The organism is Yoonia sp., from assembly GCF_014859355.1.
In the GTDB taxonomy this organism is placed as follows: Bacteria; Pseudomonadota; Alphaproteobacteria; order Rhodobacterales; family Rhodobacteraceae; genus Yoonia.
This window is the reverse complement of the sequence record NZ_JACUUJ010000002.1, coordinates 1-115343: the sequence shown is the minus strand read 5'-3', so window position 1 is coordinate 115343 and position 115343 is coordinate 1. Positions and strand designations below refer to the sequence as shown.

Genomic DNA, 115343 nt, shown 5'->3' with positions numbered 1-115343 from the left:
TCCGCAATCTGCACCGCAGCCATGGTGTAGACATCCGCGAAGGCGTCGGGCTGGAGATGCTGTTGGGCGACGATCACGTCACCGGCGCACGGCTGACAAAGGGCGCCACCTTACAACTGGATCTGGCCGTTGTCGGCATCGGGATCAATCCAGCGACCATTCTGGCCGAGAGCGCGGGACTGGACGTGGACAACGGGATCACGACCGATGTTTACGGCCGCACATCCGACCCGCACATCTGGGCCGCAGGCGATTGCGCATCCTGCCTGTTCAAAGGCACGCGTATCCGGCTGGAAAGCGTCGGCAACGCCATCGATCAGGCCGAAGCTGTCGCCCGCAACATGCTGGGCATGGCCGCACCCTATCACCCGCAACCGTGGTTCTGGTCGGATCAATATGATTGCAAGCTTCAGATCGCAGGGCTGAACATGGGATATACCGATGTCTATATCCGCAAGGGCAACACCCCCGATGTGCAGTCCAACTGGTATTTCAAAGGGAATGAACTGATCGCGGTGGACGCCATGAACGACCCGCGCAACTACATGATCGGCAAGCGCCTGATCGCAACGGGGTGCAGCCCGACACCCGCCCAAATCACCAATCCGGCCACCGACATGAAGGCGCTTTTGAAATCATGAGGATCATTGGCGGCACCCATCGCGGTACCGCCCTGGCCGCCGTGGGCAAGGGTGACACGGGCGCGCATCTGCGCCCCACCACAGACCGGGTGCGCGAAAGCCTGTTCAACGTTTTGCAGGGCGGGCGCTTTGACGATCCGATCACCGGCGCCCGGGTGCTGGATCTGTTTGCAGGCACCGGCGCATTGGGGCTGGAGGCCCTGTCGCGAGGGGCAGCGGACGTCACATTTGTGGATAGCGGGCGGATCGCAGCCCGGCTGATTCGGGAAAACATTGCCAAACTACGCCGACAGGCCGACACGACCCTGATCAGCACGGACGCCAGCAAACTGCCAACTGGCGCGCCCTGCAGTCTGATTTTTCTGGACCCTCCCTATGGGCAAGGGTTGGGGCCCAAAGCGCTTGCCGCCGCGCTGCAATCTGGCTGGCTGGCCCCTGGCGCGTTGATTGTATGGGAAGAAAACAGCGCTCAGATTGCACCCGTCGGTTTTACAGCATTGGAACAACGGCGCTATGGCGACACCTGGGTGAGCTTTATGCGGTTCAATACGACGGCCTGTCCACCTGGCGCAGATCGTGAGTAACTTGCAATACAGCCCTATAAAGGCGATATAGACTGCGTCGCTAGAGGTGGCGCTTTCCCCCAACCAATGACGCAAAGGATGCAAAACATGCACCTCTTGAAACATATCGCATTTACTGGCGCGTTTGCCTTGTGCGCAACGTCTGCGCTTGCGCAGGATGTGACCCTGCGGTTTCAGCACTTTGTATCGCCGGCCAGTGCCAACCCGACCTATTTCATGCAGCCTTGGGCAGATGCCATCGCGGAACAATCCGACGGGCGCATCAAGGTTGAACTTTACCCCTTCATGCAATTGGGCGGGGCTGCGTCTGACCAGTATGATCTGATCCGTGACGGTGCGATCGACGGCGGTTGGATCATTCCTGGCTATCAGCCCAACCGCTTTCCCGAAGCCGAAGCGCTTGAACTGCCCTTTATGACGACCAAAAAAGGCGAAGAGTCATCCGCCGCTGCGTGGGATTTCACGCAGGAATTCCTGATGGATGATTTTGCGGATGTGCATGTCATCGCTGTCCACATGCACGGGCCCGGCATTGTCCACAAACGCGGCGATGCTGTCGGCACCGTCGAAGATTTTGCCGGGTTGAAACTGCGCGGGCCATCGCGCGCAGCAACCCTGCTTCTGGAAAAACTGGGCGCGACCCCGATCGGGATGCCCGTTCCGCAATTCCCCGAAGCCCTGTCCAAAGGTGTTGTCGATGGTGGCGTCATCACTTGGGAAATGTCCCCATCTCTCAAGCTGAATGAACTGACCGACAGCCATACCGATGTGGCTGGCGACCGCGCACTTTATAACCTTTATTTCGTCTGGGCGATGAACAAGGATGTCTACAACAGGCTGCCTGATGACCTGCGCGCCATCATCGACGCCAATTCCGGCAAGATGGCCGCGATGTGGGCAGGCCGCGCCCATGACACGGGCGATGTCGTAGGCCGCGACCTCATGTATGACGATGGCAATGAAATCGCCGTGATGTCAGAGGCGGAAACAGACCGCATCAAGGCATTGGGCGACAGTGTCACCTCCGAATGGATCGCCGAAATGGACGCCAAAGGGTATGACGGGGCGGCCTTGGTGGCAGCAGCCCAAAAAGCCGTGCAGGCGAACATTGGTGTGGCTCAATAGTGCGCGGTTCTGACGTGATTGACCAAAGAAACGCCCGTCCATAGACGGCGGGCGTTTCTTTATGTGATACGCGCGACGACGTAATCAGCCAGATCAACCAGCATGGTCTTGATCGGGTGATCGGGGATCGCAGCAAGCGAACCCTTCGCCTTGTCCGCCCATGCAATCGCATCAACCCGCGTGGTATCCAGCGCGCCATGTTTGGCCAGCAATCCCATGGCCTGTTCCAAATCACCATCTTGCTGGCGGCCCTTCTGGATCGTGCGCACCCAGAATTCCCGTTCCGTATCATCTGCCGCGGCTACCGCGCGAATAACCGGAAGCGTCAGTTTGCGTTCACGGAAATCATCTCCAAGGTTCTTGCCGATGGCCTGCGTGCCGCCGTAATCCAGCAGGTCATCCACGATCTGAAACGCGATACCCAAGCTGTCGCCATAATCGAACAACGCCTGCACGGTTGCATCATCCTGCCCGGCAATCACGCCGCCCACCTCCATCGCTGCGGAAAACAGCGCGGCGGTCTTGCCACGCACGACCTTAAGATAAATTTCTTCTGTCGTCGCCAGATCGCTGGCGGCGGTCAATTGCAGCACCTCGCCTTCGGCAATGGTGGCGGATGCGTTGGCCAGAATATCCAGCACCCGCATCGACCCGGTTTCAACCATCAACTGAAACGACCGCGCGAACAGGTAATCACCCACTAGAACGCTGGATGTATTATCCCACAACAGGTTGGCCGTAGGCCGCCCACGCCGCTGGCTGCTTTCATCAACCACATCGTCATGCAGCAGGGTCGCGGTGTGAATGAATTCCACCGTCGCCGCCAGATGAATGTGATACGGCCCGTCATAACCACACATCCGCGCCGCAGCCAGCGTCAGCATCGGTCGTAAACGCTTGCCGCCCGCCTCGACCAGATGCGCCGTCACCTGCGGGATGCGGGGAGCATGTTCGGACGCCATGCGCGCACGAATCATGGCGTTGACCGCAGTCAGATCATCAGCCAGTGCTATGGCCAGTTGTTCATGCGGTTTGGTGGCGGCGGCATCATGGCTCATTAACTGTTCCGTCATGTGAATGGACAACTCCCGTGCGTCACCTTAGGTCTTGGATATGAAAGAGCTTTTGCGCACCAACGACCCGACTGTCATCGCCTTTGCAACCGCCCTGCTGGACAGCGAGGGTATAGACTGGTTCACCTTCGACGTAAATATGAGCGTCCTTGAAGGCAGCATAGGCATCATGCCGCGCCGATTGATGGTGCTGGACCGCGATCTGTTCATGGCCGAAGCCGTGATGCGCGATGGAAATATCGACCTTGGCCGTGACTGACGATTTAACCTGCGACGATTTTCTGGGCGGGCGCGTGCGCGCATGGCAACCGCGCCGGGGCTATCGCGCGGGCGTTGATCCGGTGCTGCTGGCGGCGGCTGTGATCGCCAAACCGGGGCAATCTGTGCTGGAACTTGGCTGCGGGGTTGGCGTGGCGTCGCTGTGTCTGGCAGCGCGCGTGCCGGGGCTGGACCTGAAGGGTGTTGAATTGCAGCCCACCTATGCGGATCTGGCGCGGCGTAACGCGGTGGAAAACGCAGCCGTTTTTGATGTTGTGACAGCCGATTTGCGCGCCCTGCCCGCCGATCTGCGGCAAAAGCGATTCGATCACGTCATCATGAACCCCCCCTATTTTGACCGCCGTGCAGGCACCGCCGCCACGGATCCGGGGCGAGATACGGCCTTGGGTGGCGAAACCCCGCTTGTTGATTGGCTAGACATTGGAACGCGGCGGCTGGGACCAAAAGGATATCTGACACTGATCCAACGGGTTGAACGCCTGCCAGAGGTGTTGACGGCGCTGTCAGGGCGACTGGGTTCGCTGATGGTTTGCCCCATTGCCGGGCGCAAAAACCGCCCGCCCGAGCTGTTTTTACTGCAAGCCCGGCAAGAAGGGCGCGCAGCTTTTCGCTTGGCCCCGGCGCTGATCATGCACGACGGCACCAGCCATCAGGGAGATCAGGAAAGCTATACCGCTGCGGTGCAGTCCGTTTTGCGACATGGCGCATCTTTGGACATCTGGCCTTAACCGTTTGGCAACTTTTATAGCAGACGATGAAAAGGTGGTGATTTGCTGCTGTGCGGCGTGACACAGATCATCAGATGTGTTGCAATAGTTTTACAAACAATTCCCAGAGGAGGATTATAATGACTTTAAGTTCGCATGTGCAGGAACTGAAAAAGAAGCATCAAAACCTCTCTGAATCGGTCGAGATGATGCAACGCAGCCCTGCAAAAGACGATCTTGAAATCGCAAAACTAAAAAAGCAAAAGCTGATGTTGAAAGAAACGATCAAAAAGCTTAGCGCAAACTGATCTGACCGGGCGCTGGCGCAAGCTGTAATTGCACCCGGAAACGATGAAACAATTGTGCTGCGTTAACTGGCCTGCGGACTTTGCAGTCTTGTCAAGCAAAGGCGATCGGTCTCAACTGTCACAGAATGCGACAGAATTAAGAAAAAGAGCCGTGCGGGAATGCACGGCTCTTTTGATTCAAGACCTCGTTTAAGGGTCAGCTCATATATTGCCCGCCGTTTGCCGACAGGGTGGACCCGGTCACGAACCCTGCCTCGTCCGACGCAAGAAATACAACCGCGCGCGCGATTTCAGATGGATCGCCCAGACGTCCCACAGGAATCTGTGGCAGGATCACTTCGTTCATGACTTTCTCAGGAATAGTCGCCATCATTTCGGTGTTGATGTAGCCGGGGGCGACTACATTCACAGTGATTCCCGCACGTGCACCTTCTTGTGCCAGCGCCTTGGTAAAGCCGATGTCACCAGCTTTGGCAGCAGAATAGTTGGCCTGTGCGAACTGACCCTTTTGGCCATTAATCGAACTGATTGTAATGATTCGCCCGAATTTGCGTTCGCGCATACCGGGCCAAACCGGGTGGGTCATGTTGAAAACGCCCGACAGGTTGGTGTCAATCACCTCTTTCCACTGTTGCGGGGTCATCTTGTGAAAAGGTGCATCGCGGGTGATACCCGCGTTATTGACCAGAACTTCAACCGGGCCGACCTCTGCCTCGATCAATCCGATTCCAGCGACACAGGCTTCATAATCACCGACATCCCATTTATATGTCTTGATGCCCGTTTCTGCGGTAAAAGCTGCGGCCTTTTCATCATTTCCCGCATAGGTGGCAGCGACGGTATAGCCTGCATCCTTCAGCGCCTTTGAAATAGCTGCACCAATACCGCGTGATCCGCCCGTGACAAGTGCGACACGTCCCATATTCGTCTCCTCCTTTTGAAATTAACATTCGTCAAGGCGGCGCAACCATGCACCGCCTTGAACTGAATCAGGGGCGTTCAATGCACATGGCGACACCCATGCCACCACCAATACACAAAGTCGCCAATCCCTTTTTCGCGCCGCGCCGCTTCATTTCAAACAGCAGCGTGTTCAGAATACGCGCACCAGATGCGCCGATCGGGTGACCGATCGCAATAGCGCCACCATTGACGTTCACAATCTCTGGATCCCAGCCCATATCCTTGTTCACGGCGCAGGCCTGTGCTGCAAAGGCTTCGTTTGCTTCGACCAGATCAAGATCTGCCACGCTCCACCCGGCTTTTTCCAGTGCCTTGCGGCTTGCCATGATCGGGCCCGCCCCCATGATCGACGGGTCCAACCCGGCCGTGGCATAAGATGCAATACGCGCCAGCGGTTCGATGCCGCGCTTTTCTGCTTCTTCCGCGCTCATCAACAGTGTCGCTGCGGCACCGTCGTTCAAACCCGATGCGTTTGCGGCCGTGACAGACCCATCCTTGGTAAACGCAGGGCGCAGTTTCTGCATCGCCTCCATGGTCGATCCGTGCCGGATGTATTCATCCTGATCGACGATGATGTCACCTTTGCGGGTCTTGACGGTAAAAGGCATGATTTCGTCAGCGAATCTGCCCGCCTTCTGCGCCGCTTCTGCCTTGTTCTGCGATGCAACGGCGAATTCATCCTGCATGTCGCGGGTAATTTGCCATTGGTCGGCTACGTTTTCCGCTGTCTGGCCCATGTGATAGTCGTTGAACGCATCCCACAGACCATCGCGGATCATCGTGTCGATGTATTTCATGTCACCCATCTTGTGACCTGCCCGCAAATGCGCGGCATGCGGGCTAAGCGTCATGTTTTCCTGCCCACCTGCCAGCACAATCGCCGCATCACCCAACTGGATATGCTGCGCGCCAAGTGCCACGGCACGCAGACCGGACCCGCAAACCTGGTTTATGCTCCACGCGGCGGATTCAATCGGCAGACCGGCATTGATATGCGCCTGACGCGCCGGGTTCTGGCCTTGCGCCGCTGTCAGCACCTGCCCAAGGATTGTTTCGCTGACGTCCGCCTTTTCGAGGCCGGCGCGCGCAACAACTTCCGCCAGCACTGCCGCACCCAGATCATGGGCAGGCGTCGTCGCGAAAGCGCCCCCGAAACTACCCACGGCGGTGCGGGCAGCAGATGCGATAACAACATTTGTCATAAAATTAATTCCCTTCAGGTTATTCCCTGGCGGGACGCGCATAAAATGCACCTAACGGGTCAGAACATACCGCCCCACCATTCACCATGAACCTTATTGGGTTGGCTGGTGCAGGGCAATGCAATTCCAAGCGCAAGATATCGGGATGTCAGAATTCAAATTTTGGCACCCCAAAATAATATCCTTGCAAACAATCAACCCCGATCCCTTTAAGAAATGCCGCCTCTGCCGCTGTCTCAACGCCATCAGCGATGGCGAACATCTCAAACTGATGGGCGACGGTTATCAACGCTTCGGCCAAGACTTGATTGTCAGGGTCGCTTTCAATCCCACGGATAAAACCTTTGTCGATTTTCACCAGATCAAAGAAAAATGTCTTGAGATGGCGAAAAGCGGTAAACCCCGCGCCAAATCCATCCAGAGCAAAGGCTACGCCCCTGGGTTGCATTTGCGCCATGAAACGCAGGACAATTTCGGGTAGCAACATGGCTGACGTTTCACTTATCTCGAAAATCAGCCGTTCGCCCAGCCCTGGCCAGTCATGCAAGCCCCGTTCGAGGATCCGCCGCCATTCCCCATCGCCGATAGATCGTGCTGAAAGGTTGACTGATAAACGCAGGGCAGGCTGCTGTTTCAGCAATGCCAAGGCCAGATTCAGCGTTGCGCAATCAATCTGCCGACCCAGCACCGTTTCTTCGATTGATGGCATGAAATGCGCAGCGGGTATGATGCAGCCCGCATCGTCCATTAAACGCACCAGCCCCTCGTAAAATGCAACGCGGGGCTGTTTATCCGCAGTCACAATCGGATGAAACGCAAGCCGCGTGCGCCCGGCAGACAGCGCATCCTGCACCAATGTTATGACATCTGCATCACGACTTGCCGTAGCGTATTGCAACGGGTCCAGCAGGGCGGAGTCTGCTGTCTCGCAGCGGCGAAGCGTTGTCTTTTCCATACTGGCCATCCATCAGGGTGACAGCAGCATGAACTGACGCCGACTAAGATCGGGTTAAGATGCACCGGCAAAAACGCCCATTGGCAGGAAAAACTACCAGCGGTTCAGGGCATTTTCGTCCGCTTCCTTGGCTGCCACCCAATCGGCACCGGCACCGGTCACTTCCTTTTTCCAGAAAGGCGCGCGGGATTTCAGGTAATCCATCAGGAAATCGGCAGCTTCGAACGCGGCAGCACGATGCGCGGCAGCGGTGGCAACCATCATGATTGGCGCACCGGGCTTTAACGCACCATAGCGATGAATTACCAGAGCATCGGAAAGATCCCAGCGGTGCTGTGCCTCTTGCACGATTTTTTCAATCGCGGATTGGGTCATGCCAGGATAATGTTCAATCTGCATTTCCAGTAGATTGCCAGCGGTATCGCGCACAATGCCGGTAAAGCTGACAACCGCCCCAACATCGGTCCGACCTTGCACAAAACCGTTCAGTTCCGCACCGGCGTCAAAGGCGCCTTCCTGCACACGCACGGCCATGTCAGCCCCCCGTCATGGGCGGGAAAAACGCAACCTCGCGGACACCGGCAAGGGGTGCGTCGAAATCTGACAGTTCCTGATCCAGCGCCACGCGCAGCGCCGAAATATCGGCGAAGGCTGCGGCATAGCGGTCTTCGCGTGCGACAAGTTCAGCTACCAGATCAGATACCGTCGCGGCATCTGTTTCCACGGCTTCCTGTGGGATACCGATTCGTTCACGGACCCAAGCGAAATACATCACGTTCATTAACGAGCATCCTTGAGATAGGGTTGCGCCTTGCGGAAATAATCCCATCCGGTGACAAGTGTCAAAACCCCTGCGATCCATAATATGGTGATCCCGGCCCACCAGCTGATGATCATACCCTGATATTTCCAGATCAGACCCATTTCATCGGGAATGCGGCCTGCCAGCACGTCAGTCACGATCTGCTGGCTCATCCCGATGGATTGCATCCCGAAATAATGTTCAAATGCGCCCGTCGCGAACAACAGCGCAATTGCCACCATCTGCGCGGTGGTTTTCCATTTCGCCAGCGGGGTGACCTTCAGTGTGCCTGCCGTATCACCCAAAAATTCCCGCAACCCAGACACGAACACCTCGCGGAACATGATCAGCGTGGCGGGCAGCAGGATCCACGGGTTCATGCCGGAAAATCCGGTGATCACCAAAAGCGCAATCACCACCATTGCCTTGTCGGCGATCGGGTCCAGCATCGCGCCCAGCTTGCTTTCCTGTTTCCACGCGCGTGCCAGATAGCCATCCAGAAAATCCGTCAGCGCCGCCGATACGAACAACGCCAGCGCGAACCAGTCCGCCCAAGGGCGATGAAAATACAAAAACATGATCACCACGCCGGGCGCTGCAAGCAGGCGCAAGATCGTCAGGATATTTGGTAAATTTATATTCATACCCCCCTGTCTAACCGGCTTGCGCACGTCTGACCATATCCTGCTTCTTTCGGGTATAAATGTCCCCGCCGGAGGCAAGAACCTTTTTAACCGTTTTCGTGAAAGTAATCATAGATTGTCTGGGCCATATTCCCCGACACACCTTCCACCGCCCTCAGATCAGCAAGGTTCGCGCGCGCCACCGCCTTGGCCGACCCGAAATGCGCCAATAGCGCACGTTTGCGCGCGGCCCCAACGCCGGGCACGTCATCCAGCGGGGTCGCACCAATTGCCTTTGACCGCTTGGCACGATGCGTGCCGATGGCAAAACGGTGCACCTCGTCCCGCATCCTTTGGATGAAATACAGCACCGGATCATTGTGGCGCAGCGCCATGACGGGTTTGCCGGTGCGGTGAAATTCCTCTTTGCCTGCGTCGCGGTCTTCGCCTTTGGCCACGCCCACCATGGGAATGTCACTAACGCCCAGATCATCCATGATCTGCCGCACAGCACTGACCTGCCCGGCCCCGCCATCAATCAACAACAGGTCGGGCCAGGTGCCTTGGGTGCGTTCGGGGTCTTCCTTCAGCAGACGTTGGAAACGGCGGGTCAGCACCTCTTTCATCATGCCGAAATCATCGCCGGGGGTCAGGTCATCGCCGCGGATGTTGAATTTGCGATACTGGTTCTTGTCAAAACCATCCGGCCCGGCCACCACCATCGCGCCGACCGCATGGGCACCCTGAATGTGGCTGTTGTCGTAAACCTCGATCCGCTGCGGCACGCGGGGCAGATCGAACGCTGCGGCCAGCCCTTTCAGCAAACGCCCCTGCGTGGCCGTTTCAGACATCTTGCGCGCAAGGCTTTCGCGGGCGTTGCGCAGTGCATTTTGTACCAGTTCAGCCTTTTCGCCGCGTTGCGGCACAGTGATATCCACCTTGCGCCCCGCCTTTTCAGACAATGCCTGAACCATCAGATCATCATTATCCAACCCATGCGACAGGATCAGCATGCGCGGCGGTTCGCGCGTAGCGTAGAATTGACCGACAAAGGCCTCCATCACCTCGGACGGGTCTTCGTCGCCGCTGACGCGGGGGTAATAGTCGTGGTTGCCCCAGTTCTGGTTGGCTCGGATGAAAAACACCTGCACACAAGCCTGCCCGCCATCGGTATGCAGCGCGATCACATCCGCCTCGGCGGTGCTTTGCGGGTTTATCCCTTGCGCCGATTGCACCTGTGTCAGTGCCTTGATCCGGTCGCGCAGGGCGGCGGCGCGTTCGAACTCCATCGCATCGCTGGCCGCCTGCATCTGCGCGGCCAGCGTCTGCTGAATGCCCTTGGTGCGGCCTTGCAGGAACTGTTCGGCATCGCGCACCGACGCTGCGTAATCATCTGTGGAAATCAGCCCGCAACAGGGGCCGGAACAGCGTTTGATCTGGTATTGCAGGCAAGGGCGCGTCCGCGTCTCGAAATCGCTATCCGAACAGTTACGCAGCAAAAACACCCGCTGCAACTGGTTCAGCGTGCGGTTGACCGCCCCCGCCCCGGCAAAGGGGCCATAATAATTGCCCTTTTGCTTTTTCGCACCGCGATGTTTCTTGATCTGCGGATAGGCGTGATCCTTTGTCACCAGAATGTTGGGAAAGGATTTGTCGTCGCGCAGCAACACGTTGTAGCGCGGTTTCAACTGTTTGATCAGGTTCTGTTCCAGCAACAGCGCCTCGGTTTCGGTGCGCGTGGTCAGAAACATCATCGAGGCGGTTTCGCTGATCATCCGCGTGATACGCGGCGAATGATTGCCGGGGCGGGCATAGTTGCTGACCCGCGCGCGCAGGTTCCGCGCCTTGCCAACATAAAGCACGCGACTGTCCGCATCCAGCATTCGGTAAACACCGGGCGACGCATCAATCGTGCGCAAATACCCGTGTATCAGGTCGTATCCGGTCGCGGGTGGATTGATCGGCTGGTCGGTCATGGTCACGTATCTGTGATTCTGTGGTTGCTGCAATGGTAACGTCGCAGGGGCAAGAGGAAAGGCATCCACCGTTTCTGTGGATAAGTCGGTGGGTTAATCCGTGACACCCTGAAATTTTCCTTGTTTTCAGCAGGCTTCGTCACTTTGCCTAAAAATTAGGCGCATATGTAATTCATTGAATTTACTATATATTTTTATTTACACATGCTTAACGCCTTGAAAAACAGTGAAATTGTAACATTCGCGTGACGCAGGATTCAGGGGGTGCACAACTTTAGCGCCGCGTCACTCCAACCCCAGCACGTCCGGCGTTTCCCAAGCAAGGTGCTGACCGCCATCAACCGCCAGCATCTGCCCGGTAATCGCAGGCGCATCCAGAAAATAACCCAACGCCGCGGTGATATCGGCAGGGTTTGCACCACGTTTCAGGATCGTCGCCGCGCGTTGCTTTTCAAAATGCGTCACAGATTGCCGGTGCCCTTGCAACGTCGGCCCCGGCCCGATGCCGTTGACCCGTATTTTCGGGGCCAGCGCCTGCGCCGTGGTGCGTGTCATCGCCCAAAGCCCCATCTTGGCGATGGTATAGCTCATGAATTCGGGCGTCAGTTTGTGTATCCGCTGATCCAGCATGTTGATCACCAGCGCCTGCGCCACCGGTTCACCATTGGTATCATGGATGAGGTCAGGGGCCTGGGCCGCGAACGCTTGGGTCAGAACGAAAGGCGCGCGCAGGTTCGATTCAATATGCCGGTCCCAGCTGGTGCGCGTTGCCGTTGCGATGCTGTCATATTCGAAAATCGACGCATTGTTGATCAGACAGGTCAGCGGCCCGCCCAGCGCATCAACCGCCCGCCCGATCAACGCGCATGTTGCGTTTTCGTCCAACAGATCGGCCTGCAATGCCACGGCCTGCCGGCCCATCGCCAGCAACTGCGCCACCGTATCGGCCGCCCCGGTCGCGGACCCTGCATAATGCACCGCCACGTCATAGCCGCGTTGACCCAGATACAACGCCATTGCCTGCCCCAGCCGCGCCCCTGCGCCCGTCACAAGCGCCCTCACGGGCGGCCCTTTTCACAGGCACACGGGCCTTTGCCGATGCGGTAGCGTTGGCATTTGGGGCATTTGGCGTCGGCCAGCCGCTGCTGGCCGGGAAAACGCCATTTCCCGAAAATACCCAGCACAAAAATGAAGGCCAGAAACAGAATGACAGATTTGACAATCACAGGCCGAACCTCGCGAATGCGGCGCGTTCTTCGATCCCGCCAATGGTGTCATCGACGACCCGCGCCCCAAAGCGCGCCAGCAACGGGCGGCTTTGTTCATAGCGGCGGAATTTCACCTTGTCGCCAAACCGCTGTTTCATCATCGGCACAAGATGGCCGATCCCGTCAGCCAGCCCTGCGTCAATGCCCTTGTGGCCGATGAACACCTCGCCGGTGAACAGGTCAGGATTATCCGCCAGTTTCGTGCCGCGCCGCAATTTCACATAGTCTGTAAAGGTCGTGTGTAGATCCTCTAACCAGCCTTTCAGCTTTTTGATATCCGCAGGCTTTTCCGGCTTGAACGGGTCCAGCATGGATTTCGACGTCCCCGATGTATGCACACGGCGCTGCACACCCAGTTTTTCAATCGCATCGTGCGCGCCAAAACCGGCGCTGATGACGCCGATCGAACCGGTGATCGAACAGGCGTCGATGAAAATTTCGTCCGCCGCACAGGCCAACCAATAGCCGCCCGACGCCGCCACATCCTCGACAAAGGCGAAAACGGGGATTTTCTTTTCGTCCGCCAGCCGCCGGATACGCGCCGCAATCAGTGAAGATTGCACCGGCGACCCGCCAGGACAGTTGATTTCAAGCGCCACAGCGGCGGGTTTGCCCCGGCTGAACGCCTTTTCGATCACAGGCGCAAGGCTGGGGTTGTCCAGCCCTCGCGCACTATTGCTGATCGCGCCTTGCAGGCGGATCACGGCGACAAACGGATCGGATTTCAAAAAAGGAATAAAGCGTTTCATATCACACCATCTAAGCCGCTTTGGACGCAGCGCAAGGTTATTGCCTGATCCGCCAACCGGTGCGGAAAATCCACCAGATCGCCGTCAGGCAAATCGCGGTAAACAATGCGATGGCCGCAAGCGATACCCCGATACTGACGTCTGCCGTGCCAAAGAACGACCAGCGGAACCCGCTGATCAGGTAAACCACAGGGTTGAACAGGGTGATCGTCTGCCAGACCGGCGGCAGCATCGTAATCGAATAAAAAGACCCGCCCAGAAAAACCAGCGGCGTGATGATCAACAGTGGGATAAGTTGCAACTGTTCGAAATTCCCCGCCCAGATCCCGATGATGAACCCCAAAAGGGAAAAGCTGATGCAGGTCAGCGTCAGAAAGGCCAGCATGGCAACGGGGTGCGCGATGTTCAGATCGACGAACAGATGCGCTGTGCCAAGGATGATCAGCCCAATAAACATCGCCTTGGTCGCCGCCGCCCCCACATAGCCTGCCGTAATTTCAAGAAAATTCACCGGCGCAGACAGCAATTCATAGATTGTGCCGATGAATTTGGGGAAATAGATGCCAAAACTGGCATTGGTCGTCGCCTGCGTCATCACCGACAGCATGATCAGCCCCGGCACGATGAACGCGCCATAGCTGACACCCTCCACCTGGTCGATCCGGCTGCCGATGGCGGCACCAAACACCACGAAATAAAGCGAGGTGGACAATACCGGCGAAACAAGGCTTTGCATGATGGTGCGGAAAAACCGCGCCATTTCGAACATGTAAATGGATTTGACAGCAGTCAGATTCATGCTTTTTCCTTTACCAGCCCGACAAAGATATCCTCCAGGCTGCTTTGACGGGTCTGGATATCTTTCAGCTTCAGCCCCGCCTTGGCCAGATCGGCCAAAAGGGTCGTGATGCCGGTGCGTTCGCCCTTCGTGTCGTAGGTGTAAGTCAGGGTCAGCCCGTCGTCTGCGCGGTCAAGGTTGTAGTGTGCCAAAGCTGCCGGAATATCCTGCGTGGCCGTGGCCAGTGCGATCTGCAACTGCTTTTGCCCCATCTGGGCCATCATTTCGGCCTTGTCCTGCACCAACAGGATTTCGCCCTTGTTGATCACACCGACACGGTCGGCAATCGCCTCGGCCTCTTCGATATAGTGTGTCGTCAGGATGATCGTGACGCCTGACGATTTCAGGTCGGCGACCACATCCCACATGTCCTTGCGCAGTTCCACATCCACGCCTGCGGTGGGTTCGTCCAAAAACAACACACGCGGTTCATGGGCCAGCGCCTTGGCGATCAGCACACGGCGTTTCATGCCGCCGGACAGGGTCATGATCTTGGCGTTTTTCTTGTCGCCCAACGAAAGCTGGTTCAGGATTTTTTCAATATAGCCGTCATCGCGCGGCTTGCCGAACAACCCGCGCGAAAACCGCACCGTGCTGAACACGGTTTCGAACGGTTCAAGGTTGATTTCCTGCGGCACCAGACCGATCAGGCTGCGGGCGGCGCGAAAATCGGCCTGCGTGTCGTGACCACCTACGGTTACATGCCCCGATGTCGGCACCGTGATCCCGCAAATCGTTGAAATCAAAGTCGTCTTACCCGCGCCATTTGGGCCAAGCAGCGCAAGGATCTCGCCCTCTTGGATGTCAAGGTTGACGCCTTTGAGCGCCTCAAAACCCCCAGCGTAGGATTTGCGAAGGTTCTGGACGGATACGATCGCGGACATGAATTTGCCTGTTTTCTAGGTTCGCTTGCTACCTAGTGCGCGCAGACCCAAAGGGAAAGGGTGCATCCCCAGTAGGCAGCCCTTGGGCGGGGCGGGGGCGTTTCATTTCCCCATCCGCGCCGCCATATCCAGCATCCGGCACGAAAAGCCCCATTCGTTGTCATACCAGCCAAAGATACGCACCAGCCCGCCTGCCGTCACCCGGCATTCAGGCAGGGCGATGATCAGGCTTTCGGGCCTTGCGCGCAGGTCAGATGACACCAGCATCTTGTCAGTATGCCCGATGACCCCGCGTTGCAGCGACAGAAAATCGTGCAGCGCCTCGTCAGTTGGGATGGTGCGCAAGACCACCGTCAAATCCACCGCCGATACCGATGCCGTAGGCACACGCACCGCCGCCGCCGCGATCCGACCTGCGAGATCGGGCAACACAACGTCCAGCAAATGCTGCGCCGAAGTCGTTGTCGGCACCATAGACAGGCCGGCGGCACGACTTCGCATATAATCGCCGCGCGGGGCATCAATGGTGGGCTGGCTGCCAGTGTAGCAATGGATCGTCGTCATCCAACCCGTTTGCAGCCCCCAAGTGGCATCCAGCAATTTGACCAGCGGAGCTAGCGCGTTGGTGGTGCAGGACGCATTTGAAACGATCGGTTGACCGGCCAGAACTGCGTCATTTGCCCCCAGCACCACAGTTGCATCCGCCGCATCTGACGGGCCGGAAATCAGCACCCTGCCCGCCCCCGCATCCAAACCGCGCGCGGCAACATCGCGGCTGTCGGCCTTGCCGGTGCATTCCAGCAACACGTCAACCCCGGACAAATCAAGGGTGCTGATGTCATCCCTGCGCGACAGCGGGATCGCCTTGCCGTCCACGACCAGTGAATCCCCGACCATCTCTGCCGTGCCGGGATAGGGGCCAAAGACGCTGTCATAGGCAAACAGATGTGCGCAAAGATCCGGCGCCGCGATATCGTTGATGCCGACGATATCCAGGGCAGGCCAGTCGCCCTTGGCCCAAGCGCGTAACACCGTGCGCCCAATACGGCCAAATCCGTTAATAAATATCCGTGTCATTCAAGCGCCCCCCACCTTGTATTGGCGCAATGCTGCACCCTTGCACAAGAGGGAACAAGATCATGCCAGCAATAACAGCACCACGCATCCTTGCCCCGACCCCGCAAAGAATCGCCCTGGCAAGGGCCCCAAAAATCACACGTAGCAACGGTGATTCTACGTTTTGAATCCTAAAACCAGTCAAATGGATGCTGAAATCGCCTGTCCTGCGGTGCCGTGGGTCATGCATTACACCTTCGGGCCACAGACGCTGCAAATTTGACACAAATGTTGCGATATTCACTGGTAAACGCAGCAAATACGGGCTGCACTGTTTCACAAACATGGGGCAATCATCAGAAAATGCGCTGATTAATGGCCCGCAAACAACAAGTTGGCGTCACTTTTTGGCCCAATTTAGATGAGAGATAAAAATCAACAGTTACCGGAAAATCCGTGTAACCACCGCAAGTTGAGAGCTGGATGTGAGATGGGTAAGCCACTGGTGAAAGAAAACACAGACGACAAGGACAGCTTCGTCGATGAACTGAAGCCAGGCACAAAACTGATGCACGGCCAGTACACGATCGAAAGTTTCCTGAACGCAGGTGGTTTCGGGATCACATATCTTGCGCGGGACAGCCTGGACCGCAAGATCGTGATCAAGGAATGTTTCCCCGGCGCATTTTGCCGCCGTAGCCGCTATGTGGTGCAGGCCCGGTCGCGCGCGCATCAGAACGAATTGAAATCTATCGTCCGCCTGTTCGTCCAAGAGGCGCGCAGCCTTGCGAAACTGGATCACCCCAACATTGTGGGGGTGCATCAGGTTTTTGAAGACAACGAAACGGCCTATATGGCGCTCGATTTTGTGGAAGGGCGCGACCTGCTTGATACGATCGAAGACCCCAACCACGGGCTGACCCCTACCCAGATCAAGGTGATCCTGAAAGAAGCGCTTGGCGCTGTTGGTTTCATCCACGAACAAGGGATCCTTCACCGCGACATTTCGCCCGACAACATCCTTATCAATGCGCAGTTTCACCCTGTGTTGATTGACTTCGGTGCAGCCCGCGAACAGGCAACAAAGCAAAGCCGGGTTCTGTCGGCCCTGCGCGTGGTCAAGGACGGATATTCGCCACAGGAATTTTACATCGCAGGCAGCGAGCAAGGCCCCAGCAGCGATCTTTATGCCTTGGCTGCATCCTTTTACCATTTGATTGCCAAACAAGTGCCCCCCAACAGCCAGGCGCGTTTGGCCGCCGTCGCATCCAGCGAACCCGACCCTTATGTGCCATTGGTCGGCCGGATCACTGAATACGAAGATTCGTTCTTGGCCGCCATCGACAAGGCTTTGGCCGTACTGCCAAAGGATCGTCTGCAATCCGCCCGGGAATGGCTGGACATGATGGATGGTCTTCCGGGAAATGTCACACCACTGAAGGTGGGAACGGCGATCAAGCCAGCCGCGAAAGCGGCCCCTGTCATCGATGTGGCTGCGCCGCAACAAAAATCAAAACTGCCAATGCTTCTTGGGTCTGCGGCAGTGCTGGCGATTATGGTGGGCGTCGGTGTGATGCTTATGCCGGGTCGTGACGATACCGCTGTTTCGACGGTTGTCGCAGTGCCTTCAGACACACCACCTGTTGTTGTGACTGAAACAGCCGTGCTGGATCAACCGGCCACAGCGCCTGCATCTGCACCGCCTGCTTTTGAACCAGCCGCACCAGACTTGCCGGCGGCGCCCGTGCAGTCAGCGAATGTTGCGCCTGACGCGATTGCTGATCCGGCACCCGTCATGGCCGAGGCCCAGCCCACACCAACACTGACAACAGATACAGCAGCCCCCGAAATCGGAACCGGGACAGACGCTGGGATCATCGGTGGCCCTGTTGCAGCAAGTGACGACATTGCAACACCGGAAATCCGCCCTGTGCCCCGCGCGGACGCGGTGGAAATCGCGGCCATGACGGCAGTCGTCACGCAGCCTGTTCCAGAACCCGTGATGACCCCGCGCCCCACAAGCACGGAACCGGCCGCGGCGATCGCATTTCCCGAACTGCGCGTCAGCCGGTCCATCGTCGAAACTGAAATGGCCGACCTTGTGTTCGCGGCCACGCCAGAGTCCGTCGCCGCCGTTGGCAACGGACTGATCATCGACATTGACGCCGTGACCCCCGGCAACGAATTGCCGCCGCCTAGTGTGGTATCCGTATGGTCTGTGCAATTGCCCTTCCAATCCGATGCGCCCGGGTCAAATGTCGTTGGCGCTTTGGGCGCAGTCACGCCGGTTTGGGTGCGTCCAGGGCTGGAAATCACGGCGGTGAACGGCACGCCGATTGACAGCATTGGCGACATTCCGGCAACCTTGCGTGCCAATCAGCAGGCATCACAGGGCGACACGGTGCAGGTGGTTTTTGGCACCCGTGACCCGGCAACGGGCGAAACCGCGGATCGTGCGTGGATCATGCCGGTCATCCAAGACATCGTCATGTTGAACGGGATCAGGTTTCAGTCGTCCTTTGCCGGTTCCAACTGGCGGACCGTTGTCGTTGATGTGCCCTCGAACACCACCTCAGACCTGCGGCCCGGCGACATCGTAACATCCTACATCCCCACATCAGAACGCATCACAGCCCGTGATACACTGGCAACCATTCTAGAACGTGAGATCGACACGGGAACCACACAGTTCATGTTTGCGGTGCAGCGTGAAGGCAGCATGTGGGTCGCCTCCATGAACATGGATCAATAATTAAACCGCGTCAGGGCGCCGCTGGATCGACGCCTTTGCAACAAACTATAAGGTAGCAAAGATGAATTTTATTCGGGCACTTATCGGAAAAAAGCGGAACGCGGCACAAACGCAGACCAACCAGGTGGATGCGCTGGAACAGTCATACCGCGACACCATCGGCGCACTGACCGAAGAACAAGAGGTTTTGCAACGCCACGCCATTGAAGATGACGAAGGCGGTCACGGCGAATTGGACATGCTGAATAGCGTCAATGCCAAGCTGATCGCCGCACAATCGGCCGCCCCAACGCCGGACGCAGCGCCCGTGGCGGAACCTGCACACCCGATGAGCATCTGGGACATGGAAGATGACGGTCAGCCAACGGCACAGCACGCGCCTACCCCACAAGAGGCCAGCATTGTCGCCGCCGCAAGATCACCGGCACGGTCGCGGCGCACCAAAACCCGATTGATCGGCTTTGAAAAATCAAACGGTGATGTCGTTGATTTGTTCAATGACGCACCAAAAGCCGGAGCAACACAACGCGCAAAGTTCCCCGTTGGCTGGATTGTCATTGCCGAAGGTCCGGGGCGCGGCGAAAGCTTTTCGCTAATGGCAGGCATGTCGCAAATTGGCCGTGGCGAAGATCAGGCTGTGCAGCTTGATTTCGGGGATAACGCCATTTCGCGCACCAACCATGCAGCAATTGTCTATGATCCCCAAAGCAAAGAATTTCTGTTAGGGCACGGTGGCAAATCAAACATCGTGCGGCTGAACGAAAAACCGCTGATCAGTAATGAAAAACTGAGATCAGGTGATATCATCCGCATCGGTGAAACGGTGCTGCGGTTTGTGGCGCTGTGTGACGAAACATTCAACTGGTCCAACGGCACAAACGAGGAGAACGAAGATGTGGCGATCGCCTGAACCACGTTTTGATGTCGCATCAGCAATCTGCCAGGGTGGCCGCGATTATCAAGAAGATGCCATCGTCACCGATTTCCCATTTGGCGCCGATAGCGGCGTTGTCGTTTTGGCAGATGGCATGGGCGGCCATGCGGCTGGTGATGTTGCCAGCAAGATCGTTGTGACAGAAGTTTTCAGTGAACTGAAATTCCAAAGCGCGAACTTTGCCGATTTCGAAAACGAGATCCCGCAATTTTTGACCTCGGCGGCCGTAAATGCGAATAATTGCGTGCGTGCGCATGTCCAGCAGAACCCCGAAACCCGCGGAATGGGGGCCACGCTTGTATCATTGGTTTTGATTGAGAACCGGATGTTCTGGATGTCGATTGGCGATTCGCCTCTCTATCATTTCCGGGGCGGCAAACTGCAACAACTGAACGAAGACCATTCCATGGCGCCCCAGATCGACTTTATGGTAAAGTCGGGATTGCTGGCGCCCGAAGCAGGAAAAAACCACCCTGATCGCAACTGCCTGACCTCGGTTATTCTGGGGGAACGTGTTGCCAAATCGGATTGCCCCCAAATACCTTTTCAGCTTGAGGTCGGCGATATTGTGATCGTCTCCAGCGATGGTTTGCAATACCTTGAGGACAAGCAAATTCAAAAGATCCTTCACCGTTATCGCCGCCGCAAAAGCGCCGAAATCGCTGGATATCTGCTCGAAGCGATTGAATCCCTCGCCGACCCGGATCAGGATAACGTATCGTTTTCGGTCATCAAGCTGAACCACAACAAACCCGTAATCCGCGCCATCCGCGCCAAGCCTTTGGGCCATGTCGAAACGCACGACGCGTCTATCACCCGTCTGGTCGAATTGAACGATGTTGCCATACCAGAACCGATCGCTGCCGTCACACCGCACAAGGCGCCAGCGCCGAAGGTAAAGCAGGTGAAACCGCTGAAATCATTGAACCCATCAGATACGAAAGCATCAGATGAGGAATCATCTTTGCCGCCAGCGAAAATTGCTGCCGGAGTAAAATAATGTCGGATCAAGCGCGTAAAAAAAAGATACAGCACGACCTAACCCAAGCGATCGCGGGCGGTCGTCTGCCCCCCGAGGTTCAGGATCGCGCAACAAAGATCCTGGCGCGCCTGGAACAACCTGTACGGATTGCCTTGATGGGCTTGCCTGGATCGGGCAAATCAAATTTGGTCAACCTGCTTGTTGGCGCCGACATCATGGCGGAAGGCCTGCGCCTGCCCACCCTGCAATTGTCTTTCAACAAGACAGCGCAGACAATTTGCACCTTGCCTGACGGCACTCGGCAAACGCTGTCGCACAGTGATGTCCAACAGGTCGCGGTGCTGTCACCTGCCTTTGTCGAAATGCAGTTACCCTTACCTGCACTGCGTAAGATTTCCGTGCTAGAGGTGGTCGCCCCGCATGACCCAACCGCCCTGCAGCGGGCCAGCCAATGGGCGTCCAAACGCTGTGATATCGCAATTTGGTGTTCACAGGCATTTCGTCCAGCCGAACAGGCAATTTGGGGACAGATGCCGGACCTGATCAAGGATCATGGTTTTCTGATGGTCACCAAGGCCGACACGCTGATGGCCGAAGGGGTGCTGGATGCAACGCTGGACACCATCCGGGATGTCGCACGGGATGAATTCAACCAGATAATGCCGATCGCGACCCGCGATGCCCTGGCCGCGCGCCAGCCCGATGGCAGCGTCGATAAGAACAAGATGCGCAGCAGTGGCGGGTTGGCACTGATTTCCGCAATACTGAAACAGGTCGAAATGGGCCACCAATCGACGTTGGACATGGCCGAGGTTTTGCTTTTGCAACACCCCGATGCGATCAGCAACGCCGCCGCGCAACTGGAAACACCGCAATCAAACGACGTGTCGGACCTTGCGGCAATTGACCCTGAACCCGTCGTCGTTGCGCCTGATGCACCCGCACCAGCCGCAGACATTGTGCCTGCCGATGACCACACGGCGCATTCTGACGAAAGAACCGTAACCCTGCACCCCGCGACTCGTGCGGCGTATGAACATGTGCTGGATTATATCATCGATCAAAGTCAGACATTGCTTGATCTGGCGGCCGAATTGGGGGACGCCGCCCCGGCACAGATCATGGATAAAACGGTGGAACATCTGCAATGGCTTAGTGAATATCTGAACGCGAATGGTGATGATGCCGACCCGGCGCTGACCCGTGTGCGCGACACCGCGATGGATGCCGCAGACCTTGTCCAATTGATGCAAATGGAAAAGCGCGACAGCGCCGCAGTCGAGGCGCTCAGCCTGATGATTCAGATCAAGCATGAGCTTCAGGCGGATCTTGCTGCATAAACCGTGACAAAACTTGGCCGATTTCTAAAACAGCCGCCATATTTTTGCCGTTCTGATCTGTTTCCATAATAGCAATAAACAGGTGTTGATCGCATCCATTGGCGCAACTGCGGACAAATGACTGGTGAACACCCAATTTTTAATTGAGGACGGACTAGGATGAAAATGGAAGAGCTGACAAAGGGGGACGGTTACAAGGTTCCGGCAGCCCATCACCCTTTCATGCGGCTTGGCCTTGAAAAGCTTGAGGCATTTCATGACGAGGTCAACGACCTCGAATTGACGCTGGCGGATATTGTAAAACTGGGCGGAGCTGACGCAGAAAAAAAATCTGTCCGCATTATCAAGCAATTACGTGCATTTGAACCAAGCGTAACCATGATTGGGCAAATCAAGTCGGGCAAGACTTCGCTGGTCAACGCGATGATCGGCCGGCCTGATCTGCTGCCCGCTGACGTAAACCCATGGACGTCGGTTGTGACGTCGCTACACTTGAATACGCCCTTGCCTGCGGATGCCCCCACAGCGACCTTTCAATTCTTCAGTCAGAACGAATGGGACCATCTGGTCGAAAACGGCGGCCGAATCGGTGAATTATCGAGCCGGGCCGGTGCTGACGACGAACTGGAAAAAATCCGAACGCAGATCGCCGAAATGCGTGAAAAAACCAAAGCCCGCCTGGGCCGGAAATTTGAACTTCTTCTGGGTCAAAAACACAATTACGCCGACATCAATGATGATCTTGTGCAGCGCTATGTCTGCATGGGTGACGATTTCGAAGATCTGGACGAACAAGACCAGCAAGGCCGCTTTGCCGATATCACCAAATCCGCCGATCTTTACCTGAAGGCGGATGCAATTCCGATGGCGCTGTGCCTGCGTGATACACCCGGCGTGAACGACACCTTTATGATGCGCGAACAAATCACGATCAACGCGCTGCGTGACAGCCGCATCTGCGTCGTCGTGCTGTCGGCACATCAGGCGCTCAGTTCGATGGACATGGGGCTGATCCGGCTGATTGCGAACGTCAAATCACGTGAAGTCGTGATTTTCGTGAACCGGATCGACGAATTGGCAGATCCCGCGAGCCAGGTGCCTGAAATCCGTGACAGCATTTTGAAAACCCTAGCCGACAACAACGGCCCGGCGGATCCTGAGCTGATTTTTGGCAGCGCCTATTGGGCCAATATGGCACTTGCAGAAAATCTTGACGCCATTGTTGCCGATAGCGCCGAAGCCATGTTCAACTGGGCCGAAGCATCGTTGAGCGCTGAAACCGCCGACATGGAAATCAATGAACTTGTCTGGCATCTCTCCGGTGTTCCCCAGCTATACAAAGCCCTGTCAGAACGCATCGTCGAAGGCGCAGGCACAGAAATCCTTGCTGCGTCGCGCAAACGTGCGCTGAACCTTGTCGGTGGCGTGCGCGCCTCTGATTCGGTGGTGTCGATGCGCCTGGATGGTGACGCTATCGAAATCATGCCGCAGGCCGAACTGAAAATGCACCTGCGCAATCTGGAAGCCAATAACCTGACCTTTCTGAATGACCGGTTGGATATCGTGTTTCAACAATTTGCATCACGGGTAGACCAATCGCACAAGCGATTCCTTGAACGGGCGTTGGAATCGCTGCTGCAACATCTTGAAACCAATGGCGAAGACGAAGTTTGGCAATACAGCCCCGACGGCCTGCGGATGCTGTTGCGCACCAGCTATCAGGTGATGCGCCGCAATGTGGCATCGACCTGCGAACAGGTCTTTGCGGCAGCGGCAAATGATCTGGCCGACACATACCGCACGGCTTTTGGGGTTGCTGTCGAAAACTTTTCGATCACGCCGCCTGCTGCGCCAGAAATCCCCGCGCCCGTATCATTGGGCAAAACCATCGCATTGGACCTGCAAACATCATGGTGGAAAGGGTGGTGGCAACGTCGCAAAGGTTACCGCGCCTTTGCCAGCGGCTTCTATGACTTGATTGAGGCAGAAACCACACCGATCGTGGATGAACTGAAAATCCGGCAAGCGGAAGTCATCCGCGGCATGGCGCAAGCGGAACTGCGCGAATTTTTGTTGGAACAGCGCAGTTTTCTGATGGATATGAGCGAAAAGTCACATATCGGCGTTGCGGAACTGGAAAAAATATTTGGCATAACCGCGCAACAGAAACGTCAAGAGCTGTTCGATTTCATCTTTGACGAACTGAGCGACACGCGTGCCGACGCCATCGAAGGAGCAGCATGATGACCGCGCAGCGCAAACCCCGTATTGCCCTGATGGGTGAATTCAGCGCAGGTAAAAGCACGCTGTCCAATCTTTTGTTGGGCGCGCGCCCGCTGCCCGAAAAAGTAACTGCAACCCGCTTGTCACCGGTCTGGATGTCGCATGGCACCGACGCCCCATACCGGGTTGACGTTGACGGATCGACCGAACCCGTATCGATTGACCAGCTTATTAACGTCCCGGTCCATGAAACCCGGGTGATCCGCCTTTTCCTTGAATCAGATATCCTTGACGTTTGTGATCTGATCGACTTCCCGGGGATTTCAGACCCGAATATGTCATCCACCGTCTGGGAACGCGTCCTGACAGAAGTTGACGCTGTCATCTGGTGCACCCATGCAACGCAGGCCTGGCGCCAATCAGAGTCGGCCGTATGGGATACGATCCCCCAACTAGTGCGCGACAATTCGATCTTGCTGATCACGCGATTTGACAAACTGACAACTGAAAATGACCGTCGCCGCGTGCTAAAACGTGTGATGCGCGAAACAAAGGGCCAGTTCGCCGGCACATTCCCGATTTCACTGATCCAGGCGCTTCAAGCCGGCGACGACCCTGATAAATGGGATGCAAGCGGCGCAGGCCCTTTTGTGAATCACCTGATCGACATGATTCAGCGGCTGTCTGAATTGGCAGCACGGACACCCGAAGGATTGTATAACTATGCCAATGTTACGCAATTGCCCGCCCCGGTGATGGCGCCCGTAACCCCCCGCCGTGTCATGCGCCCGACCGAAAGTGACCAGACAGCAAAACCGCGACTGCCTGCCAATACGGCCGCTTTTACTGACCCGATCATCAGATCATCCTGACAACACGTGCTTGTCCAGGCTTCCCCCTTGGCCTGTTTTGACGTAGTTAAGTGCAAAAAGCGCAAAAAGGCGGGCAAAAACCATGGTCATGGATGACTTGGACGCATTGCAGGACAGGCATGCCGGCTGTGAAACAGTTGCCTTTGCCGATCTGTCAACTCAGATGGTTCTGGTAACAAATTCACAAACGCAATTGCGGCGGGAAACGCTGGACATGCTGTGCGCCGAAGCTGCGATTGTTTTGGGTGATGCCAAAATGGTCATGCTGGGCGCGAATCCTGGCAACGTGGCCTTTGTTGCCACAAAAAACCAGCTCAGGATCTTTCTACGTTCGGAATCAGAACCAAGCGATGTGTTGTGCTGCGTCTGCGCACCCAATCTTGACGTGCCGGGCTTTCTGTCTGATGCCCGCCCCTGTCTTGAGAAGATCAGCCATGGTGCATGATGCTGTTCGGCCCGCAACTGTCGCAAAGGGGGCGTGTTGTGCCTGACCGATCCGTCATCGCCACCAAACTGGCGGCGCTTGTTGAAAAAAACGCCAGGTTAAAAGACGGCAAGCGCTTGATCAGCCACGATCTGCCGCCACTTGCTGCCATCTTGCGCGAAATCGACGACACCGTGCTGGAACGCACGTTGATCTTTGGCATTGGCCAGACAAACGTTCATGCGGTTGTGGCCGGGCGACGTTTGAAAGGCATTGTCGAAATATCTGGCGATGTTACGGCGCAGGATGACATCGTGGGGCAAATCTTTTCACGCGATGATCCCGCGCCACTTGCGGCCATTGGCACACTTCTGAAAAAGCTTTGCGACGCGACACCACAGGTCACCGTGATCAGCACTGCACCGCGTCCGCTTGGTTCCAGCGCCGAGGCCGGGGTTGCGACCGCGGCCCTTGCCAGCGCGTGGGCGGTCGATACCGTGCGACAGCCAGCCACCGCATTGCAGCAGTTTGTGGCAGCGAATGTAGCACTGATCACCGCCAGTTATCATGTCGCGGATGGGCAACCGCCCCAGACCACCGGCGACACAGCCCGCCTGCAAGACATCTGGAAAACCCAGATCACCCTGTTTCGCAAGCGCCACAAATCTGTTGTGGGAAAACCGGCAACCCCGATGTTGATCGGCATTCAAACCAAACAGCCCAATCAGATGCTTTGTCTGGCCGTGGTTGACGGTGAACAATGCCTGATCTCTGGCCCGGCAGATGGTTTGCCCGCATTGTTGGCATCCTGGACGCAGATTTTTGGTGATTAAGCGAATTTGGGCAGGGACTACGACAGCAAGATGATCCCGATTGAACAAGGTGTAACCATGCATCCAGCCGTCGCATCCGCACCTGTCGCCCAGACTTTCTTTGACGGTTTCAAGGAAAGATATTTTGCAACGGCCGATGGCCCTGTCTTTTGTAGAATCGGCGGGTCCGGGCCACCCGTTGTGCTGCTGCATGGCTATCCGCAGACATCAGCGATGTGGCATATCGTTGCCGCAGATCTGGCGCGGGATCATCAGGTGATCTGCCCTGACCTGCGTGGGTATGGCCGGTCGTTCAAACCGGTCACCGATGCGCAGCACACGCCCTACTCCAAACGTGCGATGGCAGGCGATATTCTGGCGGTGATGGATGCGTTGGGGCATGATCGGTTTCTTGTCGGTTCGCATGATCGCGGGTCGCGTGTGGCGCATCGGCTGGCCGCCGATCACCCCGACCGAGTGCTGGCACTTGCCACGTTAGACATCGCGCCCACGCGCGAAATGTATCGCGACGCCGGCAGTGCCTTTGCCCACACCTATTGGCACTGGTATTGGCTGACGCTGCCGCACCCTTTCCCCGAAACTTTGATCAAACCTGACCCTGCGTTTTTCTGGCTGTCCAAATGTGGGGCGGGCAAGGCTGGCCTGACACCTTTCGTGCAACAGGCGCTGGATGAATACCTGACCCGCTTTGCCGATCCAGCAGCCATTCATGGCGCTTGCGAAGATTACCGCGCCGCCGCAACGATCGACATCGCCCATGATGATGCAGACCCCCGCAAACTGGCCATGCCTCTGCTGGCGCTCTGGGGCCGGGATGGCGCGATAGAGGCGCATTTTGATTGCTTGGCGCTGTGGCGTGAACGGGCCACCGATGTGCGCGGCTGGGCCTTGCCCGGCGGGCATTATCTGGCCGAAGAATGTCCGGATACGGTGATTGCCGCATGGCGCCCATTCTTTGCCGCCATTCCAAAGAATTGATTCTGCCCTGCCTTATGAACTGGCATTTTCCGTTTTGACGGCGCTGAAATTTACAATTCAGCATTTATGCCTGAATTGAGCGCCCGCAGCCTGAGACACGCTGCGCGGCGACAACATCACTGTTGCGGACACCCTGTTACCATGCCGGTCGAACCGTTCATAGGGCAACGCCGCGATAAAACGGGAACATATATTGATGCCACATAAGACATTTATCAGTGCATCCGCGCTTGCGGCCTCGCTGGCCACCACTGGTATCGCCACCGCACAAGATTGCGCCGCCCCGATCAAGGTCGGCATGCTGCATTCGCTGTCAGGGTCGATGGCCATTTCCGAAACCACGCTGAAAGACGTGATGCTGATGCTGATCGCACAGCAAAACGCGGCGGGCGATCTTTTGGACTGCGAGATCGAGGCCGTCGTGGCTGACCCTGTGTCCGACTTGACCCTGTGTCCGACTGGCCGCTGTTTGCCGAAATAGCTCGCGAATTGCTGACCGTATCCGAGGTGGGCATGATCTTTGGCAACTGGACCAGCGTCAATCACAAATCCGTGCTGCCGGTAATCGAGGAACTGAACGGACTGCTGTTCTATCCTGTGCAATATGAAGGCGAAGAAAGCGCGCGCAATGTGTTCTACACCGGTGCCGCGCCGAACCAGCAGGCGATTCCTGCGGCGAACTATTTCCAGTCCGCAGATACCCCACCAACGTGGAATTCATCGCCGCATGAAAGGCGTTCATGGGTGAAAACCGCGTTACCAACGACCCGATGGAGGCGCATTATATCGGTTTCAACATGTGGGCGAACGCAGTGATAAAGGCAGGCACAACCGTTGTCGATGACTTGCGCAGCGCGATGTACGGGCAGGAATTTCCAAATCTGACCGATGGCACGGCCGTTATGCTGCCGAACCACCACCTCGCCAAACCGGTGCTGATTGGTGAAATTCAGGCCGATGGGCAGTTTGACATCATCAGCCAAACCACCGAAGTGCCCGGCGACGCATGGACAGATTTCCTGCCGGAAAGCGCTGTGCTGATCTCGGATTGGCAGACACTTGGTTGCGGGATGTATAACACCGAAACGCAAACCTGCGTGCAGTTGACATGCAACTACTGAACCACGCCGCGGTGCGGAGGCTGCCATGGAACGGCTGGTTATCCGCCACCTGTACCACCGGCCACTGGAAACTCTGCTGGCGACATTCGGCATTTCGATCGCGCTGCAACAACTGGCGAAAAATATCTTTGGCACACAGGCCCTCCCCCTGACATCACCCGCATGGCTGGACGGCGCATTGGTGTTCAGCGAGATCCTCCAGATCAGCTATATCCGGGTTGCGATTTTTGTGCTGGCGCTGATCATCTACATTCTCAAACGGACGCGCCTCGGGTTGGAAGTGCGCCCCGTCACCCAGAATCCCGGCATGGCGGCCTCCATGGGGATCAACCTGCTGACCTTCGGGCTGGGGTCCGGCATCGCTGGAATTACAGGCGTGGCGATCGGAGTTTATGCCAAAGTCACTTCTGAAACGGGCGCGGATTATATCGTGTAATCCTTCATGACAGTCGTGGTAGGCGGCGTTGGCAACGTCTGGGGCACACTGGCGGGCGCTTCACTGATCGGCTTTTTGCAAAAGGGGATCGAATGGTTCAACCCGTCCAACACCCTTGCCGCGCAAACCTTCATGATCATCTTCATCATTCTTTTTATCCAGTTCCGGCCCAAGGGCATCGTCGCCCTCAAAGGCCGCGCCGCCGCGGATTAGACGCATACCCCTTCTTTTGTTCAAAAATACCTTGGGGTGGTCTGGAGGGGTGAAACCCCTCCAGCTTGGCGACGCGCATCGCGCGGCGCAAAACCTCGCCCAACAAAGGCCCATTTCATGAAAAGTTTTTTGATGCGCAACCCATCAACCTTGTGGTTACTTGTGGCGCTCAGCCTATTCATTATCGGCGTGACGATGCTCTCAGAGACAGGCATCGGTGTTATTTCCACGTCATTTGTGAAAACATTGGGCAAAACACTCTGCCTGTGTCTTGTCGCCATCGCAATGGACGTGGTGTTTGGATATTGTGGCATTCCCAGTCTTGGGCATTTCGCCTTTTTCGGGGTTGGCGGCTATGCCATCGGAAACCAGATTTTCGGGGTGGTTGGCAGTTCCGAATTTCCAAGGCTCTGGGCCTTTGCCGACAGCCTGCCATTGCAATTGCTGATAGTGGTGCTGGTGCCGGGGCTGCTGGCACTGGTCGTTGGCTGGCATGCCTTCCGCAGCCGGGTCACCGGGGTTTACCAGTCGATCCTGACACAGGCAGGCACACTGGCGCTGGCGCTTTACCAGTTCCAGAATGACAGCGGCTTGCGCGGCAACAACGGCCTGTCGGGGCTGCAGAACATCCCCGGCTTTGAATAGCCACCGCAATCCACGATTTCGCTGGCCTTCTTTTACGCCTCTGCGCTGGCGTTGGCATTGGCATTGGCATTGGCATTGGGGTATCTGCTGTGCGCATGGGTCGCGTCAGGTAAATTCGGCGGCGTGAACAAGACGATCCGCGATAACGAAGCGCGCGTCCGGTTTCTTGGGTATCATGTCGAACGCTACAAACTGTTCATTTTTACCCTGAAAGCGATGGTCGCCGGGGTTGCGGGCGCGCTGTATTATCCCCAACCAGGCATCATCAACCCCGCTGAAATCGCGCCGATCGCGTCGATCTACCTTGCTGTCTGGGTCGCCATCGGCGGGCGCGGGCGGCTTTATGGCACGGCCAGCGGCGCGACGTTTGTTGCGCTTTTGTCCAACTGGTTCACCGGCGGCGACGCACCGGCGATCAACCTTGCTTTTTTACACAATCCAATGGACAGATTTGTGAACCCGAATTACGCGCCGTGATCGGCCCCAACGGTATGGGCAAAACCAGCCTTTTCAAGGCGATATCGGGGCGGCACCCCTATTCCGGTGGCTGCCGGTCAGTAAGCGGGCAAATGCTTGATCACCCCACCGCCTTTGCCGCCGCGCGGGCCGGCATCGCCTATGTTCCCCAAGACCGCAAGATTTTCCCGTTGATGAGCGTGCAGGAAAACCTTGAAACCGTCTTTGCCTGCCTGCCCAAATCCAACCGCACGATCCCCGATCAGATCTTTCGCCCGTTTCCTGTGCTGCTGGATATGAAGGCCCGGCGCGGTGGTGAACTGGCGCTTTAAGGCGGCCATATCAGGGCGATGGCAGCATCTTTACCCACGCATCGGCATGTGCGACATCATAGGCCAAAGCAACAGCCAAAGCCGAGGACCGCATGACCATTTTTGATGAAGACCTTTTCAAAAAAGGGCTGGAACAACGCAAGGCGACGCTTGGCGCGGGTTATGTCGAAACCAACCTTGCTGCCGCCGATGATTTCAACCGTCCGTTTCAGGAAGCGATGACAGCCTGGTGCTGGGGGTTTGGCTGGGGTGACGGCGTGATCGACGCAAAGACCCGTTCGATGATGAACCTGTCTATGCTCGGTGCGCTTGGCAAAATGCACGAATGGGAACTTCACTGCCGCGGCGCGCTGAACAATGGCGTTTCGGTTGATGAAATCCGCGCCATCATCCACGTGATCGGCATTTACTGCGGTGTGCCACAAGCGATCGAATGTTTTCGCGCCGCCCGTAAAGTGTTGGAAGAAGAGGGTTTGCTTTGACGCAGTCACCCAAATAAAGCGTCATCGCTGCAAGACATACGACCCCGGCGCATTATCAATCGGGCGATAGCGCCCTTTGCTTGCCCCGATGCGCGGCGGGGTGACCGGGGTGCCGGATCGGTCTGACAACCACGTGACAAACGCAGGCCACCATGACCCTTGCTGGCGATCGACAGCCGCCTGCCAATCTTCTGGCGCGACGTATGTTTCACCTTTTTCAGTCGTGCATAATTGATAGCTCCGGCCCTCTCGTCCCGGTTCATTCACGATCCCCGCGTTATGACCTCCGGTGGTCAAAACAAACGTGATCTGCGTATCTGCAAGCAAATGCAGTTTGTAAACTGACGGCCATGGGGCCACGTGATCGGTCAAGGTTGAGACACAGAAAATCGGCACCCGGATATTGCGCACGGTGACGGGTTTGCCGTCGATCATATACTTTCCCTCGGCCAGTTCATTGCCCAGATACATTTTGCGCAAATATTCGCTGTGCATCCGATACGGCATCCGTGTCGCATCCGCATTCCATGCCATCAGGTCGAACATTTCTTGCCGGCTGCCCATCAGGTATTCATGCACATAACGCGACCAGATCAGATCAGCCGAGCGCAGCAATTGAAATGCGCTCGCCATTTGCTTTGTGTCCAGATAGCCCTGATCCCACATCATGTTCTCAAGATAGGCAACCTCGCTTTCGCTGACAAAAAGCTGAAGCTCTCCGGGTTCTTCGAAATCTGTCTGCGTCGCCAAAAGTGTCAATGTGGCAAGGCGGTTATCGCGGTCCCGCGCCATTTGCGCCGCTTTTGCCGCCATCAATGTGCCGCCAAGGCAATATCCCACCGCATGAATTTTCACATCAGGGACGATGGCGCTGACGGCATCCAGAGCCTCTGTCACGGCCTCAAGATAATCCGACATCCCCAGATCACGGTCTTCTGCCGTGGGGTTGCGCCATGAAATCATGAACACGCTGAAACCCTGCGCGACAAGGTATTTGACCAGCGAATTATGCGGGCTCAGATCAAGAATGTAATACTTCATGATCCACGCGGGAATGATCAGGATAGGTTCGGGTTTCACCTTGGTTGTCTGGGGGGTATATTGGATCAGCTCAATCAACCGATTGCGGAAAACAACCTTGCCCGGCGTCACCGCGACCGCGTGACCAGGCCTGAAATTTTCCGTGCCAAGAGGAAGTTTGCCGGAAATTGCACGCTCCCAATCTTCCAGAAAGTTCTGAAAGCCGCGTAGCAGGTTCGCCCCCCCTTCGCGAAGTGTAGCAGCGGCAACCTCAGGGTTTGTGACCACAAAGTTGGAAGGCGATACCATATCCAATAGCTGACGGCTGACAAAAGAAATAACCTGTTCTTCGCGTGTGCTAAGCCCGTCAATATCGCTCGCCGCATTATACCACCACTGCTGCGTCAGCAAAAAACCTTGGTACATCAGATTATGCGGCCATTTGTGCCAGGCGTCGTGATCAAACCGGTGGTCGTGGGGCAAGGGTTCAATACAAGGTGCCGCATCAGGATAGCGGGCAAGTTCACCCGCATGCACCGCAAGACGCATCGCTTTGCGGGTCGCTTTTTCGATCAACTGCAACTGTTTGCCCGGCGACCCTGCCAGATGCGTCCACCACGCCACCCATGTTGACGTCAGCCCATAGGGGGAAATGCCCAAAGTGAAGCGGGCCAGATGCGCATTTGCCGCCCGGTCAAGACTTTTCGTGCTGTAACGATCCGGCGTATCAAAGGGAAGGTTTCGCACAATTTCAGGGGGCTCAGCATCCAGCCCTGAACGCGATTCTTCGGCGACAGGCAGTGGTAGCACAGCGGGTTCAGGTGCTGCACTTGGTTGCTTTCCCAGTGTTTTATGGTTTTTTTCCGGCATGCGCGTCCTCATCACAGGGTGCGCCAAACCGCGCAAAGACCCATTCAGTTTCTTTGATCACCCAGACAGACAGCCGGCACATTAACCGACATCAAACCACAAACCCTTTGCCCGGATTAATATCACACTCGGCCAGACAGGCTCACCCCTGCCATGCCCAGCAAAAGCAGCGCACAGCCAATTTCGGCCAATGTCGCGTAATAGCCCTTGGCCCTGTTCCCAAGTTTCAGTCCGATCCAGGAAAAAGCAACCGAAAACATCATGATCACCACAGCCACGACCAAGGCAGGAATGTCGCTGAAACCAAGGCTGAAGCCGATGATCAGGTTATCAAGGCTCAGCAAGGCTGAAAGCGCAAGAAGCCCACCCCAACCGGTCAGAGCTTTTGCCTTGATCCGATCATCGGCCGACTGGCGGCCCGCTTGGGTCAGCATCCAAACACCCAGACATGCCAACAGAACAGGGCCGATCCATCCAACCTGAAATGCCACCAGCGTGGCAATCGTGCGGCCAATCCACAGGCCGATAAGGGGCACCCAGAATTCGAACATCGCAAAGGTGATGATGATGCGCCAACGCTTCTTGTGGTGGCCAAGCGCGCCCAGCATCAAGGCGGTCGCAAAGTTATTTGCACCAATGACAACGCCTAAAAGAATCAGCTCCAAAACCATGCGTCAAATGCTAGAGCAGGTCCGCCCCCGCGACGAGTAGACAATTCTTTCTGCTGTGTCCTCGCTCGCTTTGCAGACAAGGCATTTGCTGCGCCACACAGGTGTCGCCTCAGATTGCATCTTGACTGTGGCGCACTGAGATATGAGCGATACCGCACAAATCCGTCACAATCGCGCCGAACTGTTGACACTTTTGCAACACAAAATCGGATATGATGGATTTTTTCGCGCCACCGGGCTACTTCGCCCCATAGCGACTCGGTAAAACAATGATGCGAAAAAAAGGGTGCAATGTGGCTTTTGGCCGATTGAGTCTTCTTGCACTTGGCATGCTGGTCGCAGCCTGTCAGGACGGCGATGATGACGCATTCGCGCCGTCACTCACAGATTTCGCGACAGCCGCGTCAGAGGTCTTGTCAGTTTTCTATCTGGAAACCTTCACGGATACGCAGAACGTTATCGCGACCCAGCTCCGCGAAGAGGATCCGCGTTATACACGACAACGCAACTCATGGAGCTTTGGAAAATCCGCAATTCCGAAATACGACAGTTATCCGCTTGCCGCAGCACGGGCGGAATATGCGCATGCGATCGGGCTGACAGGACGCGGGCAAACCGTATCTGTGGTGGATAGCGGGTTTCTGACAACGCATGAAGCATTCGCCGGCAAGGCGCTTGAATTGCCGCAATCATCACTGGATGTCACTGATCACGGCACGCAAGTCGCGTCGGTCATCGCGGGCAATTCCGCAACCATGATCGGCATTGCGCCCGGCGCAGACCTTGCGTTCGGGTCGTTTGCCAACCTTGCCGCAATGGCATCTGCCACGCAAGAAGCGGCGCGGCTTGGCGCGGTGGCGCAGAACAATTCATGGGGATACCCCATTTCAAAAATCAATTCGTCCAGCTTCAACCAAACTTTTGGCAGTGCGGACGGGGCCGCTTATCTGTCCGCACTTGATACATATACAGCAGATGGCGTTGTCGTTTTTGCGGCCTCGAACAATGTTGACGGGACAACAGCAACATTGATGGAAGCCTTGCCACTGCTGCGCCCCGCACTTGAACCGGGGTGGCTTGCTGTGATCAGCGGCGTACCCGGCTTTGACGATGACAAGATACAGTCGGTCACCCGTATATCGGCCCCCTGTCATGAGGCGGCGCGTTGGTGTCTGGTCGCCGACGGAAGCTGGACTGCCGCAAGCGCATCATCGGACACGGCCTATGATTTCGTGATTGGCACATCCTTTGCTGCACCGCAGGTGTCGGGCGCGCTCGCCCTGCTGGGCGAGGCGTTTCCGGATCTTCATCCGCATGACCTGCGCCTTCGTTTGCTGGCGTCAGCCGATAATTCCTTTTTCGCACCTGACGCGACAGTCGAACTGGCCAGCGGTTTTTGGCATGGCTACAGTGACGAATTCGGTCACGGGTTTCTGGATATCCGTGCCGCGCTTCTGCCCATCGGTCAAACGGCGGTCCGACTCGCCGATGGCACGATACGATCAACCGACGCCCCGATGATCGTAACCGGCGCGGCAACGGGGAATGCCGTGGCACAGACCCTGTCACGCCATTCGGTTGTGGTGGCCGATAGTCTGGGCGGCGGTTTCCTGATGCCGGCGGATGCACTGGTGGCGACCACGGATGCGCCCCCCTTGCTGGATGGCAAGCTTGAACAGTTGCTGGGCAGCGACCTTGCCCAGATGCGCGTCGCCGCACCGCCCATCACCGGCATGGTCTACGATCAGGCCCACCAGATCATGCAGTGGCACGACGATCAGACCGGCTTGACCTCGACCATCGCGGTTCCAGTCGAAGACAGCAGCGACAGCGCCGTGGGGCTGTCAGTCGCGCGGACGTTCACAAGCGGAAACAGCCGGTTCAGCCTGGGGGTCGCCGCGATCCACGACAACGGCGCACTTCTCGGCCTTTCCAGCCCTCAAGACCAAGGCACGGGCACGGATGCACTGGCGGTCGAAATGGCGATGATGTCATCGCTGACTGATGACACCTTTTTTAGCATCCACGGCTACGCGGGTCATGCCACATCGGTGCGCAGCACTTTCTTGCAGGATGTCACGGCAATTTCGTTCAACAGCCTGCGGGTCGACTTTGGCCATCGCAACCTGTTTTCCAAAGGCGATCGCATGACGCTTGGCCTGTCGCGCCCCACGGTCGTTACTGGTGGTTCGGCGTCCATCAACCTGCCCGTCTCACGGTCGGCTGATGGTTTCAATCATGATGACATCGCCTTCGGTCTAAGCCCGCCAAGCCGACAAACCAACCTGAACCTGTCCTATCAGATACCGCTTGGGCGCAACTGGGAAACTGTGTTTGAAGGCGTTCACGCTGTCAATCAGGGCCATGTCACAGGCAGAAACGAAAGCAGCGCACTGATCGGTTTCAAGATGACCTTCTGATCGCTGTACGCCCGACGCAAGAAAAGCGGATAAAAGCAGTGTAATGACACCATTCCGACCAAAATCGACGAATCAGGGGATTGACTGCGAATCACCTGTTCGCCTAGTCTTTTTTTAACGTAAAGCGTCATACAAAAAAGGCGCAACCGGGCAGACTTGGCAGGGCACGGAGGCAGGCATCAGGCCTGTCTTCTTGTTTGTAGCGGCGGGCAGGTGCGCCACATGTTACGCTACGTTGCGGATGACGCAGGCGCCGGTTTTGGTCATGCTGTCACCAGCCAAAGGGAGGCGCGCAATGACCCAGTATCCACATCTTCTGGCCCCGCTTGATCTGGGGTTCACCACGTTGAAAAACCGCGTGCTGATGGGGTCGATGCACACAGGGCTTGAGGAAACCAAGGACTGGAACCGCGTCGCTGCATTCTATGCCGCCCGTGCGCGTGGTGGTGTCGCGCTGATGGTCACCGGCGGCATGGCCCCCAACCCCGAAGGCGGGGTTTTTCCCGGTGCCGCAGGGCTTTATACCGACGATGACATCGCCAATCATCGCATCGTCACCCAAAGGGTGCATGACGCCGGTGGCAAGATCGCGATGCAGATCCTGCACGCCGGGCGCTATGCCTATAGCCCGGGCTGTGTCGCCCCGTCAGCGATCAAATCACCGATTTCGCCTTTTGCGCCCAAAGAACTGGACGAAGACGGGATCGAAAAGCAGATCAGCGATATGGTCACCGCCGCAGTGCGCGCACGACAAGCCGGTTATGACGGGGTCGAGGTGATGGGGTCCGAGGGGTATTTCCTGAACCAGTTCCTTGTCACCCACACCAACAAACGCACCGACCGCTGGGGCGGGTCTTATGAAAACCGGATGCGCCTGCCCGTCGAAGTCGTGCGCCGCGTGCGCGCGGCTGTCGGCCCAGATTTTATCGTGATCTACCGGCTGTCGATGATTGATCTGGTGCCAAACGGTTCTACATGGGCAGAGGTCGTGCAACTGGCCCGCGCGATCGAGGCAGCGGGCGCCACGATCCTGAACACCGGCATCGGCTGGCACGAGGCGCGGATACCCACCATCGCCACATCTGTGCCACGCCGCGCCTTTGCATGGGTGACGCAGAAACTGATGGGCGCGGTCACAATCCCGGTCATTACATCAAACCGCATCAATACGCCCGCCGTGGCCGAATCCGTGCTGGCCGAACGTTGCGCTGATATGGTCAGTATGGCGCGCCCCTTTTTGGCCGACCCGGATTTTGTCGCCAAGGCGCAGGCAGGCAAGGCGGCAGAAATTGCCCCCTGCATCGCTTGTAATCAAGCCTGTCTGGATCACACCTTTGGAGGGAAACTGTCGTCCTGCCTTGTGAACCCGCGTGCCTGCCATGAAACTGAATTGACCATCATACCCGCCGACACGCAAAAGGCGGTCGCCGTCGTGGGCGCTGGCCCCGCGGGGCTGTCTGCTGCGTTAACAGCGGCGGAACGCGGTCATGCTGTCACGATTTTTGACAAATCCGGTGAACTGGGGGGCCAACTGAACATGGCCAAGCAGATCCCCGGCAAGGAAGAATTTTGGGGACTGGTGGACTATTACAGCACCATGGTTGCCAAGGCCGGCATCACACTGCGCCTGGGTGCGCCTGCCACACCAGAAATGCTGGCTGATTTTGATGAAATTATCATCGCCACCGGCGTTGCCCCGCGTGATCCAGGGATTCCCGGTCAGGACGGGCCAAACGTGCTGTCCTATATCGACGTGCTGCGCGGCAAGGCCAAGGTTGGCAAGACCGTCGCGATTGTGGGCGCGGGCGGTATCGGGTTTGATGTGGCCGGATATCTGGTGACCGATGATAGCCCGACAGAAAACCTGCCCGAATGGTTGCAGGAATGGGGCGTGGGTGACCCCGAAAAGGTGCGCGGCGGCCTGCGCAACGAAGGCCCGCAACCCGACGCGCCAGTGCGGGCGGTCACGTTACTGCAACGCAAATCCGAAAAACTGGGCAAGCGGCTGGGCAAGACAACCGGCTGGATCCACCGTGCCGGGTTGCAGATGAAGAATGTGCAGATGATCGGTGGCGTGAATTATGAAAAGATCGATGCGGCAGGCTTGCACATCAGCTATGGCGATGCGCGCGAAAAGCCAAAGGTCATTGTGGCCGATACTATCGTGCTTTGCGCAGGGCAGGTGCCCGAACGGTCACTGGCTGACGTGCTGATCGCGGCAGGCAGGCAGGTGCACGTGATCGGCGGGGCCGATGTTGCCGCCGAACTGGACGCCAAACGCGCCATTGATCAGGGCACGCGGCTGGCTGCCACAATCTGAACGTATGCCCAAACCCCGTTTGACCAGGAAATAGTGGTCACCACAGCCCTGAAACAGGGCCAACCTATTGAAAAAAAGGCCGTAGCACCTCCAATTCTCTGTTTCCGGTCAAGCATCAAACCATAGCGATACCCCCGTATTGTCAGGCATTGGTCCTAATCCTGCCCAATTTGACCCGCATTCCCTTAGTCAGAATGCGGGTTCGAGGGATATCAATGGATCGTCTGACAGAAATGGAAGCTTTTGCGACGGTTGTTGACCAAGGCGGGTTCACAGACGCCGCAAAGAAGATGGGGATATCAAAATCAGCTGTATCCAAACATGTGTCCTCGCTCGAGGCACGGCTTGGCGCACGCCTATTGAACCGCACCACCCGCCGCGTCAGCCCCACAGAAATCGGGCTGGCCTATTACGACCGCGCCCGGCGTGTGCTGAATGATGCCGGTGAAGCAGATGCGCTGGTCACGTCGATGCAATCTGCCCCGTCAGGGCTTTTGCGTATCAGCGTGGCAACAGATTTCGGTGTGAACCACCTGTCCCCAGTGCTGGGGGAATTTCTAAGCGAATTTCCCGATATCACCGTCAACATGGTGCTGAATAACCGCTATGTTGAGCTGATTTCAGAAGGCTTTGACATGGCCGTCCGCATCGGAGAACTGGAAGACAGCACCCTGCGGGCCCGCAAGTTGACCGAAACGACCAAGCGGATGATCGCCAGTCCTGGCTATTTCAACCAGCATGGCAGACCCGAGAAGATTGATGACCTGAACGATCATAAACTGCTGCATTATTCCAATCAGGCCAATTCCGCCGTGTGGAAACTGACTGCCCCGTCGGGGGAAAAACGGCAGGTGCGCACCGCTGGCTGGCTGACCGTGAATGATGGGCAGTCGTTGTTGAATGCATGTATCGGTGGTCTTGGCATCGCCTATCTGCCCAGTTTTCTTTATGCTGATGCCATGCGCAACGGGCTGGTGGAAGAAGCGATCCCTGATCTGCCGCAAGAAACCCAAGGGATTTACGCCGTCTACCCCCCGGGGCGGTTTACACAGCCGAAGGTGCGCGCCTTTATTGATTTTCTTGTCAACGCCTTTGCGGACAAAGGCCCAGACGCCTGGTAGGTTCAACCCGCTTTGTCATGCACGGGGAATTACACGGTCCCATTGCATTGACAAATCAACCTATGCTTTCCACTAAGGGTGCAAACAGGACAGGACCAAGCAGATGTCAGCACCACTGCCCGCCCCGGAACTGCGCCCGCTTGGGGTTGATGGTGTGCTTGTGCGTTTTGCCGCAACCTTGACCGAAGCCGCAAACCAGCGCGCACTTGCTTTTCGCGATCAGGTCAATGCCATGAACTTGCCAGGCGTGACTGAAGTCGCGTCATCGCTGGTATCTGTGCGGGTGGGGTTTGACCCTGCCCAAACAGCACGACAGACCGTGGTCGATGCACTGCAAACGGCCTGTGCGCGGCTGGACGATGCCGTCACCGCCCCCAAACGCCGCTGGGATATTCCCGTGGCCTTTGGCCCCGATCACGCGCCACAACTGACCGAGGCGGCAGCCTTGGCCGGTGTGACCCCCGAACAGGCCGTGACCGAGATCGAGGCGCAAATCCTGCGGGTCATCGCGATCGGTTTTGCACCCGGTCAGCCTTATCTTGGGATGTTGCCGCCCCATTGGGATATCCCGCGCCAGACATCGCTGACGGCACAAATGCCCAACGGCGCGTTGGTGGCAGCGGTGCGGCAGTTGATCATTTTTGCCGCCGATGCACCCACGGGTTGGCGCCATATCGGGCAGACGGCGTTTCGGGTTTACCGGCCGGATTCCGATACCCCCTTTCCGCTGTCCCCGGGTGACGCAGTCCGGTTTCGCGCCGTGTCAGACAGTGAATATGTCGCCTTGCGCCAGAACACCGATACAAATGGCGGCGCGCGCTGCACGGTGCTGTCATGACAGGACAGTTGCAGATTCACAGCGCTGGCCCCGGCGTAACCATTCAGGATCAGGGCCGCCCCGGCTGGACAGCCGAAGGTCTGTCACGCGGCGGTGCCGCCGACCCGCTTGCCCTGTTAGAAGCCGCGGTTTTGCTGGGATCAGACCCTGCAAATGCCGGGATTGAAATGATGGGCATGGGTGGTGTTTTCAGCACAACCCAGAACACCCGCTTTGCCCTGACGGGCGCTCGGATGCAGGCCACGGTCGACGGCGCACCCGTCGCGCCGAACAGCAGCCACCTGCTGCGTGCCGGGCAGAAACTGCGGATTGGCGGCGCGCAAAGCGGTGTCTTTGGCTATCTGGCCTTTGCAGGCGGAATCACAACAGATCCCGTCATGGGCAGCCGGGCGACCCATCTGACCGCCGGCATCGGGCGCGTTTTACAAGCCGGTGACGAACGACCCCTTGGCACGGATAAGGATTTACTGGCCGGTCCGATGCGCCTGCCAGCCAGTGACCGGCTGGCAGGTGGCGTGATCCGCATCATGCCCGGACCACAAACCGATTTCTTCGATGCCGACACGCTGGCGCGGTTCACCCAAGCCACGTTCAAACGCAGCCCCCGCGGCAACCGCCAAGGCGTGCGGCTGGACCATGACGGCGCAGGCTTTGACGCGGCCGGCCAGTTGAACATCGTGTCCGACGTTATTGTGCCGGGCGATATCCAGATGACAGGTGACGGGGTGCCCTATGTGCTGCTGGCCGAATGCCAGACCATCGGCGGCTATCCCCGGATCGGCACGGTGATCCCCGCCGATCTGCCGCGGATCGCACAGGCCATGCCCGGTGCCACGCTGCAATTCCAGATGCTGGACGTGACAACAGCAGACGCCACTGTGCAACCAGCCCGCACGCAGCTGGCCACGTTGCGCAAGGCCTGCCAGCCGCTGGTGCGCGACCCCCATGACATCGCTGATCTGCTGGGTTACCAGCTGATCAGCGGGGTGACCCCCGGCGACGATCTTGAAAGGCCCTGACATGGCACGCACCGTCGATCTGAATTCCGACATGGGCGAAGCGTTCGGCCCTTGGGCCATGGGCGATGATGCGGCCCTGCTGGATATCGTGACATCGGCTAATATCGCCTGCGGGTTTCACGCGGGCGACCCTGATGTGATGGCCCGCACGATGCGCACGGCTGTGGAAAAGGGCGTTGGCATCGGCGCACACCCCGGATTTGCCGATCTCAAGGGGTTCGGGCGGCGGCCCCTGCCCTTGCCGCATGATGAAATCGCCAATGCGGTAGCCTATCAACTGGGTGCGGCGCAGGCCATGGCGCGCCGGGCCGGTGGCCATGTGCGGCACCTGAAACTGCACGGCGCGTTGGCCAACATGGCGTCGGTCGATGCGGCCCTTGCGCGCGCCTGCTATACCGCCGCGCTGGCTGTGGACCCCGATATCGTGATCATGGTGCTGGCGGCAACAGCAATGGAAAATGTCGTGCGCGATCTGGGCTGCAACTGGGCTGGCGAAATTTTCGCCGACCGCGCGTATGAAGATGACGCGACACTGGTCAACCGGTCCAAACCCGGTGCCGTGCTGCACGATGCCGATGTGGCGGCGGCGCGGATACTGGCGATGCTGAACGCTGGCGCGATCATTGCCGAAAGCGGCAATCATATCCCCTGCCGCATCGACACGATCTGCCTGCATGGCGACACCCCTGATGCGGTGGCGATGGCGCGCGGCATTCGCAAGCACCTGACCGACGCTGGCATCACCCTTGCCCCTTTATAGGCGCAGACAATGGAACTGAATGCAAATTTCGCCCGGCGCGTGCTGATCCACACCGATGATATGCCTTGGAAAGCGTCCCCCATGGCAGGCGTTGACCGCCGGATGCTGGACCGGATCGGGGATGAAGTCGCGCGCGCCACATCCATCGTGCGCTATGCCCCCCGCAGCCATTTTTCGGCCCATACCCACACCGGCGGCGAGGAATTCATCGTATTGGAAGGGACGTTTCAGGACGAACACGGCGATTATTCAGCAGGGACATATGTGCGCAATCCGCCCACGTCATCGCACACACCGGGGGCTGCGGATGGCTGTGTCATCTTTGTCAAACTGTGGCAGTTCGATCTGGATGACCGCACGCAGCTTCGCGTTGATATGGCCAGCGGTCTGGAAACGGTGGGCACAGGCGTTGCCCTGAAAACCCTGCATCAGGACGCGCGGGAAACCGTGCATTATCTGGAACTTGCCCCCAATGCGATCTGGTCTGATCCGGCGGCGGGCGGGGCCGAACTGTTTGTGCTGGCGGGGGACATGCAAGAAGGCAACGACGTACTGCACAAAGGATCGTGGCTGCGTGTGCCGGATGGTAAATGGGTTTCTGTCAAGGCGGGCAATGGCGGCGCGAAGTTCTGGATCAAGACCGGGCATCTGCCCTTTGCCGTGGCACCCGGCGTCTGAACCTTCAAAGAAAACAGATGGGTGCTATCGGTGCGCGCACCCTTTTGCGGCGCCCCTACCTGCGGTCTAATATGGCATAAGCAAAGGAACTGATGATGACGAAATCGCCTTATTATGCCCCCACAGGCGGATTGCCCCCGCAGACCCAGCTGCTGACGGATCGGGCCATGTTCACCGATGCCTATGCCGTCATTCCCAAAGGCACGATGACCGATATCGTCACCAGCAACCTGCCGTTCTGGGACAAGACCCGCGCATGGGTGCTGGCCCGGCCCCTGTCGGGCTTTGCCGAAACATTCAGTCAATACATCATGGACGTCGCCCCCGGCGGCGGCAGCACAAGGCCCGAAACAGACCCCAACGCGCAAGGCGTGCTGTTCGTGGTCGATGGCGAAGTCACCCTTCGGATCGGAGAGACGCCACACGCACTGACGCCGGGCGGCTATGCCTATCTGCCGCCGGGCTGCGATTGGTCGCTGGCCAACGGCAGCGATGCATCGGCGCGGTTCCACTGGGTGCGCAAGGCATATCAGGCTGTCGATGGCATCGACATCCCCGATGCATTCGTCACCGATGAAGGCGCCGCCACCACCGTGGCGATGCCTGAAACCGATGGCCAATGGGCCACCACCCGTTTCGTTGACCCCGCCGACATGCGCCACGACATGCATGTGAATATCGTCACATTCCAGCCCGGCGCGGTGATCCCCTTTGCCGAAACACATGTGATGGAACACGGGCTTTACGTGCTGCAAGGCAAGGCGGTTTACCGACTGAATCAAGATTGGGTCGAGGTCGAGGCAGGCGATTTCATGTGGCTGCGCGCCTTTTGCCCGCAAGCCTGTTACGCAGGCGGGCCGGGGCCGTTTCGTTACCTGCTCTACAAGGACGTAAACCGCCACATGACCCTGCGCTAAGCGTCAGGGCGCGGTATAGCCCCCATCGACCAGATGGTAACTGCCAGTGATAAAGCTCGCACGATCCGACAGCAGGAAACAGGTCAGCGCCGATACTTCCTCTGGTGTGCCGATGCGCCCGATGGGGTGCATTCCCGCCAACCCATCCAGCATGTCCTGATCCAGATTATCAGTCAGCAGCGGCGTCTGGATAAAGCCTGGACCGACCGCGTTGATGCGTATGCCCTTTTGCGCATATTCCATTGCGCCGGTCTTGGTCAGGCCCAGAACGGCATGTTTACTGGCGACATAGGCCGATGAATGGGCAAACCCGACACTGCCAAGAATCGACGCCATATTGACGATCGCGCCACCGCCCGCGCGTTCCATCGCGGGAATCTGATAGCGCATGCCGTAGAACACGCCATTCAGGTTGACGTTGATCACCTGCGCCCAGGATTCCAACGGATATTCACCAACCGGGGCCTGCGCGCCACCGATCCCGGCGTTATTGACGGCAAGGTGCAACGCGCCCGTTTCAGCCTCTGCAAAGGCCACAAGCGCCTCCATCGCGGCAGGATCACCCACATCGGCAGCATAGGCCAGCGCCTTGCCGCCACGATCACGGATGTCTTTGACGACCCCGTCACAGCCATCTGCGCGCAGGTCAGAAACAATCACCGTCGCCCCAGCCGCGGCCAGTTCATGCGCAATCGCCGCGCCAATCCCCGAAGCCGCACCAGTTACGATGGCGGTTTTTTCTGAAAAATCGAACATGTTGTCATTCTCCTTTACTTGGCAAGATCCCCGTGCTTTCCGCCTTGAGACGTCACGGATACGTGCGGTCAGCTTAACCGAACAGCATAGGGCCCGTCATTGCGCGCGCGCAATTGACACGGGCCGCATCGTGTCATCGCCGCGCCAGCGCCTAATATCCGATCGCACAGCCATCCTTGCGCGGGTCGCTGCCCGCCTCGAGCACGCCACTGTCGTGAATCATGATCGCCTGCGCCCCGCCGATGGCGGTTTCCGGTGTCTGCACATTGTGGCCCAGCGCCGCCAGTTCCGCCTTGACCGCGTCGGCATAACCGTTTTCCACGTTCAGCACATCGCCATCCGCAAAACACCGCGGCGCATCAATCGCATCCTGCGGGGACAGGCCAAAATCGGTGACGTTGGAAACGAAACGGGCGTGGCCCGTGGATTGGTATTGCCCGCCCATAACCCCGAACGGCATATAGGGTTTGCCGTCTTTTTTCAGCAGACCGGGAATGATCGTATGCATCGGGCGTTTGCCGCCTTTCGCCTCATTCGGGTGGCCTTGTGTCAAGGTAAAGCCGGCGCCACGGTTTTGGAACAATATGCCGAATTTGTCCGACGCGATGCCCGACCCGAAGGAATGGAATACCGAATAGATCAGCGAAACCGCCATGCGGTCCTTGTCCACCACGGTGATATAGACGGTATCCTTATGCACGGCCTCGGCCCCCGGGACGGCAGCGGGCATCACCTTGGCCGGGTCGATCAGTGCAGCCAGTTTTGCGGCTGTTTCAGGGGCAAGCATATAATCGGCCCGCGTCATATGATCGGGGTCCGCCATAAAACGGTTGCGCGTATCATAGGCCAGCTTGGTCGCCTCTGCCTCGATATGGGCGCGCTCTGCACCCCACGGGTCCATACCCGCAATATCAAAATGTTTCAGAATGTTCAGCAACAGGATCGCCGTCGCCCCCTGCCCGTTCGGCGGATGTTCATAAAGGTCCAGCCCGCCATAGCCACCCGTGATCGGGTCGGTGTAATCGCAGGCGGTCGCGGCAAAATCATCCAGCGTATGGGTGCCGCCCAGTGCATTCAGACTGGCGACCATATCCTCGGCGATTTCGCCTTCGTAGAACCCCTTGCGCCCCTCCATGGCGATGCGGCGCAACACCTTTGCCTGACCGGGGGCGGCGAACATCTGGCCCGGTGCGGGCGCAGCGCCCCCCATCAGGAACAGATCGCGCGCATGGCCCGACAGGTTGCCCACCGACTGCGCCCAGTCCGACGCCACGCGCGGCGCAACCGGCACGCCGGTTTCGGCATAATGGATGGCAGGGGCCAGCGTGGCCTTCAGCCCCAGCTTGCCCCAATCCCTGGACAGCTGGCAAAACGCATCAATCGCCCCCGGCACAGTAACCGCATCGGCAGAATAGGGCGCGATCACGCTTTGCCCCTTGTCGCGCAAAATTGCCGCATCCAGCCCTGCCGGCGCACGGCCCGATCCGTTCAGCGCAACAACGCGGTCTTCACCCGGGGGCGTCAGCAAGACAAAGCAATCCCCCCCGATGCCCGTCATCTGCGGTTCACAAATCCCCAGCAAGACCGCCCCGGCGATGGCCGCATCAACAGCGTTGCCGCCCGATTCCAACATCTGCACCGCAACCTTTGCCGCCAGCGGGTGTGACGTGGCACAGACCCCGTTACTGACAAAAACAGCCGATCGGCCGGGCTTATGAAAATCGCGCATAGTGTTCCCCCCTTATCCTCTTGCCAGAAACTACGTTGTTGCCCGGCAGGTGCAATCACAATGTGATATTTTCCACTACGCCGTAGGCGCGATGGGATAACCCCTTGGGGCTTTTCCTTTCACGGGGCACAACATAGACTGCACCAAACGGAGGATGACCAATGAAAGACGTCTATATCACAGGTGCCGCCCGCACGCCGATGGGTGGGTTTCAAGGTGTTTTCACCGATGTTGATGCCCCGACACTGGGCGGTGCCGCGATCCGTGCTGCGATGGCGGGCGCGGGTGTCACCACCGTGGACGAAGTGCTGATGGGCTGCGTGTTGCCCGCAGGTCAAGGGCAAGCCCCGGCAAGGCAGGCCGGTTTTGCCGCGGGCCTTGGCGAAGATGTGCCCGCGACAACCCTGAACAAGATGTGCGGATCAGGCATGAAAGCGGCGATGTTCGCCTTTGATCAGATCGCATTGGGCGGCGCGCAGGTGATGATCGCAGGCGGCATGGAAAGCATGACAAACGCCCCCTACCTGATGCCCAAGATGCGGTCAGGCGCGCGAATCGGACATCAAAAGGTGATCGACAGCATGTTCCTTGACGGCTTGGAAGACGCCTATGACAAGGGCCGCCTGATGGGCACCTTTGCCGAAGACTGCGCCGAGAAATACCAGTTCACCCGCGCCGATCAGGATGAATATGCGCTGGCGTCCCTGTCAAACGCGCTGGCCGCCGAAGCAAACGGTGGCTTCGCCTCTGAAATCACACCTGTGACAGTGCACAGCCGCAAGGGCGAGACCGTCATCACCGCCGACGAACAACCCGCCAAGGCACGGCCCGAAAAAATCCCGATGCTCAAACCTGCCTTTCGCGACGGCGGAACGGTCACTGCGGCAAATTCATCCAGCATTTCGGATGGGGCAGCGGCATTGGTGTTGGCCGCTGGCGAAAACGCAACTTACATCCGCGCGCGTATCCTGGGGCATGCCAGCCACGCGCAGGCACCGGGATGGTTCACGACGGCCCCCGTTCCTGCCGCGCAAAAACTGCTGGGCCGGATCGGCTGGTCGGTCGATGATGTGGACCTGTGGGAAGTGAACGAAGCCTTTGCCGTTGTGCCGATGGCCTTTATGCGCGAAATGAATATCCCCCGCGACAAGATCAACGTGAACGGCGGCGCCTGCGCGCTGGGTCACCCGATCGGCGCATCCGGCGCACGGATCATCGTCAGCCTGCTGAACGCGCTGGAAACCCGCGGTTTGAAACGTGGCGTCGCCGCGATCTGCATCGGCGGCGGCGAAGGCACGGCCATCGCCATCGAACGCCCCTGACCGCTTATTCCGCGTATAAATATCCTCTGGTGGACGCCCCATAGGGGCGGGGGTGAAAACCCTCAACAACAATTGCAAAAGGCACGACATGCGCGTTGATTACACGACCCTTGCGCAAGCCATCGCCGCACTGACCCAGGGCGAAGACGACCCCATCGCACTGATGGCCACCGTCACCTGCGAGGTGCACCACAGCGACGACAGGTTCGACTGGACCGGGTTTTACCGCGTTGTGGGGCCAGAACTGATGAAAATCGGCCCCTATCAGGGCGGGCATGGTTGCCTTGTTATTCCCTTTGACAGGGGCGTCTGCGGGGCTGCTGCCCGAACCGGACAAGTGCAATTGGTTCCTGATGTCGCTGCCTTTCCCGGCCATATTGCCTGTGCGTCCTCGACACGGTCGGAACTTGTCCTGCCGGTGTGGAACAGTGCAGGCAAACTGATCGCCGTCTTTGATATCGACAGCGACCGCCCCAATGCATTTGACCGAACTGACGCAGAGGGTCTGGCAACGGTGCTGGCGGCGACCTTTGAAAAACTTTGATGCCTCCGGCGGAGGTATTTTTGAACAAAAGAAGGTATATGAAATTTTGCTTTGAAATTTCATACGTGCGTGACATGGTGAAAATCAAGGAAATTTTTTCACACGAGATGCCATGCTGCATGATCTTCCGAAAGAGGCGCGCACATTGGGTGCGGATGTGCGGGCCCTGCGCAAGGCGCGCGCACTGACCCTGCAGGATTTAGCACAACCACTGGGCCGCTCGGTTGGTTGGCTCAGTCAGGTCGAACGGGGCATTTCCGAACCCTCTCAGGATGATCTGTGCGATCTGGCGCGGGCGCTGGATGTGTCCGTATCCAGCCTGATCCAGCGTAATGCGACCCCGCGCGAAAATGGCCGAATCGTCCGCGCAAATGCCCGCCGCCCCATCGGATCACGCACCCCGGGTCTGGTCGAGGGCTTGCTGTCGCCCGACCTGACCGATGATTTTGAGGTCATCCATTCAAGTTTCGCCCCCGGTGCCACATTGGATACAGCACTGACACGCCCGACGCAGGAAATCGGCTATATCGTGGCGGGCCGGTTCGATTTGTGGGTCGACGGTGATCTGTTCCAACTTGGCAAAGGCGACAGCTTCCGCCTGCGCGGTGAACCTTTCCGCTGGGCGAACCCCTATCATGAAACCTGCGACATCATTTGGGTGATTTCCCCCCCCATTTATTAGAAAGGCGCTGGAATATGTCCGAATTCCCAACTTCAGCTCGCGTTGTGATCATTGGTGGCGGTGTGGTCGGTGTGTCGACCTTGTATCATCTGGCCAAGAAAGGCTGGACTGATTGTGTGCTGCTGGAAAAGAACGAACTGACTGCCGGGTCCACGTGGCACGCCGCAGGCAATTGCCCGTCATTCAGCACGTCCTGGGCGGTGATGAACATGCAGCGTTATTCGCTGGGCCTGTACAAAGGGCTGGCGGCAGAGGTGGATTATCCGATGAATTACCATGTCACCGGATCGATCCGGCTGGCACACAGCACCGAACGGATGCAAGAATTCGCCCGCGCCAAGGGGATGGGCAATTATCAAGGGCTGAACCTGTCGCTGATGACGCCCGATGAGGCGCAGGCGGCCTATCCGTTTCTGGAAACGCATGACCTGGCGGGCGCGCTATACGATCCCGATGATGGTGATATTGACCCCGCACAACTGACACAGGCACTGGCCAAGGGCGCGCGCCAGATGGGGGCACGCATTGAACGGTTTTGTCCGGCAACCGGCGTGACCCAGACGCCCGATGGCTGGGTCGTGCACACGGACAAAGGCGATATCGCCTGTGAAAAGGTGGTGAATGCCGCCGGATACTATGCCCAGCGCGTTGGCGAATGGTTCAAGCCTTATGGCGGGCGCACGGTGCCGATGGTTACCATGTCGCATCAGTTTTTCCTGACCGAGGAAATCCCCGAACTGGCTGCATGGACCGCCGCAAATGGCCGCAAGGTGCCATTGCTGCGCGATGTCGACAGCAGCTATTACCTGCGGCAGGACAAGAACGGGCTGAACCTTGGCCCCTATGAACGCAACTGCCGCGCGCATTGGGTCACGCCCGATGACCCGCAGCCAGAGGATTTCAGTTTTCAGCTTTACCCCGACGATCTGGACCGTCTGGAATGGTATATCGAGGATGCAATGGCCCGCGTTCCGATCCTTGGGACGGCGGGCGTGGGCCGCGTGATCAACGGCCCGATCCCCTATGCCCCCGATGGCCTGCCCCTGCTTGGCCCAATGCCGGGGGTGAAAAATGCATTCGAGGCTTGCGTCTTCACCTTTGGCATCACCCAAGGCGGGGGCGCCGGCAAGGTTGCGGCGGAATGGATCGTCGATGGCCAGCCGGAATGGGACATGTGGGCCTGCGATCCGCGCCGCTATACCGATTACACCGACCCCGGCTATTGCCATGCCAAGGCGGTGGAAACCTATGGCCACGAATATGCAATGCATTTCCCCCATCACACATGGCCCGCAGGGCGTGACAGGCGGCTGTCGCCGGTGCACGACAGGATAAAGGCGCTTGGCGGCGTCATGGGGGCCTACAACGGCTGGGAACGTGCAAACTGGTTTGCGCAAGCTGGCGATGACACATCCGAGGCCGCGACCCAGACATGGGAACGCAATGGCCCATGGCAACCCCGCATTGCCGCAGAATGTGCCGCTGTGCGCGATGCTGCGGGCGTCATTGCCATTTCGGGCTTTACCCGCTTTACCGTCAAAGGCCCCGGCGCGCGGGCACATGTGGATCGGCTGACCGCATCCACTCTGCCAAAACCGGGGCGCGTCGGGCTGGCCTATTTCCCCGATGACCGCGGCCGCATCCTGACGGAAATGTCGGTGATCCCGCAAAGCGACGATGAGATCTGGCTGATTACAGCCTCGGTCGCGCAATGGCACGACCGCGATGTTCTGCTGCGTGATCTGCCTGAAGGGGTCCGCGTCCAAGACCGCAGCGCCAATTACGAATGTCTGCTGGTGACGGGACCAAAGGCCCGCGACATTCTGGCCTCCCTGACCGATGCTGACCTGACCTTCCCGTGGCTGTCGTTTCAAGAGGCGCAGGTCTGTGGCAAGCCGTGTGTCCTGCTGCGTGTGTCTTTTGCAGGTGAGCTGGGCTGGGAGGTGCATTGCGCAAATGAAGACGCCCCTGCAATATATGATGCGATCCTTGATGGAGGAGCCACACCTTTCGGAATGTTCGCGCTGAACGCCCTGCGGATCGAAAAAGGGTATCGCGCGTGGAAGGGCGACCTGAGCACCGATTATTCCATGCTGGAAGGCGGGCTGGAACGGTTCATCAAATTCGACAAACCCGATTTTCCCGGCAAGGCTGCCCTGTTGGCTGAACAGCAGCGCGGTGTCGCCAAACGATTTGTCGCGCTGACGCTGGATGACCCCGGCCCCTGCGATGCGCCCTATATGTCAACGATCTGGCACGATGGCACGGTGGTGGGCGAAACCACATCGGGGGCGTGGGGTTACCGCGTCAACAAATCCATCGCGCTGGGAATGTTGCGCGCCGATCTTGCCGTGCCTGGCACCAAGGTCGCTGTGGAAATCTATGGTGATCGCTTTGCCGCCACCGTAGGAGCCGATCACCCCCTCTGGGATCCCACCAATGAAAGGATGCGCGCATGACGGATATTACCCTGTTGGACGGTGGCATGGGGCAGGAACTGGTGCATCGCGCCGGTGATGCGCCCACGCCGCTGTGGTCCACCCAGGTCATGATCGACCACCCCGGTCTGGTCAGCGCCGTGCATGCCGATTACCGCGATGCAGGGGCGACCGTGCATACCGCCAACACCTATGCCATTCACCATGACAGGCTGGAAGGCACGCCACTTGCAGGCCAATTTGCCGCCCTGCATCTGGCCGCCGTGGCCGAGGCAAAAGCCGCAATTACAGATCAGCGCATCGCCGGGTCCATCGGCCCGCTGTTTGCGTCCTATCGCCCTGACCTGCACCCCGATCATGCGACCGCCGTGGCGAAATATACCGAAATCGCGGAATTGCTGGCGCCGCATGTCGATCTAATTATCTGCGAAACCATTGCATCAGTGGCCCATGCCCGCGCCGTGCTGGAAGGCGCGCAAGCGGCGGGCAAACCCGTCTGGCTGTCCATGACGGTGGATGACAGCGACGGCACGCGCCTGCGGTCTGGCGAGCCCTTGGCCGATGTGCTGGCCGTGGCGGATGGGGCCGCCGCCCTGCTGGTGAATTGTTCCGCCCCCGAGGCGATCACCACCGCGCTGGATGTGCTTGCACAGGGTGATCTGCCTGTCGGGGCATATGCCAACGGGTTCACCCGGATCAGCAATGATTTTTTGAAAGCCAAGCCAACCGTGGATAGCCTAACCGCCCGCACCGATCTTGGCCCCGATGCCTATGCCGCCATCGCCATGGGCTGGATCAATCAGGGTGCCACCATCGTCGGCGGTTGTTGCGAGGTCGGGCCAGCCCATATCGCACGGCTGGCACAGGCCATCCATGACGCTGGACACAAGGTGGTATGATGTTACCTGATCGCGCGCGCGTGGTGATTATTGGCGGCGGGGTGATCGGCTGTTCCGTCGCTTATCACCTGACGCAATTGGGCTGGCAGGACGTTATTCTGTTGGAACGCAAGCAACTGACATCCGGCACCACGTGGCATGCCGCCGGCCTGATCGCGCAATTGCGCGCAACGGCAAATATGACCAAGCTCGCCAAATATTCGCAGGAACTCTATGGTCGGCTAGAGGTCGAAACAGGTGTCGCCACAGGGTTTCGCCGCTGCGGGTCGATCACCGTCGCGCTGACAGATGAACGACTGGAAGAGATCACCCGCTCTGCCGGCATGGCCCGCGCCTTTGGCGTCGAGATCGAAGAGATTTCGCCGGATGAGGTCAAGAAACGCTATGAACATCTGAATATCGAAGGCGTGACCGGTGGTGTCTATCTGCCGCTGGACGGGCAAGGCGACCCGTCCAATATCGCGCTGTCACTGGCCAAGGGCGCGCGTCAGCGTGGGGCGGTCGTGGCCGAACAGACGGCGGTGACCGCGATCAATCGCGCGGGACGGCGTGTGACTTCGGTGGAATGGACCAATGGCAGCGAAACAGGCCGTATAGCCTGCGACATGATTGTGAATTGCGCCGGCATGTGGGGGCATCAGGTGGGGCGGATGGCGGGCGTCAACGTGCCGCTGCATGCCTGCGAACACTTCTACATCGTGACCGAACCGATTGCCGGACTGACCCAAATGCCCGTGTTGCGGGTGCCGGACGAATGCGCGTATTACAAGGAAGACGCGGGCAAGATCCTGCTGGGTGCGTTTGAACCCAACGCCAAACCATGGGGGATGGGCGGTATCCCCGCCGATTTCGAATTTGACCAACTGCCCGAGGATTTCGACCACTTTGAACCGATCCTTGAACAGGCCGTGAACCGGATGCCGATGCTGGCCGAGGCGGGGATACAGACGTTTTTCAACGGCCCCGAAAGTTTCACGCCCGACGATGCCTATCATTTGGGGCTGGCCCCCGAGATGGACAATGTCTGGGTCGCCGCTGGCTTCAACTCGATCGGGATTCAATCGGCGGGTGGTGCGGGCATGGCGCTGTCGCAATGGATGGATGCGGGCGAAAAACCGTTCGATCTGGGCGATGTGGATATTTCGCGGATGCAGCCGTTTCAAGGCAACAAGACCTATCTGTTTGAGCGGTCAAAGGAAACGCTGGGTCTGCTTTATGCCGACCATTTCCCCTATCGGCAAAAGGCCACCGCGCGCGGGATCAGGCGCACGCCGTTCCATCAGCACTTGCTGGATCATGGCGCTGTCATGGGCGAACTGGCTGGGTGGGAACGGGCGAACTGGTTCGCTGCCCCGGGTCAAGACCCGGCCTACGCATATTCGTGGAAACGGCAGAATTTCTTTGGCAATACCGCCAAAGAGCTGGCGGCCGTGCGCAGCAACATCGGTATGTATGACATGTCGTCATTCGGCAAAATCAGGGTCGAGGGTCGCGATGCCACGTCATTTTTGAACCATATCGCGGGCGGTCAATATGACGTGCCGGTGGGCCGGATCGTCTATAGCCAGTTTTTGAACACGCGTGCCGGAATCGAGGCGGATGTGACCATCACCCGCCTGTCCGACACCGCCTATCTGGTGGTGACACCTGCAGCCACACGGCTGGCCGACCAGACATGGATGCAGCGCCATGCCGGTGATTTCAACGTTGTGATAACAGACGTGACAGCAGGCGAGGCTGTGCTGGCCATCATGGGGCCGAACAGTCGCGCCTTGTTGGAAAAGGTATCACCCAATGATTTTTCCAACGCCACCAACCCCTTTGGCACCGCGCAAAAGATTGAAATCGGTATGGCCGTCGCCCGCGTCCACCGCGTGACCTATGTGGGCGAACTTGGCTGGGAGGTGTATATCAGCACCGACATGGCCACCCATGTGTTCGAGACACTCCATGCGGTTGGCGCTGATATGGGACTAAAGCTGTGCGGGATGCATATGATGGATTGCGCGCGGATGGAAAAAGGGTTCCGCCATTTCGGCCATGACATCACCTGCGAAGATCACGTGCTAGAGGCAGGGCTGGGCTTTGCCGTGAAAACCGACAAGCCCGCGTTCATCGGGCGCGACGCGGTGCTGCGCAAGCGGGATGCGGGGATGGACCGGCGACTGGTGCAATTCATGCTGACCGATCCCGAACCGCTGCTGTATCATAACGAACCGATCCTGCGCGACGGGCAGGTTGTGGGGCATCTGACATCGGGGGGCTATGGTCACCATCTGGGGGCGGCGCTGGGCTTGGGCTATGTCCCATGCAAGGGTGAAACCGCAGAACAGGTGCTGACCAGCACCTATACCATCGACGTGATGGGCACACGCGTGCGGGCCAAGGCACAGTTGAAACCCTTCTATGACCCGACCGGTGCCCGCGCCAAGGCCTAGGCCGACAACAACGCGCCCAGCCGCCTGATGCCTTCGTTGATCGTCGCCGGGTCAGCGAGCGAAAAGCTGAGCCTGATCGTGTTTCCGCACGACCCATCGGCATGAAACGCGCGGCCCGGCACAAACGCGACGCGCTGGGTTTTCAAGGATCGCGCCAGCAAGTCAGCCCCGTCCGTATCGGCCGGCAGGGTCAACCAGATGAACATGCCGCCCTGTGGCTTTGTCCATGTCACCCCGGGCGGCATGTGGGATGACAGGGCCGCAAGCATCGCATCGCGTCGCGCGCGATAGGTGTCGCGCAACATGGCGACATGGGTGGTGAAAATATCGCGGGCGACCCGTGCAATCGCCATCTGGTTGATGGTCGATGAATGCAGATCGGCGGCCTGTTTCATTAGCACAAGCTGGCTGATCACCGATGTGGCCGCACAAACCCACCCCACCCGCAACCCCGGTGCCAGCGATTTGGAAAAACTGCCGCAATAGATCGTCCGGCAATCCTCGATGCTTCCTTTGCGGGCGATTTCCAGCGCCAGAATCGGCGGGATCGCGTCGCCGTCATAGCGCAGCACCTGATAGGCGGCATCCTCGATCAGTGCGATGCCTAAACCATCGGCCAGATCAATCATCCGTTCACGCGCAGCAAGGTCCAAAGTTTCCCCCGTGGGATTGGCAAAATCAACGGACATATAAGCAAATTTTACCCGCCCACCCTGCGCCACTGCCGCATCGGCGTAATCATGTGCAGGGCGGTTGCCTTGCGGTGCAAGCCGGTCAAAGCGGGGTTCATAGGCGTTGAACGCCCCCAGCGCGCCCAGATAGGTGGGCCAGCCGACCAACGCGGTATCACCGGGCGACAACATCAGTTTGCCAAGATAATCCAGCGCCTGTTGTGATCCTGATGTGATCAGAATGTGGTCGCGGGTGCAAGGCACACCCAGTTCGCCCATTTGACCCGCAATCCAGTCGCGTAGCGGCCCATAGCCTTCGCTGACAGAATATTGCAGCGCCTCAACCCCTGCACCACTTGAAAATATCCCATTGAATGCGTCCTGAAAGGCGGCAGCGGGAAATAATTTAGGGTCTGGAATGCCGCCCGCAAAGGATATGATATCAGGCTGGTCAAGCAGCTTGAGAAGTTCGCGTATCTCTGACGCCTTCATCCGCGCAATACGCGATGCAAAAACCTGTTGCCAGTCCATTCAAGCCCCCAAACTGCAAGCACGCCGCCGACATTGCCAAGTTACGCAGCTAAGTCAATAATGCTGACGTATGCACCATGGGATGCGGAAACGTCGGGCGGGTTTCAGCCTGCCCGACTTTACCTTGCCTAGTTGCCATTTCCATTGATCGGACCCAAGGCGTTCAACCCCTTGAGAATATCAATCGCATAGGCCAGTTGATAATCATCCTCACGCAGTTGGGCCGCAGCTTCGGCGCGGGCGCGATCCTCTTCGATCTGGCGGATTTCATCCTCGGACAGGCTGTCATTGCGCAGAGACCCACGCAAATCAGCCTCGGCCCGGGGCTGTGGCGCATCGGTATCATCTTCGACACCGGCAGCGCTACGCCGGGGCTGTTGCACGATGATGTCTGGTGAAATGCCCAAAGCCTGAATAGACCGGCCCGACGGCGTGTAATACCGTGCAGTCGTAAGGCGCATCGCGCCATCCCCACGCAGCGGCACAACAGTCTGCACAGATCCCTTGCCAAAGGAATTTGTACCCACAATGATCGCACGGCGGTGATCCTGCAAAGCCCCGGCGACAATCTCGGATGCCGAAGCAGAGCCACCGTTGATCAGCACCACAATCGGCTTGCCTTGGGCCAAATCACCAGCTGTGGCGTTGAAGCGTTCGCCATCGGTCAATTCGCGCCCACGGGTGGACACGATTTCACCTGCATCCAGAAACGCATCCGAGACGAAAATTGCCTGGTTCAACAGCCCGCCGGGATTGTTGCGCAAATCCAGCACAATACCGTCCACATTCTCGACCCCGCCAGCGTCGGCGACTTGTTCGGCCAACCCGTCACGCAGATTGGGATAGGTTTGTTCGTTGAAGGTTGTCACCCGCAAGACAATCGCGTTGCCTTCTGTCCGGGTGCGCACTGCGGTCAATTTGATCGTGTCACGGATCAGCGACACATCGAACGGTTCCCCCTCACCATCACGCACGACAGTGATGATAATTTCCGACCCGACAGGACCGCGCATCAGGTCAACCGCCTGATCCAGTGTCAGCCCCAGCACGCTTTCGCCATTGACCGACGTAATATAATCGCCCGCAAGGATTCCCGCCGCATCCGCAGGGGTGCCATCCATCGGCGACACGACCTTGACCCAGCCGTCTTCCTGCGTCACCTCGATGCCCAGCCCCCCGAATTCGCCCGACGTCTGCACACGCATTTTCGCTGCATCATCAGCAGACAAATAGCTGGAATGCGGATCAAGCGAGGTCAGCATCCCGTTGATGGCAGCTTCGATCAGTTTTTTGTCATCAACCTGCTCGACGTATCCGGCGCGGATACGCTCAAAGATATCGCCAAAAAGATCCAGCTGTTCATAAACGCTCGCGTTGTTTTTGGCCTCTTGCGCCAAAAGCGGCCCGGCCAGCTGGCTACTGACGACCAACCCCAGAGCAGCACCACCAACAGCAGCCAATATCAACTTATTCATGCCCGTTTCCTATTCCTTGTTGATCGCAAACCAGACGCCCGGATCAATGGGACTTTGCCCGTCCCTGACCTCGATATAAAGGGGCTGCGACGGGTCTACGGTATCTGCTTGGTTCAAAATACCGTCAACACCCACCTGTTCCCCCCCCAAAAGCCCCAGCGGCGCGCCAGCATCCACGATTTCACCGGGCTCACCAAAAGCCTCTGCCAGCCCTGACAAGACAAATAGCACATCTGCGGCAGGTTCAAGGATGATGACTGTGCCATGATCCAGAAGCGGCCCGCGAAACAGGATCGTCGCGGCAACAGGCGCCGTCACCAGCGCACGTGGCGCGGCGCGAACCATCACCCCGGGCTGGTCTTCCAGCACCGTGACCGCGCCAGCGACCGGCAGCGGCAAATCACCCGTTGGCGTCATCGCGGCCTGCACATTGGGGGCGACAGCTGCCAACCGGTCAGCAAAAGCGGCAAGCGTATCAGTGCTGGCCAATAAAAGAGCTGTCTGGACCGGATCCTCTTCAAACCGGCGCGGCAAATCCGTGCGCTGCGCGATAGCCTGCCCCAGATCCGCACGCGCTGTCTGCGCCCCACGCAGCCCGTCTGTCAGCATTGCAATCGCGTCCTGTTGTAGCCCTCGCAAACGGTTCAATTCAGCGACCTGCGCCGCCAGTATGGCCGCCTGCGCCTGTAGCGCAGGTGTCAAATCCGCCACGATCATGCCTGCGCGCACCGCATCACGTGGCCCGTTTGGGTGGGTCATCTGCACTGGCAGCGGGGTGCGGCTGATTGCCTGCAACGCCCCTAGCAAGGTCGCCGTTTGCGCCCGATTACGGGCCAGATCATCCGCCACCACGGCCTCTTGGGCCGTCGCTTGGCGCAAACTATCCCGCAAGGCGGCCAGACCCGCCTCATAGGCCTGCACCGTCGCAGTCAGGGCTGCAACGCGGTCGCGTGTAGTTTCAGCCGCAGTCAGGCGGGCCTGGGCCGACTCCAGCTTTTCCGCAGGCGTTTGCGCAGCGTCCTCTGTCACCTGTGCCGCCAAAGGAAGCGCAAGCAAAATCAAAAGCGCGGCAAGCCTCATCTGACGATCAGACTGCGCCCTGTCATTTCCGGCGGCTGTTCAAGCCCCATCAAATCCAGCAGCGTCGGCGCAAGATCAGCCAACCGGCCGTCACGCAACCGCACGCCCTCCGGTCCCCCGATCAGGGCGACAGGCACGGGGTTCAGCGTATGGGCAGTGTGCGCGCCACCTGTGTCAGGGTCGATCAACATTTCACAATTGCCATGATCAGCCGTCAGCACCATGGCCCCACCTGCCGCCCGCAAGGCGCCCAACACTTGCCCCAAACCAGCATCCACGGCCTCGCAAGCCCTGACCGCAGCGCCGATATCACCCGTATGCCCCACCATATCAGGGTTGGCATAGTTGGTTACGATCAGGTCATATCCATCACCAATCGCCTTTACAAAGGCTGCAGTCACCTCTGATGCGGACATCTCTGGCTGAAGGTCATAGGTGGCAACCGCCGGCGATTTTGGCATATGCCGGTCCTCGCCTGTTTCCGGCACTTCCTTGCCCCCGTTCAGGAAAAAAGTCACATGCGGATATTTTTCTGTCTCGGCTAACCGGAATTGACGCAACCCGTGTTTGGCCACCCATTCACCAAGTGTATTTTGAAGGTCCCGCTTGGGAAAAACGGCATCAAACCATACGTCGTGCTGGTCTGAATAGCTGACCATCCCAAGCAGCGCGGCAAGTTCTTGCTGCGTCCGGTCAAATCCAGAGAAATCCGGCGCGGCGATTGCCGCCAGAATTTCACGCGCCCGGTCAGATCTGAAATTCAGACAGAACAGGCCATCACCCGGGGCAAAGCCTGCATAATCGCCGATCACCGTAGCCGGAATGAACTCATCTGTCTTGCCCGCTTGATAAGCCGCCTCAATCGCAGTCTCTGGCGTGGCGGCCCGTGCGCCCTGCCCCATGACCATCGCATCATAGGCAGTCTTGACCCTGTCCCAGCGGTTGTCGCGGTCCATGGCGTAATAGCGCCCGATTACAGTCGCAATCTTTGCGGCCGCAGGTAATTGGCTTTGCAGGCGCGCCATGAAACCCAGCGCAGATGACGGGGCTACGTCACGCCCGTCGGTTATCGCGTGAATGATCACTGGCACACCGGCCTGCGTCATCGCCACAGCGGCCGCAGCGATGTGATCCAGATGCCCATGCACGCCGCCATCAGACACGACACCCATCAAATGGGCCGCCCCACCGGTCGCCTTCAGTTTTTCAATAAAGCGCACAATTGCCTCTTGCTTGGCAAAAGACCCGTCCGCAACCGCCATTTCAATCTGGCCAAGGTCCATTGCCACAATCCGGCCTGCACCGATGTTGGTATGCCCAACCTCGGAATTGCCCATCTGGCCAGCGGGCAAACCCACATCATGACCATGGGTCACCAGCTGCGCATGGGGGCCGCGCATCACCGCATCGAAATTTGGCGTATGGGCCAGCATGGGCGCGTTGCCTTCTGTTTCGTCACGCAAACCCCAACCATCCAGGATGCAAAGAACAACAGGCTTTGGCACCGACATCAGACCGCTCCTTTTTCTGCTGGTTTCAACTTATCCGATCGCTGGCCCAAGGGGAACAGCATCCCCCTTCATCTTGGCCAAAAAACTCCCGCCGGAGGCGGCATCACACCCGATGATAGGGCGATCCGGCAAGGATGGACGCCGCCCGATAAAGCTGCTCTGACAGCATGACCCGCACCAACATATGCGGCCAGACCATTTTGCCAAAGCTCAGGCTGGTATCCGCTTGCGTGCGCAGGGCCGGGTCGATCCCATCAGCCCCGCCGATCACGAACGCCAGATCCTGCCGCCCCTGATCGCGCCACGCGGCCAGCTGGTGGGCAAAATCGGGCGATGACAGGATCTTGCCGCGCTCATCCATCGCGCAGATCAATGCCCCGTCAGGAATAGCGCGCTGTAGTAAAACAGCCTCGGCCGCCATGCCACCGCCCTTTTTATCCTCAACCTCAATCAATTGCGCAGGGCCAATCGCCAGCGCTCTGCCTGTCCGGTCGAACCGGGTCAAGTAATCATCGTAAAGGTCACGCGCTGGGCCCTGCCGCAGCCGACCCACGGCGCAAATATGCACACGCATCAGGCCGGTGTCACGACCCCGGGCTGCCACATCTTTTCCAACTGGTAGAATTCGCGCACTTCGGGCCGGAAAATATGGATGATCACGTCGCCCGCATCGACAAGCACCCAGTCACCGGTGTCTTTGCCTTCGGTCTTGGCGATCACCCCAAATTCCTGCTTCAGCCGGTCCGCCAGCTTTTCGGCAATTGCGGTCACCTGCCGCGTGGACCGACCAGATGCGATGACCATGTAGTCACCCATTTCGGATTTCCCGCGCAGATTGATCTGCACGACATCTTCTGCTTTGTCGTCGTCCAGGGATTTCAACACAGCGGCCAGCAAAGCTTCGCTGTTCGCGGTTTTCAGGGCTTTCATGACGTGAACCCCTGCGTTGACTGCATCAGCAGCCGTGGTGGAAAGAGACAGTGCATCGTCCTCCTTATAAAACGCCGCCATGGCCCCGGCGCAGGGCATAGATGTAAAATAGCAATCATCACCCTGATTTTCAATAAAAGAGCAACAAACCTACTGACGTGGATCAATAAATGCCTTGCCATCGGTTTTGACCAGCGCCAAGGGCAAGCCAGAAAGGGCATCTGACAGCGGCACAATCCCGGCAACGTCTGTCACCCATCTGCCTGTGACAAACCGTTTCTGGATATCGCTGAACGCTTCGGCAATACGCGCAGGATCGGTTTGTTGCAGCCAGCGGGTCAACCAGAAGCCAGCGATCTCCTTCCCTTGAAAAATCAACTGCCCCAGTTGCGTCAGCACTGGGGCCTCGGTCGCCAGTTTCCCATAGTTGATCCACCGCGCTTGGGCGGGCATTGCAAAAAACAGGTCTGCCGTGAACTGGTCGCCCACGGCATCCAGCAGAACGCGTGGCGATAGCGTTTTAAAGATGTTGCGCGCCTGATCCAATGGGTCGGCATCGCCGGTTACAATGACCTCTGCCGCACCCAAATCGCGCAATGCGGCTGCCTGCGCCGCACGCCGGACAACCGCGATGGGTTTAATCCCGTGATCGCGGCCCAGCGCAATCAGCAATTTGCCCAGTTGCGACCCGGCAGCGTTCAGCACAAAACTGTCCGCGCCGCTGTCGCGCACGACATCAAACAGAGCAATCGCCGTCAGCGGATTGACCAGCAGGCCCGCCGCATCCGGTTCGGCCAGATCGGCGCGACAAGGCACAAGCCTGCTGGCATCGGTCAGCGCATATTCGGCCCATGTGCCTGACGCGGTCGCAAAGAAACTGACGCGTTGCCCGATCAGTGGCGTATCGCCACCCACAACTTGGCCCACGGCCTCGAACCCGGCAGGGATGCCTTTGCGCCGGGGCTGGCCATATTCGCCCTTGATGAAATGAATGTCCGACGGGTTCACCGCCGCCAGATGCACCTTGATCAGCGCCTCCCCCTTGCCGGGGGTTGGCACATACACGTCGCGCAACGCTACAAAGGGCGCTATATCGTCGATATCAGGGCCAGTCTGCGTGCCAGCATAACCGTCGTGCAACTGGATCAGGGCGCGCATCTTGCTGGGCAGGGTCATCGCTGGCTCCTAAAGGTCAAAGGTGGCAAAAACCGGCGCGTGATCGCTGGGTTTGCCCCAGCCGCGCGCGGCGCGCAGGATCCGGCTGGAATGCGCCGCATTCCTGATGTCCGGCGTGGCCCAGATATGATCCAGCCTGCGGCCCTTGTCAGCCGCATCCCAATCGGCGGCGCGGTAAGACCACCAACTGAAAAGCGGGCCATCGGGAATATCGGCGCGGGTCACATCCGCCCAGTCACCCGCCGCCATCACATCGCCCAGATGGTCCACCTCGACTGGCGTGTGGCTGACCACCTTGAGCAGTTTCTTGTGATCCCAGACGTCATCTTCGCGCGGGGCGATGTTCAGATCGCCCACAAGGATGGATTTTTGCGGTCGGTCAGCATGAAACGCATCACGCATTTCGCTCAGATAATCCAGTTTCTGACCAAATTTTTCATTGACTGCGCGGTCTGCAACGTCACCGCCCGCGGGCACATAAAAGTTGTGGATCGTCACGCCGTTTTCCAGCTGCCCCGCAATGTGGCGGGCATGGCCAAGCTGGGCGTAATCCTCTGCGCCCGCCTCGACGATCGGCAGTTTGGACAGGATCGCGACACCGTTGTAACCCTTTTGACCGCGCGCAACCATATGCGTGTAACCAAGCGCGCGAAACTGATCCAGCGGGATCTTGTCCACCGGGCTTTTGCATTCCTGCAAGCACAGCACATCAGGGGTTTCTTCGCGCATCAGCCGCGCCACGATATCTTCGCGCAGACGGACAGAGTTGATGTTCCATGTGGCAAGGGTAAAGGCCATCGGTGTTCCTTACAGCAAAGCGGCGGCAGGGCGGATAGCACCAGTCACCTTGTCACGCCGGTTGGTGATGGGCGGCGACATGCGGGCAATCGCAGCAGGATGCGCGGGGTCCAGCACCCCGAGCTTGACCAGAATGGCCGCCATTGCGCTTTCGCTGGCACGTGTGGCCCCATCGGCGATTTTCAAGGCAACACCCAGACGCTTTTCGGGGATGATCGCGATGAACACACCCTCGGCCCCGGTTTTCACCGCGACCTTGTGATCCATCGCGCGCATCAGGTCGGTGCAGGCGCGCCCCTCGCCCGCGACAAGGGCGGGATAGGTCATCATCGCATTAATCAGCTTGGTCGCGGCTGCACTGCGGGTGTCGGACCGGTCGTGCGCGCTGGCGAAAAACGCCATGGCACGCCCCAGCCCATGCACCGTGCAGGCGTGGTTGGGGGCTGAACAGCCGTCGATCCCATAGGTCGGGCTGGTTTGCTGTGTCACATCCTCGAACGCGGCTTTGATGGCCTGCTGCACCGGATGGTCGATCACTTCGTAATCTGGCCCACCCTGCAAATGTTTGTTCAGCGTCAGAAACCCTGCGTGTTTACCCGAACAGTTGTTGTGGACCTGGCAGGGGCTTTCGTGGCTGCAAATCAGCGCCTCGCGGGCGGTGCGGTCATCGGGCATTTGCGGGCCGCAGCGAAAATCATCGTCCGTCAACCCCAGTTCGGCCAGCCATGCATTCACGCGGGTGGTATGGATGGCCGCGCCATTGTGCGACGCGCAGGCCAGCGCCAGCTGTTCATCCGACAACCCCGCTGCAGCACCGCTTTCCACCAAGGGCAACGCCTGAATCATCTTGCACGACGACCGGGGATAGATCACCGCCGCCGGATCGCCCCATGCATCGACAATCTGGCCGGTGTCATCACACACAACTGCGTGACCACGATGCACCGATTCCAAAAGATCACCGCGCCACACCTCGACCATATCCACTGTATTTGCCATTTTTCGCCTTTTTGACTGTTTGCGTCATCATATGATGACCTGCCCGGTTGTTTGGGGGCTTTCCCCGACGGGCGGTTTTTTGCTACCACCATGGGTATCGAGTTGAAACACGCCCCGCCAGCCGAAAAGGTGCCCACAGATGCACCGCAGGTAAAACAGGGGCACCAGAGGCAAGGACAGCTTGGAGGCTGTAAGATGATTTTTAGAATTTCTCGGATGATCGGTGTTTTGGCAGCGCTGGCAGCGGCAAGCACCGCAACAGCACAAGAAAGCGCAAACCGCGTTGCGGCAAATACGGATTGGAGCGTGTTTGTCGAAACCAACCCGAACGAATGCTGGGCCGTTTCCGCGCCAAAGGAAACCCTGAATACCCGCGACGGCGCGCCGGTGGACGTGCGGCGGGGTGATATTCGGCTGATCGTCTTTTATCGCCCCGCACAAAACGTCGCAGGACAGGTGATGTTCGCGGGCGGCTATCCTTTTGCCAGCGGGTCAACCGTATCGGTTGATATCGGCGGCACGACATTTCAGATGTTTACCGAAAATGAAACGGCATGGCCCGCCGGCGCCGAAGAAGATTCAAGAATCGTCGAGGCGATGAAACGTGGCGCCGATGCGGTTGTGACTGGCCGGTCGGGCCGTGGCACCCAGACGCAAGACACCTTTAGCTTGCTTGGCTTTACCGCCGCGGTCGAGGAAGCGGCCAGCCGCTGCGCGGGTTAAACGCATTTTCCTTTGGAAAACGCCTGCCTCCGGCGGCGAGATTTATGCGCGCAAGACGCGGGGGTTTCTTGTGAAACCGGCCCGCGCCTTCTATATGGCGTGTTTGATCCTGTGACTGGAGCATCGACATGGACATCAAGGCCCCGATTACCCAAGATGTGCTGACCATTCCGCGCAAAGCGCCGGAGGGGCCTGTTAACCTTGTTGGTCTGACACGCGATGCGATGCGTGATGCGCTGATTGCCGCAGGCACGCCGGAACGGCAGGCCAAGATGCGCGTCGGCCAGATCTGGCAGTGGATTTACCATTGGGGGGTGCGTGACTTTGAACAGATGACCAATCTGGCCAAGGATTACCGCGCCATGCTGGCCCGGACATTCGTTGTGGCCATCCCCGAGGTTGTCACCCGGCAGGTCAGCGGCGACGGCACCCGCAAGTATCTGGTGCGCATTGCAGGTGGTCACGAGGTCGAGGTGGTCTATATCCCCGAAACAGATCGCGGCACCTTGTGCATTTCATCCCAGGTCGGTTGCACGCTGACCTGTTCGTTTTGCCACACCGGCACGCAGAAACTGGTGCGCAACCTGACGGCAGGTGAAATTATCGGGCAGGTGATGGTCGCGCGTGATGATCTGGGTGAATGGCCGGTGCCCGGCGCGCCCAAGGACGAAACCCGCCTGCTATCCAACATCGTGCTGATGGGCATGGGGGAACCGCTGTATAATTTCGAAAACGTGCGTGACGCGATGAAAATCGCGATGGATCCTGATGGCATTCAGTTATCGCGTCGCCGGATCACGCTTTCGACATCTGGCATCGTGCCGGAAATCGCGCGCACCGCGCAGGAAATCGGGTGCCAATTGGCGATTTCCTTTCATGCCACCACAGATGAGGTGCGCGACAGGCTGGTGCCGATCAACAAGAAATGGCCCCTGGCAAAATTGCTGGAGGCTTTGCGCGACTACCCCAAGGTCAGCAATTCCGAGCGGATCACCTTTGAATACGTCATGCTGGATGGCATCAACGACAGTGACGAAGATGCGCGCCGCCTGATCAAGCTGATCGACGGTATCCCCGCCAAGATCAATCTGATCCCCTTCAACGAATGGCCCGGCGCGCCCTACAAACGGTCATCGAACAACCGCATCCGCGCCTTTGCCGATATCATTTACAAAGCTGGCTATGCCTCGCCTATTCGCACGCCGCGGGGCGAAGATATCATGGCCGCCTGCGGGCAGTTGAAATCAGCGACCGAGCGGGCGCGTAAATCAAAGGCGCAAATTGCGCAGGATGCAGGGTTATAAGTGCAAGTTGGCTAACTGAATGTTCACCAATTTGTGGTGAATCGGGACCATGAAACATATTATACATGGCCTGCCGCCCGAAATCCTTGACGCCCTGCAACATTTGGGGGGCCGTGACGACGCGGAAATCCACCGCATCATCTGCGAAGCTCTCCGCAACGACTTTCGTCGCCGCGCGCTTCTTTTCAAAGCGCGCAGCAGAAAAGCGCACGCCGCCTAGACAAGCAATGCGCGCGCTTGATCTGGCGACAGCGCGGCGGGACGGGCGCAGGTGGTGGTCAGATCGACAAACCGGCGTTCAGCGCCGGCCCGCAAAATGCCTGTCATCACATCAACCGCATGCACGGCCAGATCAATATTGCAGCGGTGTTCGCGGCCCTCGGCAATCGCAGTGGCCATATCGGCCAACCCGGCGCAGCGGTAATTCGCCTGGTCTTTCTGGTTCGGAACGCCAAAGGGGTGATCCCATTCAGGCAAGGCGGTGATTTCTTCGCCCGGCATACCGATTTCGACCGTGCCACCAAAGAAATTGGGGTCAGGGATGAACAGCGACCCGTCCGCGCCGTAAAGTTCCATGTTCGCATGGCGGTGCGCCCAGACATCCCAGCTTGCCCCCAGCGTCACGGTTGCGCCGTTGGCGAATTCCAACAGCGCGTGAATATTTGTCGGCGTATCGACAGGCACCGTTTCGCCAAGACGCGCGCCATTCCCGATGGTCCGTTCCTTGAACGTGGCCGTGGCCAGCGATGCCACGGATTTAACCGGCCCGATCAACTGGATCAGGTTGGTGATGTAATAAGGGCCGATATCCAGAACCGGGCCAGCACCGGGCTGAAAAAAGAAATCAGGGTTGGGGTGCCATGCTTCCATCCCGTGGCTCATTACATGGCAGGTGCCGCCGATGATCCGGCCGACATCGCCCGCGTCGATCGCGGCGCGGGCATGTTGGTGCGCGCCACCCAGAAACGTGTCCGGCGCAGAACCAACGCGCAGGTTTTTTGCCGCCGCCAGTTCGCGCAACGCCTCGCCTTCGTCCAGCGTCAGCACTAACGGTTTTTCTGAATAGGCATGTTTGCCCGCCTCGAGGATGCGGCGCGTCACCTCATAATGCACAGCCGGGATTGTCAGGTTGACAATCACATCCACATCACCGGCGGCCAGCAGATCATCCACCGTGTCGGCGCGCACGCCGAATTCTACCGCGCGCTGACGCGCCGCATCCATGTTGATATCGGCCACGGCCCGCAGGGCCAGCGATTTGAAAATTGGTGCAAATTGCAGATATGTCGTCGAAATGTTGCCGCATCCGATGATGCCGACGCCTAGCTGTGTCATGGGTATGTTCCTTTAGAAATCTTTGATCGCGGCAAGGCTACGGCGCGCAAAACGCAGGTGATCGCTCGGGTTGTCATGTTCAACGACATAGTGATCAACCCCAGCGGCCAGCAACGCGGCGTGGATCGCAGCCCAATCCATGATTCCCTGGCCCACGTCTGCCCATCCGTCTTCGTCCGTGCATTCACCAGGCCGCGCAATGTCCTTGACGTGCACAGCCGAAACGCGACCGGCATAGGTCTTGATCCATTCAACAGGGTCGTGCCCGGCGCGATGCACCCAGCCCAGATCCAGTTCCAGCATCAGGTCCTCAGACGCGGCGGCAATCAGGTCCAGTGGGCGTGCGCCGGTATCTGTCGCCACCAGTTCAAAGTCGTGGTTGTGCCAGCCGAATGTCAGCCCAGCATCGCGGAACGGCTTGCCCGCCGCCGCCAGCCGCGCCCCAAACGCCGCCCAGCCAGCCGCATCGGTGGGGCGCGCATCGGGCATCACATAGGGGACAAACACCTTGGCACAGCCCAGTGCCTTGATCTTGGCCAGTGTGGCAACGGTGTCATCTTCCACCATATCCAGCCCCACATGGGCGCTGGTCATGCGCAGACCAGATGCATCCAGCCCGGCGTGCAACGCATCCATATCATCAAACAGGCCGCCATAACCCTCTACTTCGGTATAGCCTGTATCGGCCAGCATGTGCAGCGTGTCTGCAAGCGGTGGAAAGTTGCGTGAACAATAAAGCTGATAGGAAATGCGGGGCATTTTCGTGTCCTTTGTGATAACTGTCTTGGGTGGCTGCGCCATCTGTTCGCATGCGATCCCAGGCTGGTTCAGGTTGGGTCAAAGGCGGTCTTCGGTCTTTTTGTCGAACAGGGATGCGCGCGCAGGGTCGATCCCGATGGGCAGTGTTTCGCCCGCTTTGACGCGCGCCTGCCCGTCCATGCGCACCCGGAACAAATGCTGCCCCAGCTTGGCGTAGACCAGCGTGTCGGATCCCATGGGTTCCACCAGATCAATCGTCACGTGAAACTGCAACGGTGCGTCTGCCGCCAGCGGACCTGTCGCCACATGTTCGGGGCGAATGCCTATCACGGCGGGCCGGTCGGCGGTCTGGGCATCCGCAAAGTGATAGCCGGTCATCGGCAACACCATATCGTCTACCTTGAAAGTGCCGTCCACCAGGTGCCCCGCCAGAAAGTTCATCGACGGGCTGCCGATGAAATCGGCCACATAAAGGTTGCGCGGCTGGTTGTAAATTTCATCGGGGCTGCCCAGCTGCATGATCTTGCCACCCTTCATCACGGCAATCCTGTCAGCCAGCGTCATTGCCTCGACCTGATCATGGGTGACGTAGATCATCGTATTTTTCAGCTGATTGTGCAGGCGCTTCAGCTCTACCCGCAGATCGACGCGCAGTTTTGCATCAAGGTTCGACAGCGGTTCATCAAACAAGAAGACATCCACATCGCGCACCAGCGCCCGCCCGATGGCGACCCGTTGGCGTTGCCCGCCCGACAGCGCACCGGGCTTGCGATCAAGCAGCGGCTCAATCTGAAGAATTTCCGCGGCCCGCGCGACGCGCCTTTCGATTTCGGCCTTGGGCACACGCGCATTTTTCAGACCGAACGACAGGTTTCCCCGGACCGTCATCTGCGGGTAAAGCGCGTAGGATTGGAACACCATGCCGATGCCGCGGTCACTGGGTTCGGCCCAGGTGACATTGTTGTCCTTGATGAAAATCTGCCCGTCGGTGACTTCCAATAGGCCGGCGATACAGTTCAGCAGGGTTGATTTGCCACAGCCAGACGACCCCAGCAGCACCAGAAATTCGCCTTCGTGGATGTTCAGGTTCAGCTTTTGCAGAACTTGCACTGCCCCGAATGACAGGTCCAGATTTTTGATTTCGACGGAATAGCTCATCCTTTGACAGCCCCTGCTGCGATGCCCCGGACAAACAGCTTGCCCGACGCGAAGTAGATAACAAGTGGCACAAGGCCGGTGAGTAGCGTTGCCGCCATGTTGACGTTGTATTCCTTGACCCCTTGCACCGAATTCACGATGTTATTGAGCTGGACCGTCATCGGGTAGGTGGCGGGTTTTGTGTAGATCACCCCGAACAGGAAATCGTTCCAGATACCGGTGACTTGCAAGATGATTGCCACCACGAAAATCGGCAGCGCCATAGGTAACATGATCTGGAAATAAATCCCCCAGAACCCAGCCCCGTCAACGCGGGCGGCCTTGAACAGTTCCTCGGGCATGGCTGTGAAATAATTGCGAAATAGCAGCGTCAGGATCGGCATGCCGAACACTGTATGCACCAGCACCAGCCCCCACAAATCGCCCATCAGCCCGATTTCGCGCAGCATGATCACGATCGGATACAGCATCGTCTGATAAGGAATGAAAGCACCGATAATCAGAATAGTGAAAAACACCTCTGAGCCTTTGAACCGCCAGTTAGCAAGCGCATAGCCGTTGACCGATGCGATGGTGATCGACAACAAAACCGACGGGATCAGGATTTGCACCGAATTCCAGAACCCCCGCGACAGACCGTCACAATTGATGCCCGTGCAGGCCCCCGACCATGCCTTGACCCAAGGTTCAAAGGTGATCTCCATTGGTGGGCCAAACACGTTACCCATCCGGATTTCCGGCATCCCCTTCAGCGATGTGACAACCATCACGTAAAGCGGCAACAGGTAATACATGCTGACGACGATCAACGTGCCGTAAAGCATGATATTGCCCCGGCTCAGCATTTTTTTGGGTTTCGGACCCTTTGGGCCGTGCAAAGCTGTGTCAGCCACGTTTCTTGCCTCCGAATTCGAGATAGGCCCATGGGATCAGAATGATCACGACCGACACCAGCATCATGGTCGATGCGGCAAACCCTTGCCCAAGGTTCTGGGCGCGGAACATATATTCGATCACATATTTGGCCGGCACTTCGGAACTGATCCCGGGGCCGCCGTTGGTCTGGGCAACGACCAGATCGTAAAGCTTGATGATACCGCTGGCGATCAGCACCAGCGAAGTGATGAACACAGGCCGCATCATGGGGATAATAACAACGAGATACGTCTTGATCGTGCCGATCCCGTCAACGCGGGCAGCTTTCCAGATGTCTTCGTCAATACCGCGCAGACCGGCCAACATGATGCACATGATCAGCCCGGTACCCTGCCACAGACCCGCAATCAGCAGGCCGAACATAACGGTGTTGGGGTCATTCAGCGGGTTGAATGTAAAACTTTCCCAACCCCAGCCGCGCACTACACTTTGCAGACCGAAATCGGGGTTCAGAATCCACTGCCACGCCAAACCGGTGACGACAAAGGACAAGGCAAAAGGGTAAAGAAAAATCGTGCGGAACGCGCCTTCAAACCGGATTTTACGATCCAGAAGCGCGGCCAGCGTAAAGGCGATAACCAGAGTAAAGACCATCGAACAAACGCCATAAAGCGCAAGGTTCTTGATCGACACGATCCAGCGGTCCGAACTCCACAGCCGCTCATATTGGTCGAAACCCACCCAATTCGTGCGGGGCAGCATCCGCGACCCGGTAAAGGAATACACGATGGTCCATGTGGTTCCGCCCAGAAACACGACCAGTGCGGTCAGGATCATGGGGATCGAGGCGATCTTGGCCATCAGGTTATGAAAAAGACGTGTCGGGCGCTTGCTGGTTTGCGCCGGAATATCCGATGCCAATGTCATATTGTCGGCTCCATTGATGGGGGCGCGCAGGGCAGATCAATGCGGGACCGGCTTGCGCCGGACCCGGATCATGATGCGCCTGCGGGCTTAGTCAGCGCTGGCGATGATGCTGGCGTATTTGGCCTGCGCTTCACCAGCAGGCATGTCGCCGGACCAGAATTGCGCCATCAGATCTTCGATCTGCAACTGCGTGTCAGCAGACAGTGACTGATCGCCCGATGGCAGCACGCCACCATCGGCAAGGATGGCCAGACCCTTTTGCATACAGCCGTTGGCGGCAGCCATGTTGATATCGCCACGAACCGGAAGCGACCCTTTGGCAAGATTAAAGGCAACCTGCACATCGGGGGAAATCAGCAGCGCGGCCAGTTCCTTTTGCGCGGCAGTGATTTCGGGGTCGCGGTTTACAGGGAAATAAAACGCATCCCCACCGGTATCAAGAATGGCGTTCAGCCCCAATCCAGGCAGGCAAGAATAATCCTGACCTTCGATCTGGCCTGCAACGGCGAATTCGCCCTGCGCCCAGTCACCCATCAACTGTGCGCCAGCGTTGCCCGTAATGACCATGTTGGTCGCCTGGTTCCAGTCCTGCACATCCGACCCGCGCGCCAGTTCACGCGCATCTGCAACCGCCTCGAATACAGCGGCATATTCAGGGCCAGCGGCCACATCGGCGTTACGGTTCACGGTGACTTCGCGCCATGCGTCAAGGCCGGCAACAGCAATGGTGATCGCACCAAAAGCAAGGTTTTGCTGCCACCCCTGTTGCCCCATCGCCAAGGGCAGAACCCCTGCTTCACGCAGCGCGGGGGCCGCATCGACAAAGGCGTTCCAGTCAGCAGGCACCTCAACCCCAGCTTTTTCAAAGGCATCATGGCTCAGCCAGAGCCACTGCGCCGAATGGATGTTGATTGGCACGCAATAAATACGCCCGTCCAGCGTGCAGCTATCCAGCAACGCAGGCGGGTTGACGATATCGCGCCAGCCACCCGCTTCGGCCACGTCGGTCAGGTCCAGCATCAGGCCCGCTTCGATCAGTTCTTCTGCCTGACGGCCGTGGTTCAACTGGGTGGCGGCCATGGGGTCGCCGCCGAGAATACGTGAAATGATGATCGGGCGCGCGGTGCCGCCAGAGCCGGCAATCGCACCGTCAAGCCAAGTATTGCCCGTCGCGTTCCATGCTTCGGCAAATTTGGAGACGGCAGCGGCCTCACCACCGGATGTCCACCAATGGGTGACCTCCAGTTCGACCGCAGATGCAGCCGATGCGCTGACCAGCGCGGTTGCCGCAAGAAGTTTTGTTATCACCTTCACGATTCTTTCCTCCCTTTGGTTCTAAATCGTTGTAGAAAAGTCTATATCGATTTAGATTATGCAATCAACCGGTATTAAGCAGAAATGAACGCTGGGAATGTTAGCGGTAACTAACCTGCTGACTTTCTATTGTTTTTCGTGGCGGATATGCTGCGCATCAGACATTAACAGTGTCCGGTTTTGCCGCTGGGGCACGAAAGGCGACACCATGGTGAACAGAAAGGCCGGGGCAGACGACAGCGCCCAACACAGCACAAACAAGATGAAACCAACCCTGAAAACCATTGCAGGCCTTACTGGGTTGGCGGTGCCAACGGTGTCGCGCGCGCTGAATGATGCGCCCGATATCGGGCAGCGGACGAAAACTCTGGTGCGCAAGATTGCGCAGGATATCGGCTATGTCCCCAACCGCGCGGGTGTTCGCCTGCGCACCGGGCGCACCAATGTGATCAGCCTTGTGATGCCGACCGAACACGACATGATGAACCACACCGCACGCCTGATTTCATCGGTCGCTGGTGGGCTGCGCAACACACCGTTTCACCTGATTGTCACGCCGTTTTTTCCAGACCAAGATCCGGTAGAGCCTTTACGATATATCGTCGAGACAGGTTCAGCGGATGCGGTGATTTTTAACCAGATCACGCCACAAGACCCGCGCGTCGCCTATCTGATGGACCAACAGTTTCCCTTTGCCACGCATGGTCGCAGCGATTGGGCGGCGCGGCACCCCTATTATGACTTTGACAACAACGCCTTTGGACGTCTGGCAACTGCGGCATTGGCCGACAGGGGACGTAAAAGGGTGCTGCTGATCGCACCGCCCCCCGCGCAGAACTATGCCCGGCATATGATCCGAGGCGTGACCGATGTCGCCGCGGACCGTGGTATCGCGTTGATCGTTGCCACAGCCGTCACCAGCGACAGCGCCAGCGAAGACGTCGTCGCTGATGTCATGGACGTGCTGCGCGCTGATCCGGCGATTGACGCGATCATCACAGCCTCGACATCCTCGGCCATGGCCGCCGTTGCAGGGCTGGAACAACACGGTGCGACCGTAGGCCGTGAAATTGATATTTTCACCAAAGAGGCCATCCCGTTTTTGAAATTGTTCCGCCCCGATATCATGACCATCTCGGAACGGGTGGGAACGGCGGGCGCGTTTTTGGCCAGAGCAGCCATTCAGGCAATCAAAGACCCGGACGCGCCCCCGCTGCAATGTCTCGAAATCCCGTCAAAGCCGTCCTGACATCTGGCCCCCATGTCCAGATGAACGCCGCGTTCATCGTCCCGGAATCGCCCCGCGTTTTTCGCCCTTGCCGGCCCAACCATCCAAGGCCGCTATTGCCTCTTCCGCAGTTTCGACGAAGCGGAACAGTTTCAGATCATCGGGGGATATCGTGCCTGCGTCGGCCAGCGCATCCCAGTTGATGATCTTTTCCCAAAAGGCTCGTCCAAATAACAAGAACGGAACCTGCGCCATACGCCCGGTCTGGATCAGTGTCAGCGCCTCGAACATTTCATCAAGCGTGCCAAAGCCGCCGGGAAACACGCAGATCGCCGATGCCCGCATCAGGAAATGCATCTTGCGGATGCCAAAATAGTGGAAATTGAAACAGAGTTCCGGCGTTACGTATTCATTGGGCGATTGTTCATGCGGCAGCACGATGTTGAAACCGATTGACTTGCCGCCCGCATCTGCCGCACCGCGGTTGCCCGCCTCCATCACGCCGGGGCCACCGCCGGTGACAATCACATTGTCTGTGCCGCCGTTCGCCAGTGATTTGGCCGTCATGATCTGGGCAAAGCGCCGCGCCTCGGCGTAATATTGTGTCAGATCAGCAAGGGTTTGCGTACGCGCGCTGTCCTTTTTTGCAGGCTCGGGGATACGCGCCCCGCCGAACAGCACAATGGTGGAATTGACCCCAGCCTCGTTCATCAGCAGTTCGGGTTTCAGCAGTTCCAACTGCAACCTGACAGGCCGCAATTCATCGCGCAGCATAAAGTCTTCGTCAGTAAAGGCGAGTTTATACGACGGTGCCCGTGTTTGCGGTGTGTCGGGAAAATGGGTTGCGGCCTCGCGGTCTTGCTGGCTGTCCCGGAATGGGTGGCGTCGGTCGTCTTGCATACTGCTGTTCCTCGCATTGCGCTTTTGGGCTTTTCCGGTCTATAGCGCGTTCCAATAGCAGACCATAGGAAATTGGAGCCCCCCATGTCCAACGCCGCACTTGAGACCGCAATCGAAGCCGCGTGGGACACCCGCGATCAGATCACCCCCGCCACCACAGGCGAGACCCGCGAAGCCATCGAAGATACGCTGAACGCGCTGGACAGCGGCGCATTGCGCGTGGCCGAAAAGCAGGACGACGGGTCGTGGCACGTGAACCAATGGGCCAAAAAGGCCGTGCTGTTGGGGTTCCGCATCAAGGACATGGAATTCCAGTCGGGCGGGCCGCAGGCCTCTGGCTGGTGGGACAAGGTCGACAGCAAATTCGCCGGCTGGGGCGATGATGAATTCCGCAGTGCAGGTTTTCGCGCCGTGCCCAACGCGATCGTGCGCCGGTCCGCATTTATCGCGCCCGGTGTCGTGCTGATGCCGTCATTCGTGAACCTTGGCGCCTATGTTGACAGCGGCACGATGGTCGATACATGGGCCACCGTGGGCAGTTGCGCCCAGATCGGCAAGAACGTGCACCTGTCCGGTGGCGTCGGCATTGGCGGCGTGCTGGAACCGATGCAGGCCGGGCCAACGATTATCGAAGACAACTGTTTCATTGGTGCCCGGTCCGAAGTCGTCGAAGGCTGCATCGTGCGTGAAGGGTCCGTGCTGGGTATGGGCGTGTTCATCGGCCAATCGACAAAAATCGTGGACCGCGAAACAGGCGAGGTCATGTATGGCGAGGTGCCACCCTATTCTGTGGTAGTCGCAGGGTCCATGCCATCGAAAAACAACGTCAATCTTTACTGTGCTGTCATCGTCAAACGCGTGGATGAGCGCACCCGGTCCAAAACCGGCATCAATGACCTGCTAAGAGACTAGGATGATCCTCAGCCGCACACTGGCACGCAAGCGGATCGCGGCGGGCAAGCGCCCGTCGTTCGGCGAAGCTTGGGGGCTGGTGGCGGCCGACATCGTTTTGATTGGCATTTTGCTATGGGTCATCTGGCAACCCGCGCTCAGCTTTGTCTATCTGATGCAGTTTTCCCTGCTGGGAACGATCCTGTTCTTGATGGCTGTCATTTTTGTGCCACTACAAACCGTCATCGTGATTTCGACGATCTGGGCCGTCCGATCGCGCTGGCAAGAGAAAGAAACAGACACCGCATGACCAAGAAACCAAGCCGCCAACAGGTGTTCACGCTCTTGATCGAGGTGGGCCGCAATTCAGGCGATGGCCTGCCCGAAGGTGCCACCGGCGCCGCGTTGATGTGTTATGCCAGTGGCGTAGACGAGGCAGAGGCAGTACGCGAAACCGTCGCGATCCTGAAACAGGCCGATCTGGCCCCGCTGGATGTATCGGGATACGGCACGCTGGAGGAACGCATGGCCGAAGGGCATGACATTTCCGACGAAGAAAAAGAACTGATGCAGCGCGCATTGGACGAAAACAGCGTCATCGTGGCGCAAATGACGCCGTTTTTCGGGGAAGATAATTAGCGTCAGTGTGATGCGAACCCGTGGATGATGCGCCGACCGCTGGGGCCGGCGCATCCAAGAATTGCATCCCCGCGCCGAACCCGCTAGCCATGCTAAAAAGGAGCCCGCCATGCCTGTCGATCCCGTTGCCTTGACCGCTGATCTGGTGCGTTGCCCGTCTGTCACCCCTGCCGAAGGCGGCGCCTTGGTGCTGCTGGAAAAACTGCTGCGCGACGCGGGCTTTGACTGCACCCGCGTGGATCGGGGCGGTGTGGCCAACCTCTTTGCGCGCTGGGGGCGGCAGGGCGCGAACCGCACATTCGGGTTCAACGGGCATACTGACGTCGTACCGGTCGGCAATGAAAGCGACTGGTCCGTGCCGCCCTTTGGCGCAGCGATCAAGGACGGCTATCTGTACGGGCGCGGGTCCACGGATATGAAATCGGGCGTGGCCGCCTTTGCCGCCGCTGCGATTGATTTCGTGACCGAAACGCCCCCCGATGGCGCGGTCATTCTGGCAATCACCGGGGACGAGGAAGGCGACGCCACCGATGGCACCACCGCGCTGCTGAACTGGATGGCGGCACAAGGCGAGGCAATGTCGGTCTGTCTGGTGGGCGAACCCACCTGCCCTGACGTGATGGGCGAGGCAATGAAGATCGGGCGCAGGGGGTCGGTGACCTGCTGGCTGACGGTGCGCGGCGTGCAGGGGCACGCGGCCTATCCGCACCGCGCGAAGAACCCGATCCCCGCCATGGCGCGACTGGTGGACCGGCTGTCATCGCACGTGCTGGATGACGGCACCGCCCATTTCGACCCTTCGACCCTTGCCGTGGTCACAATCGACACCGGCAACCCCGCAACCAATGTGATCCCCGCCGCATGTCAGGCCACGGTGAACGTGCGCTTTAACGACGCCCATTCCAGCCAGTCGATTCTGGATTGGATCACGGCCGAAACCGACCGCATGGCCAGCGCATTTGGCGTGACCGTCGATATGCAGGTCAAGGTGTCGGGCGAAAGTTTCCTGACGCCGCCCGGCGACCTGTCTGATCTGGTGGCGGCGGCGGTGCAGGCAGAAACCGGCATTACCCCTGTCTTGTCCACCTCGGGAGGCACATCGGATGCGCGTTTCGTCAAGGATCATTGCCCGGTGGTGGAATTCGGGCTGGTCGGCAAGACGATGCATCAAGTGGATGAACGGGTCGCGGTCGATCAGATCATCCAGTTAAAGGCGATCTACACTCGCATCCTGCGCGATTATTTCGCGTAAAGTGGATCATGACCCGCCCTACACCAATTGTGATGACGGACCGCGCACCCCATGTTAGGGCGGTATCATGACACGCATCCCATCCAAATCAGAGATCCTTGAATGGATCGCCCAGAACCCCACCAAGACCGCCAAGCGCGACATCGCCAAGGCGTTCGGGATCAAGGGTGCCGCCCGTATCGACCTCAAACGCTTGCTGAAAGAGCTGGAGGAGGCGGGCAAGCTGACCAAGCGGCGCAGTTCCTATCGCGATGCCGAAGATCTGCCGCCGGTATCCGTGCTGGAAATCACCGGGCCGGATGCGGATGGCGATCTGTATGCCCGGCCCTTGGAATGGACCGGCCAAGGGCCTGAACCCGTGATCCTGATGATGCTCCGGTCCAGCGATCCGGCATTGGGTCAGGGCGACCGCATCCTTGGCCGCCTGACCATCGACAAGACCGAAGCCCACAGCCACACCGCCCGCATGATCCGCCGGATCGGCACCAACCCGATGCGTATTCTGGGTGTCTATCGCGCCGGATCCGAAGGCGGGCGCGTGCTGCCCATCGACAAGGGCGCAGACCGGCAATGGGTCGTGCCAGCGGGTGCGACCGGCGGCGCCAAAGATGGCGAGTTGGTCGAGGCGGAACAAACCGGCCCCAAGGGGCGCATGGGCCTGCCCAAGGCGCGCGTTTTAACCCGCCTGGGTGACCCGACCGAACCACGTGCGGTATCGCTGATTGCCATCCACCAGCACGGCATCCCCGACCATTTCCCCGACGCCGTGATTGCCGAGGCCGACGCCGCCAAACCCGCCGGTCTGCAAGGCCGGGCGGACATGCGCGACCTGCCGCTGATCACGATCGACCCTTGGGATGCCCGCGACCGCGACGATGCCTGTTATGTTGAACATGACCCCGACCCGCGTAACGACGGCGGTTTCATCATCTGGGTCGCCATTGCCGATGTGGCGCATTACGTGCGCTCTGGGTCCGAACTGGACCGCGAGGCGCGCAAGCGCGGCAATTCCAGCTATTTCCCCGACCGCGTTGTGCCGATGTTGCCTGACCGGCTGTCGGGTGATCTGTGTTCGCTGCACGAAGGTGTCGAACGGGCCTGTCTGGCTGTGTCCATGCAGATCGACGCACATGGGGAAAAGATCAGCCACCAGTTTCATCGCGGGCTGATGAAATCGGTCGCTTCCCTGACTTATGAACAGGTTCAGGACGGCATGGATGGCAAGCCAGGCGACAAGGTTGCCCCGTTGATGAATGACATCATCCGCCCGATCTATGCTGCCCATGCGGCATTGGCCAAGGCACGCGCCGCGCGCCAGCCGCTGGATCTGGACCTGCCCGAACGCCAGATCGTGCTGGATGACGCAGGCAAGGTCACATCGGTCAATTTCAAGGAACGGCTGGAGGCCCACAAACTGATCGAGGAATTCATGGTGCTGGCCAATGTCGCCGCCGCTGAAACCCTGATCGCCAAGAAATCCCCCCTGCTGTTCCGCGTCCACGAGGAACCATCCCCCGAAAAGCTGGACGCCCTGCGCGAGGTGGCGACGGCCTCGGGGCTGGTGCTGGCCAAGGGGCAGGTGCTGAAAACCGCGCATCTGAACAGGCTGCTGTCGCAGGCCGAAGGCACCGATAATGACGAGCTGATCAATATGGCCACCCTGCGGTCGATGACGCAGGCTTACTACAATCCCGAAAACTTTGGCCACTTCGGGCTGGCCCTGCGGGCCTATGCGCATTTCACATCACCGATCCGGCGCTATTCCGACCTGATCGTGCACCGCGCGCTGATTGCAGCGCATGGCTGGGGTAATGACGGGCTGTCGCCATGGGACATCGAACACCTGCCCGACACCGGCCGCCAGATCAGCGACACAGAGCGCAGGTCGATGGCCGCCGAACGCGACACGACCGACCGGTATCTGGCCGCGTTCCTGTCGGACCGTGTTGGCGTCGAAATGACCGGGCGGATCAGCGGGATTGCAAAATTCGGGGTTTTTGTCAAACTGGATGAAACCGGCGCCGACGCGATGATCCCGATCCGGACGCTGGGCAATGAATATTTCCACTATGACCCCGAAACCCAGACCCTGATGGGCGCTGACACCGGCACGGTGATTGCCCTGGGCCAGCGCACAACTGTCAAACTGGTCGAGGCCGCGCCCGTCACCGGCGGGCTGATTGTGGAACTGATCAAGCTGGATGAACGCGCAGTTCCGCGTGGCCCAACCAAAAGCCGCGGTAAACCGCCCCGCCGCAAGGTGGGGGCTGCCCGCAACAAGGCCGCAAAAACCGCCCGTAAAGTCAAACGCAACCGCAGCTGACCCTGACCGGTGGAAAACCGCGGACTGGCGCAGAGTTGATTTCAACGAAGCGCATTTTGCGATATGCTACCGCAAAACAAAAAATCAGAGGGTTTGAGCATGTATCGCAGACAATTCATCACAACAGGGTTGGCAACACTCGGGCTGGCTGGCACCGCCAACGCGCAGGCCAGCGCCTTTGCCAGTTGGGTCGCGGGGTTCCGCCCCAGGGCGCGCGCCGCAGGCATATCGGACCGCGCGTTCGCAGCGGCCTTTGACGGGGCGCAATACCTGCCCGACAGCATCAACCGCGACCGCAATCAGGCCGAATTCGTCCGACCACTGGGAGAGTATATGGCCACCGCCGCATCCGATGCACGGGTCAGCACCGGGCGGGCCATGATGCAGCAATATGCCGGGCTTTTGTCGCGGATTCAGGCATCCTATGGCGTGGACGCCCATATCGTGACAGCGATCTGGGGCATGGAAAGCAACTATGGCGCGCGGCGCGGGGATATTCCGCTGATTTCCACGCTGGCCACGCTGGCCTTTGACGGACGACGGGGGCAGTTCTTTGAACAACAACTGGTCGCTGCTTTGGGTATTTTGCAAAACGGCGATGTGGCTCCGCGCAACATGACCGGATCATGGGCCGGTGCCATGGGCCACACGCAGTTCATACCCACATCCTATGAAGCCTATGCCGTGGATTTCACCGGCAATGGCCGCCGCGATATATGGTCGGATGATCCCAGTGATGCGCTGGCATCCACCGCCGCCTATCTGCGCCGCTTTGGCTGGCAACAGGGCCAGCCTTGGGGGGTCGAGGTGCGGCTGCCGCGCGGTTTTGATTTTGAACAGACCGGTCGTGCGGTGAAACGCACACCCGCTGCATGGACACAACAAGGGGTGCGCGGCGTCGATGGCCAGCCGGTGCCAAATTACGGCGAGGCATCGCTGATCACACCAACCGGCGCCGGTGGCCCGGCTTTTCTGGTGTTCCGCAATTACGAGGTGATCGGGCGCTATAACAACGCCGAAGCTTATATCATCGGCGTTGGCCATCTGGGCGACCGGATCAGGGGAATGGGGCCGTTTCAAACAGCTTTCCCTGCTGGAGAACGCGGCTTGCTGCGTGCCGAAAGGGTGGAGTTGCAACAGCGCCTGACGGCGGCGGGGTTTTCAACCCAAGGCGTTGACGGGCAAATCGGGCCAAACAGCCGCGCCGCGATCAAGGCGTTTCAGCGCAGCCGCGGGATGGTCCCGGACGGCTATGCGTCGGTGTCGCTGCTGGAACGGTTGCGCTGAATATCGGGGGCGGGCCACGTTGGCTCCGCCCCGAACCCACCCCAAAAGGTTACAGTTTATCGCGGAACGCGGCGACCACCTGTTCATAGACCGCCCGTTTGAACGGCACGATTGCGGCGACCAGTTCCGCAGGCGGCATCCATTTCCATGCGGAAAATTCCGGGTGGGCGGTGGCGATGTTGATCTGGTTGTCGGTGCCGTGGAACCGCATCAGAAACCATTTCTGTTCCTGCCCGCGATAGCGGCCTTTCCAGATGTGCGGCACAAGATCAGGCGGCAGATCATAGGGGATCAGCCCCGGTGTTTCCGCCTCGATACTGACAAGGGCTGGTGAGACGCCAATTTCTTCTTCCAACTCGCGCAGGGCCGCATCGCGGGTGCTTTCACCCTTGTCCACACCGCCTTGGGGCATCTGCCAGGCGTCCTGGTCGCGGTCGATCCGCTGGCCGACAAATACATGCCCGCGCGGATTGGCCAGCATGATGCCCACACAGGGGCGATAGGGAAGTTGTGCGATATCGTCAGGTGTCATGAAAGAGCCTTGGTGTTTCATCTGTGATGCCTCGTGATTACGAGGTTTGATTACCTGAAACACGAACCGCTATGCGATAACAAGCCGTGTTTGATGCCGGATGCGCGCGGCGATCCAGCGCAGATGGTCGCGGCGCAGCCCGATGCACCCCGCCGTGGGCCGCCCCGGGCCGCGCCATTGATGAATAAAAATCGCCGATCCCCGCCCCTTGACCGCATAGGGCCAGTTCCAGTCGGTCAGGATGATCAGGTCATACATCGGGTCAGCGCGGCGCAGGTTTTCGTGGCTGAATGGGTGCGGCGCGCGCACCATCATGTTGTAATCGGGGTCGCGGATATCATCCGACCACAGATCACCGGGTTTGATCGGCAGCGCCCAACCGGCAGGTTTCGCCATGCGGTCGGGCCGATAAAGCATGCCCACAAGCCGGTGGGTGCCGACAGGCGTCGCGCCGTCACCTTCCTTTTTGCGGTTGGTCAGTCCCCCCCGCCCGATGGTGCAGGGGAAGCGGCGATTAAAGAACCGCAGCTGGGTGGGAGTCAAGACAAGATCGGTGGGGGTCATCTGGAGTGGCAATCAAAGGATTTTGGTCGGCACATGATCGCGCAACCTTTTCGAAAACTCGCAACGGCGTGCAATACTAAGCAAAATCTTCTGCCCCGCAGCCGGGCCGATGCAAACGCACCGCACAGCGGGAACCGCCCCCTCACAACAAATGCCCCGACTTCGCAGCCTTGGTCGCCAGATACCCCTGATTGTGCCGGTTTTCCCCCACCTTTAGCGGCACCCGTTCCACCACCTTGATGCCGCAGTGTTCCATCTTGGCCACCTTGGCGGGGTTGTTTGTCAGCAGGCGCACCGATGAAAACCCCATGCGCTTTAAAATCTCGGCCCCGATGCGGAAATCGCGTTCGTCGTCTTCAAACCCCAGCCGGTGGTTCGCCTCGACCGTATCAAACCCCTGATCCTGAAGCGAATAGGCGCGCATCTTGTTGGCAAGCCCGATCCCGCGCCCTTCCTGGTTGAGATAGAGCAGCACCCCTGCACCCTCGGCCCCCATCTGCGCCAGCGCACCGCGCAACTGCGGGCCGCAGTCGCATTTCAGCGACCCCAGCAGATCACCCGTGAAACAGGCCGAATGCAGCCGCGACAGCACGGGCTGTGACCGGTCGGGCTTGCCGATTTCGACGGCGTAATGTTCTTCGGCGCCATCCTCGGGTCGGAAAATGTGCAAGCGTCCGGACTCTGACACCGACAACGGCAGGCGGGCGCTGATGATCGGGTGCAGCGGGCTGAGGTCGGTGTCGCGCGCCGCATTGGCGGGCACCAGCGTCAGGTTATGGGCGGCGGCAAAGCCCGGCGCATTATCCACGGCCAGCACCACAGCGGCGGGCAACAGGCGCGCCGCCTTTGTCAGCGCAATTGCTGCGCGGTGAATGTCGGCAGCCCCGTCGCGCGCGGTTTGCAGCGGCCCTTTCATCGGGGCGCGCAAATCATCGGCAGGGTCGGCCACGGCACGGACCCATGCCAGCGTTGCATCGGGCGGCAGGATGATCCGCGCCAGATCGCCGTCATAGGCGCGCGCCTTGAGCGTTTCAGCACGCCAATTTGTCACCGCCAGAACCGGGGTGCCGCCAAGGGTGCGCAGATGCGCCAGACGCGCCGCATCCAGCGTTTCAGCAGCCAGAACAACCGCCCCGTCATCCAGCACAACAGGCACGCCCATACGCAGATCGGCGCGGGCGCGGGCCAGCCGTTCGGTAATGTCGGGGGAAAAACCCATGCGATCTGATCCTCGTTTGTTTCATCAGATAGTCATTTTGCCGTCTAAATGAAATATTTACCCATGAAATCGCACGTCCGTGTGAAACATTTCCCTCAAAGCTTGCTGGAACGGTCCGCGCAACACATTTCTATACCAACAAGAATGGAGGACGTCATGGGACAACTCAAAAAGATATTGCTGGTGGATGACGACGACGATCTGCGCGAAGCATTGGGCGAACAGCTTTTGATGACCGAAGATTTCGACGTGTTCGAGGCCGACGACGGGGCCAGCGCGATCGTGAAAGCCAAAGAAGGGCTTTATGATCTGATGGTGCTTGACGTGGGCCTGCCTGATACGGATGGACGCGAACTATGCCGCGTGCTGCGCAAGCAAGGCGTGAAATGTCCGATCGTCATGCTGACCGCCCAAGACAGCGATGCAGACACCATTTTGGGCCTTGATGCGGGCGCGAATGATTATGTCAGCAAACCGTTCAAGTTTCCGGTGCTGCTGGCCCGTATCCGCAGCCAGTTGCGCACCCACGAACAATCCGAAGATGCAGTGTTCCAGCTGGGGCCTTATACTTTCAAACCAGCCCAGAAAATGCTGATCACGGAAGACGACAAAAAGGTGCGCCTGACGGAAAAGGAAACCAACATCCTGAAATTCCTGTATCGCGCGACCGAAGGCGTGGTGCCCCGCGATGTGCTGCTGCACGAGGTTTGGGGGTATAATGCGGGCGTTACAACGCACACATTGGAAACACATATTTACCGTCTTCGCCAGAAAATTGAACCAGATCCGTCCAATGCCCGCCTTCTTGTGACCGAATCTGGCGGATATAGATTGGTGGCATAGCGTATTTACCGACGGTTTCATGGTTCCCGATTGATAACTGTCAGACGCTTTTTGTTCCCGCTGGTGATCGGGTCTTTATCACCACCTCCCTGTTGGACTTGCCCGGGCCTCGCGCCCGGGCTTTTTTCTTGCACGGGGGCTGGTTATTGCCCAAGTTCATCATACGTTGTGCCAAGCGATAAAGAAGGAAATTATCCATGAAATCCGCAAAAGATTACCTTGACCACGCCAACCAAGAGGTCGTGCGCATCACAACCGAAGAAGCGATTGCCAAACATGCCGCTGGCGGCGCCACATTCATCGACGTGCGCGACAGCGGCGATATCGCAAAATCAGGCACCATTGTGGGCGCGCATCGCGTGCCACGCGGTTTTATCGAATTTGCCGCCGACCCGGACATGCAATTTCACAACCCGATCTTTCAAAAAGACGCAGAGCTTTGCCTTGTGTGTGGTGCAGGCGGTCAGGCGGCACTTGCCGGCAAAACGCTCAAGGAAATGGGCTATAAGAATGTCGTCAACGTCGGTGGCATCGGCGACTGGAAAGCGGCAGGCGGCCCGACCGAAGACTGACAAACAGATCAGGCTTGCAAGGCCTGATCCCAATCCGCGATCAGGTCGCTGATATCCTCGATCCCGACCGACACACGGATCAGGTTTTCGGGAATACCGGTATGCGGTTCGATCGTGTGCCGGTGTTCAACAAGGCTTTCGACCCCGCCCAGCGACGTAGCGCGCAGGAACAGTTGCAACCGGCCCACGATGCGCAGGGCGTTTTCACGCCCGTCCGTCACCAGCACCGACAGCAGGCTGCCATACCCACCCGACATTTGCCGTTGCGCAATATCATGGCCGGGGTGATGCGGCAGGCCGGGGTAGAACACATCTTGGACCTGATCATGCGCCAGCAGAAATTCCGCCAGCGCCTGCGCATTTTGCGACATCCGTTCAACCCGCAGCGGCAGCGTGCGCATACCGCGCGTCAGTAACCACGCCTCGAACGGGCCAAGGATCGCGCCCGCAGTCTTGCGGTCTGTGCGGATATCCTGCCAGAACTGCGTCTCAGGGGCATTGGTGGATAACACACCAGCCAGCACATCCGAATGGCCGTTGATAGCCTTGGTTGCCGAATGCATCACGATATCGGCCCCCAGCGCCAAGGGCTGCATCAGGATCGGCGTTGCGGCTGTTGCGTCAACCACCAGCGTCGCACCAGTCGCCCCCGCAAGGGCCGCGATATCAACTGTCTTCAGCCAGGGGTTCGACGGGGTTTCGATAAACACCAGCGCGGCTTGCCGGGTCTGGCAGGTGGTCAGCAGGTCATCGGCATCCACCTCGACCAAGGTGATTGCGCGGCGGGCGCAAAAATTGCGCACCCACTGGGTTGTGCCCCAATAAACACCAGACTGCACGATCACACTGGCCCCGTTCGGCAGTGTGCGGAAAACGGCGGCGATGGCGGCCATGCCGGATGGAAACAGCAGCGTATCACGGGCGTTTTCCAACCGCTGCAACACCGCCTCGGCCTGACGCAGGTTATCGCTGTTGTCGCGGGCATAGATGTTATCAGGCCGGATCAGCGCATTGGATTCATCGCGCAGATAGGTCGTTGATGGCTGCAAGGCGGGCACAACACCACCTGATTGCGGATCAATGGCACCTGCGGCATGGGCGGCGATGGTGGCGGGTTTTTGGGCTTTGTTCATGTGCCTATCTGGCGCGGGGACATGAACGGATGCAAGGGGCAAACCAGCCCGTGCCGCACCCTAGGGGCAGGGTGCCAGAATATAGGTTCCATCACCACGCGCATAGGCGCATTGCTGGGTCGCTGTATTCTGGGCGACAACGGTGCCGGCCGCCGCACCGGCCAAGGCGGCGATCAGGCGCCAGTTTTTATCGGCTCCCAAGACATCAGCCGTAATTAACCCGGCTGCGGCCCCACTGGTCAGACCGACGACCGTCCGTTGCTCGGTGGTCAGGTTTTCGCAGCCAGTCAAAAGCAGGACGATCGCAGCGGTAGTGGTCAGGATGAAGGGTTTCATGGCTTTGCTCTTTGTCCAAAGGATTCGGTGATCCTTTTTTTTAAGCACAGTTAACCGAATATCGGATTGACATGACGCAATCCCTCAACCCTGCGACCAGCAACGGCTGTCAGGTTATAAAGACATCACGCCCGTAGCCCTGAATGAACAAAAGCGCCGTCAGATCACCGTGGTTGATGCGGATATCGCACTGGGCCTGCACGGCAGGTTTGGCATGCAGTGCCACGCCAGAGCCCGCCTGCCCCAACATCCCCAGATCATTAGCCCCATCCCCCACCGCCAGCACATCTGCCTGCATGATGCCCAGCCGTTGCGTGATATCAACAAGCGCCTGCACCTTTGCCTCTTTCCCCAGAATCGGGCGGGCGACATCACCCGTCAGCTTGCCATCGGCAACCAAAAGCGTATTGGCGCGGTTTTCATCAAACCCAAGTGCTGCCGCCACCCGCGCAGTGAAGGCCGTGAACCCGCCCGATACCAGCGCCGCATAAGCCCCATGCGCCTTCATCGTGGCAACCAGTTCATATCCCCCCGGCATATAGGTGATTCGCTGGTCCAGCACTTGTTCTATTATTGGTTCTGGCAGACCTTTCAGCAGGCCGACCCGTTCGATCAGCGCCGCCTCAAAATTCAGTTCGCCGTTCATGGCGCGGGCTGTTATGTCAGCCACATGCGCGCCAACGCCCGCCTCGTCCGCCAGTTCGTCAATGCATTCCTGCCGGATCATCGTGCTGTCCATATCGGCCAGCAGCATCTTTTTACGCCGGTTGTCCGAGGGCTGGATCACCAGATCGACACAAGCGCGCTGCAAGTCTTCCCAAACGTTCCAGCGATTGTCTGGCAAGGCAGGAATAGAGAATTCTGCCGCCTCGTCCACCGCCAGCCAAAGCGCATCACCCCCGCCCCAAGCATTGCGCAGGCTGTCCACAAGGGCGGCATCAAGGCGGCGTTCGGTCGGGCTGGTCAACAAGGTGACGGTCAACATGGTCAAGTTTCCTATTGGCACGAGGCGTGTCGCAAAATGTGTGTCAAGCGGCGGTCTAGCTGCATTTTTCGGGTTGTGAAAGCCCGACGGTGGTTCTATGCCCACAGGTGGGACACCCCTCCCCAACGGGGGGCGCTTATCTGAAAGGGTACCAGAAATGGTCATGACCAAACCGGCAACGCGGCCGGCAAATCCGCGTTTTTCTTCCGGCCCCTGTGCCAAACCCCCCGTCTGGAATTTGGAAAGTTTGCGTGACGCCCCACTGGGCCGGTCGCACCGGGCTTCCATCGGCAAGGCCAAACTGGCGGAAGCCATCGACCTGACCCGCGACATTTTGGGCATTCCGGCGGATTACCGCATCGGCATCGTGCCTGCATCCGACACCGGTGCCTATGAAATGGCGATGTGGTCGCTGTTGGGTGAACGTCCGGCCGAAATGGTCGCGTGGGAATCATTCGGCGCAGGCTGGGTCACCGATGTGGTCAAACAGCTGAAAATCGACGCAACCGTTCACACTGCGGAATATGGCGAGATCGTCGATATGACTGCGTTGAACTATGACAATGACGTCTGTTTCACCTGGAACGGTACGACATCCGGCGTGCGTGTGCCGTCAGGTGATGTGATCCCCGGGGATCGCGCGGGCCTGACGCTATGCGATGCGACATCAGCTGCCTTTGCGCAGGAATTGCCATGGGACAAGCTGGATGTGACCACGTTCAGCTGGCAGAAAGTCATGGGCGGCGAAGCGGCCCACGGGATGCTTGTGCTGTCGCCCCGTGCTGTGGAACGGTTGGAAAGCTATGCCCCCGCGTGGCCCCTGCCGAAGATTTTCCGCATGACCAAGGGCGGAAAATTGATCGAAGGCATTTTCAAGGGCGAAACGATCAATACACCGTCGATGCTGGCGGTCGAGGATTATCTGGTCGCGCTGAAATGGGGCCGGTCCATCGGTGGCCTTGATGCGCTGATTCACCGCGCCAATGCAAACGCGCAAGCGATCTGGAATTTCTGCGCCGCGCATGACTGGATCGATAATCTTGCGATTGATCCGGCGACGCGGTCCAACACATCGGTCTGCCTGAAATTCACTGATGACCGGATCAAGGATGGTGCAGCCTTTGCCAAGGCTGTAGCCAAACGACTTGAGGCGGAAAATATCGCGCTGGATATCGGGGCTTATCGTGATGCACCCGCCGGTCTGCGCGTCTGGTGCGGCGCCACGGTGCAAACCTCTGACATCGAGGCGATGCTGCCTTGGCTTGCCTGGGCGTTTGAAACCGAAATCAACGCACAATAGAATTTTCTAGAAAATTCGGCCCTGCTGAACAAATTTCCAGAAATTCATTCAGTACTGGTCGATCTAAAAGGAGTGTCCATCATGGCCCCCAAAGTACTCATCTCAGACAAACTCTCCCCCGCTGCTGTCCAGATATTCAAGGACCGCGGTATCGACGTTGATTTCCAGCCCGACCTTGGCAAGGACAAGGATAAATTGCTGGAAGTGATCGGCCAATATGACGGTTTAGCGATTCGCTCAGCGACCAAAGCCACCGAAAAGATCATCAATGCTGCCACCAACCTCAAGGTGATCGGGCGCGCGGGTATCGGCGTTGACAACGTTGACCGCGACGCGGCATCGCGCAAGGGCATCATCGTGATGAACACGCCCTTTGGGAACATGATCACCACAGCCGAACATGCGATTGCGCTGATGTTTGCCGTTGCACGCCAAATCCCCGAAGCCAGCGCATCAACCCACGCGGGCAAATGGGAAAAGTCGAAATTCATGGGGGTCGAACTAACCGGCAAAACCCTTGGCGTGATCGGCGCAGGCAATATCGGCTCGATCGTTTGCGACCGTGCGCGCGGCCTGAAAATGAAGGTCATCGCGATGGACCCCTTCCTATCGGAAGAACGCGCCACCGAAATCGGTGTTGAAAAGGTGACGCTGGACGATCTGCTGTCCCGCGCTGATTTCATCACGCTGCATGTGCCGCTGACTGCCGACACCAAGAACATCCTCAGCCGGGAAAATCTGGAAAAAACCAAGAAGGGTGTGCGCATCATCAACTGCGCCCGTGGTGGTCTGGTTGACGAAGAGGCTTTGGCGGATTTGCTGAAATCCGGTCACGTGGCCGGAGCGGCCTTTGACGTTTTTGCCGTGGAACCGGCAACTGAAAACCCGTTGTTCGGTCTGCCCAATGTCGTCTGCACCCCGCACCTTGGGGCAGCCACGACCGAAGCACAGGAAAACGTGGCGCTTCAGGTTGCAGAACAGATGTCGGATTACCTGTTGACAGGAGCGGTGCAGAATGCGCTGAACATGCCATCAGTCACGGCGGAAGAGGCCAAGGTCATGGGCCCATGGATCAAACTTTCCGGCCACTTGGGCCATTTCATTGGCCAGCTGACAGCGGAACCGATCAAAGCGATCAACATCCTGTTTGATGGCGTTGTATCTGAAATGAACCTCAAGGCACTGACGGCATCTACCGTGGCCGGCATCATGAAAACCGCCAACCCGGATGTGAACATGGTATCGGCCCCGGTCATTGCCAAAGAACGCGGGATCAAGATTTCCACGACCAAGCAGGACCAGTCTGGCGCGTTCGATGGGTATATCAAGGTCACTGTCGTCACCGACACACGCGAACGGTCTATTGCGGGCACAGTGTTCAGCGATGGCAAGCCGCGGTTCATCCAGATCAAAGGCATCAACATCGATGCGGATATCGGCGCGCATATGCTTTACACAACCAATAAGGATGTGCCGGGCATTATCGGTATCCTGGGCACAACCCTGGGTGAAAATAACGTCAATATCGCAAACTTTACGCTTGGTCGTGCAGCGGCCAAGGGTGAAGCCATTGCCGTGCTCTATATGGATGAACCCATGCCCGAAGCAGCCATCGACGCCTTGAAGGCCACAGGCAAATTCCAGCAGGTCCGCCCGCTGCATTTCGACGTCTGAGCCAAACCAGATCATGACCGCAGGGGAGTAAAAGCCCCCTGCGAGCAGCCCCAAACCACCGGAGATACCATGCAACCCATATATGCCATCGGCGATATCCACGGCCAGAAAGACATGCTTGATGCAGCCTTGATACAGATCGCAAATGATGGCGGGTCAGATGCACAGGTGGTGTTTTTGGGCGATTATACCGACCGCGGCCCTGACAGCAGGGGCGTGATCGAAACGCTGATCTCGGGGCGCGAGGCAGGGCGCAACTGGGTGTTTCTACGGGGCAACCACGACCGGCTTTTTTCACGTTTCATACAGCAAGGTGTGGGGCACGATGCCCGCGTTGCATCGGGTATTCATTGGATCAACCCGCGCCTTGGCGGGAATACGACCTTGGCGTCCTACGGAATTACGGGCGACGCGGTGTTTCACTATCCAGACAACGGATTGGAACAGCTACAACATTTTTCCGGGATGGATCAGGGCACGCTTGTTCAGCAAGCCCGCGCTGCGGTGCCACAGGCGCATCTGGATTTTCTGGATGGCCTACCTCTTTTTCATCAGACAGACCATCTGATCTTTGTCCATGCCGGGTTAAGGCCAGGAATCGCGCTGTCAGAGCAGGCCGAGGATGATCTGATCTGGATCCGTGACGGTTTTCTGGACAGCACCCATGATTTTGGCCCGCTTGTGGTGCATGGACACACCGCCTTGGATTCGCCCCGCCATTTCGGCAACAGGATTGACCTTGATGGCGGCGCGGGCTACGGCAGACCGCTGGTGCCGGCGGTGTTCGAAGGGCGCGATTGCTGGCTGTTGACGGATCAGGGGCGGGTTGCGCTGCGTCCCTAAGATGGGCTTCAACCTGCGCTGCTTTGCGGCTAGATAACAACATGCCCATCACATTTGAAAACCTTTCCGATCTGCTCGACCATCGGTTCGATACGCTGATCGATGTCCGCTCGCCCGCCGAATTTGCCGCAGATCACGTGCCCGGCGCGATCAACCTTCCAGCGTTGTCAAATGCGCAGCGTGCGCACGTCGGGACAATTTACAAACAAGTCAGCCCGTTTAACGCCCGCAAGATCGGGGCCGCCATGGTGGCCCGCAACGTCGCTGATCATCTGGACGGACCGCTGGCGGACAAAGGCGGCGGCTGGCGCCCGCTGGTCTATTGCTGGCGCGGCGGACAGCGGTCCGGATCTTTTGCCGCGATTCTGACGCAGATTGGCTGGCGTGCTGATACGGTCGCGGGCGGCTATCAGACCTTTCGCCGCTTGGTCAACAGAACGCTTTACGACGATCCGGTACCGCACCCGATTGTATTGCTTGACGGCGATACCGGCACTGCCAAGACCGCGATTCTGGCTCGGCTCAAATCACGCGGGGTGCAAGTATTGGACCTTGAAGGGTTGGCCGGTCATCGCGGGTCACTGTTGGGTGCCGTACCCGGAGGGCAGCCCAGCCAAAAGGCATTTGAAACCGCAGTTGCCATGGCGCTGCACGCGCTTGATCCCGCGCGGCCCGTGGTGGTCGAAGCCGAAAGCAGCAAGATCGGGCGGATCGTTTTGCCACCATCGCTGTGGCGCGCGATGTGCGCCGCCCCCCGCATCGTCATCACAGCCCCGATGTCGGCGCGCGCAGACTTCCTGACACAAGCCTATGCCGACATCATCGCCAACCCCGATGCGGTCGCCAATTCTCTGGCCCCGCTGCGCTATATGCGTGGACATGCTGTTGTAGACGGGTGGCTTGCACTGTTACGAAGCGGCAATTTCCCCGGCCTTGCCACCGCATTGATGACACAGCACTATGACCCTGCATATGCGCGGTCGCGCCGGATTGACGGACCGTCAGTTATCGCAAATGTGCAGGCCGCAACACTGGATACCACCGGACAAGAGCATGTAGCCGATGCAGTGCTGCGCGCGCTTAGTGCGTGGCGATCCCCGGTGCTTGAGTGATCTCGCCAATTATCGCGGCAGTGTAACCTGCGATTTTGAGCTGTTGCAACATATCCGCTGCGTGATCACCGGCAACAGCGGCCAGCAAACCACCCGCGGTTTGCGGATCGAACAACAGGTCAAAATCCGGGCCGCCGATCACCCCGGCCCCGGCCACATTATCCGCAAACAGCGAAGACCGCACACCGGACTGCGCCAGCGCCGCCGCGCCCGGCATCAGGGGAACCTGATCGGGTTTCACCACTGCACCGGTGCCCGACGCGTCACAGATGCCGCGCAAATGCCCCGCCAACCCGAAACCGGTGACATCCGTCATCGCATGCGCATGGCGCAGGATATGTGCCGCCCGTCCCTGGGGTTGGACCATCAGGTCAAGGCAAGCGATCACATCCGCGCCGTGCGCATGCCCTGCCATTTCAGCGGCCATGATCGTGCCGCTGCCGATGGGTTTGGTCAGGATCAGTGCGTCACCGGGTTGTGCCCCGGCCAAGGTAATCGGCGTATCGGTCAGCCCAGTCACCGTGAACCCGATGGTCAGTTCTTCGCCCAGCGACGTATGCCCGCCGACGATCTTTGCGCCCGCCTCGGTCATCACCCCTATGGCGGCCTGCATGACCTCGGCCAGTGTGCGCTGTTGCAGATCGGCGGACATGCGCGGCAGAATGATGCTGGCGGTTACCGCCTGTGGCGCGGCCCCCATCGCCCAGATATCACCCAGCGCATGGACCGCCGCGATGCGGGCCATCAGCACCGGATCAAGCGTCAGGCTGCGCAGATGATCCGTGGTGATCACCTGCCCGGGCTGCACCATCGCGGCATCATCGCCAAAATGGTCGGCCAACACATCGCGCAATGCTGCGCGCCCCACCTTCGCCCCACAGCCACCGCACATCGGTTTATCGCCCAACGCCTCTGCCAGCCCAAGGGCCGCCTTGCGCGGGGTTTGCTTGGTTTGCATCGCGGGCAGTGCGTCAAACTGGCGCATGAATTTGCGGTCGATATGATCCTTGAGCCGCCACAAAAGCGGCCCCTGCCGCGCTGTGCCAAATTTTTCCGCCAATGCTGATTTGCCGCCCAATGACACCAGTTTCAGGTAATCGCCTTGCGGTTTATAGGGTCGCAGGCGCCCGCCCGACAGAACCGCGCGCAGGTTGTCGAATAGCACAGGTGCCTCGCGCACGGCATAAACGCCCGCCTTGGGGCGGGGGTTTTCGCGCAGATGCGCGCAGTCTCCGACCGCGAAAATAGCGGGGTCACTGGTTTTCAGGTTAGCATCAACGCTGATGAACCCGTCATGCAGGTCCAACCCGATACCTGCCAGCCAGTCATGCGGTTTGGCACCCGCCGCCCCGGTGGTAAAATCAGACCGGATCGTGCGCCCGTCGCGCAATACTACACCTTGGGGGAACACCTCTGTCACGTCGGCATCTTCGATGATCTCGACGTTTTGCGCGGCAAGGGCGGCCAGCATTTTCTGCCGTGCCTTATAGCCAAGATCGGCCAGCGCGCGGCTGCGGTCGATCAGCCGGACGGTGGGGGATTTGTCGCGCAGGGCGTGCGCCATCGCCATCGCCAGTTCAGCCCCCGCGACCCCGCCGCCGATAATCGCGATTTGCGGGTCTTTGGCATTGGCGCGAAACGCATCCCAGCGCGATGCGAACGTGCCCAGCGGCTTGGCCGGGATCGCATGGGCGGTGAATCCGGACAGGGCTGGCATGGCCGACGTGATACCCACATCAATCGCCAGCGTGTCATAACCGATGGGCGGCCTGCCCGGCACCGTGACTGTCTGCGCGGCGCGGTCAATCCCTGTCGCATAACCGTTGATCAAACGCGCCCCTGCAAAACGCGCCAGTTTTACCAGATCAATATCCAGTTCATCACGCGTATAATGCCCGGCCACGAAACCCGGCAACATCCCCGAATAGGGCGCGGTCGGGCCGGGGTTGATCACCGTTACCCGCACACCGGGCAAGGGGTCCATCCCCCATTTGCGCAGCACCAGCGCATGGGTGTGTCCACCGCCAATCAGGACAAGGTCGCGGGTCAGAGGAAAACTTTTCATTGCGTTGTTCTAGCGGGCTGGCGATCAGGGGGAAAGCCATTGTCCTTCCCAGTGACGATCACGTGAAAAAGATGCCCGCCGGTGAACCGCGCCCAGATGCACCACGTCGATGTAGGCAATCTGACAGTGCAACACAGCGAATGTCGCGGGATCGGGCCGTTTGATATAGTCCAACGCGGTGGCAATCGGCTGGCCCGGCGGTGGGATCACGCCATAGCTTTGCTGCGCATGATCGGGGATACTGTTCCATAGCGGCAAAATGTCAGGCCCCGATTGCATGGTCACATCCGCCTGCACCCTGATTTGCAGCGCCTGTTCCGCATCCCACACATGCAGCGCCGCGCGGGGGGTGGCGCGCAGGCTGGCTATTTTACCAGAGCAAAGATCGGTGTGAATGGTCAACGCGGTTCCGCCCCTGTCGGCAGAGCGCAAGACGACCGTGCGCGCCTCGGGCCAGCCGGTGGGTGATACGGTGGCAAAGGTGGGCCGCCGCGCCGGATGCGCCGCATCACGCACACCCGTTTCCAGCGTGTGCCATAAACGCCGATACAAACCGTCCAGCGTTGCAAACCCGTCAGTCATAACCTGTCATCTCCAGATAGCCGCGGCCTTGATGGCTGCCGGTCACGGTCACTGGCCCTTCCCAATAGGGCACGGTGGTGTTCATCCATGCGTTTTCATTCATGGCCTGCACGGTCACGTCCACGCCCCTTGCGGGCAATGCGACATGCCATGTCACGGGAACATCCCGCACGTTCATCGCCAGCGGCGTGGCAACAAGCGCCCCGTCAGCATATGGCGTCGCCGTTCCATCAGGTGCGATCCACGTGGCAGAGGTATAGTTTTCACCGTCTGTCTGTTGCAGCCGAAACGCCATCAATTTGTTACCATCATCGAACGACAACGAAAACCAATCCCAGCCCGTCTGATTTTGCGCCAAGGGTTGCGATGACCATTCCCGATCCAGCCATGCGGCACCTGTCACCGCCACATCGCCGTCGGGCAGGCGCAATGTGCCTGCGATGTCAAAGAAAGGTTGCGAATAATAATACGACGCCTGCCCAGCGGCAGATTTGACCGAATAACCACCGTCCCCATGAAAAACCAGCGGCCCCTGCGCGGTCAGCGCCATATCATAGCTGAAATCGGGGGCGCTGGCGGTCATCTGCATGGTCTGCCAATTACCTTGCAGCGTCCACTCATCGATCCACGCAGCAAAGGGGTCAGCCGTCACACCCGCCTGCCCGATGCCGCCGCGCGCAAGCCGTTCGGTGAAAAAGTGATCTGCTGGCGTTGTCACGGCGGCGTGCCCCATCCACAACTGCGGCGTGTCCCAGCCAGTGCTGTCTTGCGGGGCCAGTGCGGAGCGGAACAATGTCCATTGCAGACCATAGGGCGTCCCGTCTGCGGCGGTCAGGTTCGCCGTTAGATACCACCATTCGATCCGGTAATCGGGGTGTGCGCCGTGATCGGCAGGAAAGCTGAAAGTGGGGTTGGGCTGTGGCACGGCAAACCCATCGACAGCCGCGCCCAATCCGGCAAAGCCTTGCGCCTGCGCGATCGCCGGAAACAGCGCAAAAATCAGGATTTTAACGTTCATTGGAAAACACCTTGAGCAGGTCAGCCGGCGGCGTGCGTGCCAGCCTGCGGGCGGGCCAAAGGGCAGCCAAGACCGCCGCCAGCAGCGCAAACAGCCCCAGCCGCGCATAATCTGCCGGAAACAGATACATCGGCAGTTTCCACCCAAAGGCCGCGACATTGACGATGGCCAGCAACGCCCAAGCCAGCACCAACCCCAGCGGCAGCGCGACCAGCGCCGTCAGCACGGCCAGCAGCACGGCGCGCAACATTTCCAACCGGCCCAGTTGCGCGCGCGTCATGCCCATCGCCCATGCGGGTGCGAGTTGCGGCACGCGCATGGCAGCAAGGGTGAGCAAGCTCATCAATATCGCAAAACCTGCCACCGCCAGCGTCAGGATATTCAGCGCGGTGGTAACTGTGAATGTCCGGTCGAACACCGCCAATGAAAACGCCTTGATCCCCGCCTGATTGATAGTCTGGCTGGCGGAAATACCTGTTTCCGCCTCAAGCGCAGCGACAAAACCCGCCACATCCGCGTGGTCCATCCGCAGGCCGAACCGCTGCGGGGCGATTTCGGGATAGAGCTGGGTGAACAGCGCCTCGGATATAATCGCCTGCCCGATGGGGTTGCCATAGTCGCCGTAAATTCCCGCGATGGCCAGCGACACATCCTGCACTGTGATTCTGTCACCAATCGCCAATCCGGCCCGGCGCGCCAGTTGTTCGTTGATCAGCGCCGCCTCACTGGCAAAGGTGCGGTTCCACGGGTCTGGCCCGCTGTGCAGCAACACCCAGTTGTCGCGATAGGTGGCATGGTCGCGGGTGCCGAACACTTCGCTCGGGAAACCGGCAATCTGCGCATCCGCCGACTGGATCGGCAGGATCGCGTCAACCCGTGGGCTGGCAAAGCCGATCAGCGCCGCGGTCTGTTCGCCATCTTCGGTGCTGACATAAAGTTCGGACGCCAGCCGTTGATCCAGAAAGGCGGTAAAGGTCATCCGAAAGCTCGACACCATCGTGGACACCCCCACATTGGCCGCCATCGCCAGCAGCAGCGCCATCAGCGCCAGCGACAGCCCCGGCAATTGCTGGCGCGTATCGGCCCAGAACCATTGCGCCGTCACTGACCGGGCCAGCCCGCTGGCCAGCGCCAACACCCGATCAAGGATCAACGGCAGCGCCAATGCAGCACCGATCAAAAGCGCGGCCAGCAATGCAAACCCCGCAACAAGGCCCTTGGCCTTGAAGATAAGAATTGCCGACACGGCCAAAAGGATCATCGCGGCCAGCGCCTGCACCCGCGCGCTTTTGCCCGCAGCCATGGCCAGCGCACGCGGTTGCGCCGATGCCAGCAGCGGCATGCGGGCCAGTTTCCAGAACGCACCGCTGGCCGCAAACGCGGTGCCACCCAGCGCAATGGCTAAACCCGACAGCCACCAGACCGGACGCAGTTGCAGCGTGCCCGACACATCCGCCCCGTAAAGCCCGCGCAGGGTCGCTGCCACATCGGGCAAAAGCAAGGCCGCGATCAGATAGCCCAACGCGACCCCAATGCCCCCGGCCACCAGCGCAAAGACCGTCAGCTCTGCCGCCATCAGCACCACCAGCCGCCGCAGCGGCACGCCCAGCGCCCGCAGCGTCCGCATCACCGGGCGGCGCTGTTCAAACGCCAGCCCGATTGCGCCGTTCACGATGAATATCCCTACGGCAAAGGACAAAAGCCCAAAGGCGGTCAGGTTCAAATGGAAACTGTCGGTCAGCCTGCCGATATCCGACCCGCCCTGCGCCTGTTGGCGGGTCAGTTCGGGGGCGATACCGGCCAGTGCCGGGCCGCCCTGCGGCTGATCCGCTGCAACGATCAGGCTGTCGATCTGGCCAGCCTTGCCAAGCAGGCGCTGCGCCACGCCGATATCGGTGATGGCCGTGCCGGGCGCGGCATCGGGACTGACGATCACCGGCAGGTCAGGCAGCCGCGCCGCCGTGTCGGCATTGGCGAAAAGCTGGCCCGCGCCTGTCAGGAAACCCGCGATATCTGCCCCCTGAACCAGCCTGACCGGCCCGATCCCGCCGGGGGCTGTCAACGGCTCGATCCCGACAATCCGCACGCCGTTCAGCCGCCCCTGCACCACCGGGCTGACCAACCAGCCCGCCCGGCGCAGCGCGATATACGTCGCCTGATCCATCGGTTGACCGTCGCGGCGCACCAGCCTGTCATACTGCCCTTCGCCCAGTGTGGCGGCGGCGGCGTCATAGCTGGCGCGGGCCTCGGCGTTCACGGCCTGCACGCCTGACCAAAGCGCCGTGGCCAGCGCCAACCCCGCCAGCAGCGTGAACCCCTGCAACGGATTGCGCCACCAGTGCGACAACAGCGCCTGAAGCGTGGCACCTGTCATGCGATCCGCCCTTGCCGCAGATGCAGTCGGCGCCCCATCCGCCCCGCCAACGCCTGCGAATGCGTCACCATCAACAACCCCGCACCGGTTTCTGCCACCAGTTCCAGCATCAGATCCAACACCGTGGCGGCGGTTTCTTCGTCCAAATTGCCGGTAGGTTCATCGGCCAGCACCAGCCGCGGTTTCGGCGCAAGCGTGCGCGCGATGGCGACCCTTTGTTGCTGACCGCCGGACAATTGTTCAGGGTATTTGCCCAATTGCGATGTCAACCCCATGCGGCGGGCCAGTGCCGCGGCCCAATCAGGGTCATGCTGCCCCGCCAGGCGCGCCTGAAAGGCGATGTTATCAGCCACCTTGAGGCTGGGGATCAGGTTGAACTGCTGGAAAACCACACCAACCGTGCCACGGCGCAAGGCGGCGCGCCCGGTGTCATCCAATGCCGCAATATCCGTACCATTCAGGACAATCTGTCCGCTGTCGGGCGTATCCAGCCCACCGATCAGGTGCAAAAGCGTGCTTTTGCCGCTGCCGCTTTCGCCGGTCAGCGCCAGCGTTTCGCCCCCGTCAAGCGTCAAGTCAACGCCGTCCAGCACCGTGAACGGCCCGTCAGCCGTGGCATAAGTCTTGCGGATATCCTTGACGATCAGCAGCATGTTCCCTCGCATCCTTGCCCTGATCTATCACGGGATCGCAGCAGGGAAACGGCCCTGCGGCAATAAAGGTGCTTTGACCTTAGGTTTTACTGGCCCCTGGCTGCCAAGGCAGTAGGATAATCCCAAACCACACTGGGAGGCTATGATGAAAGACATCGTAATACTGGGCGGCGCGCGCACGGCGATTGGCACTTTTGGCGGCGCATTGGCGGGCACACCGCCGATTGAGCTGGGCACCGTGGCCGCAAAGGCCGCACTGGAACGGGCCGGTGTCGCAGGGGCGCAGATCGGCCATGTTGCCTTTGGCCATGTCATCAACACCGAACCCCGCGATATGTATGTCAGCCGCGTCGCCGCGATGCAGGCGGGCGTGCCAGACAGCACACCCGCGATGAACGTCAACCGGCTGTGCGGGTCGGGCGTGCAGGCGATCATTTCGGTCGCGCAATCGCTGATGCTGGGCGATGCCGATTTCGGTCTGGCCGGCGGTGCCGAGAACATGTCGCGGTCACCGTTCATCATGCCTGACGCGCGCTGGGGTGCCAAAATGGGCGATATCCGCAGCCTTGACATGATGCTAGGCGCGCTGAATTGCCCGTTTGGCACCGGACATATGGGGGTCACGGCGGAAAATGTCGCCCGCGAAAATCAGATCAGCCGCGACGCGCAAGATGCCTTTGCCCTGCAAAGCCAGCAGCGCGCAGCGGACGCGATTGCAGCGGGCTATTTCGATGCGGAAATCACCCCGGTGCAGGTTCGCGTCAAACGCGACATGGTCGATTTCATCCGCGATGAACACCCCAAGGCCACCACAGCCGAGGCGCTGGCCGGTCTGCGGGCCGTGTTCCAGAAGGACGGCACGGTGACCGCAGGAAATGCGTCAGGCATAAACGATGGCGCAGGCGCGGTTGTGCTGGCAACTGCGGATGCGGCGGCAAAGGCGGGCCTGACGCCGAAATTCCGTATTCTGGGCTATGGCATCGCCGGTGTCCGGCCTGAGGTGATGGGCATCGGCCCGATCCCTGCGGTGCGGCAATTGCTGGAAAAAACCGGCCTGTCGGTGGGCGATTTCGATGTGATCGAATCAAACGAGGCCTTTGCCGCCCAGGCGCTGGCCGTCAGCAAGGAACTGGGGCTTGATCCCGCCCGTGTGAACCCCAACGGCGGCGCGATCGCGTTGGGTCATCCGGTGGGGGCGACGGGCGCGATCCTTACCGTCAAGGCGATGTATGAACTGGAACGCACCGGCGGCAAACGCGGGCTGATCACCATGTGCATCGGTGGCGGGCAGGGCATTGCGCTGGCGATCGAGCGGATATGATCCCTTAAAACACGATCCGCTTTTGCCGTTCGGCCAGTGCTGACAGCACGCTCATCGCGGCAAGGGCGGAACTGCGGGGGTTGTCGGGCAGGCCCTTGCCGGTGATCTGGAATTGCAGCTCGCCAAACTGGCCGACCGCGTGGATTTCGTGGGTGTTGCCCTGCGCTTGCGGGTCGGCGATCAGCTCCACCCACGTGGCATCCAGCCCGATCCCCGCCAGTGCGACAGCGGCGGCAACATTGGCGTTCTTGGGGTAGGCTAGTGCGGCCTGCCGGGCGGTGCCGTTGAAATGGGTCACCGGTTCGGTCAGCGTGTTGAGATCCAGCACATCATCGGCAGGCGATCCGCGCCAGCCTGCGGGGGGCTTGCGGCCCGTATAGGTCACGCTTTGCATAGGACCGACGCTGGCGGCACGCAAGGCGTCCAGACCACCGATGGCCCCGCTGGCAAGTTGCAGCTTTGCCCCGCCGGTCTGCGCGGCGTTCAGCAGTTGATCATAAATCGCCTGATCCGCCAGCGCGCCCAGCGATACGGTCAGCACGTCGATCCCCCGCGCCAAAGCCGCCGAACCATGCATTGCAAGTGCGGCATGTCCGCCGCAATCGACCACCAGATCAACACCTGCGGGCAAATCATCGACGGCACTGATCCGAGGCATTTCAACCGCCGATTCCTTGCCGCGGCGCACGATCCGGGCCACCTCGACCACGCCGTCCGGCAGGTGCGCGCGCACGTATCCGCCAATTGCACCCTGCCCGATTATGGCGATCTGCATTGCCTAGAATGCCTTGAAGGTCAGCGTTGTCAGTGTCCGTTCGATGCCTGGCACATCCAGCAGGTTGGCGTTGATGTATTTGCCCACGTCTTCGCCCTCGGGGATATACATCTTGACCAGCAGGTCATATTCGCCGCTGATTGAATAAAGCTCTGAATGGATTTCGCGCAGCGCGATGGCATCAGCCACATCATAGGCGGTGCCGGGGCGGCAGCGGATTGAAATAAAGACACATTGCATTGGCAGGCCCTTTCTGGTCGTCAGACAGAGTTGACCAGAAAGGCGCGGCAGATGCCAGCCCTCAGGCGGTTGGATAATCGCGCAGGAAAACCCATTTGTCGCCGTCAGACAGATCGGAGTCATAGGCGTAACCGCCCGCGCTGAACCCTTTGATATCATCGGGGGCAGTCAGCCGGTTTTCCATGATATACCGCGCCATGGCCCCGCGTGCGCGTTTCGCGAAAAAGCTGACGATGCGGGGTTTGCCGTCTTTCAGTTCCATAAAGGTGGGCGTGATCACCCGCAGCGTCAGCGCCTTGCGGTCGGCAGCGCCAAAATATTCCTGACTGGCGCAGTTGATCAGCGTATCAGTGCCTTGTGCCGCCGCCTGCGCATTCAATGCCTTGGCGATGGTATCGCCCCAGTAATCATACAGCGATTTGCCGCGCCGGGTTTTCAACCGGCTGCCCATTTCCAGCCGATACGGCTGGATTGCGTCCAGCGGGCGCAGCACCCCGTATAGCCCCGACAAAATCGCCAGATGATCCTGCGCCCAGCGCAAATCATCCTCGGACAGTGTTTTCGCCTCTAGCCCCTGATAGGTGTCACCGTTGAACGCCAGTGCTGCCGGTTTAGTCGCCTGCGGTTCGGGTTCCGCCTGAAACACCTTGAACCGGTCCCGGTTCAGGCGCGCCAGATCGTCGGATATATGCATCAGGTCTTTCAGCTGCTTCAGCGTCAGGTTGCGCGCCGTTTTCACCAGACGCACCGCATCGTCCTGAAAGACGGGCTGCGTCGGCGTGACGGCGACAGGGTCCATATCCAGTGACTTGGCAGGCGAAATAACGACGAGCATGGGCAGGATCCTTTATTGTTCTGTCTTGGGATGTAACATGCGGCGCGGCGATGACCAGCCCTCTGGCCCTTGTCGGCGGTTCGCCGTATCAAGGGGCAAATATTCGGGAGAACCTAAATGAAGCTTTGCCGCATCCGCACAGAAAAAGGCATCCGGCCCGCCGCCCTCGACGAAACCGGCGCGTTCCGCGACCTAAGCACCTATATCGATGATCTGGGCGAGGTCGAGATTGCCCCTGCGGGGCTAAAAACACTGGCGGCCCTTGATCTGGCAAAACTGCCCCGGATCAAGGGGGACTATGCCCCGATCCTGCGCGATATTCGCCGGCTGTTCTGCATCGGGCTGAATTACCACGATCACGCCACAGAAATGGATATGCCGATCCCCGAACACCCCGTGCTGTTCATGAAGGCCTGCCCGGTCACGGGCGCGCATGATCCGATCATCATTCCCAAGGGATCGACCAAGACCGATTGGGAAATCGAACTGGGCATCGTGATCGGCCAGACCGCACAGCATGTCACCGAGGCGGACGCGCTGGATCATGTGGCGGGCTATTGCATCGCCAACGACGTGTCTGAACGGGATTTTCAGATGAATTTCGGCGGTCAATGGGTCAAAGGCAAGTCGTGCGACAGTTTCGCCCCTTTGGGGCCATGGCTGGTGACACGCGATGATATCCCCGATGTGCAGGCGCTGGACCTGCTGTTGCAGGTGAACGGCGTGACCAAACAGTCAGGCAACACATCCACGATGATCTTTACCGTGCCGCAAATCGTGTCTTTCGTCAGCCGGTTCGTGACCTTGCAGCCGGGCGACGTGATCATCACAGGCACCCCGCCCGGTGTCGGTGTGGGGCGCAAACCGCAGGAATTTCTGACACCGGGTGATACGGTCAGTGCAACAATCACCGGCTTGGGCGAAATGCGACAAAGCGTGCAGGCGTTTGGCCGCTGACGCCTGTCAGTTCAGTTGCACCTGCAATGGATATTGCCCATCTTCGAAGGGACCAAACAGATCATCCAGATCAGGGTGATCAACCGGTTCACCGGAATAGTCAGCGACAAGGTTTTGTTCGGACACATAGGCGACGTAAAAACTTTGTTCATTCTCGGCTAAAAGATGGTAAAAAGGCTGGTTTTTGCGCGGGCGGCTGTCTTCAGGAATGGCGTTGTACCATTCGTCTGTGTTGGAAAACATTGCATCGACATCAAAAACGACACCCCGAAAGGGATGCTTTCTGTGACGGACCACTTGGCCCAGATGATATTTTGCGCGTGCCTGAAACATAACGTAGCTCCCCAAGGCAACATATGTGTTTTTTGCCGTCAAAGTCTACCGGTTACGCGTCGAAATAAGGGAAACAGTCTGTGAACATGATCCTGACAGTCTTGAACATTACAGCCCCGGTCTTTTTTCTGGCTGCAGTCGGCTTTGCATGGGTCAAGCTGGGTTTTGAATACCGGGTCGCATTTGTGACCCGCTTGGCGATGACGCTGTCAGTGCCCTGCTTGATCTTCGTTGCCCTGATGAAAACACAGATCGACCCCGAGGCGCTGGCGGCGCTGTCACTGGCGTCACTGGCGGCCTATGCGCTTGTCATGTTTGGAATCTTTGCATTGGTCAAACTGGCCCGGCTTGATGTTCCCACATATCTGGCACCGCTGGCATTCGGCAACACCGGCAACCTTGGTCTGCCTCTTGCGCTGTTCGCCTTTGGCGAGGTCGGGTTAGGCTATGCCGTCGTGGTTTTTGCGGTCATGGCGATTTTGTCGTTCACCATCGGCATCTGGATCGTATCAGGAGGCGGGTCGCTAAAACGCGTTGTGCAGGAACCGCTGGTGGGGGCCACCGTCTTGGGGGCGGTATTTTTGTGGCAAGGTTGGGAAACACCACAATTCCTGACAAATGCATTGGAACTGATCGGGCAAATGGCGATCCCGATGATGCTGATCACGCTTGGCGTGGCCATGGCGCGGCTTGAAACCCGCGCCATGACACAAGCCGTCTGGTTGTCAGCAGCCAAGCTTTTGATCTGTCTGGCGGCTGGCTGGGCTACGGCACAGTTTTTCGGGCTTGATCCCGTCGCCGCTGCGGTGCTGATCATGCAGGTCGCAACACCCGTCGCGGTCACATCCTACCTTCTGGCTGAAAAATATGGGGCAGATGCACAGCCCGTAGCGGGTCTTGTCGTGGCATCGACCCTGTTGTCGGTGCTGGCTTTACCCGTCATCCTTGCGTTTGTGATCTAATCTGCCCGAGTGGGGGATTAACAGACCCGGCACAATCGGCTATGGTTTAAAAAAACAAACAAAAGCGAGAGGCAGATGAGCAGTATCTTTCGCGCGATGATTGCCGTGCTGGTTTTGGGCAGCTGTAGCGGCGGGGGTGGCTATAACTCTGCCCCGCGACAGCTGAATGACGCATGCAGCATCGTGTCTGAACGGCCCGAATACCTGCGGGCCTTCCGCCAGGTTGAACGGAAATACGGGGTTCCGGTCCCGTCACTGATGGCGATCATCCATCAGGAAAGCAAATTCATCGGCAACAACCGCACGCCGCATCGCTATGCGCTGGGGGTTATTCCGGTGGGGCGACAATCATCCGCCTTTGGCTATAGCCAGGCGTTGGATGGCACATGGGAAGAATACGTAAACAGTGTCGGCGGCAGACGGGCACGGCGCGACAATATCAATGACGCAACCGATTTCATGGGCTGGTATATGAACCTGACGGTGCAGGAAACCGGCGTGCCGATCTATGACACCCGCAACCAGTATCTGGCCTATCACGATGGTCGCAGCGGGTTCAATCGCGGCACATGGCAATCCAAAAGCTGGCTGATCCGCATCGCGGGAGAGGTCGAAGCGCGCGCCGTTCTTTACGACGCACAGCTTCGGTCTTGCGGTAAACGCTGAACGGTCATGAAAAAGGCGGCCCAAACGGCCGCCTTTTGTCTGGCAGGGCGGGGCTTTCCTAGTTGCCCCATTTGCGCATTTCTGCACGGATGTTGAACAGGATATCGCCAATGCGCCCCCCTGTCACAAGATCGCCCAGCACGACGGTGGTGCGCGTTCCTATATCATCGGTGATCACCCACTGGCGCAAGGCAATCGGATTGGCGCTAAAAACCAGTTGGATCGCACCGTATTCCGCGTTGTCGGGGTCACGCGCCGTCACGGTCGTGTAGGTTCCGTCATAGCTTTGCCCGGTGACCATGCGCGCGCGTTCCAGATTGACATCGCGTTGCAGGATCACGTTCAGCGGGGTCTGGTTCAGCGGATAGCGGTCCGGCCCGGTGTTTGATCGTGGATCGAACACGGCCAATTGCCCGCCACCGGCAATAACCATCGACCGTTCCGGCGGATCGTATTCGAACCGGATGCGCCCCGGACGCTTGATATAGATCGTGCCTGCAATCTGCGACCCGTCTGGATTGACCTGGGTAAACCGCCCCTGGGCTGTTTCCAGCTGATTCAGATATTGCGAAATCTGCGCAAGCGACAACTGCTGCGCGGTCGCCGCACCCGCATAGATCGCCAGCGCGACCACTGCGAAAGTGAATAGGATACGTTTCATCATCTGTCTTACCTATGTGCTTGCGTGCCTGTTTGCACCTGCCTGATGCATCGCACAACAGCATCTATCCGCATGTTAGGCGATATCACGCCAGATGATTACCAATAGCAGCCAGACCATACGCGGCATCCAGCAGGGCGATATCACTGATTTCCCGGCCTATCATCCGCGCAAGATGGTCCGCACCGATCAGATTGGCCGGTATCGTGATCGCCATGCGCAGGGCATCCTGCGGGGCGATACCGACGCGGGCAATCAATCGCGCCACACCCTGCGCCTGTGTCACATGGGCACCGGCCAGATTGCCTTCAGCGTTGATAAGGCGGCCGCCCTGCAGGCGGATGTCCTGCCCGTAAAGCCGGAAATGATCCGGCCCGCCGACTGTCGGCATCGCGTCCGAAACCAGAAACATCCGGTCTGGCCGGGGCCGCGCCCGGATCGCAAGCGCCAGCATCGTATCATCCACATGCACGCCATCACAGATAAACCCCAGATGCGCCGCGCTGTTGATCGCGGCCCCCAACATGCCCGGTGCGCGCCCTTGCATCGGCGACATCGCGTTGAACAGATGGGTCACAGCCCGTGCACCTGCGTCAAACGCGGCCTGCGCCTGCGCAGCGCTGGCATCCGTATGCCCCAGCGATACGACGGCCCCGGTAGCGGCAAGCGCGCCGATCTGGGCCAGCGTCGTGACCTCGGGCGCCAGCGTGATCATGATAGGGATATCATGGCGCCGCAGGTCTTTCACAAGGTCCAGCGTGATGTCATCCATTGGCCGGATGAAATCGGCCTGATGCGTGCCGCGGCGGGCGGTGGCGATATGCGGACCTTCGATATGCAGCCCGGCAAAACCGGGCATATCACGGGCAGAGATTGCGGCCAGCGCCGCGCGTGCCAGCACATCGGGCGTGTCGGTGATGACCGTGGGCATGACCGCCACGGTGCCACAAGCCCGGTGCGCCGCGATGATTGCGGCAATGCCGTCAGGTGTCGGGTTCTGGTTAAACAACACGCCACCGCCGCCATTGACCTGCAGATCGACAAAACCGGGGGTGAGTGTGCCAACGATGGTGCGCACCGGCGCATCAGCAGGCAAGGCGGACTGCGGTTGCAACTCTGTAACAACACCGCCCACAACACCCAGCGCCACACGCCGACGCAGGTCACGGCCGTCAAAAATCGCATCAGGGACCAGCCAAAGGTCAGTCATCTCTGCGCCATCACGGCCGCATAGGCAGCACCCCGCGCCCCGCTGATATCACCACCCTGCGCCAGATAAATCGGGGGCACCGGAAAGCCGCTGAATTGCGCAGTCGTGACCGCTGCCCGCAAATCAGTAGCGATACCGAGAATTTGCGATAATCCGCCGCCCAGCACGATGCAATCGGGGTCAACTGTCAGGATCAGGCCGCGGACCAGATCGGCGACCAGCGCACACCAGATATCCCACGCCGCCTGCGCAGCCGGATCGACGCCGCGCCGGGCCGCAATCGCGGGCGCATCCAGCACCTGCCCCATGGTGACGGCCCCGATCCGCGACAGGCCCGCGCCACTGATCAGCGTTTCAACGCAGCCCGTGCGCCCGCATCCGCATGGCACCAGCGGCAAGCCATATTGCGCCACCAGCGCCGCACTGGCGCTGACATGGCCAAATTCGCCCCCCGTCTGGCTTGGCCCCTCCAGCAGACGCCCGTCAATGGCAATGCCACCCCCGACACCCGTGCCAAGAACCAGACCCAAGACCGTCCGACACCCCTGCCCCGCCCCCAACACCGCCTCTGACAGGGTCAGGGCGCGGCTGTCGTTCAGACAGGTCACAGGACGGCCAACCGCCTCGCTGATATGGGCAGGAAAGGGGTTGCCCGCGATGGGCAGGTTGGCAGCCAGTGCCAGACCATCGGCGGGATTGATCAACCCGGCAGAGCCGATGCCAACAGGCAACACCGCGCCAGTGGCCGTTTCAGCCCATCGCACCAGATCTGTCAAGGCAGCGGTTAGCCCCCTATAATGGCGAGGCGTTGCAATGCGCTTGCTGTGCTGTATCTGCCAGTGATCGTTGAATATCTGTGCGGCAATCTTTGTGCCGCCCAAGTCAATACCCAGCACCATTTGGTGACGATTCACACGAACTATCGCACCCACACTTCGACCCTGCTTTGGGCCGCAGGACCAGTCTGTCCACTGTAACAGGTTGTCGGTGCGATGCTGCCAAAACCCCGCGAAGACAGTTGCAGACTGTTGTTCTGCACGGTGTCCGGCGCAAATTGCGCAAACGCCGCGCGCAGATCCGCCGCCGCGGTGCGCGAAAGGGTGATCGCCGCTTCATCGCCGTCAGGGCTGATGGCATAGCCGACAAATACAACCGCGCGCCCGGCATAGTCCGGTGTTTTGAGAAGATCGTCCAATAACAGGAACATCGCTCGGTTCCATGCCGCTTGTGGCGCGCTGACCGGACCACCAAACAGCGTGGGCGACAACCGGTCTGCCTGCGACATTTCCTGAAACATCTGTGCCGCAACAAGGCGTTCTGCATCCGTCAGTGTGGCCTCTAACAGGCCACCAAGTCGCGCAGTCTTTTCTGCATGATCCTGTATCATCGCGCTTTGGTTCACATAACCGGCAGCAGCTATCCCCATTTGGGCCACAGATGTCATGGCAAAATCAAAAAAGGCGCGCACCTGCGATGTGCTATCCAGCGGGTCAGCGCTGGCCATCACCGGCAGCAAAAGCGGATAATCCCCCGATATGATGTTGAACGTCGTCGGGGTGACCGCCGGACCACAACGACCTGAAACCGACAACGCTTGATTGTCGCCAAGGTTTCCAAACCCGATCACGCTCAGGCTGCCCGGAAGCTGGTTGACAGAGGCTGCAATGCTTTGTTCATCGGCCATGATCAGGACACTGTCTGCGATTTCCTTGCCAGCCGGTGCCATGATGATGCGGTTCAGTGCGGCCCGTGTGGGCGACGATTCGGGCAGTTGCAAGGTCAAGATGGCTGTGTCAGCACCGCCCAGTTCAGACCAGTTTGTGATCTCTCCGGCGTAAATCGCTGCCAGTTGCGCGACGGAAATGCCACTGACACCGATATTGCCGGGGGCGACCACAACAAGCGCGTCCAGACCTAACATCTGTTGCGTGGGCTGCGCGGTCATCGCCCAATCCGCCGGCGCAGGATAGGCAACCTCGGCCAGATCTGTCAGCAGCACCGTGCCGATGCGAACATCGCTGCTGCCGCCTTGGTCCGCAATGGACAGCGGCACCGCTTGCCCAGTAGCGGCATATGCTGCCGCAAGCGGATCGAACACACCGGCAGAACCATCCCGAGCAAAGTCAACACTTGCCACTGCCGCATCGGGCGCTGCGCCTGCGACGGAAAGGTTTTCATCTGCTCCGGCAAACACCCCCAGAAAATCTGCAGCAGTCAGCCCGAAATCATTCTCTGTCACCAGGCTGGCACAGCCCGCGCCATAACACCCCACCTGCGATACAGGAACATTGACCCGCCCAACAGTGGACGCGACAGTGACCATTGTTCCGTCAAATCCGACGACCTCCCCTTCAATAGTGATGAACCCATCGGCCGATCGCAATTCAACAGGTGCAGAAAATACGATCGCGGGCGGTACTACAAAAATCAGAAAAGCAGCAAATTTATACATCATGCGCTATTCTACCCCACGCGCTGACCTCTGACATAGCGGATTTCACCGAATTGGCGGACATTTTTATAAAATACTGGCAAAATCAGGATACAACCCACAATGCCGCCTCATTATTTCTTTTTCAAAAACAGTGACCCGCTTGCCCTGCGCGGTTTGCATCAGGCCTGCCGCACCGGTCAAGCGCCTTTGCGCCAGATAAATGGCCCTTGTCGCACAACCGCTGCAATATCACAAAACCGCCCGATGTGGCCACGCTCTGCGACGGACTGCTAAACGTCCGACGCGGCCGCGTTTGGTCGCTCCAAGCCGACAAAGTCAAACAGTTTGGGGTCCAATAAATGCGATGGTCGCGCGTTCATCAAGGCCCGAAACATGACCTGCCTGCGACCGGGGCTGTTTTTTTCCCAGCCATCAATGATCTGTTTGACCTGCTGGCGCTGCAACCCGTCTTGTGATCCACACAGGTCACAAGGAATGATGGGATAGCGCATGGCAGCCGCAAATTTTGCGCAATCCGCCTCGGCCACATGAGCAAGGGGGCGGTAAAGGAATAAATCGCCTTCTTCATTTACCAGTTTCGGCGGCATCGTGGCCAGACGGCCACCGTGAAACAGGTTCATGAAAAAGGTTTCCAGAATATCATCGCGGTGATGGCCCAGCACGACCGCCGAACAGCCTTCCTCGCGGGCGATCCGATACAGATTACCGCGGCGCAGACGCGAACACAGCGCACAAAACGTTCGCCCCGCTGGCACCTTGTCCATGACGATGGAATAGGTGTCCTGATATTCAATCCGGTGCGGCACGCCCATCTTCGCCAGAAACGCTGGCAGAACCGTCGCCGGAAACCCCGGTTGGCCCTGATCAAGATTGCAAGCCACCAATTCGACCGGCAGCAACCCGCGCCATTTCAATTCGTAAAGAACCGCCAGCAGGGTATAGCTGTCCTTGCCCCCCGACAGACAGACCAACCATTTTGCCACCGGCGCTGCTGGGTCGCGGTTGACCATACCATATTGTTCGATCGCCTCGCGCACGTTCTGCACGATCCGCTTGCGCAGCTTCTTGAACCCGGTGGTTTTGGGCGCACCGTAGAACAGCGGGTGAATGTCGTCGGCATCATCTAACATGGCGCGCATATGCCAGATTACCGCTGCTCTGCCTAGAGGCATCCAACCGGCGCCTTGATGCGTAAAAAGAAAAAACGGAGTTCGCCATGCGTCTGATCATAATCGCCACCCTTGCCTTTCTGGCTGCCTGCACGGGCAAGCCCTCATTTGACGACCCCAGCCTGAGCGACCGCAAGCTGAACCTGGAGGAGTTCTTTGACGGCAATCTGGTGGCTTACGGCCAGTTTCAGGACATTCTGGGCACCGTGAGGCGCAGTTTCGTGGTGACCATCACAGGCGATTGGGATGGCGACCGCCTGCGGCTGGTCGAAGATTTCGCCTATGAAGACGGATCAACCGAACAGCGCGTCTGGACGCTGACCAAAACCGGCCCTGACAGCTGGACCGGCACAGCGCCCGGTGTGATTGGCGCTGCGGTCGGTCAGGAACAGGACAACAGGTTTAACTGGAAATATGAAATTGATTTGCCGATTCCATCTGCGGATGGCACCACCGACACGATGCGCGTGACATTCGACGACTGGATGTGGCTGCTGGCCGAGGATCGCCTGCTGAACCTTGCCTATGTCAGACGTTACGGGTTCGACATTGGCACGGTAACAATTTCATTCGAAAAAATGTAACAAGATTTTTCGCGAAAAATCTCAGTCCGGAACGTTGTCGATGCCGGAACCGCCCAGCGGATGACAGCGCCCGATCCGGCGCGCGGCCAGCCACGTGCCCTTGATTGCGCCGTGCTTCTCAAGCGCCTCCAGCGCATAGGCCGAACATGTCGGCTGATAGCGGCAGCCATGCCCGACCCATGGCGACAACACCACCCGGTAAGCCCGCACAGGCAGCGATACGATATAGGCCAGCGGTGTCATGGATGCACCTTGCGCAACGCGCGTTTCAGATCGGTGACCAGCGTATCAAACGGCAGCGTCGCGGTCACGTCCTTGCGCCCGACCAATACATAATCCCAGCCATCGCGGCCATATTCAGGCAAAACCAACCTTGCCACTTCGCGCAACCGTCGCTTGGCACGGTTACGGGCGACGGCATTGCCGACCTTTTTGGAACAGGTATAGCCGACGCGGATACCCTGTGGCTCGCCCTCTGCACGTTTGCGGGCTTGCAGGTGGATGCCGGGCGTGGCGTATCTGCGCCCATGGGATGCACGCAGGAAATCCGCACGCAGCGTCAGAACCTGCAAACAAACGGAAACCGCCGGAGTGCCTGCATCTGGCCCAACCGGCGGTTTCAAATCAGTCAAGGCAGCGTAGGCGCTTACGCGCTCAGCTTTGCACGGCCTTTGGCACGGCGCGCATTGATAATCTTGCGCCCGGCCTTGGTGGCCATCCGTGCGCGAAAGCCATGGCGGTTCTTGCGAACCCGATTCGATGGTTGGAACGTACGCTTCATCGCGTGTCCTCCGGTCTGGGGCCAAATCCGAAACGACGGATTCGAAGCCGATCAACAATTCAGAACCGTGCCATAAAGCGGGGCCGCCCCGCTGTCAACGCTCATCCCAAGGTCAAACTGCAACAATTCGGAAATTTTGCACGGCCTAAATGTTTCAATCATCACGCTTAGCCCCACAAAACTGAAACAAGCGGACGCATTTACATCAATGGACCGTGATAAGGGTATCACAAAACCATTCATGTCGTCATGTAACATCCCATACCACACTGCTGGAGCGAACTTGAAAGATGCCCGAGATGACAGAAAAGTCCACCCATCCGTTGATACGCAACCTTCCACTGCTGACGATCCTGATCGTAGCCGTGCTTGGCGCGGTCTATCTACGCGATTACCTTTCATTTCAGGCGCTTGCTGACAACCGCGAGGCGCTGATCACGTTTCGCGATGCAAACTATCTGGCAACTGTGGCTGCGTTTATTGCCGCCTATGTCGTGATTGTGGCATTTTCGCTGCCCGGGGCCACCATCGCCACGCTGACGGGCGGTTTTTTATTTTCCACCTTTCCCGGCGCCCTGTTCAATATCACGGGCGCGACGATAGGCGCGATCATCATCTTCCAGGCGGCACGCTGGGGTTTGGGCGAACGGCTGGCGGCAAAAATGGAAACATCCGAAGGCACGGTCAAGCGGATCAAGGAAGGGATCGACAACAACCAGTGGGAAATGCTGTTTTTGATCCGGTTGGTCCCTGCTGTGCCGTTCTTTGTGGCCAATCTGGTGCCTGCGCTGGTCGCTGTGCCGCTGTCGCGCTTTGCGATTTCAACTTTTCTGGGCATCATCCCCGGGGGCGTCGTTTATACATCCGTCGGCGCCGGACTGGGCGAGGTGTTCGCCCGTGGCGAAACCCCCAACCTTGGCATTATCTTCGAGCCAGCCATTCTCTTGCCTATTTTGGGGCTCTGCGCACTGGCTGCTCTTCCTATTTTCATCAAGGCCCTGCGCGGCAAGAAAGGTTTGTAATCCATGAAGCAGATCAAGACAGATATTTGCATCATCGGCGGTGGTTCTGCCGGCTTGTCCATCGCAGCAGGGGCTGTGCAGATGGGCGCAAAGGTCGTGCTGGTCGAGGGGCACAAAATGGGCGGCGATTGCCTGAACTATGGCTGCGTGCCGTCCAAGGCACTGATCGCCTCGGCCAAACAGGCCTATGCCATGTCGCACGGCGCGCCCTATGGCGTGGCCGCAGTCGCGCCAACCGTCGATTATGCCGCCGCCAAGGACCATGTCGCCGATGTGATCGCAACGATTGCCCCCGTGGACAGCGTGGAACGGTTCGAAGGGCTGGGCGTGCAGGTCATTCAGGAATTCGGCCGCTTCATCTCGAAAACCCAAGTGCAGGCAGGCGATACAGTGATCACCGCGCGCCGGTTCGTGGTTGCCACCGGGTCCGGGCCTTTCGTGCCGCCAATTCCAGGGTTGAAGGATGTCACTTATTACACGAATGAAAACATCTTTGATCTGCGTGACAAACCCGACCACCTGATCGTGATCGGAGGCGGCCCCATCGGCATGGAAATGGCACAGGCACACCGGCGTCTGGGCTGTGATGTCACTGTCATCGAAGGCATGAAAGCATTTGGTAAGGACGACCCTGAAATGGCGGCCATCGTGCTGGACAACCTGCGCGCCGAAGGCATCAACATCATCGAGGACGCACAAGCCGAAAAAATCAGTGGCAAGGGCGACACCGTCACCGTGCATACGCCAAAGGGCGATTTCACTGGATCACACCTGCTGATCGCGGTGGGGCGCAAGGTGAATACCGAAAAACTGGATCTGGACGCGGGCGGCGTCGCCCATGATCGCGCCGGGCTGAAAGTTGGCGCGGATCTGCGGTCGGTCAGCAACAAGCGGGTTTATGCCGCGGGCGACGTGGCTGGCGGGCTGCAATTCACCCATGTCGCAAGCTATCATGCCGGCGTGCTGATCCGGTCAATGCTGTTTGGGCTGCCGTCAAAACAACGCACCGATCACATTCCATGGGCCACTTATACTGACCCTGAACTGGCGCAGGTTGGCCTGACCGAGGCGCAGGCGAAAAAGAAATTCGGCGCCGCAGTCGAGGTTGTGCGCTTTGATTTCCACCATAACGACCGGCTAATCGCAGAACGCAAAACCAAAGGGCTGATCAAGGTCATGGTGGTCAAGGGGCGGCCTGTCGGCGCATCGATCGCCGGGCATATGGCGGGCGAATTGATCAGCATGTGGGCCATGGCCATCGCAAACAAGATGAAAATGTCTGCCATCGCCAACACCGTTCTGCCCTACCCCACAATCAGCGAGGTTAACAAAAGGGTTGCGGGTGCCTATTTTAGCCCCAGACTGTTTGAAAGCGATACGGTCAAGAAAGTGGTGGGATTGATCCAGCGCTGGTTTCCCTGATCGCGCAAGGCGAGGCATATGTTTCACACTCTGTCAGGTCGGTTCCTGATCCTCACGGTCATCTTCGTGATGCTGGCAGAGGTATTGATTTTTGTGCCTTCGGTCGCCCGTTTCCGAGAGGATTATTTACTGGCACGACTGGAACGGGCGCAGATCGCGTCATTGGCGCTGGAAGCCGGCGACATGATCAGCCCCGCGCTTGAGGCTGAATTGTTGCAAAACGCAGGTGTTTACAACGTGGTGCTGCGCCGCGATGAAGTCCGGCAACTGGCGTTATCGTCCCCCATTCCGGCACCCATCACCGGAACGTATGATATGCGCGGCGCAACGGCCATGACCCTGATCGCCGATGCGATGCGCATATTGGTTGATACCAACGACCGGATCATCCGCGTGATCGGCAATCCGGTGCGCGACGGTGGCCTGCTGATCGAGGTGACGATGGACCAGATGCCGCTTCGGTATGCCATGCTGGAATACGGACGCAACGTGCTGTTTTTGTCGGCCGTTATTTCAGTCATCACCGCAGTTTTGTTGTTCTGGGCGGTGCAGATCCTGTTGGTGCGCCCGATCAAAGGCGTTGTTGAACACATGAAAAGCTACGCCGGCGCCCCCGAAGACGCACGCCAGATCATCCAGCCCACCGCCGCTGTGCGCGAACTGCGCGATGCCGAAGAGGCAATGCAAATGATGCAGACACAACTGACAGGCGCGCTCAAGCAAAAGGAACGGCTGGCGCAGCTTGGCGGGGCTGTCGCCAAGGTCAGCCACGACCTGCGCAACATCCTGACCTCGGCGCAACTGTTTGTTGACCGGATCGAAGGGTCTGACGATCCACTGGTCAAACGCATGGCGCCAAAACTGGTTAATTCCATCACGCGCGCCGTCACCTTGTGTGAAACCACCTTGGCCTTTGGTCGGGTGGATGAACCGGCACCTGCGCTGTCGCGTGTCAATCTGGCCCATATCGTTAACGACGTGATCGACAGTGAACGACTGGCGGCGGGCGACTATCCGATTTCTTTTGCCGAAGACATTCCCGCCACTATGATTCTGCGCGCCGATGGCGAACAGTTGTTCCGCGTCATCTTCAACCTTGTGCGCAACGCGCGCCAGGCCATCATGGCCACCGGCGAACCCGGAGAGATCGGGATCAAGGCTGACGAAGATGATCATGTCTGGCGGCTGACTGTCACGGATACCGGCCCCGGGCTACCAAAAAAGGCTCAAGAACATCTGTTTCAACCTTTTCAAGGCGGTGTGCGCAAAGGTGGGTCCGGTTTAGGGCTTGTGATCGCCTCTGACCTGATCCGCGGCCACGGTGGCCGTTTGGAACTGAAACGCACGGATGAAGCCGGCACGATCTTCATGATCCAACTGCCCAAAGCCGACCTGGCCCTGACACCCGCCGTCGAATGACAAAAGAATTCCGATTTGCCCTTGCATCGCGGCGCTGGCGCAGCTAAATCCCCCTTCACGCGGATTGGTAGCTCAGTTGGATAGAGTACTTGACTACGAATCAAGGGGTCGGGGGTTCGAATCCTCCCCAGTCCGCCATTT

General features: G+C 58.9%; 110 protein-coding genes, 1 tRNA gene and 3 pseudogenes (1 of these 114 running past the window's edge). 58 read left to right on the top strand and 56 right to left on the bottom strand.

Features of this window, described 5'->3' with window-relative positions; translation table 11 throughout:
• The 3 genes from IBX59_RS01740 to IBX59_RS01730 all read left to right on the top strand — a co-directional run.
• Positions 1-641, top strand: partial view of an FAD-dependent oxidoreductase gene (locus IBX59_RS01740; RefSeq protein WP_296371749.1) — the 3' portion only. 574 nt of this gene lie to the left of the window's left edge; only the last 641 of its 1215 coding nucleotides appear in the window; the start codon falls outside the window, past its left edge; the stop codon is at positions 639-641.
• A complete protein-coding gene (gene rsmD, locus IBX59_RS01735) occupies positions 638-1225 on the top strand; it encodes a 16S rRNA (guanine(966)-N(2))-methyltransferase RsmD (protein WP_296371747.1) in 588 nt (195 codons plus the stop codon). The genes IBX59_RS01740 and rsmD overlap by 4 nt, the downstream gene beginning before the upstream one ends.
• Positions 1226-1312: 87 nt before the next feature.
• Positions 1313-2350, top strand: coding sequence for a TRAP transporter substrate-binding protein (locus tag IBX59_RS01730; RefSeq protein WP_367119349.1), 1038 nt, complete (start codon positions 1313-1315; stop codon positions 2348-2350).
• A 59-nt stretch (positions 2351-2409) separates the two neighbouring features.
• On the opposite strand, the gene IBX59_RS01725 is transcribed toward IBX59_RS01730, so the two are convergent.
• The gene (locus tag IBX59_RS01725; RefSeq protein ID WP_296371741.1) at positions 2410-3408 is read right to left on the bottom strand and encodes a polyprenyl synthetase family protein; all 999 of its coding nucleotides are present in this window, start codon (positions 3406-3408) and stop codon (positions 2410-2412) included.
• Positions 3409-3463: 55 nt separating this feature from the next.
• On the opposite strand from IBX59_RS01725, the gene IBX59_RS01720 reads away from it, so the two are divergent.
• The 3 genes from IBX59_RS01720 to IBX59_RS01710 all read left to right on the top strand — a co-directional run bounded on the left by IBX59_RS01720 (position 3464) and on the right by IBX59_RS01710 (position 4717).
• Entirely contained in the window at positions 3464-3682 is a 219-nt protein-coding gene (locus IBX59_RS01720; protein ID WP_296371739.1) for a DUF2007 domain-containing protein, read from the top strand.
• Positions 3654-4430, top strand: coding sequence for a methyltransferase (locus IBX59_RS01715; protein WP_296371737.1), 777 nt, complete (start codon positions 3654-3656; stop codon positions 4428-4430). The genes IBX59_RS01720 and IBX59_RS01715 overlap by 29 nt, the downstream gene beginning before the upstream one ends.
• A 119-nt stretch (positions 4431-4549) precedes the next feature.
• Positions 4550-4717: a DUF465 domain-containing protein gene (locus IBX59_RS01710; protein ID WP_296371734.1), complete on the top strand. Its 168-nt coding sequence runs from the start codon at positions 4550-4552 to the stop codon at positions 4715-4717.
• A gap of 196 nt (positions 4718-4913) precedes the next feature.
• On the opposite strand, the gene phbB is transcribed toward IBX59_RS01710, so the two are convergent.
• From phbB to IBX59_RS01650, 12 genes are all read right to left on the bottom strand, one after another.
• Positions 4914-5639, bottom strand: coding sequence for an acetoacetyl-CoA reductase (gene phbB / locus IBX59_RS01705; RefSeq protein ID WP_296371731.1), 726 nt, complete (start codon positions 5637-5639; stop codon positions 4914-4916).
• Positions 5640-5706: 67 nt separating this feature from the next.
• The gene (locus IBX59_RS01700) at positions 5707-6882 is read right to left on the bottom strand and encodes an acetyl-CoA C-acetyltransferase (RefSeq protein WP_296371728.1); all 1176 of its coding nucleotides are present in this window, start codon (positions 6880-6882) and stop codon (positions 5707-5709) included.
• Positions 6883-7030: 148 nt separating this feature from the next.
• Positions 7031-7837 carry an EAL domain-containing protein gene (locus IBX59_RS01695; RefSeq protein WP_296371726.1) on the bottom strand — a complete coding sequence of 269 codons (807 nt, stop codon included), beginning with the start codon at positions 7835-7837 and terminating at the stop codon, positions 7031-7033.
• A gap of 93 nt (positions 7838-7930) precedes the next feature.
• Positions 7931-8371 (bottom strand): molybdenum cofactor biosynthesis protein MoaE, encoded by a 441-nt coding sequence (locus tag IBX59_RS01690; protein ID WP_296371724.1) that lies wholly within the window; start codon positions 8369-8371, stop codon positions 7931-7933.
• Between the two features lies 1 nt (position 8372).
• Positions 8373-8618: a molybdopterin converting factor subunit 1 gene (gene moaD, locus IBX59_RS01685; RefSeq protein WP_296371721.1), complete on the bottom strand. Its 246-nt coding sequence runs from the start codon at positions 8616-8618 to the stop codon at positions 8373-8375.
• A complete protein-coding gene (gene pgsA / locus IBX59_RS01680; RefSeq protein WP_296371719.1) occupies positions 8618-9283 on the bottom strand; it encodes a CDP-diacylglycerol--glycerol-3-phosphate 3-phosphatidyltransferase in 666 nt (221 codons plus the stop codon). Before pgsA ends, moaD begins: the two co-directional genes overlap by 1 nt.
• 86 nt (positions 9284-9369) lie before the next feature.
• Complete coding sequence (uvrC, locus tag IBX59_RS01675) at positions 9370-11238, bottom strand: excinuclease ABC subunit UvrC (protein ID WP_296371717.1); 1869 nt, start codon at positions 11236-11238, stop codon at positions 9370-9372.
• 285 nt (positions 11239-11523) lie between these two features.
• A complete protein-coding gene (locus tag IBX59_RS01670; RefSeq protein WP_296371715.1) occupies positions 11524-12300 on the bottom strand; it encodes an SDR family oxidoreductase in 777 nt (258 codons plus the stop codon).
• 160 nt (positions 12301-12460) lie between these two features.
• The gene (locus tag IBX59_RS01665; RefSeq protein ID WP_296371712.1) at positions 12461-13255 is read right to left on the bottom strand and encodes a S49 family peptidase; all 795 of its coding nucleotides are present in this window, start codon (positions 13253-13255) and stop codon (positions 12461-12463) included.
• Positions 13256-13292: 37 nt separating this feature from the next.
• Positions 13293-14054 (bottom strand): ABC transporter permease, encoded by a 762-nt coding sequence (locus IBX59_RS01660; protein ID WP_296371709.1) that lies wholly within the window; start codon positions 14052-14054, stop codon positions 13293-13295.
• On the bottom strand, positions 14051-14977 hold the full coding sequence (locus IBX59_RS01655; RefSeq protein ID WP_296371707.1) for an ABC transporter ATP-binding protein: 927 nt from the start codon (positions 14975-14977) through the stop codon (positions 14051-14053). Before IBX59_RS01655 ends, IBX59_RS01660 begins: the two co-directional genes overlap by 4 nt.
• 102 nt (positions 14978-15079) lie before the next feature.
• Positions 15080-16054 carry a glyceraldehyde 3-phosphate dehydrogenase NAD-binding domain-containing protein gene (locus IBX59_RS01650; RefSeq protein WP_296371706.1) on the bottom strand — a complete coding sequence of 325 codons (975 nt, stop codon included), beginning with the start codon at positions 16052-16054 and terminating at the stop codon, positions 15080-15082.
• 469 nt (positions 16055-16523) lie between these two features.
• Here IBX59_RS01650 and IBX59_RS01645 point away from each other — a divergent pair, with 469 nt between their 5' ends.
• The 14 genes and pseudogenes from IBX59_RS01645 (at position 16524) to IBX59_RS01580 (ending at position 31056) form a co-directional block, all read left to right on the top strand.
• Positions 16524-18785 (top strand): serine/threonine protein kinase, encoded by a 2262-nt coding sequence (locus IBX59_RS01645; protein ID WP_296371703.1) that lies wholly within the window; start codon positions 16524-16526, stop codon positions 18783-18785.
• A gap of 61 nt (positions 18786-18846) precedes the next feature.
• Positions 18847-19695, top strand: a complete 849-nt coding sequence (locus tag IBX59_RS01640) for an FHA domain-containing protein (RefSeq protein ID WP_296371701.1) — start codon at positions 18847-18849, stop codon at positions 19693-19695.
• Positions 19679-20719 (top strand): protein phosphatase 2C domain-containing protein, encoded by a 1041-nt coding sequence (locus tag IBX59_RS01635; protein ID WP_296371699.1) that lies wholly within the window; start codon positions 19679-19681, stop codon positions 20717-20719. Before IBX59_RS01640 ends, IBX59_RS01635 begins: the two co-directional genes overlap by 17 nt.
• Before the next feature lie 137 nt (positions 20720-20856).
• A complete protein-coding gene (locus tag IBX59_RS01630; RefSeq protein WP_296371697.1) occupies positions 20857-22041 on the top strand; it encodes a hypothetical protein in 1185 nt (394 codons plus the stop codon).
• A gap of 165 nt (positions 22042-22206) precedes the next feature.
• Positions 22207-24285: a dynamin family protein gene (locus tag IBX59_RS01625; RefSeq protein ID WP_296371694.1), complete on the top strand. Its 2079-nt coding sequence runs from the start codon at positions 22207-22209 to the stop codon at positions 24283-24285.
• A complete protein-coding gene (locus tag IBX59_RS01620) occupies positions 24285-25136 on the top strand; it encodes a dynamin family protein (RefSeq protein ID WP_296371692.1) in 852 nt (283 codons plus the stop codon). The genes IBX59_RS01625 and IBX59_RS01620 overlap by 1 nt, the downstream gene beginning before the upstream one ends.
• A gap of 88 nt (positions 25137-25224) precedes the next feature.
• The gene (locus IBX59_RS01615) at positions 25225-25581 is read left to right on the top strand and encodes a hypothetical protein (RefSeq protein ID WP_296371690.1); all 357 of its coding nucleotides are present in this window, start codon (positions 25225-25227) and stop codon (positions 25579-25581) included.
• Between the two features lie 38 nt (positions 25582-25619).
• Entirely contained in the window at positions 25620-26393 is a 774-nt protein-coding gene (locus IBX59_RS01610) for a hypothetical protein (RefSeq protein ID WP_296371688.1), read from the top strand.
• A gap of 30 nt (positions 26394-26423) precedes the next feature.
• Positions 26424-27371: an alpha/beta hydrolase gene (locus IBX59_RS01605; protein ID WP_296371686.1), complete on the top strand. Its 948-nt coding sequence runs from the start codon at positions 26424-26426 to the stop codon at positions 27369-27371.
• Positions 27372-27567: 196 nt separating this feature from the next.
• Positions 27568-28492 (top strand): annotated as a pseudogene (locus IBX59_RS01600) (transporter substrate-binding protein).
• A 22-nt stretch (positions 28493-28514) separates the two neighbouring features.
• Positions 28515-29141: pseudogene (locus tag IBX59_RS01595) on the top strand (urea ABC transporter permease subunit UrtB); the annotation flags it as partial.
• 117 nt (positions 29142-29258) lie between these two features.
• Positions 29259-30237, top strand: a pseudogene (locus tag IBX59_RS01590) (urea ABC transporter permease subunit UrtC); the annotation flags it as partial.
• Between the two features lie 40 nt (positions 30238-30277).
• On the top strand, positions 30278-30574 hold the full coding sequence (locus IBX59_RS01585) for an ATP-binding cassette domain-containing protein (protein WP_296371895.1): 297 nt from the start codon (positions 30278-30280) through the stop codon (positions 30572-30574).
• Positions 30575-30666: 92 nt separating this feature from the next.
• Positions 30667-31056 carry a carboxymuconolactone decarboxylase family protein gene (locus IBX59_RS01580; protein ID WP_296371684.1) on the top strand — a complete coding sequence of 130 codons (390 nt, stop codon included), beginning with the start codon at positions 30667-30669 and terminating at the stop codon, positions 31054-31056.
• A gap of 21 nt (positions 31057-31077) precedes the next feature.
• Here IBX59_RS01580 and IBX59_RS01575 read toward each other — a convergent pair whose 3' ends face one another.
• Both IBX59_RS01575 and IBX59_RS01570 read right to left on the bottom strand, forming a co-directional pair.
• The gene (locus tag IBX59_RS01575) at positions 31078-32946 is read right to left on the bottom strand and encodes an alpha/beta fold hydrolase (RefSeq protein WP_296371683.1); all 1869 of its coding nucleotides are present in this window, start codon (positions 32944-32946) and stop codon (positions 31078-31080) included.
• 122 nt (positions 32947-33068) lie between these two features.
• A complete protein-coding gene (locus IBX59_RS01570; protein WP_296371681.1) occupies positions 33069-33617 on the bottom strand; it encodes a manganese efflux pump in 549 nt (182 codons plus the stop codon).
• A gap of 308 nt (positions 33618-33925) precedes the next feature.
• Here IBX59_RS01570 and IBX59_RS01565 point away from each other — a divergent pair, with 308 nt between their 5' ends.
• From IBX59_RS01565 to IBX59_RS01530, 8 genes are all read left to right on the top strand, one after another.
• Positions 33926-36037 carry a S8 family peptidase gene (locus IBX59_RS01565; protein WP_296371679.1) on the top strand — a complete coding sequence of 704 codons (2112 nt, stop codon included), beginning with the start codon at positions 33926-33928 and terminating at the stop codon, positions 36035-36037.
• Between the two features lie 295 nt (positions 36038-36332).
• The gene (locus IBX59_RS01560; protein ID WP_296371676.1) at positions 36333-38357 is read left to right on the top strand and encodes an NADPH-dependent 2,4-dienoyl-CoA reductase; all 2025 of its coding nucleotides are present in this window, start codon (positions 36333-36335) and stop codon (positions 38355-38357) included.
• A gap of 215 nt (positions 38358-38572) precedes the next feature.
• Positions 38573-39478: a LysR family transcriptional regulator gene (locus IBX59_RS01555; RefSeq protein ID WP_296371674.1), complete on the top strand. Its 906-nt coding sequence runs from the start codon at positions 38573-38575 to the stop codon at positions 39476-39478.
• Between the two features lie 103 nt (positions 39479-39581).
• Entirely contained in the window at positions 39582-40316 is a 735-nt protein-coding gene (locus IBX59_RS01550) for a carboxyltransferase domain-containing protein (protein WP_296371672.1), read from the top strand.
• A complete protein-coding gene (locus IBX59_RS01545; protein ID WP_296371670.1) occupies positions 40313-41335 on the top strand; it encodes a biotin-dependent carboxyltransferase family protein in 1023 nt (340 codons plus the stop codon). The genes IBX59_RS01550 and IBX59_RS01545 overlap by 4 nt, the downstream gene beginning before the upstream one ends.
• A 1-nt stretch (position 41336) precedes the next feature.
• Entirely contained in the window at positions 41337-42095 is a 759-nt protein-coding gene (locus tag IBX59_RS01540) for a 5-oxoprolinase subunit PxpA (protein ID WP_296371668.1), read from the top strand.
• 9 nt (positions 42096-42104) lie between these two features.
• On the top strand, positions 42105-42773 hold the full coding sequence (locus IBX59_RS01535; RefSeq protein ID WP_296371666.1) for a cupin domain-containing protein: 669 nt from the start codon (positions 42105-42107) through the stop codon (positions 42771-42773).
• A gap of 95 nt (positions 42774-42868) precedes the next feature.
• Positions 42869-43690, top strand: coding sequence for a bifunctional allantoicase/(S)-ureidoglycine aminohydrolase (locus tag IBX59_RS01530; RefSeq protein ID WP_296371663.1), 822 nt, complete (start codon positions 42869-42871; stop codon positions 43688-43690).
• A gap of 3 nt (positions 43691-43693) precedes the next feature.
• Here IBX59_RS01530 and IBX59_RS01525 read toward each other — a convergent pair whose 3' ends face one another.
• Together IBX59_RS01525 and IBX59_RS01520 are read right to left on the bottom strand one after the other, a co-directional pair.
• Entirely contained in the window at positions 43694-44446 is a 753-nt protein-coding gene (locus tag IBX59_RS01525; RefSeq protein WP_296371661.1) for an SDR family oxidoreductase, read from the bottom strand.
• Positions 44447-44597: 151 nt separating this feature from the next.
• On the bottom strand, positions 44598-46175 hold the full coding sequence (locus IBX59_RS01520) for a gamma-glutamyltransferase family protein (protein WP_296371659.1): 1578 nt from the start codon (positions 46173-46175) through the stop codon (positions 44598-44600).
• 161 nt (positions 46176-46336) lie between these two features.
• Between IBX59_RS01520 and IBX59_RS01515 the strand changes: the two genes are divergently transcribed.
• From IBX59_RS01515 to IBX59_RS01490, 6 genes are all read left to right on the top strand, one after another.
• Positions 46337-47497, top strand: a complete 1161-nt coding sequence (locus tag IBX59_RS01515; protein ID WP_296371658.1) for an acetyl-CoA C-acyltransferase — start codon at positions 46337-46339, stop codon at positions 47495-47497.
• Positions 47498-47585: 88 nt separating this feature from the next.
• The gene (locus IBX59_RS01510) at positions 47586-48041 is read left to right on the top strand and encodes a GAF domain-containing protein (protein WP_296371655.1); all 456 of its coding nucleotides are present in this window, start codon (positions 47586-47588) and stop codon (positions 48039-48041) included.
• Between the two features lie 112 nt (positions 48042-48153).
• Positions 48154-48723: an XRE family transcriptional regulator gene (locus tag IBX59_RS01505; protein ID WP_296371653.1), complete on the top strand. Its 570-nt coding sequence runs from the start codon at positions 48154-48156 to the stop codon at positions 48721-48723.
• Positions 48724-48737: 14 nt separating this feature from the next.
• Positions 48738-51182, top strand: coding sequence for an FAD-dependent oxidoreductase (locus IBX59_RS01500; RefSeq protein WP_296371651.1), 2445 nt, complete (start codon positions 48738-48740; stop codon positions 51180-51182).
• Entirely contained in the window at positions 51179-52060 is an 882-nt protein-coding gene (locus IBX59_RS01495; protein WP_296371649.1) for a homocysteine S-methyltransferase family protein, read from the top strand. The genes IBX59_RS01500 and IBX59_RS01495 overlap by 4 nt, the downstream gene beginning before the upstream one ends.
• Positions 52060-54498 carry an FAD-dependent oxidoreductase gene (locus IBX59_RS01490; RefSeq protein WP_296371647.1) on the top strand — a complete coding sequence of 813 codons (2439 nt, stop codon included), beginning with the start codon at positions 52060-52062 and terminating at the stop codon, positions 54496-54498. The genes IBX59_RS01495 and IBX59_RS01490 overlap by 1 nt, the downstream gene beginning before the upstream one ends.
• On the opposite strand, the gene IBX59_RS01485 is transcribed toward IBX59_RS01490, so the two are convergent.
• The 9 genes from IBX59_RS01485 to IBX59_RS01445 all read right to left on the bottom strand — a co-directional run bounded on the left by IBX59_RS01485 (position 54495) and on the right by IBX59_RS01445 (position 63669).
• Entirely contained in the window at positions 54495-55700 is a 1206-nt protein-coding gene (locus IBX59_RS01485) for a PLP-dependent aminotransferase family protein (protein ID WP_296371645.1), read from the bottom strand. The genes IBX59_RS01490 and IBX59_RS01485 overlap by 4 nt on opposite strands.
• 128 nt (positions 55701-55828) lie before the next feature.
• Positions 55829-57175 carry a S41 family peptidase gene (locus IBX59_RS01480; RefSeq protein WP_296371644.1) on the bottom strand — a complete coding sequence of 449 codons (1347 nt, stop codon included), beginning with the start codon at positions 57173-57175 and terminating at the stop codon, positions 55829-55831.
• A 9-nt stretch (positions 57176-57184) separates the two neighbouring features.
• On the bottom strand, positions 57185-58255 hold the full coding sequence (locus IBX59_RS01475; protein WP_296371642.1) for a hypothetical protein: 1071 nt from the start codon (positions 58253-58255) through the stop codon (positions 57185-57187).
• Entirely contained in the window at positions 58252-59766 is a 1515-nt protein-coding gene (gene gpmI / locus IBX59_RS01470; RefSeq protein ID WP_296371640.1) for a 2,3-bisphosphoglycerate-independent phosphoglycerate mutase, read from the bottom strand. Before gpmI ends, IBX59_RS01475 begins: the two co-directional genes overlap by 4 nt.
• A 103-nt stretch (positions 59767-59869) precedes the next feature.
• On the bottom strand, positions 59870-60340 hold the full coding sequence (gene rlmH, locus IBX59_RS01465; RefSeq protein WP_296371893.1) for a 23S rRNA (pseudouridine(1915)-N(3))-methyltransferase RlmH: 471 nt from the start codon (positions 60338-60340) through the stop codon (positions 59870-59872).
• Positions 60340-60795, bottom strand: a complete 456-nt coding sequence (gene rsfS / locus IBX59_RS01460) for a ribosome silencing factor (RefSeq protein ID WP_296371638.1) — start codon at positions 60793-60795, stop codon at positions 60340-60342. The genes rlmH and rsfS overlap by 1 nt, the downstream gene beginning before the upstream one ends.
• A 51-nt stretch (positions 60796-60846) precedes the next feature.
• Positions 60847-61872, bottom strand: a complete 1026-nt coding sequence (locus IBX59_RS01455; protein WP_296371636.1) for a zinc-binding dehydrogenase — start codon at positions 61870-61872, stop codon at positions 60847-60849.
• A 9-nt stretch (positions 61873-61881) separates the two neighbouring features.
• Positions 61882-62670, bottom strand: coding sequence for an exodeoxyribonuclease III (locus IBX59_RS01450; RefSeq protein WP_296371633.1), 789 nt, complete (start codon positions 62668-62670; stop codon positions 61882-61884).
• 9 nt (positions 62671-62679) lie between these two features.
• Positions 62680-63669 (bottom strand): asparaginase, encoded by a 990-nt coding sequence (locus tag IBX59_RS01445; protein WP_296371631.1) that lies wholly within the window; start codon positions 63667-63669, stop codon positions 62680-62682.
• A gap of 195 nt (positions 63670-63864) precedes the next feature.
• On the opposite strand from IBX59_RS01445, the gene IBX59_RS01440 reads away from it, so the two are divergent.
• Both IBX59_RS01440 and rlmN read left to right on the top strand, forming a co-directional pair.
• On the top strand, positions 63865-64392 hold the full coding sequence (locus IBX59_RS01440) for an invasion associated locus B family protein (RefSeq protein WP_296371628.1): 528 nt from the start codon (positions 63865-63867) through the stop codon (positions 64390-64392).
• Between the two features lie 128 nt (positions 64393-64520).
• Entirely contained in the window at positions 64521-65696 is a 1176-nt protein-coding gene (rlmN, locus tag IBX59_RS01435; RefSeq protein ID WP_296371626.1) for a 23S rRNA (adenine(2503)-C(2))-methyltransferase RlmN, read from the top strand.
• A 216-nt stretch (positions 65697-65912) separates the two neighbouring features.
• Here the strand turns inward: rlmN and IBX59_RS01430 are convergent, their stop codons facing one another.
• From IBX59_RS01430 to IBX59_RS01405, 6 genes are all read right to left on the bottom strand, one after another.
• Entirely contained in the window at positions 65913-67031 is a 1119-nt protein-coding gene (locus IBX59_RS01430) for a Gfo/Idh/MocA family oxidoreductase (RefSeq protein ID WP_296371625.1), read from the bottom strand.
• Between the two features lie 12 nt (positions 67032-67043).
• Positions 67044-67790: a sugar phosphate isomerase/epimerase gene (locus IBX59_RS01425; protein ID WP_296371623.1), complete on the bottom strand. Its 747-nt coding sequence runs from the start codon at positions 67788-67790 to the stop codon at positions 67044-67046.
• A gap of 78 nt (positions 67791-67868) precedes the next feature.
• On the bottom strand, positions 67869-68948 hold the full coding sequence (locus IBX59_RS01420) for an ABC transporter ATP-binding protein (protein ID WP_296371621.1): 1080 nt from the start codon (positions 68946-68948) through the stop codon (positions 67869-67871).
• On the bottom strand, positions 68945-69793 hold the full coding sequence (locus IBX59_RS01415; RefSeq protein WP_296371892.1) for a carbohydrate ABC transporter permease: 849 nt from the start codon (positions 69791-69793) through the stop codon (positions 68945-68947). The genes IBX59_RS01420 and IBX59_RS01415 overlap by 4 nt, the downstream gene beginning before the upstream one ends.
• 40 nt (positions 69794-69833) lie before the next feature.
• Complete coding sequence (locus tag IBX59_RS01410; protein ID WP_296371617.1) at positions 69834-70751, bottom strand: carbohydrate ABC transporter permease; 918 nt, start codon at positions 70749-70751, stop codon at positions 69834-69836.
• Positions 70752-70838: 87 nt separating this feature from the next.
• Positions 70839-72065: an ABC transporter substrate-binding protein gene (locus tag IBX59_RS01405; RefSeq protein WP_296371615.1), complete on the bottom strand. Its 1227-nt coding sequence runs from the start codon at positions 72063-72065 to the stop codon at positions 70839-70841.
• Positions 72066-72273: 208 nt separating this feature from the next.
• On the opposite strand from IBX59_RS01405, the gene IBX59_RS01400 reads away from it, so the two are divergent.
• Positions 72274-73314, top strand: coding sequence for a LacI family transcriptional regulator (locus IBX59_RS01400; protein WP_296371613.1), 1041 nt, complete (start codon positions 72274-72276; stop codon positions 73312-73314).
• A gap of 33 nt (positions 73315-73347) precedes the next feature.
• Here the strand turns inward: IBX59_RS01400 and IBX59_RS01395 are convergent, their stop codons facing one another.
• Positions 73348-74193: a TIGR00730 family Rossman fold protein gene (locus IBX59_RS01395; RefSeq protein ID WP_296371611.1), complete on the bottom strand. Its 846-nt coding sequence runs from the start codon at positions 74191-74193 to the stop codon at positions 73348-73350.
• Positions 74194-74277: 84 nt separating this feature from the next.
• Between IBX59_RS01395 and dapD the strand changes: the two genes are divergently transcribed.
• The 6 genes from dapD to IBX59_RS01365 all read left to right on the top strand — a co-directional run bounded on the left by dapD (position 74278) and on the right by IBX59_RS01365 (position 80585).
• A complete protein-coding gene (gene dapD / locus IBX59_RS01390; RefSeq protein ID WP_296371609.1) occupies positions 74278-75105 on the top strand; it encodes a 2,3,4,5-tetrahydropyridine-2,6-dicarboxylate N-succinyltransferase in 828 nt (275 codons plus the stop codon).
• 1 nt (position 75106) lies between these two features.
• Positions 75107-75394, top strand: coding sequence for a hypothetical protein (locus IBX59_RS01385; protein WP_296371607.1), 288 nt, complete (start codon positions 75107-75109; stop codon positions 75392-75394).
• The gene (locus IBX59_RS01380; protein WP_296371605.1) at positions 75391-75723 is read left to right on the top strand and encodes a hypothetical protein; all 333 of its coding nucleotides are present in this window, start codon (positions 75391-75393) and stop codon (positions 75721-75723) included. The genes IBX59_RS01385 and IBX59_RS01380 overlap by 4 nt, the downstream gene beginning before the upstream one ends.
• A 109-nt stretch (positions 75724-75832) precedes the next feature.
• Complete coding sequence (gene dapE / locus IBX59_RS01375) at positions 75833-76975, top strand: succinyl-diaminopimelate desuccinylase (protein WP_296371602.1); 1143 nt, start codon at positions 75833-75835, stop codon at positions 76973-76975.
• A gap of 67 nt (positions 76976-77042) precedes the next feature.
• The gene (gene rnr, locus IBX59_RS01370; RefSeq protein WP_296371601.1) at positions 77043-79298 is read left to right on the top strand and encodes a ribonuclease R; all 2256 of its coding nucleotides are present in this window, start codon (positions 77043-77045) and stop codon (positions 79296-79298) included.
• 99 nt (positions 79299-79397) lie between these two features.
• The gene (locus IBX59_RS01365; protein ID WP_296371599.1) at positions 79398-80585 is read left to right on the top strand and encodes a lytic murein transglycosylase; all 1188 of its coding nucleotides are present in this window, start codon (positions 79398-79400) and stop codon (positions 80583-80585) included.
• Positions 80586-80634: 49 nt separating this feature from the next.
• Here IBX59_RS01365 and IBX59_RS01360 read toward each other — a convergent pair whose 3' ends face one another.
• The 3 genes from IBX59_RS01360 to ribA all read right to left on the bottom strand — a co-directional run bounded on the left by IBX59_RS01360 (position 80635) and on the right by ribA (position 82900).
• Positions 80635-81117 carry an RNA pyrophosphohydrolase gene (locus tag IBX59_RS01360; RefSeq protein ID WP_296371597.1) on the bottom strand — a complete coding sequence of 161 codons (483 nt, stop codon included), beginning with the start codon at positions 81115-81117 and terminating at the stop codon, positions 80635-80637.
• A 69-nt stretch (positions 81118-81186) separates the two neighbouring features.
• On the bottom strand, positions 81187-81681 hold the full coding sequence (locus tag IBX59_RS01355) for a L,D-transpeptidase family protein (RefSeq protein ID WP_296371595.1): 495 nt from the start codon (positions 81679-81681) through the stop codon (positions 81187-81189).
• Between the two features lie 142 nt (positions 81682-81823).
• The gene (ribA, locus tag IBX59_RS01350; protein ID WP_296371592.1) at positions 81824-82900 is read right to left on the bottom strand and encodes a GTP cyclohydrolase II; all 1077 of its coding nucleotides are present in this window, start codon (positions 82898-82900) and stop codon (positions 81824-81826) included.
• Positions 82901-83056: 156 nt separating this feature from the next.
• On the opposite strand from ribA, the gene IBX59_RS01345 reads away from it, so the two are divergent.
• On the top strand, positions 83057-83743 hold the full coding sequence (locus IBX59_RS01345; protein ID WP_296371591.1) for a response regulator transcription factor: 687 nt from the start codon (positions 83057-83059) through the stop codon (positions 83741-83743).
• A 197-nt stretch (positions 83744-83940) separates the two neighbouring features.
• Positions 83941-84315: a rhodanese-like domain-containing protein gene (locus tag IBX59_RS01340; RefSeq protein ID WP_296371589.1), complete on the top strand. Its 375-nt coding sequence runs from the start codon at positions 83941-83943 to the stop codon at positions 84313-84315.
• A gap of 8 nt (positions 84316-84323) precedes the next feature.
• On the opposite strand, the gene IBX59_RS01335 is transcribed toward IBX59_RS01340, so the two are convergent.
• The 3 genes from IBX59_RS01335 to serB all read right to left on the bottom strand — a co-directional run bounded on the left by IBX59_RS01335 (position 84324) and on the right by serB (position 86769).
• The gene (locus IBX59_RS01335) at positions 84324-85448 is read right to left on the bottom strand and encodes a PLP-dependent aspartate aminotransferase family protein (protein WP_296371586.1); all 1125 of its coding nucleotides are present in this window, start codon (positions 85446-85448) and stop codon (positions 84324-84326) included.
• A gap of 60 nt (positions 85449-85508) precedes the next feature.
• A complete protein-coding gene (locus IBX59_RS01330; RefSeq protein ID WP_296371585.1) occupies positions 85509-85784 on the bottom strand; it encodes a glucose-6-phosphate isomerase in 276 nt (91 codons plus the stop codon).
• 109 nt (positions 85785-85893) lie between these two features.
• Complete coding sequence (gene serB, locus IBX59_RS01325) at positions 85894-86769, bottom strand: phosphoserine phosphatase SerB (RefSeq protein WP_296371583.1); 876 nt, start codon at positions 86767-86769, stop codon at positions 85894-85896.
• 157 nt (positions 86770-86926) lie between these two features.
• On the opposite strand from serB, the gene IBX59_RS01320 reads away from it, so the two are divergent.
• The 4 genes from IBX59_RS01320 (at position 86927) to mnmH (ending at position 91698) form a co-directional block, all read left to right on the top strand.
• Complete coding sequence (locus tag IBX59_RS01320; RefSeq protein ID WP_296371581.1) at positions 86927-88069, top strand: phosphoserine transaminase; 1143 nt, start codon at positions 86927-86929, stop codon at positions 88067-88069.
• 81 nt (positions 88070-88150) lie between these two features.
• On the top strand, positions 88151-89743 hold the full coding sequence (gene serA / locus IBX59_RS01315; protein WP_296371579.1) for a phosphoglycerate dehydrogenase: 1593 nt from the start codon (positions 88151-88153) through the stop codon (positions 89741-89743).
• A gap of 69 nt (positions 89744-89812) precedes the next feature.
• Entirely contained in the window at positions 89813-90586 is a 774-nt protein-coding gene (locus IBX59_RS01310) for a metallophosphoesterase (protein ID WP_296371577.1), read from the top strand.
• Positions 90587-90627: 41 nt separating this feature from the next.
• Positions 90628-91698 carry a tRNA 2-selenouridine(34) synthase MnmH gene (mnmH, locus tag IBX59_RS01305; RefSeq protein WP_296371575.1) on the top strand — a complete coding sequence of 357 codons (1071 nt, stop codon included), beginning with the start codon at positions 90628-90630 and terminating at the stop codon, positions 91696-91698.
• Here mnmH and selD read toward each other — a convergent pair.
• The 5 genes from selD to IBX59_RS01280 are packed head-to-tail and all read right to left on the bottom strand — an operon-like array spanning position 91667 to position 98390.
• Positions 91667-93763: a selenide, water dikinase SelD gene (gene selD / locus IBX59_RS01300; protein WP_296371573.1), complete on the bottom strand. Its 2097-nt coding sequence runs from the start codon at positions 93761-93763 to the stop codon at positions 91667-91669. The genes mnmH and selD overlap by 32 nt on opposite strands.
• A gap of 24 nt (positions 93764-93787) precedes the next feature.
• Complete coding sequence (locus tag IBX59_RS01295; RefSeq protein WP_296371571.1) at positions 93788-94345, bottom strand: pyridoxamine 5'-phosphate oxidase family protein; 558 nt, start codon at positions 94343-94345, stop codon at positions 93788-93790.
• Positions 94338-95363, bottom strand: a complete 1026-nt coding sequence (locus tag IBX59_RS01290) for a lipocalin-like domain-containing protein (RefSeq protein WP_296371569.1) — start codon at positions 95361-95363, stop codon at positions 94338-94340. The genes IBX59_RS01295 and IBX59_RS01290 overlap by 8 nt, the downstream gene beginning before the upstream one ends.
• Positions 95353-97737, bottom strand: coding sequence for an ABC transporter permease (locus IBX59_RS01285; RefSeq protein ID WP_296371566.1), 2385 nt, complete (start codon positions 97735-97737; stop codon positions 95353-95355). Before IBX59_RS01285 ends, IBX59_RS01290 begins: the two co-directional genes overlap by 11 nt.
• Entirely contained in the window at positions 97734-98390 is a 657-nt protein-coding gene (locus IBX59_RS01280) for an ABC transporter ATP-binding protein (protein WP_296371564.1), read from the bottom strand. The genes IBX59_RS01285 and IBX59_RS01280 overlap by 4 nt, the downstream gene beginning before the upstream one ends.
• Positions 98391-98535: 145 nt before the next feature.
• Here IBX59_RS01280 and IBX59_RS01275 point away from each other — a divergent pair, with 145 nt between their 5' ends.
• Positions 98536-99711: an acetyl-CoA C-acyltransferase family protein gene (locus IBX59_RS01275; RefSeq protein WP_296371563.1), complete on the top strand. Its 1176-nt coding sequence runs from the start codon at positions 98536-98538 to the stop codon at positions 99709-99711.
• Between the two features lie 4 nt (positions 99712-99715).
• On the opposite strand, the gene IBX59_RS01270 is transcribed toward IBX59_RS01275, so the two are convergent.
• The 3 genes from IBX59_RS01270 to yaaA form a co-directional block, all read right to left on the bottom strand.
• Positions 99716-100486, bottom strand: a complete 771-nt coding sequence (locus IBX59_RS01270; protein ID WP_296371562.1) for an aspartate dehydrogenase — start codon at positions 100484-100486, stop codon at positions 99716-99718.
• A gap of 3 nt (positions 100487-100489) precedes the next feature.
• Positions 100490-100726, bottom strand: coding sequence for an Lrp/AsnC ligand binding domain-containing protein (locus IBX59_RS01265; protein WP_296371560.1), 237 nt, complete (start codon positions 100724-100726; stop codon positions 100490-100492).
• Between the two features lie 61 nt (positions 100727-100787).
• Positions 100788-101561 carry a peroxide stress protein YaaA gene (yaaA, locus tag IBX59_RS01260; RefSeq protein WP_296371558.1) on the bottom strand — a complete coding sequence of 258 codons (774 nt, stop codon included), beginning with the start codon at positions 101559-101561 and terminating at the stop codon, positions 100788-100790.
• 117 nt (positions 101562-101678) lie between these two features.
• Here yaaA and IBX59_RS01255 point away from each other — a divergent pair, with 117 nt between their 5' ends.
• Positions 101679-102518: a fumarylacetoacetate hydrolase family protein gene (locus IBX59_RS01255; RefSeq protein WP_296371556.1), complete on the top strand. Its 840-nt coding sequence runs from the start codon at positions 101679-101681 to the stop codon at positions 102516-102518.
• A 6-nt stretch (positions 102519-102524) separates the two neighbouring features.
• Here the strand turns inward: IBX59_RS01255 and hspQ are convergent, their stop codons facing one another.
• A complete protein-coding gene (gene hspQ / locus IBX59_RS01250; protein ID WP_296371554.1) occupies positions 102525-102851 on the bottom strand; it encodes a heat shock protein HspQ in 327 nt (108 codons plus the stop codon).
• Positions 102852-102931: 80 nt separating this feature from the next.
• Between hspQ and IBX59_RS01245 the strand changes: the two genes are divergently transcribed.
• Positions 102932-103813, top strand: coding sequence for an AEC family transporter (locus tag IBX59_RS01245; RefSeq protein WP_296371552.1), 882 nt, complete (start codon positions 102932-102934; stop codon positions 103811-103813).
• A 75-nt stretch (positions 103814-103888) separates the two neighbouring features.
• Entirely contained in the window at positions 103889-104479 is a 591-nt protein-coding gene (locus IBX59_RS01240) for a transglycosylase SLT domain-containing protein (protein WP_296371550.1), read from the top strand.
• A 58-nt stretch (positions 104480-104537) separates the two neighbouring features.
• Here IBX59_RS01240 and IBX59_RS01235 read toward each other — a convergent pair whose 3' ends face one another.
• The 5 genes from IBX59_RS01235 to ttcA all read right to left on the bottom strand — a co-directional run bounded on the left by IBX59_RS01235 (position 104538) and on the right by ttcA (position 109935).
• Complete coding sequence (locus IBX59_RS01235; protein ID WP_296371547.1) at positions 104538-105143, bottom strand: outer membrane lipoprotein carrier protein LolA; 606 nt, start codon at positions 105141-105143, stop codon at positions 104538-104540.
• 82 nt (positions 105144-105225) lie between these two features.
• Positions 105226-106350, bottom strand: a complete 1125-nt coding sequence (locus IBX59_RS01230; protein ID WP_296371545.1) for an N-acetylglucosamine-6-phosphate deacetylase — start codon at positions 106348-106350, stop codon at positions 105226-105228.
• The gene (locus tag IBX59_RS01225) at positions 106347-107249 is read right to left on the bottom strand and encodes an ROK family protein (protein WP_296371891.1); all 903 of its coding nucleotides are present in this window, start codon (positions 107247-107249) and stop codon (positions 106347-106349) included. Before IBX59_RS01225 ends, IBX59_RS01230 begins: the two co-directional genes overlap by 4 nt.
• A gap of 20 nt (positions 107250-107269) precedes the next feature.
• Positions 107270-108805, bottom strand: a complete 1536-nt coding sequence (locus IBX59_RS01220; RefSeq protein WP_296371542.1) for a substrate-binding domain-containing protein — start codon at positions 108803-108805, stop codon at positions 107270-107272.
• A gap of 269 nt (positions 108806-109074) precedes the next feature.
• Positions 109075-109935: a tRNA 2-thiocytidine(32) synthetase TtcA gene (gene ttcA / locus IBX59_RS01215; protein ID WP_296371889.1), complete on the bottom strand. Its 861-nt coding sequence runs from the start codon at positions 109933-109935 to the stop codon at positions 109075-109077.
• Between the two features lie 86 nt (positions 109936-110021).
• On the opposite strand from ttcA, the gene IBX59_RS01210 reads away from it, so the two are divergent.
• The gene (locus IBX59_RS01210; RefSeq protein WP_296371540.1) at positions 110022-110558 is read left to right on the top strand and encodes a DUF3833 domain-containing protein; all 537 of its coding nucleotides are present in this window, start codon (positions 110022-110024) and stop codon (positions 110556-110558) included.
• 21 nt (positions 110559-110579) lie between these two features.
• Here IBX59_RS01210 and yidD read toward each other — a convergent pair whose 3' ends face one another.
• From yidD to rpmH, 3 genes are read right to left on the bottom strand one after another with little or no spacing between them, the layout of a single operon-like run.
• A complete protein-coding gene (yidD, locus tag IBX59_RS01205; RefSeq protein WP_296371538.1) occupies positions 110580-110801 on the bottom strand; it encodes a membrane protein insertion efficiency factor YidD in 222 nt (73 codons plus the stop codon).
• The gene (gene rnpA / locus IBX59_RS01200; protein ID WP_296371536.1) at positions 110798-111190 is read right to left on the bottom strand and encodes a ribonuclease P protein component; all 393 of its coding nucleotides are present in this window, start codon (positions 111188-111190) and stop codon (positions 110798-110800) included. Before rnpA ends, yidD begins: the two co-directional genes overlap by 4 nt.
• 14 nt (positions 111191-111204) lie before the next feature.
• Positions 111205-111339, bottom strand: coding sequence for a 50S ribosomal protein L34 (gene rpmH, locus IBX59_RS01195; protein WP_129762509.1), 135 nt, complete (start codon positions 111337-111339; stop codon positions 111205-111207).
• Positions 111340-111638: 299 nt separating this feature from the next.
• On the opposite strand from rpmH, the gene IBX59_RS01190 reads away from it, so the two are divergent.
• The 4 genes from IBX59_RS01190 (at position 111639) to IBX59_RS01175 (ending at position 115340) form a co-directional block, all read left to right on the top strand.
• Complete coding sequence (locus IBX59_RS01190) at positions 111639-112361, top strand: VTT domain-containing protein (protein WP_296371530.1); 723 nt, start codon at positions 111639-111641, stop codon at positions 112359-112361.
• Positions 112362-112364: 3 nt separating this feature from the next.
• Positions 112365-113783, top strand: coding sequence for an FAD-dependent oxidoreductase (locus IBX59_RS01185; protein WP_296371528.1), 1419 nt, complete (start codon positions 112365-112367; stop codon positions 113781-113783).
• An 18-nt stretch (positions 113784-113801) separates the two neighbouring features.
• The gene (locus IBX59_RS01180) at positions 113802-115202 is read left to right on the top strand and encodes a HAMP domain-containing sensor histidine kinase (RefSeq protein WP_296371526.1); all 1401 of its coding nucleotides are present in this window, start codon (positions 113802-113804) and stop codon (positions 115200-115202) included.
• Between the two features lie 61 nt (positions 115203-115263).
• Positions 115264-115340: transfer RNA gene (locus tag IBX59_RS01175), tRNA-Arg, on the top strand.
• The last annotated feature ends 3 nt before the right edge of the window (positions 115341-115343 follow it).

Bases quoted from the DNA above. Each gene is read 5' to 3' on its own strand.
- rsmD (WP_296371747.1), top strand. From the start codon at position 638: ATGAGGATCATTGGCGGCACCCATCGCGGTACCGCCCTGGCCGCCGTG.
- IBX59_RS01730 (WP_367119349.1), top strand. From the start codon at position 1,313: ATGCACCTCTTGAAACATATCGCATTTACTGGCGCGTTTGCCTTGTGC.
- IBX59_RS01725 (WP_296371741.1), bottom strand. From the start codon at position 3,408: ATGAGCCATGATGCCGCCGCCACCAAACCGCATGAACAACTGGCCATA.
- IBX59_RS01720 (WP_296371739.1), top strand. From the start codon at position 3,464: ATGAAAGAGCTTTTGCGCACCAACGACCCGACTGTCATCGCCTTTGCA.
- IBX59_RS01715 (WP_296371737.1), top strand. From the start codon at position 3,654: ATGGAAATATCGACCTTGGCCGTGACTGACGATTTAACCTGCGACGAT.
- IBX59_RS01710 (WP_296371734.1), top strand. From the start codon at position 4,550: ATGACTTTAAGTTCGCATGTGCAGGAACTGAAAAAGAAGCATCAAAAC.
- phbB (WP_296371731.1), bottom strand. From the start codon at position 5,639: ATGGGACGTGTCGCACTTGTCACGGGCGGATCACGCGGTATTGGTGCA.
- IBX59_RS01700 (WP_296371728.1), bottom strand. From the start codon at position 6,882: ATGACAAATGTTGTTATCGCATCTGCTGCCCGCACCGCCGTGGGTAGT.
- IBX59_RS01695 (WP_296371726.1), bottom strand. From the start codon at position 7,837: ATGGAAAAGACAACGCTTCGCCGCTGCGAGACAGCAGACTCCGCCCTG.
- IBX59_RS01690 (WP_296371724.1), bottom strand. From the start codon at position 8,371: ATGGCCGTGCGTGTGCAGGAAGGCGCCTTTGACGCCGGTGCGGAACTG.
- moaD (WP_296371721.1), bottom strand. From the start codon at position 8,618: ATGAACGTGATGTATTTCGCTTGGGTCCGTGAACGAATCGGTATCCCA.
- pgsA (WP_296371719.1), bottom strand. From the start codon at position 9,283: ATGAATATAAATTTACCAAATATCCTGACGATCTTGCGCCTGCTTGCA.
- uvrC (WP_296371717.1), bottom strand. From the start codon at position 11,238: ATGACCGACCAGCCGATCAATCCACCCGCGACCGGATACGACCTGATA.
- IBX59_RS01665 (WP_296371712.1), bottom strand. From the start codon at position 13,255: ATGAAACGCTTTATTCCTTTTTTGAAATCCGATCCGTTTGTCGCCGTG.
- IBX59_RS01660 (WP_296371709.1), bottom strand. From the start codon at position 14,054: ATGAATCTGACTGCTGTCAAATCCATTTACATGTTCGAAATGGCGCGG.
- IBX59_RS01655 (WP_296371707.1), bottom strand. From the start codon at position 14,977: ATGTCCGCGATCGTATCCGTCCAGAACCTTCGCAAATCCTACGCTGGG.
- IBX59_RS01650 (WP_296371706.1), bottom strand. From the start codon at position 16,054: ATGACACGGATATTTATTAACGGATTTGGCCGTATTGGGCGCACGGTG.
- IBX59_RS01645 (WP_296371703.1), top strand. From the start codon at position 16,524: ATGGGTAAGCCACTGGTGAAAGAAAACACAGACGACAAGGACAGCTTC.
- IBX59_RS01640 (WP_296371701.1), top strand. From the start codon at position 18,847: ATGAATTTTATTCGGGCACTTATCGGAAAAAAGCGGAACGCGGCACAA.
- IBX59_RS01635 (WP_296371699.1), top strand. From the start codon at position 19,679: ATGTGGCGATCGCCTGAACCACGTTTTGATGTCGCATCAGCAATCTGC.
- IBX59_RS01630 (WP_296371697.1), top strand. From the start codon at position 20,857: ATGGGCTTGCCTGGATCGGGCAAATCAAATTTGGTCAACCTGCTTGTT.
- IBX59_RS01625 (WP_296371694.1), top strand. From the start codon at position 22,207: ATGGAAGAGCTGACAAAGGGGGACGGTTACAAGGTTCCGGCAGCCCAT.
- IBX59_RS01620 (WP_296371692.1), top strand. From the start codon at position 24,285: ATGACCGCGCAGCGCAAACCCCGTATTGCCCTGATGGGTGAATTCAGC.
- IBX59_RS01615 (WP_296371690.1), top strand. From the start codon at position 25,225: ATGGATGACTTGGACGCATTGCAGGACAGGCATGCCGGCTGTGAAACA.
- IBX59_RS01605 (WP_296371686.1), top strand. From the start codon at position 26,424: ATGATCCCGATTGAACAAGGTGTAACCATGCATCCAGCCGTCGCATCC.
- IBX59_RS01585 (WP_296371895.1), top strand. From the start codon at position 30,278: ATGGGCAAAACCAGCCTTTTCAAGGCGATATCGGGGCGGCACCCCTAT.
- IBX59_RS01580 (WP_296371684.1), top strand. From the start codon at position 30,667: ATGACCATTTTTGATGAAGACCTTTTCAAAAAAGGGCTGGAACAACGC.
- IBX59_RS01575 (WP_296371683.1), bottom strand. From the start codon at position 32,946: ATGCCGGAAAAAAACCATAAAACACTGGGAAAGCAACCAAGTGCAGCA.
- IBX59_RS01570 (WP_296371681.1), bottom strand. From the start codon at position 33,617: ATGGTTTTGGAGCTGATTCTTTTAGGCGTTGTCATTGGTGCAAATAAC.
- IBX59_RS01560 (WP_296371676.1), top strand. From the start codon at position 36,333: ATGACCCAGTATCCACATCTTCTGGCCCCGCTTGATCTGGGGTTCACC.
- IBX59_RS01555 (WP_296371674.1), top strand. From the start codon at position 38,573: ATGGATCGTCTGACAGAAATGGAAGCTTTTGCGACGGTTGTTGACCAA.
- IBX59_RS01550 (WP_296371672.1), top strand. From the start codon at position 39,582: ATGTCAGCACCACTGCCCGCCCCGGAACTGCGCCCGCTTGGGGTTGAT.
- IBX59_RS01545 (WP_296371670.1), top strand. From the start codon at position 40,313: ATGACAGGACAGTTGCAGATTCACAGCGCTGGCCCCGGCGTAACCATT.
- IBX59_RS01540 (WP_296371668.1), top strand. From the start codon at position 41,337: ATGGCACGCACCGTCGATCTGAATTCCGACATGGGCGAAGCGTTCGGC.
- IBX59_RS01535 (WP_296371666.1), top strand. From the start codon at position 42,105: ATGGAACTGAATGCAAATTTCGCCCGGCGCGTGCTGATCCACACCGAT.
- IBX59_RS01530 (WP_296371663.1), top strand. From the start codon at position 42,869: ATGACGAAATCGCCTTATTATGCCCCCACAGGCGGATTGCCCCCGCAG.
- IBX59_RS01525 (WP_296371661.1), bottom strand. From the start codon at position 44,446: ATGTTCGATTTTTCAGAAAAAACCGCCATCGTAACTGGTGCGGCTTCG.
- IBX59_RS01520 (WP_296371659.1), bottom strand. From the start codon at position 46,175: ATGCGCGATTTTCATAAGCCCGGCCGATCGGCTGTTTTTGTCAGTAAC.
- IBX59_RS01515 (WP_296371658.1), top strand. From the start codon at position 46,337: ATGAAAGACGTCTATATCACAGGTGCCGCCCGCACGCCGATGGGTGGG.
- IBX59_RS01510 (WP_296371655.1), top strand. From the start codon at position 47,586: ATGCGCGTTGATTACACGACCCTTGCGCAAGCCATCGCCGCACTGACC.
- IBX59_RS01505 (WP_296371653.1), top strand. From the start codon at position 48,154: ATGCTGCATGATCTTCCGAAAGAGGCGCGCACATTGGGTGCGGATGTG.
- IBX59_RS01500 (WP_296371651.1), top strand. From the start codon at position 48,738: ATGTCCGAATTCCCAACTTCAGCTCGCGTTGTGATCATTGGTGGCGGT.
- IBX59_RS01495 (WP_296371649.1), top strand. From the start codon at position 51,179: ATGACGGATATTACCCTGTTGGACGGTGGCATGGGGCAGGAACTGGTG.
- IBX59_RS01490 (WP_296371647.1), top strand. From the start codon at position 52,060: ATGTTACCTGATCGCGCGCGCGTGGTGATTATTGGCGGCGGGGTGATC.
- IBX59_RS01485 (WP_296371645.1), bottom strand. From the start codon at position 55,700: ATGGACTGGCAACAGGTTTTTGCATCGCGTATTGCGCGGATGAAGGCG.
- IBX59_RS01480 (WP_296371644.1), bottom strand. From the start codon at position 57,175: ATGAATAAGTTGATATTGGCTGCTGTTGGTGGTGCTGCTCTGGGGTTG.
- IBX59_RS01475 (WP_296371642.1), bottom strand. From the start codon at position 58,255: ATGAGGCTTGCCGCGCTTTTGATTTTGCTTGCGCTTCCTTTGGCGGCA.
- gpmI (WP_296371640.1), bottom strand. From the start codon at position 59,766: ATGTCGGTGCCAAAGCCTGTTGTTCTTTGCATCCTGGATGGTTGGGGT.
- rlmH (WP_296371893.1), bottom strand. From the start codon at position 60,340: ATGCGTGTGCATATTTGCGCCGTGGGTCGGCTGCGGCAGGGCCCAGCG.
- rsfS (WP_296371638.1), bottom strand. From the start codon at position 60,795: ATGCCCTGCGCCGGGGCCATGGCGGCGTTTTATAAGGAGGACGATGCA.
- IBX59_RS01455 (WP_296371636.1), bottom strand. From the start codon at position 61,872: ATGACCCTGCCCAGCAAGATGCGCGCCCTGATCCAGTTGCACGACGGT.
- IBX59_RS01450 (WP_296371633.1), bottom strand. From the start codon at position 62,670: ATGGCCTTTACCCTTGCCACATGGAACATCAACTCTGTCCGTCTGCGC.
- IBX59_RS01445 (WP_296371631.1), bottom strand. From the start codon at position 63,669: ATGGCAAATACAGTGGATATGGTCGAGGTGTGGCGCGGTGATCTTTTG.
- IBX59_RS01440 (WP_296371628.1), top strand. From the start codon at position 63,865: ATGATTTTTAGAATTTCTCGGATGATCGGTGTTTTGGCAGCGCTGGCA.
- rlmN (WP_296371626.1), top strand. From the start codon at position 64,521: ATGGACATCAAGGCCCCGATTACCCAAGATGTGCTGACCATTCCGCGC.
- IBX59_RS01430 (WP_296371625.1), bottom strand. From the start codon at position 67,031: ATGACACAGCTAGGCGTCGGCATCATCGGATGCGGCAACATTTCGACG.
- IBX59_RS01425 (WP_296371623.1), bottom strand. From the start codon at position 67,790: ATGCCCCGCATTTCCTATCAGCTTTATTGTTCACGCAACTTTCCACCG.
- IBX59_RS01420 (WP_296371621.1), bottom strand. From the start codon at position 68,948: ATGAGCTATTCCGTCGAAATCAAAAATCTGGACCTGTCATTCGGGGCA.
- IBX59_RS01415 (WP_296371892.1), bottom strand. From the start codon at position 69,793: ATGCTGAGCCGGGGCAATATCATGCTTTACGGCACGTTGATCGTCGTC.
- IBX59_RS01410 (WP_296371617.1), bottom strand. From the start codon at position 70,751: ATGACATTGGCATCGGATATTCCGGCGCAAACCAGCAAGCGCCCGACA.
- IBX59_RS01400 (WP_296371613.1), top strand. From the start codon at position 72,274: ATGGTGAACAGAAAGGCCGGGGCAGACGACAGCGCCCAACACAGCACA.
- IBX59_RS01395 (WP_296371611.1), bottom strand. From the start codon at position 74,193: ATGCAAGACGACCGACGCCACCCATTCCGGGACAGCCAGCAAGACCGC.
- dapD (WP_296371609.1), top strand. From the start codon at position 74,278: ATGTCCAACGCCGCACTTGAGACCGCAATCGAAGCCGCGTGGGACACC.
- IBX59_RS01385 (WP_296371607.1), top strand. From the start codon at position 75,107: ATGATCCTCAGCCGCACACTGGCACGCAAGCGGATCGCGGCGGGCAAG.
- IBX59_RS01380 (WP_296371605.1), top strand. From the start codon at position 75,391: ATGACCAAGAAACCAAGCCGCCAACAGGTGTTCACGCTCTTGATCGAG.
- dapE (WP_296371602.1), top strand. From the start codon at position 75,833: ATGCCTGTCGATCCCGTTGCCTTGACCGCTGATCTGGTGCGTTGCCCG.
- rnr (WP_296371601.1), top strand. From the start codon at position 77,043: ATGACACGCATCCCATCCAAATCAGAGATCCTTGAATGGATCGCCCAG.
- IBX59_RS01365 (WP_296371599.1), top strand. From the start codon at position 79,398: ATGTATCGCAGACAATTCATCACAACAGGGTTGGCAACACTCGGGCTG.
- IBX59_RS01360 (WP_296371597.1), bottom strand. From the start codon at position 81,117: ATGACACCTGACGATATCGCACAACTTCCCTATCGCCCCTGTGTGGGC.
- IBX59_RS01355 (WP_296371595.1), bottom strand. From the start codon at position 81,681: ATGACCCCCACCGATCTTGTCTTGACTCCCACCCAGCTGCGGTTCTTT.
- ribA (WP_296371592.1), bottom strand. From the start codon at position 82,900: ATGGGTTTTTCCCCCGACATTACCGAACGGCTGGCCCGCGCCCGCGCC.
- IBX59_RS01345 (WP_296371591.1), top strand. From the start codon at position 83,057: ATGGGACAACTCAAAAAGATATTGCTGGTGGATGACGACGACGATCTG.
- IBX59_RS01340 (WP_296371589.1), top strand. From the start codon at position 83,941: ATGAAATCCGCAAAAGATTACCTTGACCACGCCAACCAAGAGGTCGTG.
- IBX59_RS01335 (WP_296371586.1), bottom strand. From the start codon at position 85,448: ATGAACAAAGCCCAAAAACCCGCCACCATCGCCGCCCATGCCGCAGGT.
- IBX59_RS01330 (WP_296371585.1), bottom strand. From the start codon at position 85,784: ATGAAACCCTTCATCCTGACCACTACCGCTGCGATCGTCCTGCTTTTG.
- serB (WP_296371583.1), bottom strand. From the start codon at position 86,769: ATGTTGACCGTCACCTTGTTGACCAGCCCGACCGAACGCCGCCTTGAT.
- IBX59_RS01320 (WP_296371581.1), top strand. From the start codon at position 86,927: ATGGTCATGACCAAACCGGCAACGCGGCCGGCAAATCCGCGTTTTTCT.
- serA (WP_296371579.1), top strand. From the start codon at position 88,151: ATGGCCCCCAAAGTACTCATCTCAGACAAACTCTCCCCCGCTGCTGTC.
- IBX59_RS01310 (WP_296371577.1), top strand. From the start codon at position 89,813: ATGCAACCCATATATGCCATCGGCGATATCCACGGCCAGAAAGACATG.
- mnmH (WP_296371575.1), top strand. From the start codon at position 90,628: ATGCCCATCACATTTGAAAACCTTTCCGATCTGCTCGACCATCGGTTC.
- selD (WP_296371573.1), bottom strand. From the start codon at position 93,763: ATGAAAAGTTTTCCTCTGACCCGCGACCTTGTCCTGATTGGCGGTGGA.
- IBX59_RS01295 (WP_296371571.1), bottom strand. From the start codon at position 94,345: ATGACTGACGGGTTTGCAACGCTGGACGGTTTGTATCGGCGTTTATGG.
- IBX59_RS01290 (WP_296371569.1), bottom strand. From the start codon at position 95,363: ATGAACGTTAAAATCCTGATTTTTGCGCTGTTTCCGGCGATCGCGCAG.
- IBX59_RS01285 (WP_296371566.1), bottom strand. From the start codon at position 97,737: ATGACAGGTGCCACGCTTCAGGCGCTGTTGTCGCACTGGTGGCGCAAT.
- IBX59_RS01280 (WP_296371564.1), bottom strand. From the start codon at position 98,390: ATGCTGCTGATCGTCAAGGATATCCGCAAGACTTATGCCACGGCTGAC.
- IBX59_RS01275 (WP_296371563.1), top strand. From the start codon at position 98,536: ATGAAAGACATCGTAATACTGGGCGGCGCGCGCACGGCGATTGGCACT.
- IBX59_RS01270 (WP_296371562.1), bottom strand. From the start codon at position 100,486: ATGCAGATCGCCATAATCGGGCAGGGTGCAATTGGCGGATACGTGCGC.
- IBX59_RS01265 (WP_296371560.1), bottom strand. From the start codon at position 100,726: ATGCAATGTGTCTTTATTTCAATCCGCTGCCGCCCCGGCACCGCCTAT.
- yaaA (WP_296371558.1), bottom strand. From the start codon at position 101,561: ATGCTCGTCGTTATTTCGCCTGCCAAGTCACTGGATATGGACCCTGTC.
- IBX59_RS01255 (WP_296371556.1), top strand. From the start codon at position 101,679: ATGAAGCTTTGCCGCATCCGCACAGAAAAAGGCATCCGGCCCGCCGCC.
- hspQ (WP_296371554.1), bottom strand. From the start codon at position 102,851: ATGTTTCAGGCACGCGCAAAATATCATCTGGGCCAAGTGGTCCGTCAC.
- IBX59_RS01240 (WP_296371550.1), top strand. From the start codon at position 103,889: ATGAGCAGTATCTTTCGCGCGATGATTGCCGTGCTGGTTTTGGGCAGC.
- IBX59_RS01235 (WP_296371547.1), bottom strand. From the start codon at position 105,143: ATGATGAAACGTATCCTATTCACTTTCGCAGTGGTCGCGCTGGCGATC.
- IBX59_RS01230 (WP_296371545.1), bottom strand. From the start codon at position 106,350: ATGACTGACCTTTGGCTGGTCCCTGATGCGATTTTTGACGGCCGTGAC.
- IBX59_RS01225 (WP_296371891.1), bottom strand. From the start codon at position 107,249: ATGGTGCTGGGTATTGACTTGGGCGGCACAAAGATTGCCGCACAGATA.
- IBX59_RS01220 (WP_296371542.1), bottom strand. From the start codon at position 108,805: ATGATGTATAAATTTGCTGCTTTTCTGATTTTTGTAGTACCGCCCGCG.
- ttcA (WP_296371889.1), bottom strand. From the start codon at position 109,935: ATGTTAGATGATGCCGACGACATTCACCCGCTGTTCTACGGTGCGCCC.
- IBX59_RS01210 (WP_296371540.1), top strand. From the start codon at position 110,022: ATGCGTCTGATCATAATCGCCACCCTTGCCTTTCTGGCTGCCTGCACG.
- yidD (WP_296371538.1), bottom strand. From the start codon at position 110,801: ATGACACCGCTGGCCTATATCGTATCGCTGCCTGTGCGGGCTTACCGG.
- rpmH (WP_129762509.1), bottom strand. From the start codon at position 111,339: ATGAAGCGTACGTTCCAACCATCGAATCGGGTTCGCAAGAACCGCCAT.
- IBX59_RS01190 (WP_296371530.1), top strand. From the start codon at position 111,639: ATGACAGAAAAGTCCACCCATCCGTTGATACGCAACCTTCCACTGCTG.
- IBX59_RS01185 (WP_296371528.1), top strand. From the start codon at position 112,365: ATGAAGCAGATCAAGACAGATATTTGCATCATCGGCGGTGGTTCTGCC.
- IBX59_RS01180 (WP_296371526.1), top strand. From the start codon at position 113,802: ATGTTTCACACTCTGTCAGGTCGGTTCCTGATCCTCACGGTCATCTTC.